We start from the raw sequence: 107,504 nt of genomic DNA, 5'->3' as shown, positions 1-107,504 counted from the left end.
TCAATCAGCATCAGCCAACCCAGGAAACTCTAGAGCGAAGGTCGTCGTCGCCAGCAGCGCCGCCGCCCTCGTCAGTGATCGGGCTTATAGACCCCACGCCTCACAGACGTCAACAGCAACCTTCAAAAAAACTTCAAAAATCGACAACTCACTGAATTTACACAATAATTCCAGCTGTTGATAAACTAGGTCGATTTTGATCCGCGAGGCCACGGTCTTTCGGCCCGCAAATCACCGCCCATTGGTTGTGGGATCCTATATCGCCACAATCTAGCAGGATTTAGGAGCGTGACAGGCGCCGAACGTCAGTCGTCGGCAACGCCAATTCGCGGGTGAAATGGCCGCGGTTTTCCCTGACGCTCTGCATCAGGAATTCGCGCACCGCCCTCACCCGCGGCACGGCCACCAGATCCCTATGGCAAACCAGCCAGTAGGTGCGCTTGAGTTCGATCTCTTCCGGCAGGACGATCTCCAGGTCCTCTTCCTGCTGCGCGATGAAGTGCGGCAAGACGCAAAGACCCAGCCCCTGCCGCACGGCCTTCAACTGCGTCAGGATGCTCGAACTCTGGAAATGGGCATGCAGGCCTGGCTGCAGCTCCCCCAGGTAATCGAGACCGGGCGCAAAGATCATGTCCTCGATATATCCGACGAAGCGGTGGGCCGCGAGATCGTTGCGCCCCGTGATCGGCGGATGCTTCGACAGATAGCTGCGCGCACCATAAACATGCAGCGTATAGGGGGTCAGCACCTCGGATTGGTAAGGTCCGGCCTTCGGCGCCGTCAGCGCCACCTGGATATCCGCCTCCTTGCGCGACAGCGACATGATCTGCTGGATCGCCAACATTTCCAGGGAGACGTTCGGATAGCGCGCCGCAAAGTCCCCCAGCCGGTCGGCCAGGAAGAAATTGCCGAAGCCTTCGAGCGTGCTCAGCCGGACGACGCCGCGCTGCGCCGTCAGGCCGTCATTGATGTCGAGCTGCAACTGTTCGGTCTCGCGCTCGATCCGTTCGGCGGTTTCGACGAAGCGCTGGCCCATGCCGGTCAAGACGTAGCCGCGCGGATTGCGCTCGAACAGCTTGACCTTCAGCGCGAACTCCAGCCGATCGATGCGACGCGACACTGTGGCATGGCTGGTCCTCAGGCGCCGCGCCGCCGTCGACAGCTGCCCAGTACGGGCCACCGCCAGAAAGAACTGCAGATCGTCCCAGGTGAAATTCGGATTCATGCTCACTCCCTGTCTGTCCGAAAATGAACAGATCCTGTTTTGCAATTTACGGTTCCGCACGCTTGCATCCAAGCGGTTTTTTCCCGATGGTACGTGCCAGAGCGGACATCTGAGGAGCATGTCTGGCCAAATATGAACAGAGCGATACGAACGCCCCCGGCGGCCCCCATCCGGCGCCGGAGCGTTCCCGCGTTCATTCGCGACGGCTGGCGGTTTGGGAAGAAGGCATGACGCGAAGGGATGCGGCGCCGGGGCGCGGCTGAAGGAGCGATCTCGCCCGAACCCGGATCTGAAGGTCGCGCCGTAGATATCGAGGGAGAACATGGACATATACGACTTCATCGTCGTCGGAGCAGGCAGCGCCGGCTGCGTGCTTGCCAACCGCCTTTCGGAAAACCCGCGGCACCGCGTGCTGCTGCTCGAAGCCGGCGGCCGCGACAACTACCACTGGATCCACATTCCCGTCGGCTATCTCTATTGCATCAACAATCCGCGCACGGACTGGTGTTTCACGACCGCAGCCGAAGAGGGCCTGAACGGCCGTTCGCTCGGCTACCCTCGCGGCAAGGTGCTCGGCGGCTGCTCGTCGATCAACGGCATGATCTATATGCGCGGCCAGGCGCAAGACTACGACCACTGGCGGCAGCTCGGCTGCACCGGCTGGGGCTGGGACGACGTGCTGCCGCTCTTCAAGAAATCCGAGGACCATTATCGCGGCGCCAACGACATGCATGGCGCCGGCGGCGAATGGCGGGTGGAAAAGGCGCGCGTGCGCTGGGATGTGCTCGACGCATTCCAGAAGGCGGCAAGCGAAGCCGGCATTCCCGAGACGCCGGATTTCAACCGCGGCAGCAATGAGGGTTCCGGCTATTTCGACGTCAACCAGCGCTCCGGCATCCGCTGGAACACCGCAAAGGCGTTCCTGCGCCCGGCACAGAAGCGTGGCAACCTTACGGTTTTGACCAAGGCGCATGTGCGCAAGCTGATCATCGAGGGCGATCGCGTCGCGGGCGTCGAATTCCAGCACGACGGCACAGTCAAGCGCGCCTCGGCCACACGCGAGACGGTGCTTTCCGCCGGCGCGATCGGCTCACCGCACATCCTCGAACTCTCCGGCATCGGTCGCGGCGACGTGCTGCAGGACAACGGCATCGAGGTTCGTCTTGAGCGGGCCGGCGTCGGCGAAAACCTGCAGGATCATCTGCAGCTCCGCATGGCCTACAAGGTCACCGGCGTGCCGACGCTCAACGAAAAGGCAAACTCGCTGTTCGGCAAGGCGTCGATCGGGCTCGAATATCTCTTGAAACGTTCCGGGCCGATGGCGATGGCGCCGAGCCAGCTCGGCATCTTCACCCGCTCCGGGCCGGAAAAGGAAACGCCGGATCTGCAGTATCACGTGCAGCCGGTGTCGCTCGACAAGTTCGGCGAGCCGGTTCATTCCTTCCCGGCGATCACCGCCAGTGTATGCAACTTGCGTCCGGAAAGCCGCGGTTCGGTGCATCTCAAAGGGCCGGACTTTGCCGCCGCACCGGACATCCGGCCGCGCTACCTGACGGCGGAGGCCGACCGAAACGTCGCGGTCAATGCCATCCGGCTAACGCGGCAGATCGTCAGGCAACCTTCCTTCGCCCGCTTCAACCCGGTCGAGTTCAAGCCGGGGCCTTCCTACGAGACCGAGGAGGACCTGAAGCGCGCCGCCGGCGACATCGGCACGACGATCTTCCATCCGGTCGGGACCTGCCGCATGGGCGCCGATCCCGACAGTGTCGTCGATCCGGAACTGCGTCTGCGCGGGCTCAAGGGATTGCGCATCGCCGACGCTTCGGTCATGCCGACAATCACCTCGGGCAACACCAATTCACCGACGATCATGATCGCCGAAAAGGCGGCGACGATGATCCTCGCGGCCAATCGCTAGGTGTTTGGGGCAAGGGCGGGCGGCGTTCGGGCGCCCGCCGAAGATGCTGATTCCACGCCGGATTCGGCCAGGTAGCGGCGTCGGATAACGGTAAACTGGCCGAAAAACGACGCGAAAAGCTTAAATCTCAGGCGTCGAGCCCCTATATCAGGCCCTGATGGCTCGGTTTGAGCCCAAGCAAGATTTAGGGGTTGTGATGGCAATGCAGCGATTTGGGCGTTTTGGACGAACTCTGGCAATGATGGCGATCGGCATGGTCGTCGCGCTGACCGTTGTGGACGTCGCCGAAGCGCGGCGTTCGGGCGGCGGCTTCGGTAGCCGCGGCACCCGCACGTTCTCGCAGCCGGCAACCACCAACACCGCGCCGACCAGCGCGGCACCGATCAACCGTTCGATGACGCCGCGCCAGGACGCAGGCCCCGCCGCCGCCACTCCGGCAGCCGGCCAGACGCGTCCGAACGCCGCCCAGCCGAACGCCCGTCCGGGCTTCTTCAGCGGCTTTGGCGGTTCGCTGCTCGGCGGCCTGATGGTCGGCGGCCTCATCGGCATGCTGATGGGCGGCGGCTTCGGCGGAGCTGCCGGCTTCCTCGGCCTGATTGTGCAGATGCTTCTGATCGGCGGCCTGATCATGCTCGCCATGCGCTTCTTTAACCGCAACCGCCAGCAGACGGCCTATGCCGGTCCGTCCGAGCGCTCGTCGGGCCAGCAGCCTTCGAACGGCATGCCGTCGTTCAAGATCCCGAGCATCGGCGGTGGCCAGGCAAGCGGCCAGCCGCAGGCGCGGCCCCAGGCTGCCCCTCAGGCAGCGCCCGTTGCCGACGGCCCGACCGATGAGATCGGCATCCAGGGCTCCGACCTCGAGCAGTTCGAAAAGATGCTGAAGGACGTACAGGCCGCTTATGCTGCGGAAGACTACGGCACGCTGCGTCGCCTGACGACGCCGGAAGCCATGTCCTACCTTGCCGAAGAGCTCAGCGACAACGCCACGAGCGGCGTCAAGAACGATGTGCGCGATGTGCACCTGGTTCAGGGCGACGTCGCCGAGGCCTGGTCGGAAAACGGAACGGAGTTCGCGACCGTCGCCATGCGCTACGAGAGCATCGACGTCATGCGTGACCGCACTACCGGCAAGGTAATCAGCGGCGATCCGGACAATCTGACGGAAGCCGTCGAACTCTGGACCTTCGTGCGCAAGCCGGGCGCCGAATGGCAGGTTTCGGCGATCCAGGGCGTCAGCCACTGACGCGCTAAACAAAGCCTATAAGAAAGGTCCGGTCGGCATCGCCGCACCGGGCCTTTTCGTTTTCACACGTCACACGGCGGCGGGGGCCGCAGTCGGCGGCGCCAGAACACCGGCGATCAGGTCCCGCAGCCAGCGATGGGCGGGATCGCCGTCGCGCCGCCGGTGCCAGATCTGCCGGAAGGCGAAGGGCGGAATGGCAAAGGGTGGGGCGAAGATGGTGAGCGGTCCGGCCTCCCCGTCGCGTGGCAGGATCCGGCGCGCAACCGTCAAAACCAGATCGGTTCCGAGCACGAGACCGGGCGCAGCGCTCCAATGGGGCAGCGCCAGCGCGATGCGGCGTTTGTGTCCCGCGGCGGCCAGCGCCAGGTCGATCTCGTTGCCAGTATCGCCGCGCAGCGAAACGAGAACATGCGGCCGCTGTAGATAGGCTGGCAGATCCAACGTCTTCTTGACGCCAAGGCTTGCGGCATCCGCCAGGCAGGCGAAGTGCTCCTCGAACAGCAATGATGTTCTCAGATCTTCGGCAAGCGTCGGGAAAACCCCGAGCGCCAAATCGATCTCGCCGTCGATGGCCTGCGCCATCATCACTTCGCGGCTTGCCTGACTGACGATGAGATCGACGTTCGGCGCCCGCCGGCGCAGCGTGGCCATCAGTTGCGGCAGCAGCACAAGTGCGGCGTAGTCGGACATCGCCAGCCGGAAGACGTGGGGCTCGCGCGCCGGATCGAACGGTTGAGCCCCCATGAGCTGACGCATTTGCGCGAGCGCTTCGGCAAGCTGCGGCGCGATCTCCAGGGCCCGCACCGTCGGCTCGAGCTGGCCGCCGTGGCGCACCAGCAACGGGTCGTCGAACAGTGCGCGCAACCGCGCCAGCGCATGGCTGACGGCAGGCTGGCTTTTGTTCAGCCGGAGAGCCGCGCGCGAGACATGGCGCTCCGCCAGGAGGGCGTCGAGCACCACGAGCAGGTTCAGGTCGATAGCGCCAAGATTATTCATGATACGAATATAGCACGTGCAAAATCGGAATTTCCATTCTCCGAGTAAATGAAAGAGGATCACGGCAACAAAAGGAAAAAACAATGCCCAATCTCTCCTCCCTCCTGTTGCTTGCCGTGGCGATCTTCGCCGGCGCCGTCGTCCCCCTCCAGGCCGGCGCCAATGCCAACCTTGGCCGCCTCCTCGGCCATCCGCTCTGGGCGACGGTCGTCTCGCTCGGCGTCAGCCTCGCGCTCATCCTGCCGATGCTGATTGCCTTCCGGGCGCCGTTGCCCAACCTGGCTGCGGCATTCAAGGGTCCGTGGTGGGTCTGGATCGGCGGGCTCGCCGGCGTGATCTACATTACCGCGGCCCTCCTCCTTGCGCCGAAGCTCGGCGCGGCAAGCTTCATTGTTGCCGTCATTGCCGGCCAGATGGTCATTTCCATGCTGATCGACCACTACGGCCTGATGGGTTTTCCGCAAAAGCCAGTCAATGCGGCGCGGCTGACCGGTCTGTTCTTCATCGTCGGCGGCATGGTGATCACGCAGATCGCCAATGTCACGCCGGCCTTGGCCAACGCACCGCGATAGCGCAGAGCCGCCTATCAATCGCGGCAGCCATCACCATGAGGCTGCCGCTTGTCACCTGAGAAGCCCCCATGGTAGATGGCTGGCCATGTCGAGCGAACCCCATTTGATGGCCTGATTAGCCCCGCAAGGCGGGGCTTGCATCTGTGAGCCCAGAACCGTCCGCCTCTCGCGCGGGCTTATCCTGTTCGCGTCGATCTCATCAAACCTGCCAATGCAGCAGACCCGAGATCGATGGCGTCTCATCGGGCTCTCCTATGGAAATTTCCAATCTTTGGGGCGATGCCGCCTTCCGGCGCATCAGCCTCGTCCTCACCGTCGATTCCTTCTGCTCCTGGATGCTCGTCGCCGCGTTGCCGCTCGTCGTCGCAACGCGTTTCGGCGCCGGTGCGGAACTGGTCGGCAGTCTTGCCTTGCGCCTGTTGCCGAGCCTCCTGCTTGCGCCGATCGTCGCCGCGCTCCTGCGGCGGAGCGGCCCGAGGCTTCCGGTGCTGTGCTCCCTGTTGATGACCGCCGTCGCCATTCCCGGCCTTTCATTCGCGCCGGACGCGATGACAGTGCAGATGACCGTCCTGGTCATCGGCGCTGCGGATGCGGTGATCACACCGGGCCTCCTGATGCTGCGCGCCGCCGTCGTTCCCGCCGGCCGCAACATGGAGGCCAATACCGCCTTCCAGGCGATCGACCGCTTCGGCAAGATTTTCGGACCGCCGGCAGCGGGTCTCGCAGCCGCCTCCATCTCGATCGAGGCAACGCTTGCTGCGCTGGCGCTCGCCCAGATCGCAGCGGCCCTTCTGCTGGTGCTTCAACCACGTGACAGGCAGGTGCAAGAGAACGCGGCCCCCTCGCACGCTTCGGGCTTCGGGCTTCGGACGGGAAATCCTTGCGATGTTCCGCGAAAACCCTGTGCTCTGGGCTTTGCTGCTCCCGGCTTTGGGCTACATGGTCTCGCTCGGGGCGCTGCAGCCGTTCCTGTTTTGGCTCAATCGTGACCAGTTTCATCTCGGCCCGGAGATGTGGACCTTGCTGCTGGCGGCGCAGGGTGCCGGCGCCCTGATCGGCGCCATCGTCTCGCATCGACTGGCAGGGGCTTTGACCAGCACGCAGGCGCTGCTTCGCGCCTATCTCATCTCCAGCCTGCTCGAGGGCCTTTCGACCTTCGCGCTGATTTTCGCGCCCAACTATCTGGTCGCGAGCGCACTGCTGATCGTCGGTGGCATACCGGAGATGATCGCCTTCGCCACCTACTTTACCCTCGTGCAGCGCTGCCTGCCTCTGGAGCGCCAGGCCGTGTTTTATGCCGTCAGCTTGCCACTCATGGATGCCTGCTTGATCGCCGGCATTCTCTCGGGAGCCTTTTATACCAGCAATCTCGTGACCCTCGGGCAGTTCTGGCTCTTTGCCAGCGCCTGCGCCGTCCTTCCGGTTCTGCCGTTCCTCGCGTGGCGCGGGTCGGCGACCAACCGTTAGAGCCGTCTCCCCGCGGGAAAAAGATCAACGCCAGCCGTAACTTACGGCTGGCGCGTTTCACTTTCACTGGCCATACTCGCACCGGGCTATAAAGGGGTATTGCATGCAGGACCGGTTGTTCATCGACGGAAAATGGGAAAAACCGCGCCGCGGCGGCACGCTCGACGTGATCGATCCGGCGACGGAAGAGGTCATCCATCGTGCACCTGCCGCAACCTACGAAGACGTAGACCGGGCCACAAAGGCCGCACGCATCGCCTTCGACAGCGGCCCCTGGCCAAAACTTTCGGGCAGCGAGCGCGCCGCCTATCTGCGTGCAATCGCCGCCAAGATCGAGGAAAAGCGCCACTCGCTGGCCCGGCTCGAAGTCGCCGACAACGGCAAGCCGCTGCCGGAAGCATTGTGGGACATCGACGATGCCGCCGGCTGCTTCCGCTACTATGCTGGCCTCGCCGAGGAACTGGACGCCAACCCGGAGGAGGCGATCACCGTCGGCGACAGCCGCTTCACGTCACGTGCCGTGCGCGAACCGCTGGGCGTCGTCGGCGCGATCACACCCTGGAACTATCCGCTGCTGATGGTGTCATGGAAGGTGGCGCCGGCGCTCGCCGCCGGCTGCACCATCGTGCTCAAACCGTCGGAGTTGACGCCGTTGACAGCGCTCGAGCTCGGCGTCATTGCCGAGGAGGTCGGGCTGCCCGCCGGCGTACTCAACATCCTCACCGGCACCGGCCAGGATGCCGGCCAGCCGTTGACCGAGCATCCGCTGGTCGACAAGCTTGCCTTCACCGGCTCCGTGGTCACCGGTCGCAAGGTAATGATGGCCGGCGCCCAGGACATCAAGAACGTCAGCCTCGAACTCGGCGGCAAGTCGCCCTTCGTCGTCTTCGCCGACAGCGATATCGACAAGGCCGTCGAATGGATCATGTTCGGCATCTTCTGGAACCAGGGCCAGGTCTGCTCCGCAACCTCGCGGGTGCTGGTCGAAGAAGAGATCTACGATACCGTCGTCAAGCGCCTCTGCGAGGAGGTCGCGAAAATCACCATCGGCAACGGGATCGATGACGGCACCCTGCTCGGGCCGATCGTCTCCAAGGGCCAGTACGACAAGATCATGGGCGCGATCGACCGCGCCCGCCAGGACGGCGCCACCGTGGCTGCCGGCGGAGGCCGCCCGGCCGGCCTCAACAGCGGCTACTTCATCGAGCCGACGGTGCTGACCGATATGCGCGAGGACAGCTACGTCTGGCGCGAGGAGATCTTCGGCCCGGTGGTCTGCGTCAAGCCCTTTGGCGAAGAGGCAGACGCGATCCGCATGGCCAACGACAGCCGCTTCGGTCTTGCAGCCGCTGTCATGTCGGCCGACAGGGACCGCTGCGAGCGCGTCGCCCGCGCCTTCCGCGCCGGCATCGTCTGGATCAACTGCTCGCAGCCGACCTTCACCGAAGCGCCATGGGGCGGCTACAAACAATCGGGCATCGGCCGCGAACTCGGCCGCTGGGGGCTTTCGAACTATCTGGAGACCAAGCAGATCACCAGCTTCGATGCCGACGAGCCCTGGGGCTGGTACATCAAGGGATAGTGCCGATCGGAGGGTGGAGGTACCAGCGTCAAATTCCCTTCATGCGGCTGTGAAATAAGCCGACTAACGATGGTATCATGCGAAGCTGTCGTGCAGCACACGGAATCCGGAGGGTCAGATGAACAGGTCGAACGACGAGATCGAAACGCAGGACTGGCTGGAAGCGGAACTGGCCGACACGCTCGACGAGGATTACGAACTCGAGCTTTCCGAGCCGGCGCTGTCGGAAGAGATCCGCAAGATCTACCGCAAGAACCATCCGCCATCGATCCCGCGCATCGAATACTTCCGCGCGCTGCTGAAGTTGCAGTCGGAACTGATCAAGCTTCAGGACTGGGTGGTCCATCACAAGGAAAAGGTGGTGGTGATCTTCGAAGGCCGTGATTCCGCCGGCAAGGGCGGCGTCATCAAGCGCATCACCCAGAGGCTCAATCCCCGCGTCGTGCGCGTCGTCGCACTGCCGGCACCGTCCGACCGCGAAAAGACGCAATGGTATTTCCAGCGCTACGTGCCGCACCTGCCGGCCGGCGGCGAAATTGTGCTCTTCGACCGCTCCTGGTACAACCGTTCCGGCGTCGAACGCGTCATGGGTTTTGCCACCGAGGACCAGGTCGAGCAGTTCTTCGACGACGTGCCGGAATTCGAGCGCATGCTGGTGCGCTCCGGCATCCGGCTGGTCAAGTACTGGTTCTCGATCACCGACGAGGAGCAGCAGATGCGCTTCCTCGTGCGCATCCATGATCCCCTGAAGCAGTGGAAGCTGTCGCCGATGGACCTGCAGTCGCGGGTGCGCTGGGAAGGTTACACCAAGGCCAAGGAAGAGACCTTCGCCCGTACCAACATCCCGGAAGCGCCCTGGCATATCGTCGAAGGCAACGACAAGAAGCGCGCCCGTCTGAACTGCATTGACCATCTGTTGAGGCAGATCCCCTACGAGGACGTGCCGCACGAGGAAATCTCGCTGCCGGAACGCGTCTTCAACCCGGACTACGAGCGCAAGGTACTGCCGCCGGAACTCTACGTGCCGTCGAAATACTGACGCACGCGGGCAACTGCCCGCATCTGCCGCCGTTGAAAGCGAGGCGGCATCGGCCCGCCTCGCTTGCAATATCCCCGCGAAAATCAGAGATTGCCGTGAAACGCCAGTTTCATGGACATCGCATGAGCCCCAAAGAACGTTCCTTCCTCACCCGTGTCCGCCAAGTGCTGCCGGAGCTGCATCCGGCCGAGCGGCGACTGGGCGATTTCCTCTGCGATTTTCCAGGCGAGGTCGCGAGCTATTCGGCCCAGGAACTGGCAGCACTGGCCCACGTGTCGAAGGCAACGGTGTCGCGCTTCATCCAGCGGCTCGGCTACGACAATTACGAGGAGGCGCGCCGCCATGCCCGCGCCGACAAGCAGACGGGCTCGCGCCTGTTTCTGGCGACCGCTACTGACAGCGGCGGTGAGCAGTCGCTCACCTCACATGTGGCGCAGGGCGTCGCCAACATCGAAGCGACGTTCCTCGCCATTTCCGAAACCCAGGTGACGGCGGCGGCCACCGCCATTCTCGGCGCCCGCAAGGTCTGGGTCATCGGCTTTCGCGCCAGTCATTCCTTCGCCACCTATCTGCAATGGCAGATGACCCAGGTGGTCGAGCACATATCGGCCATCCCCGGTGGCGGCCAGACGCTCGGCGAGCATCTGGTCAGCACCGGCAGCGACGACGTCGTCATCCTTTTCGGCCTGCGCCGGCGCGTCACCTTGATCGAACCGATCCTTGCGCAGCTCGAAAAATCGGGCGCACGGCTGCTCTATATCACCGACGAGGGCGTTCCCTTCCTCAACCAGGCGGAATGGCACTTCCGCTGCCAGACGCTGGCGCCGGGGCCTCTGTTCAACCATGTCTCGGTGATGGCGCTCTGCCATCTGCTCACCACCCGATGCATCGAAATCGCCGGCCCCGCCGGCCGAAATCGCCTGCGCGGCATCGAGGCGATCAACGACGCGCTCGACGAACTGTGAGCGCCGATTGGGCATTTGCCTGAAACGGCAGAACATTTTTCAAGCAGACGAAATCTGAGTTTCAACCGCTCGTTCGAGCGCGATCTGTCGCCAAGCTTTTGACAGAAAACGAGAAACTCTCGTTTCTCGTAGGATGGCACGAAATCTGCCTTCCCTAGCCTGGGTTGCGAACGGCCATTTCCTTTCGCAGCGCGTCATAGAATCTCCTATGAAACTGAGATTTCATGATGTAGATTTCATGAAACTGAGTTTTCACATTTTCACGTTGTTAAGCCATAAAGGGGAACGAACCATGGCAGCGGAAAATATGGTACCGTCCGGCAGGTCATCGCCGGTCATCAGACAGTTGGAATCAGCCTTCACCAAGATCGGCGTCACCGGCGCCCACAAGCAGATCCTCGCCCTCGTGCTCATCGGCTGCCTGTTCGACAGCTTCGAGCAGAACACCATCGGCGTCGCCGGCCCGATCCTGAAAGAACATTGGGGTCTGACCGGCACCGACATCGGCTTCCTCAACACCATCACCTTCGGCAGCGCAGCGATCGGCCGCCTGCTTTCCGGCATTCTTGGCGACCGCTACGGCCGCCGCGTGATGCTGACCATCAACCTCCTGCTCTTCACCATCGGCTCGGCCGCCTGCGCCATGGCGCCGAATTTCGCCACGCTCTGCTTCGCCCGCGCCATCGTCGGCTTCGGCGTCGGCGGCGAGATCTCGACGGCCGTCACCATGCTGTCGGAATTCTGCTCGCCGAAATTCCGCGGCACCGCAGCCGGCCTCGTCAATGTCGGCGCCGGCGGCTTCGGCAACTTCCTGGCCCCCGCCTTCGGCCTGATGATCTTCACTCTCTTCCCCGGCGAAAACAGCTGGCGCTGGCTGTTTGCCTCGCTCGCCTTGCCGGCCCTGCTCGTCGTCTTCTACCGTCGCTTCGTGCCGGAGACGCCACGCCTCCTCGCTTCGCAGGGCAAGATCGACGAGGCCAACAAGGTTCTTTCGATCCTTGCCTCCGGCTCGCTGCGCCCGCGTAACCTCAAGGTCCAGGAGTACCTCACCAAGGACCACCTGAAGGATGACGAACCGGCCAAGAGCGACTGGAAGGAACTGTTCCGCGCGCCCTTCATCGGCCGCACCATTCCCGTCGCCATCGCCATCCTGATGAGCTACGGCGCCCAGCTTTCGGTGCTGACGCTGATGCCGATCATCTTCGTCTCCATGGGCTACACGCTGCAGGGCAGCCTGCTCTACAGCATGATCATCCAGAGCGGCAGCGTACTCGGCGCCATCGCAGCCTCGATGTTCGGCTACTACTTCCCGCGCAAGAAGGTGCTGACGCTTGGCGCTGTGTTTGCCTGCCTCGCGGCAGTCTCGATCGCCTATCTCGGCACCAACATCTATCTGGTGCTGATGTTCGGCGCGATCTTCCAGTTCTTCGTGCTGCTGCTCAACACCTCGATCTGGATCTATGCGCCGGAACTCTTCCCGACCCGTATCCGCGCCTTCGGCGTGGCGCTGATTCTCGCAACCGGTTCGGCCGCAGGGTCCTTCGTCCCCACCATCGCCGGCGCCCTCTTCGACGCCTACGGCATGGTCGGCGTCTTCGGCCTTGCCGCCGGCATGTATGCGGTCTTCGCCTTCTGCATCCAGCTCGGCCCCGAGACCTACGGCATGTCGATGGAAGACCTCACCCAGCCTGCCGATGCCGACCTGGCGAAGGCTGACACTTCTGAAATCAAAGTCGGCGTGGAACTGAGAACGTGAGCGCACATATCCTTCTGATCAACCCGAACAGTTCGCGTGCCACCAGCGACATGATGGTCGCCATCGCACGCCGGGCCGCATCAGGACGCATGGCCGTGGCAGTTGCCACGGCCATGCGGAACCCGCCGATGATCGTCACACCGGAGCAGCTGGATGCGTCCGCTGCCGAGGTCGTCGAGATCGGCGAGAAGCATGAAGCCGGATGCCTCGGCATCGTCGTCAGCGCGTTTGGCGATCCCGGCCTTGCCGCCCTCAAGCACCGCCTCGATATCCCCGTCATCGGTATCTGTGAGGCCTCGATGATCGAGGCCTCGCGGGGCGGCCGCAAGTTCGGCGTCGCCACCACGACGCCGGAACTGATCCAGGCGATCGACGACCGCGCCCGCGATCTCGGCGTCTGGGAGCAATATACCGGCATCCGCTGCACCTCGGGCGATCCGCTTGCGCTTTCCGCCCACCCGGATCGGCTGCTTTCGGCTCTCGGCGAGGCGGTCCGCCAATGCATCGAGCTCGACGGCGCAGACGCCGTCATCATCGGCGGCGGCCCGCTCGGCCAGGCTGCCGACGCGCTCCAGCCGATGTTTTCGACGCCGATCATCGCGCCCATTCCAAGCGCAATCGGCCGCATGCTCGACCTGATGCAGGTCGCCGCCTGACAGGCACTCCTCATCGCAGACACCCAAAAGGAGTATGTATCGGGCGGCGCTAATGCCTGTTTCCGCCGGCCGCCCTGTGGTATTTTCGCCCTTCCTAATTGGCGAGACCGAAGCTGGGGCGGAGGTTACGCGATGAAATCTCTCTTTGCTTCGCTGGCCGCGGTGGTGTTGTTCGCCGCGGCGGCGAACGCGGGTCCCTTGCATGACGCGGCACGGGACGGCGACACGGAGCGCGTCAAACAGTTGCTCGATCAGGGAACCGACATCACCGAGCCCGATGCGGCCGGTGAACCGGCACTGTTGATTGCCGCTCTCAAGGGCCGCGCCGAGGTCGTCGCCCTTCTCATCGACCGCGGCAACGACATCGAGATCCGCAACAAGGGCGGTCTCACCGCACTGCACGCCGCGGCCTATGGCGGCAATCTCGAAACCGTCAAACTGCTCGTCGCCAAGGGTGCAGCAGTCAACGACGTCTCCAATTTCTACAAGATGTCGCCGCTGCATGCGGCCGCCGAAGAGGGCCACGCCGAGGTGGTTGCCTTCCTGCTTGCCAACAAGGCCGATATCGAAGCCAAGGAGCGCAACGGCTACACGCCGCTCACCCAGGCCGGCTGGCGATCCTATTGGCCGGCCGCCGAACTTCTGCTGAAGGCCGGCGCCACCTGCCAGAAGGCCGAACTGGTCGGCGACTGGCTCTACGGCGAATGCACGAAACGGCAGTAAATCAGATCCGGAAACGGAGGAAACGGCATGTCTCGACACTCCATACGATTTGCAATCGCGGCGACCGCGGTCCTGCTTGGCTTCGCCATGCCGTCGCTGGCGGAAGAGCCCGTCAACACCGGCTACTTCGGTGACGTCGCAATCAAGGGCTACGATCCCGTCGCCTATTTCACCGAGAACAAGGCGGTCGAAGGATCGCCGGAGTTCAGCTACCGCTGGCTCGGCGCCACGTGGCAGTTTGCCAGCGCCGAACACCGTGACCAGTTCATCAAGGAGCCGACCCGCTATGCGCCGCAATATGGCGGCTACTGCGCCGATGGTGTTTCCTTCGGCACGGTCACGACCAACATCGATCCCAAGGCCTGGCGCATTATCGAGGACAAGCTCTATCTCAGCTACGATCCGGGTGCGGCCGACGGGCTGGTGAAGAACCCGAACAAGGTGGTCGATTCGCGCAAGCACTGGTCCGAGGTCGAGCAGACGCTGCTGACCGAGAAGGCCAACATCAACTGGACGCAGCCCCGGCCCTGAAGGCCGGCGGCTCGACGATGACAACCGTCACTTCTCGATCGAGAAGAACTTCAGCGACTGCGGCGTGACATTGATGTAGTCCGCCGTGCGCTCGCCCTTGGCCGTATTGCGGTAGACGTAGCCGCAGACCATGCGGTCGAGGAAATAGCCGTCGTATTTCTCGCAGAGCTGGTTGCCCTTCACCTCGATGCGGCCGGTGATGTTGGTGTTGCTCGTGCGGTAGGCGGTGTTGCCGTCCCTGTCGAAGAACTGTGCAAAACTCGTGCCGTTCTTGTGCACGCCGACCCAGGTCTTGTCGCTGGTCAGTTGCTTGAGTTCGGCCGGCCCAAGCCGGTCGCCACCGGCACCGATAAAGCCGAAGGGCCATTCGGGAATGCCGGCCACGCGCAGGCCGAAGAGGTGGCGATAGAGATCCTCCTGGGGCCAATAGTCATAGAGATAACCGTAGTAGGTGAGGTTGGTGTCCGGGAAGAGCTTCAGCAGTTCAGCCGCCTCAGCCGCCGCACTCTGCTGATCACCGCGCTGGGCATAGGCCGACGCCAGATACTCCCGCACCGCTTCGACCTTCGGCAACGATGCGCCGGCCGCTTCGATCAGCGGGATTGCCTTCTCCAGGTGGCGCGCGGTGTAGTAGACGATGCCAGCGAGCAACTGCAAACTTGACGAAGGCGACGGATCGAGCCGCAGCGCCCGCGCGATATCATCGACCGCCTGCTCGTGTTCGCCGGTCTGGGCCAGCACGAGCGCCAGATTGGCCAGTGCCTCCGCGTCGTTCGGTTGCGCCGAGACGGCCCGAAGCGCCGATTCCTTGGCCTCGAGCGGACGGCCGTCGACGAGTTGCAGCAGCGCCAGAACGGTATGGGCGCGGGCGTTGTTGGCATCGAGCTTCAGCGCCTCGCCCGCCGCGTCATAGGCGATCTTGCGCGCCACGGCCGCCGACCAGAGATAGTTGTAGTCGTTGCGCCAGACGTCGACGGCGACCCGGGCGATACCGGCATGCGCGTCGGCGAACTTCGGATCGAGATCGATCGCCCGCTGATAAAAGGAAAGTGTCTGCCGATAGGTGTCGACGTCCCGCCAGATCAGCCCCTGCTGTTCTGCCCGCATGTAATTGTCGTAGGCCTCGAGATTGTCTGTCGGTATGCGCGCCAGCTGATCACGTTCGCCCTCACTGAGCTTGACCTCGAGCGCTGCGATGATCTTGCCGATCACGTCGTCCTGAACCGCAAAGAGATCGGCATATTGCCGGTCGTAGCGCTCCGCCCAGAGCGACAGCCCACTCACCGCGTCGATCAGCTTTACGTTGATGCGCAGCCGCTGGTCGGCCCGCTGCAGCGTGCCTTCGAGCACGTAGTGCACGCCCAGTTCCGCCGCAACGTCCTGGATCTTGTCGGTACTGCCCTTCAGCGCGAACACCGAATGACGCGCGATGACAAAGAGGCCGGACACTTTCGAGAGTTCTGTGATGAGATCGTCCGTCAGCCCCTCGGCCAAGTGGTCGTGGTCGCTGTCGCCGCTGACATTGATGAAGGGAAGCACGGCAACCGAAGGCTGATCCGGCAACGGGTAGGCGAAACGTTGCGCCGGACCTGGCGAAGGGATCAAGGTCCAAGGCTGCCACCAGGCGGCCGCTGCCGAAACGGCGACCGCGGCGGCACCGGCAACCAGCCCCTTCGCCCAGGCAGCCCGCCGCGACTTCCTCTCGACCGTAGTCTTGCCCGCCGCCTCGGGGTTGAGCAGCACCCGGTAGACCCGGATCGGGTCGGCCAAGCCCTTGACGGCTTGCCGCCCGAGCGAAACGAAACCGACCTTCAGCTTGGAACTGACCTGGTCATAGGCCGTACCCGAGATGGCAATCCCGCCCGGCTCTGCGAGCCCCTGCACCCGGTCGGCAATATTGACGCCATCGCCATGGATGTCGTCACCCTCGACGATGATGTCGCCGAGATTGATGCCGATGCGGAAGTCCAGCCTCTCGCCGTTTGGCGCCTTGTCAGCGCCCGCTTCCGCCTTGCGCCGCTGGATCTCGACCGCGCATTGGGTTGCATCGACGACGCTGCGGAATTCGACGAGCAGGCCATCGCCCATCGTCTTCACCAGACGCCCGTGAAACTCGTGGAAAAGCGGTTCCAGGATATTGGAAAGGTCCGACTGGAAACGAAGGCGCGTGCCTTCCTCGTCCAGCCGGCTCAAGCGGCTGTAACCGACGACATCCGCGATCAGGACGGCAGCGAGGCGGCGCTCCATCGACGAGCTCTCAGCGTACGGCGTACTCCAGCGACAATGTTACCGCAGCTTGGCGGGCGGCGCCATCGGCGCGCATGGACGAGACGCGTCGACCAGGCCGTAACCGTTACGTACTTGCAGGACCTCGCTGAAGTGCCACGATTGCAGGCGATCATCTGAGGGAATGTGCCATGCTGAAAAGACGGTCACTGCTGATGTTCGGCGCGCTTGCAACGGCACTGCCGGCACTCAGAATGACAGATGCGGGCGCTGCCGATAGCGGCCTCACGGCCGAAGAGGCGCGCGCCATCGCCAAGGATGCCTATATCTACGGTTTCCCGCTCGTCGACAGCTATCGGGTGCAGCATTCCTACTTCGTCGATCGCGGCGGTGCGGAGTTCAAGAGCGGCTGGAACACGCTCAACAACACCGCACGGGTTTACACGCCCGAGGACAAGGCGATCCAGACGCCAAATTCCGATACGCCCTACTCCTTCCTCGGCGCCGACCTGCGCGCCGAGCCGCTGGTCCTGACAGTGCCTGCGGTCGAGAAGGAGCGGTACTACTCGCTCCAGTTCGTCGACATGTACACCTTCAATTTCGCCTATGTCGGCAGCCGCGCCACCGGCAGCGAGGCGGGCCGTTTCCTGCTCGCAGGCCCGGATTGGAAAGGCGAAACGCCGCCCGGCATCAAGGCGGTGATCCGCTCGGAAACCGAATTCGCCTTCGTGCTTTACCGCACGCAGCTCTTCAACCCCGCCGACATCGAGAACGTCAAGAAGATCCAGGCCGGCTACAAGGTCGAGCCGCTGTCGACATTCCTTGGTCAGCCGGCACCAGCGCCGGCCGCGGCCGTCGATTTCATCACGCCGCTCAGCGCGACGGAGGAAAAGACCTCGCCGGAGTTCTTCAGGATCCTCAATTTCATCCTCGGTTTCTGCCCGACAAACCCGTCCGAGAAGGACCTGATGGAGCGCTTCGCCAAGATCAATGTCGGCGGTGGCAAGAGCTTCGACTTCGAGACGTTTTCTCCTGACATGCAGCAGGCCATCCAAGGCGGCATCGCCGATGCCTGGGCCGCCTTCAAGACGTTCAAGGAAACCGAACTCGATACCGGCAAACGAACGAGCGGCGACAGCTTCGGCACGCGCGACTATCTGAACGGCCGCTATCTCGACCGCATGTCGGGCGCCGTGCTCGGCATCTACGGCAACTCCAAGGACGAGGCGATCTATCCTGCCTACTTCACCAGCGACGACAAGAAGCCGCTTTCGGGTGAGAACCGCTACACGCTGCGCTTCGAGCCGGGGCAACTGCCACCGGTCAATGCCTTCTGGTCGCTGACGCTCTACGAACTGCCGGCGAGCCTGCTCTACGCCAATCCGCTCAACCGCTACCTGATCAACTCGCCGATGCTGCCGGACCTGAAGAAGGACGCCGACGGCGGCGTGACGCTCCACATTCAGAACCAGAACCCAGGCCCCGACAAGGAGGCCAACTGGTTGCCCGCCCCCACTGGCCCGTTTTTCATGGCGATGCGCCTCTACTGGCCGAAAGCCGATGCGCTCGACGGCAAATGGAAAGCGCCAGCCCTGCACCACGTCAATTGATCGCCGAGGACCTGACATGACCAAATCCAGTATCGCCATCGCCCTGACCGCGGCCCTTGTCGGCATCAGCCCGCTGACGGCAAGCGCCGCCGAGCCCGTGACCGTCGGCGTCGACAACTTCATTCGCGCCGAGAGCGACATGTATGCGGCAAGCATGGTCAAGGACGGCGCCTTCGGCAAATTCCTGCACCGGCGCGAGCCCGCCTCGATCGACAATCAGACCGTTATCCGCCTCAACCGCGACACGCTCTATTCGTCGGCCGTGTTCGATCTGGACGCCGGGCCTGTTACCATCACCCTGCCGGACGCGGGTAAGCGCTTCATGTCGATGCAGGTGATCAACGAGGATCACTATGTGCCCGAGGTGGTCTACGGTGCCGGCGAAACGACGCTGACGAAGGAAAAGGCCGGCACGCGCTACGTCGTCGTCGGTATCCGCACGCTCGTCGACCCGGCCGACAAAAAGGACATCGCCGAAGTGCATGCGCTGCAGGACGCGATCAAGGTCAGCCAGAAAGATGCAGGCAAATTCGAGGTTCCGGCCTGGGATCCAGCCAGCCAGAAGAAGGTGCGCGAGGCGCTGCTCGCACTTGGCGCGACGATGCCGGACTTCAAGAAGGCCTTCGGCACCAAGGAGGAGGTCGATCCGATCCGCCACCTGATCGGCACCGCGACCGGCTGGGGCGGCAACCCGGACAAAGACGCGACCTATCTCAACGTCACGCCCGCCAAGAACGACGGCAAGACGATCTACAAGCTCGATGTCAAGGATGTGCCGGTCGATGCCTTCTGGTCGGTCAGCGTCTACGACGCGCAAGGCTTCTACGAGAAAAACGCTTACAACGCCTATGCGATCAACAACGTCACCGCGAAAAAGGCTGACGACGGCAGCGTCTCGATCCAGTTCGGCGGCTGCGGTGGCAAGATCGCCAACTGCCTGCCCGTGGTCGATGGCTGGAATTACACGGTGCGGCTCTACCGGCCGCGCAAGGAAATCCTCGATGGCACCTGGCACTTCCCCGAGCCGCAGCCGGTAAACTAGACTTGGCGTGAATCGCGCAGCGGGGGCCACATGCATGGAACACAGCGATGACAACCTAGCGGCCTTCGCCGAGCATGGCGCAACGCCCCTGCCCGCAGCAACGGTTGAAGGCCATGTCGAGCGTGACGGCGCACGGATCTGGTATGCGGCCTATGGCCAGGGCAAGCCGGTGATCCTATTGCACGGCGGCCTTGGCCACAGCGGCAACTGGGGCTTTCAGGTCCCGGCCCTGCTTGAGACTGGCCACCGCGTCATCCTGATCGACAGCCGCGGCCACGGCCGCAGCAGCCGCGATGCCAGGCCCTATAGCTACGAGCTGATGGCGGCGGACGTGCTTGCCGTTATGGACAAATTGGAGCTTGAGAAAGCATCGTTTGTCGGCTGGAGCGACGGCGCCTGCATTGCGCTCGTTCTCGCCTCCAAGGCACCGGAACGCGCAAGCGGCGTCTTCTTCTTCGCCTGCAACATGGACCCGAGCGGAACGAAAGAAATCGAGCCGAGCCCTGTGCTCGACCGCTGCTTTGCCCGACATTCCTCCGATTACAGACAGCTATCGGCAACGCCCGATGATTTTGGCGCTTTCGTCGACGCCGTCAGCGCGATGCAGAGAACCGAGCCGAACTACACGGCCGCGGATCTTGGCGAGATCCGCGTGCCGGTCGCAATCGTCCAGAGCGAGAACGACGAGTTTATCAAATACGAGCACGCGGACTATCTCGCCCACAGCATTCCGGGCGCAGCATTCGTTCTGCTTGCAGACGTCAGCCACTTCGCCCCGCTGCAGCGGCCCGACCGCTTCAACGCAGCGCTCACGGCTTTCCTTGCCGCGCTCGATGACGAGCCCGAAGGCGAGACCCAACGATCGCAATGACGAGCCCTTGCTGGCCCGTCATCACTCTCTCCAGCGGCGTTACTCAGCCGCTTCGGTCTCCGGCATCGGTACATAGTTGAGGATCGGCGACAACCAGCGCTCGACCTCGCGCACCGGCATGCGCTTGCGCTCCGCATAGTCTTCGACCTGATCGCGCTCGACCTTGGCCACGCCGAAATAATAGGCTTCGGGATGGCCGATATAGAGGCCGGAAACCGACGACCCCGGCCACATCGCATAGCTCTCGGTCAGGCTGACGCCGATCGTTGCTTCAGCGTCGAGCAGGCGGAACAACGTCGCCTTTTCCGTATGGTCGGGCTGGGCCGGATAGCCCGGAGCCGGGCGGATGCCGGCATAGGGCTCGCCGATCAGTTCGACGGGCGTAAACGTCTCGTCGGCCGCATAACCCCAGAGCTCCCTGCGCACATATTCGTGCATGCGCTCGGCAAAGGCTTCGGCGAAGCGGTCGGCCAGCGCCTTGACCAGGATCGACGAATAATCGTCGTTGGCCCGCTCGAAGCGCTCGGCAATCGCCACTTCCTCGATACCGGCCGTCACGACGAAGCCGCCGATATAGTCGTTCGAGCCGCTATCGGCAGGCGCGACGAAATCGGAGAGCGCCACGTTCGCGCGACCGTCGCGCTTCGAAAGCTGCTGGCGGAGCGTAAAGAAGGTCGCAAGCTCGGAGGCGCGATCCTCGCCGGTAAAGAGCCGGATGTCGTCGCCAACCGTGCCAGCCGGCCAGAAGCCGACGACCGCCTTCGGTGCGAACCAGTTTTCGTCGATGATCTTCTTGAGCATCGCCTGCGCATCATCGAACAGCTGCCGGGCGGCCGCCCCTTGTGCCTCGTCGTCGAGGATCTTCGGGTAGACGCCCTTCAGCTCCCAGGTCTGGAAGAACGGCGTCCAGTCGATATAGCGGGCGAGTTCGGCGAGATCCCAGCTTTCGAACACACGCGTGCCGAGGAAGGACGGCGCCTTCGCCTGGTAGCTCGACCAGTCGATCCGATGCTGGTTGGCGCGCGCCTGCGACAGCGGCAGGCGGCGCTTTTCCGCCTCGTTGCGCGCATGCGCGTCGGCCACCTTGCGGTACTCGGCTCGCACCGTCTCCATGTAGCTGTCGCGCGCTTCCGGCGACAGCAGGCTCGAAACGACGCCGACGGCGCGGCTGGCGTCAGTGACGTAGACCGTTTGGCCGCGGTCGTAACGCGGATTGATCTTGACCGCCGTATGCACGCGGCTGGTGGTCGCGCCGCCGATCAGAAGCGGCACGTCGAAGCCTTCGCGCTCGAGTTCGGAGGCGACATGCACCATCTCGTCGAGCGACGGGGTGATCAGGCCGGAGAGGCCGATGATATCCACCTTCTGCTCGCGCGCCACGTCGAGGATCTTGGCAGACGGCACCATGACGCCGAGATCGATGATCTCGTAGTTGTTGCAGGCAAGCACGACGCCGACGATGTTCTTGCCGATGTCGTGCACGTCGCCCTTGACGGTCGCCATCAGGATCTTGCCGGCGCTCTGGCGCGCCTCGCCGCCATTGGCAAGTTTCTCCGCCTCCATGTGCGGCAGGAGCACGGCAACCGCCTGTTTCATGACGCGCGCGGATTTCACCACCTGCGGCAGGAACATCTTGCCGGAGCCAAAGAGATCACCGACGACGTTCATGCCGGCCATCAGCGGGCCTTCGATAACATGCAGCGGCCGCGCGGCGGCCAGCCGTGCTTCTTCCGTATCGGCCTCGATGTACTCGGTGATGCCGTTGACGAGCGCGTGTTCGAGGCGCTTCTCCACCGACCATTCGCGCCATGAGAGATCCTTCTCCCGCCCTTGAGCCCCGCCCTGGCCGCGGTAGCGCTCGGCGATCTCAAGCATGCGCTCGGTCGAATCGGCGCGGCGGTTGAGCACCACGTCCTCGCAGGCCTCGCGCAGGTCTGCATCGATCGCGTCGTAGACGGCGAGCTGGCCGGCATTGACGATGCCCATGTCCATACCCGCCTGGATGGCATGGTAGAGGAACACCGCGTGCATCGCCTCGCGCACCGGCTCGTTGCCGCGGAACGAGAAGGAGAGATTCGAGACGCCGCCCGACACATGCACATGCGGCAGGGTCTTGATGATCTCGCGCGTCGCCTCGATGAAGTCGACGCCGTAGTTGTTGTGTTCCTCGATACCCGTCGCCACGGCGAAGATGTTCGGATCGAAGATGATGTCCTCGGGCGGGAAGCCCGCCTGTTCGGTCAGGAGCTTGTAGGCGCGGGTGCAGATCTCGACCTTGCGCGCCTGGGTGTCGGCCTGGCCGACCTCGTCGAAGGCCATGATGACGACCGCGGCGCCATAGGCGCGGCAGAGCTTCGCGTGGTGCAGGAACGCTTCCTCGCCTTCCTTCATCGAGATGGAATTGACCAGCGGCTTGCCCTGGACGCATTTCAGGCCGGCCTCGATCGCTTCCCATTTCGACGAATCGATCATCACGGGAACGCGGGCGATATCCGGCTCGGAGGCGACGAGGTTCAGGAACTCGACCATCGCCTGCTTCGAATCGATCAGGCCTTCGTCCATGTTGATGTCGATGATCTGGGCGCCATTCGCCACCTGGTCGCGCGCGACGTCGAGAGCGGCCGAATAGTCGCCGGCGGTGATCAGCTTGCGGAACTTCGCCGAGCCCGTGACGTTGGTGCGCTCGCCAACGTTGACGAAGGGAATGTCCGACGTCAGCGTGAAGGGCTCGAGCCCGGAGAGCCGCATCAGCGGCTCGACCTTGGGGATCTCGCGCGGCGGATGCTTGGCAACCGCCCTGGCGATCGCGCTGATATGGGCCGGCGTCGAGCCGCAGCAGCCGCCGACGATGTTCAGCAGCCCATCGCGCGCAAACGCTTCCACCTGCGCCGCCATCTGCTCCGGCGTCTCGTCATACTGGCCGAACTCGTTCGGCAGGCCGGCATTGGGATAGGCGCAGACGAAGGTATCGGCAACGCCCGAGAGTTCGTCGATATGGGCGCGCATGGCATTGGCGCCGAGCGCGCAGTTGAGCCCGATGGTGAAGGGTTCGGCGTGGCGCACCGAGTGCCAGAAAGCGGTCGGCGTCTGGCCCGACAGCGTGCGGCCCGAGAGATCGGTGATCGTGCCAGAGATCATCACCGGCAGGTCGATGCCCTTCTCCGCGAAGACTTCCTTGGTCGCAAAGATCGCCGCCTTGGCATTCAGCGTGTCGAAGATCGTCTCGATCAGGATGATGTCGGCGCCGCCGTCGATCAGGCCGCGGATCTGCTCGGCATAGGCGACGCGCAAATCGTCGAAGGTGACGGCGCGATAGCCGGGATTGTTGACGTCGGGCGAAATCGACGCAGTGCGGTTTGTCGGCCCGAGTGCGCCGGCAACGAAGCGGCGGCGGCCGTCTTGGGCCTCTGCGCGCTTGGCGGCGCGGCGCGCCAGCCGGGCGCCATCGCGGTTGAGCTCATAGACCATGTCCTCCATGCCGTAATCGGCCTGGGCGATGCGGGTCGAGGAGAAGGTGTTGGTTTCGAGGATATCGGCGCCGGCGATCGCATAGGCGTAGTGAATGTCCTCGATCGCCTTCGGCTGGGTCAGCGTCAGAAGATCGTTGTTGCCCTGCTGGTGACAGGCGCAGCCGCCGAATCGGTCGCCCCGGAAATGCTGCTCGATGAAGCCGAGTTGCTGGATCTCCGTACCCATCGCGCCATCCATGATCAGGATGCGTTCGCGCGCAGCCTGGGCCAGCGCCCGCTTGATCTCGGAGCCATCCGGCTTGGAGGAAACATCGCCGAAAAGGGCGTCGATGGCGGACATGGGAAATCTCCCGTTCTGAAAACGACAAACACGAAGCCAAGTCAATCACATAAAGATATCTTTATGTCAACATATGAAGCAATCACATTTGCCCCTCGGAGCAAAGAAAATGGCCCGCCGCAATTGCGACGGGCCACAACGAGAGCGAACTCTGGATCGGCAAATCAGAGCCGGGCCAGGCAGTCCTCGGTTTCATAAATGGCGCAAAGGATGTGGTAGAAGCTGCTCGCCGGCGCCGGCTCCTCGACGAAGCTGCCGTCGGCCTGCTGCTTGTCGCGCCAAAGGCCCGCAACCGGCGTCGCCAGGAACGTCTGGAGGGCCGCCGCTGCACGTGCGGCCGAAGCAAGATAACGCTCGCGCTCGGCACCGTTGGTGAGTGCGGCAAAGCGAACGGCCGCCTTCAGCCACTCGGTCTGCGGCCAGAGCCGCGCGATCGGATCGGCGACCGACAGGTCGTCGAGAAGCGTCATGATCGCAACGTTGCGGTTCGCACAGATGCCGTGCGCCTCGCCGATATCGAACAGCCGCCGCGCCTTGACGATCGCCTCGGCACTGCCGCGGCGTTCCGCCCAGCGCAAAAGCAGCCACGCCCATTCGAACAGGTGACCAGGCTCGACGATACGGCCCTTGTCGCCTGCCATCGGCGCCCAGTCATGATCGAAGAATTCACGCAAAACACCGCTCTCGGCATCGATGAAATAATCCATCGCCAGATGCGCAATTTCATCGGCGAGGTTTGCCCAGCCCACCCGATCGAAGCCCTCGACCGTCTCGCTCGCCAGGCACGCCTCGAAGAGGTGCATATGCGGATTGGAGCAGAGCGGCAGGCGCGGAGGATTGTCTTCCTCGAAGCCGGCAACCGGATGCTTGACGTGCGCCTCTATCCGCGCGCGAAGGTCATTGCTGCGCTCGATCATCTCGGCTTTGCGGGCCGGCACGACCTCGCCCAGATAGGCGAAGGCGAGCAGCGCGAAAGCCTGGTTGTAGAGGTCGAAGGACGGATCGAGCAGATTGCCGTCGGCATCGGCGAGCGCACCGTAAAAGCCGCTCGACTGCTTGAAAACGCGATCGAAATAGGCAAGCCCGCCTTCGGCGGCACCCCGCCAGTCGCCTGTCCAGCCGCGCCGGCCGGCTTCCGCGAAGCAGTAAACCTGCCGGGGCTGAACGCGCGCACGCCGGTTGGCGCGGGTCGGCTCGCCCGCCATATCGATCGTCTCGACGAAGCCGCCTGAATGATCCACGCCCTTGTCCCGCCAGAGCGGCAGAGCCTTGTCCGCCAGCCAATCCGACAGCACGCGTGATTGCGAAAGAATATCCAATGCCAATTCTCAGTCCTCGAGCTTCAATGCGCCGTGATCCTTGCCGAGCAAGGCCGAGAGCGCTTCGACCACCATGTTGTGGTCCTCGCGTTGCGGCAGGCCGGATACGGTGACGGCACCGATACAGCCGGTGCCCTTGACGACGATCGGGAAGCTGCCGCCATGCGCTGCATAATCGGCATCGGCCAATCCGAGCTTCGCCTGCAGATTGGTCTGTGCCTTGGCAAGCTCGCGACCGGTGGCGTAGCTGCTCTTGAACAGCCGGAACACGGTGTTGCGCTTGCGGCGCACCCAGTTCGGATTGTCAGGCGTCGCCCCGTCGAGCGCGGCATAAAACACCTGCATCGAGAAGAGCGTGATGTCGATGACGACGCCAAGCTTGCGCTCAGCCGCCATCTTGCGCAGCAGCGTGCCAAGCTCCCAGGCCGTATCGAGATCGAAGCGCTCGAACTGCAATTCCTGTTCCTGCCGCGCGATGCGGGCGAGGTCCTTGTCAATATTCATGGGGTTCAGTCCTTCCAGAGCCAGGCCGCGCCGCGCACGCCGGAGCTGTCGCCGTGCAAGGCCTTGCGAATGGGCGTTTCGAACGTGTCGCCGAAGAGGTAATTGACCACGCGCGGCGGAACGTCCTGATAGATCTCGTCGACATTCGACATGCCGCCGCCAAGCACGTAGACGTCCGGGTCGACGATATTGGTCAGCAGCGCCAGGCTGCGCGCCAGCCGGTCGACGAAGCGCTCATAGACGCCCGTTGCCACCGGGTCGCCCGCCCGCTTTGCCTCGATGATGTCGCGCCCGCGCTTTTCAACACCGGTCGTGAGACGGTAGTCCAGTTCGACGCCAGTACCGCAGGCATACATGTCGAGACAGCCATGCTTGCCGCACCAGCATTTGTGGCCGGGATATTCGTCCTTCGTCATCCAGGGCAGCGGATAGTGGCCGATCTCGGCGGCAACGCCCTGGTAGCCGGCATGCACCTTCTTGTCGATCGCAAGGCCGCCGCCATGGCCGGTGCCGACGATGACACCGAAGACCACATGCTCGTTCTTGCCGGCACCGTCGACCGCCTCCGAGACCGCCAGGCAATTGGCGTCGTTGGCAAGCCGGACCGGGCGGCCAAGCGCCGTTTCGAGGTCGCGACCAAGCGGTTTGCCATTGATCAGCACCGCATTGGAATTGCGCACGATACCGGTGCGCGGATTGGGGCTGCCGGGAATGCCGATGCCGATCGAGCCCTGTTCGCCCGCCGTCTGCTCGGCGGCGGCAACGAGGTCGAGAACGGCGCGAATGCAATCGTCATAGCCGCTGGTCGGGGTCGAGACGCGATGTCGGGCGCGCGTTTCACCATCGCGGCCAAGCGCGATGACTTCCATTTTCGTGCCGCCCCAATCTATTCCGATGAACATATCTGGATCAGGTCTCTGATGAAGGTCTCAATGGGGAGCGCCAGCTTCCTCGGGCCGGCGCTTGCTTTGCTTAGCATTCGGAAGACGTGGAAGACCAGCCCCCGTTTCATCGTCGTTTTCAAGCCTGCCGGTCCGCGTCGGCACACCACCCGGACGAGACGACCCAAGCTCGCCGCCACCTGCATTTCCTCGGATACGCACGCAAAAACACTTGGCGAAGAGCCCTTGCTTTTGTATGGGTGCTATCCAAGTGGTCCCGTAGCTCAGCAGGATAGAGCACCAGATTCCTAATCTGGGGGTCCCGCGTTCGAATCGCGGCGGGATCACCATTCTCCAAGACCCCTGTTAATCGAACTGGACGCGGCGCGCGCCGTGCTGACGCCGTGGATGACATTAAAGCTACCCCCTCCGGAGAAAACACGGTCCAACTGCTCGTGACCTATATGGAAATGCTCGAACGCCCGGCGGGCGACGCGTTTCCGGCACCGATCGCGCACGCGGTGGTTACGTCCGAACGTCCGGATGCCGCCGCGTTTCTTTCGCTCTATCGCGCCGTCGGCGAACCATTGCGCTGGGATCAGCGACTACGCATGCCCAGAGCAGATCTCGACGATTTTCTCGGCAGCCTTTCGACGGGCCTTTACATTCTGCGCCTGGATGGCCTGGCGGTCGGGCTCTGCGAATTCGACCGCGTCGATACCGAGGATGTCGAACTCACCCATTTCGGCCTGATCCCGGACGTTTACGGCCAAAGGCTGGGGCCATTTCTCCTCGACAATGCGCTACGCGCCGTCTGGAACCGTGGTGCAAACCGGATCTGGTTGCATACGGACGAATGGGACCATCCGAAGGCGCAGGCGACCTATCGTCGGGCCGGTTTCAGCATCTTCGCGCAAAAGCTCGAAGAGATCGTGCCCTAGCGCATGCTCACCGAAGCGGCTGCCACGCCGGGCCGCGCCAGGCTTTGAGTTCCTGCAGAAACACCTGCAGTCGTGATGGCAGGAAGCGCCGCGTCGGATATACCGCGTGCACGAAGACATCCGGCGCCGACCAACCCGGAAGCACGCGCACGAGCTTGCCGCTCGCAAGCAGACTGTCGCAGAAGATCGGCGGCAACCGGCCGATGCCGTGGCCACGCTCGGTCATGGCGCTCGCCGACTGGATGTCATGGACCGACACCGCTCCGCTCACACGCAGGCTGGCCGTTTCGCCACCTTTGACCAGATGCCATTCTGCCTCGTTGCCCCGGGCATTGACCAGAACGCAGCGATGGCCGCTCAGGTCTTCGGGGCGCGATGGGGTGCCCTGTTGGTCGAGATAGTCGGGCGCGGCTACCAGGAAGTGGGTGCTTCGACCCAGGCGCTGCGCGACAAGCGACGAATCGCGCAATTCACCGAACCGCACCGCGACGTCGATGTTTTCGGCAACGAGGTCCATGAACATGTTGGTGACGAGCAGATCGACCTCGATCTCGGGATAGGTCTTCATGAATGCGGACAGGAAATCGAAGAAGGGCGGCTGCCCGAGGGTCATGGGAACGGTGACCCGCAGCAACCCCTCCGGCCTTCTCTGCGCCTCGCTCAGCACCCGCTCCGCATCGCGAAGCTGCTTCAGCGGTTCGCCGCATTCCGCATAATAGGCGCGCCCCTGCGCCGTGAGACTGAGCTTGCGCGTCGTGCGCTGGATGAGCGTGACGCCCAGTTGCTCCTCAAGCGCCGTGACCTTGCGGCTGACGGTGGAGACCGGCATGCCGAGCGAACGTGCTGCCCGGCTGAAACTCTCGAACTGGGCAACGGCCGCAAAGACCGCGATATCGTTCAGATCGACCATGGGATTATTTTTGCACTACTGAAAAAGTAATTCCAGATATTTCCATCTAATCGCACAATCCAGCGGCAGCCATATTGACCTCACCGAAACCGTCCAACCACGGAGAGATCAGATGACAAACAAAGTCGCCATCATCACAGGTGCATCCCAGGGCATCGGCGCGGGCCTCACAAACGCTTTTCTGGCAGAGGGCTATAGCGTCGTCGCAACCTCGCGCAATGTCAGCCGATCGCGCGAAATAACAGAATCGGACCGGCTGGCGCGGGTCGACGGCGATATCGCCGATCCGGAGACGGCGAAACGCGTGGTGGAAACGGCGATCGACCGCTTCGGCTCGATCGACGCGCTGGTCAACAATGCCGGCATCTTCTTCACCAAGCCCTTCGTCGACTACACCACTGACGACTACCGGCACCTGAGTGCCACCAACATCGAAGGGTTCCTCCACACGACCCAACTCGTCATCAAGCAAATGCTGGCCCAGAAGAGAGGCGGCAGCATCGTCAGCATCACGACGCCGCTTGCCGATCGTCCGATCGCGGGCATGAACGCTTCGGTCGCCATGCTGACCAAGGGAGGCATTAATGCGATCTCCAAGAACATCGCCATGGAATACGCAAGGGACGGAATTCGCGTCAACGTCGTCGCGCCCGGTGTCGTCGACACGCCGCTTCACAAGGACAATCCGCGCGATTTCCTCAACACGCTTTCGCCGATGCACAGCATCTCCAGCGTCGAAGAGATCGTGGATGCCGTCCTGTTCCTGACCCGGGCGCCGCGCATCACCGGGGAGGTGCTGAACGTCGACGGCGGCGCGCATCTGGGCAAATGGTAAGGCGGTAGCACCCACCGCTGGCGCAGAACAGCGCAGGGGAAAAGAAACGCGCTGACGTCATGCGCCTGTCACGAACCCCAGCTAAACAACACTCACATCTTCCTGATGACCACGGATGAACTGGCATCGACGGAAGGTGATGAGGAAGGTCGGGTTTGCCCCGGCCTTTTTTGTTGGGCCGGGTTTTGCTCCCTCAGTCACGATCGCAAGATTGCCTTGCCGAAGCCGCCTGCTTGACAGGAGATGCAGTCTGCCTGACGGTGCGCGCATGACGGGAGGACACCATGGGTAAGCTTCTGCAAATCATCGGCATCGTCATCATCCTGGCCGCACTGGCCGCTGCGATCGCGCTGCTCGCTACCGATCCGGCAACGGCGCAGCTTCGAGCGCTGGTCGTGCTTCCCTGGGCCTTGAGCGCGATCCTGAGCGGCATCCTTCTCGCGGCTTTTGGCTCGATGCTGCGGCAGCTCAGCGCAATCCGCGCCGCCACCGAGCATCAGGCCGCCCTGTTCCAGGCCATCCTTGATCGCAGGGCGCCGACCGCCGCGCAATAGGCGCTGCTATTCCGCGTTCGGCCCACCGAAACCTGATGATTTCAATCGTCGGGCCTGCATACGCGCAGGCGATGACCATCGGGATCAAGCGCCACGAAGGTGCGGCCGAAGACCGCCGTCTTCAGCTCCTGCTCGATCGTGATCCCTTTGCTGCGCCACTCCGCGTAAAGGCGCTCGACCTCAGCATCGTCCTTCACCATGAAGGCGATTTCCGAGCGATGGCCGGTACCGGACGAGACGAAATCTCTCGCGCCCGTGGACCATAGACTGAACGTCAGCCCGTTTTCGAGTTCGAAGGCGACATAGGTCGGGAAGGAGGCAACGGGTTCGCGTTCAAAGAGGCCGGTATAGAACGCGGCGCTTTTTGCCGGGTCTTCGACATAGAACAGGATGAGGTTCGGTGACAGCATCGTCGGGTCTCCTTTTCGATGCCCGACCCTAGGCACTGCCGCTGTCAGATCCTGTCAGCATCGATCGGACAGCCAAAGGCCGCCGGGTCTTGCGATCCGGCGGCCTTTGGCTGGAAGGCGGCGCGTCAGAAGACGGCCAGGTATTTCAACAGAGAGATAATGCCGATGATGATGACGATGATCTGGACGATCTGCTTGGCGCGCGCGTCGAGCGGCAGACGCTGGACGAGATAGAGCACCAGCACGATGACGAGGAAGGTAATCAGAATTCCGATAAGCAGCCCCATGGAACACTCCCATTTTGCACACAACAGCGCCGCGATGGCGTCGGGATTGTAACTAGGACGCGAAGGAAAAAGTTCCAATCGAGGCGACAACTTATGCCACTGGTCCACCCGGGCGCAGGCCGCGCCTTGTGCTTCCGATCAGGCGAAAAGCCGGCTCAGGATGCCGGCTTGCAGGCGATGCCCTGATCCTGGTCACCTTTCGTCGCGTCGAAAAGCGTCGCCTCTTCGCCCTTCGTCCACCAGACATATTGCCCGCCGGCATATTTGGCTCCGGACGCAGCCATCACGTTTGAGGCGACGACGAATGTGCCGTCGATCGTGAAGGTCACCAGCGAAACCGGGCCGGCATTGATGTACTCCGCCTCGATCGCCTTGCCACCGCAATCGTAGCGGACCGATTGCCGATCCACCGTATCGGCTCCCGGAATGCGGATCGTCACGTCAGCGCCTTCCGACGCTGCCGCCATCGATGCCAGCTTCACGGCAGTGCCACCACCCCCCTTGCCAAGCACGAGCTTCGATCCTTCCACCGACCAGGAAAGCTCTGAACGCAGCGCTTCCAGGAACTTCTGCTCCTGGTTCATCACCGCCGGCACGCACATCTTGCGTGTCGATGCCGCCGGGCCGAAGGTGATCTTCGAGCCAGAGAGACTGAAAGTACCGGTGAAATGGTTGCAGCCAGCCATGCCGCCATAGGTGCCGTCCTCGCGGATCTCCAGGGTCGACTGGAGATTGTCGATGACCCCACCTCCACCGATATCTTCGGCAAGCCAGGTGCCGACGATCTGCTGCGGCACGTTCTCGGCCGCGACCGGCTGCATCGAGGCCATCTCGATCGCCACGCAGGCGCAGGAAACGGCGGTCATGACTTTCAGCATCGCGAACTCCTTCGGCCCCGACTCAAGGCACCTGATTCTTAGCCCGCGGACGAGACGGAATGAAGACCGCGCCCTTGTTGCCGGCGGATTTCGCCTGTAGAGCCTAGCAAACAACATAAAAAACTCGGATCGATCTCGTGCAGATCATGCGCCCGCGGCAAAGTCTCAGCCGGGCATCCCGTCCGAAAAGAAGAACATGGGTATTGGCATGGCATCCCGCGACAGTGCGAAGCGCCGACTGACGATCCTCGGCTCGACCGGCTCGATCGGCACCAACACGCTCGACGTCATCGAGCGCCTTGGCGGCCGCGAGCACTTCGACGTCGTCGCCGTCACCGGCAACGGCAACATTCCCCTGCTTGCCGAGCAGGCCGTGAAGGCCGGCGCCGAACTCGCCGTCACCGCCAACGAGAGCCAGTATGAAAACCTCAAAGCGGCGCTCGCCGGGACCGGCATCCAGGTTGCCGCCGGCAAAAGCGGCTTGATCGAGGCGGCCGAGCGGGACGCCGACTGGGTGATGGCCGCGATCGTCGGCAACGCCGGCCTCGCCCCGACGCTTGCTGCCGCCCGCCGCGGCGCCGACATCGCGCTCGCCAACAAGGAGTGCCTGGTTTCCGCCGGCAGCCTGTTCATCGACGCGGTGAAAAAAGGCGGCGGTCGGTTGCTGCCGGTCGACAGCGAACACAACGCCATCTTCCAGGTGCTGGAGGAACATCAGCGCCACGCGGTCGAGCGCATTATCCTGACCGCCTCGGGCGGCCCCTTCCGCACCAAGTCGCTTGAGGAGATGCGGCATGTGACGGCTGACGTCGCGCGCGCCCACCCCAACTGGTCGATGGGCCTGAAGATCTCGATCGACAGCGCCTCGATGTTCAACAAGGCGCTGGAGATGATCGAGGCGAAGCACCTCTTCGCGCTCAAGCCCGAACAGGTCGAGGTGATCGTGCATCCGCAGTCGGTCATCCACTCGATGGTCGGCTACACCGACGGATCGGTGCTGGCCCAGCTCGGCTGCCCGGACATGCGCACCGCCATCGGCTATGCGCTCTCCTATCCGAGCCGCTGCAGCCTACCGATCGAGCGGCTCGATTTCGCCAAGCTGTCGCGCCTCGATTTCGAGGCGCCGGACGAAGTGCGCTTCCCGGCGATCCGGCTTGCCCGCCGGGCGATGGTCGAGGGTGGCGTGCAGGGCGCGGTGCTCAATGGTGCCAAGGAAACGGCGCTCGACGCCTTCATCGCCGGCCGCACCGGCTTTCTCGCCATGGCCGAGATCGTCGAAACGGTGATGGACAAGCTCGCAAACCTGCCGGCCGCCGCGACGATGGACGACGTCTTTGCCGCCGACGAAAAAGCCCGGCACTTGGCGGCCGGGCTGCTTCAGTAATTCGGAGCTTTCCAACCGGCGCGCATGGCGCCGGCAAAAATGGCCTTACGCGACAGCGCGAGCCAGCGCACAGCGCGACCACAGCGAATGCAGCGCGCCGACGAGATGGTCGATGTCGGCATCCGAATGCAGCGGCGTCGGGGTGATGCGCAGGCGCTCGGTCTTCTTCGGCACCGTCGGATAGTTGATCGGCTGCACGTAGACGCCGAAATTGTCGAGCAGGAGATCCGAGATCCACTTGCACTTGGCGGCGTCGCCGACCATGACCGGCACGATATGGCTCGGGTTCGGCATGTGCGGGATGCCGCGCTGGTCGAGCAGCGAGCGCAGACGACGCACGCGCTCCTGGTGCGCGAAGCGTTCGACCTGGCTTTCCTTCAGGTGACGGATCGAGGCGAGCGCGCCGGCGGCGAGCGTCGGCGGCAGCGCCGTCGTGAAGATGAAGCCGGATGCGAACGAGCGGATGAAGTCGCACAGTGCTGCCGAGCCGGTGATGTAGCCGCCCATGACGCCGAAGGCCTTGCCGAGCGTGCCTTCGATCACCGTCAGCCGGTGCATCAGGCCTTCGCGCTCGGCAATGCCGCCGCCGCGCGGACCGTACATGCCGACGGCATGCACTTCGTCGAGATAGGTCATGGCGCCGTACTTGTCGGCGAGGTCGCAGAATTCCTTGATCGGCGCGATGTCGCCGTCCATCGAATAAACGGATTCGAAGGCGATCAGCTTCGGCGCGCGCGGATCGGCAGCGGCGAGCTTGGCTTCGAGGTCAGCGACCGAATTGTGTTTGAAGATGACGCGTTCGCACTTGGAGTGACGGATCCCCTCGATCATCGAAGCGTGATTCCCGGCGTCCGAGAAGACGATGACGCCAGGAATCTTCGAACAGAGCGTGCCGAGTGCTGCCCAGTTGGACACGTAGCCCGAGGTGAACAGCAGCGCCGATTCCTTGCCGTGCAGGTCCGCGAGCTCGCGCTCAAGCAGGACGTGGTAGTGGTTGGTACCGGAGATGTTGCGGGTGCCGCCGGCGCCGGCGCCGCATTCGTCGATGGCGCGCTTCATCGCCTCGGTGACGACGGAATGTTGGCCCATGCCGAGATAGTCGTTCGAACACCAGACGGTGACGTCCTGAACGCCCTGAGCCGTGTGGCGCGCGGCCTTCGGGAATTGGCCGCGATGACGCGCGAGGTCTGCGAAAACCCGGTAGCGGCCTTCCTGATGCAGCCCGTCCAGCTCGTTCTTAAAGAAATTTTCGAAATCCATCATTTTCTCCAGTGCCCGGCCGCTTTTCTTCAATCAAAGCGACCTGGGGTCAACCTCGGAATGCCCGGCATCTGCCAACTGCGGCAAAAGGCCCTTGAAGCGCTGCCTGCCCAGTAAGTGCATCCGAGATGATCTAGCATTTTTGAGCCTGAGCATCTTCGCTGCTTTCACTGAAACCGTTTCAACGGGAACAGCCCTAGTTTTGAAACATTCCAAAGAAAGCCTTAGTGCATGTTCATCACGTCAAGCTTGATCGAAGTCAAGCAAGGATGAAAAAAGGACGGCCGAGGCCGCCCTTTTTCGCTGTTTGTGTGGCGGCAAAGGCCGGTCATGCCGCAGCCACGGCGCGTTTGGCCATGACCTTCACCAGGTTGGCGCGATAGGCCGCATCCGCGTGAAGGTCAGAGAGCAGGTCCGACGCGCTGACATTGATGCCAGCGAGCGCGTCCGGCGACCAGTTGGCGGAAAGTGCGGCCTCCATCTCCGCCTGACGGAAAACGCCGCCTGCGCCCGCACCGGTGACCGCGACCCGGACCTCGCCATTGTCGCGCTTGGCGACGAAGACACCGGTCATGGCGTAACGCGAGGCCGGGTTGGCGAACTTCTGGTAGGCGGCCTTGGCAGGCGCGTCGAAGGTAACGGCGACGATGATCTCGCTGTCTTCCAGCGCCGTTTCGAACAGGCCGGTGAAGAAATCGTCGGCCGCGATCTCCCGCCGGTTGGTGACGATCGTCGCCCCCAGTCCGAGCATCGCCGCCGGATAGTCGGCGGCCGGGTCGTTGTTGGCGATCGACCCGCCGATCGTGCCCATGTGCCGCACATGCGGATCGCCGATATGGCTGGCAAGGCTGCAGATTGCCGGACAGACGGCTTTGAGCGCTGCCGACGACGCCACCTCGTAATGGGTGGTCGCCGCCCCGATCCGCACCGATCGGCCGTTGACCGAGATGCCCTGCATCTCGGCGATATGGCGAAGGTCGATCAGGTCGCTCGGCGACGCCAGCCGCTGTTTCATCGTCGGGATCAACGTCATGCCGCCGGAGACATATTTGCCTTCGCCGGCCGCTTCCATTCGGCTGACGGCGTCCTGAACCGAGGACGCCCGGTGATATTGGGTCTCGTACATGATGTCCTCCTCAGTTGGCCGCGTTTGCCGCCGCCCACACCTTGTGCGGTGTTGCCGGCATGGTGAGCGCGTTGTTGCCGATGGCGTCGGTGATGGCGTTGATCAGTGCCGGTGGCGAGCCGATCGCGCCGGCCTCGCCGCAGCCCTTGATGCCCAGCGGATTGTTTGGGCAGGGCGTGTTCGAGGTCGAGACCTGGAACGACGGCAGATCGTCGGCCCGCGGCATGGCGTAGTCCATGTAGCTCGCCGTCAAAAGCTGGCCCGAGGCATCGTAGTGCACGCCTTCGAGCAGCGCCTGGCCGATACCCTGCGCGAGCCCGCCATGCACCTGCCCCTCGACGATCATCGGATTGATGATGTTGCCGAAGTCGTCCGCGGCAACGAACTGGACAATCTTGGTCCGGCCCGTTTCCGGATCGACCTCCACCTCGCAGATGTAGCAGCCGGCCGGGAAGGTGAAGTTGGCCGGGTCGTAGAAGGCCCCTTCCTTCAGCCCCGGCTCCATGCCGGCAGGCAGATTGTGGGCGGTATAGGCGGCGAGCGCCATCTGGAACCAGGGCACCGCCTTGTCGGTGCCGGCGACCTTCAGCTCGCCGTTCTCGATGACGATGTCGCTCTCATCCGCCTCCATCAGATGGGCGGCGATCTTCTTGGCCTTGGCTTCGACCTTGTCGAGCGCCTTGACGACAGCCGACATGCCGACGGCACCGGAGCGCGAACCATAGGTGCCCATGCCCATCTGCACCTTGTCGGTGTCGCCATGCACGATGTTGACGCTGTCGAGCGGCACGCCGAAGCGGTCGGCGACGAGCTGAGCAAAGGTCGTCTCGTGCCCCTGGCCATGGCTGTGCGAACCGGTCAGCACCTCGATCGTGCCGACGGCATTGACGCGCACCTCGGCCGATTCCCAAAGGCCGACGCCGGCGCCGAGCGACCCCACGGCTGCCGACGGCGCGATGCCGCAGGCCTCGATGTAGCAGCTCATGCCGATGCCGCGGTTCATGCCGCGGCCGGCCGCTTCCTCCTTGCGGGCGGCAAAGCCGTTCCAGTCGGCCGCCTTCATCGCCGCTTCGAGCGAAGCGTCGTAATCGCCGGCGTCATAGTTCATGATCACAGGCGTCTGGTGCGGGAAGGAGCGGATGAAGTTGACGCGACGCAATTCGGCAGGCGAGACGCCGAGTTCGCGCGCCGCCGTCTCCATCGTGCGTTCCAGGAGATAGGTCGCCTCCGGCCGCCCGGCACCGCGATAGGCGTCCACCGGTGCAGTGTTGGTGTAGACGGTGCGCACATTCGCGTGGATCGCCGGGATGTCGTACTGCCCTGACAGCAGCGTCGCATAGAGATAGGTCGGTACCGCCGAGGAGAACAGCGACATATAGGCGCCGAGATTGGCGACCGTGTCGACCTTCAGCCCGATGATGCGGTTGTTGGCGTCGAAGGCCATCTTCACCTTCGACACATGGTCGCGGCCATGCGCATCGGTGAGGAACGCTTCCGTGCGGTCCGACGTCCATTTGACCGGCACGCCCGTGCGTTTCGACGCCCAGAGACAGACGATCTCCTCCGGATAGATGTAGATTTTCGAGCCGAAGCCGCCGCCGACATCGGGCGCGATCACCCGCAGCTTGTTTTCCGGCGCGACATTATAGAAGGCGCTCATTACCAGCCGGGCCACATGCGGGTTCTGGCTGGTCGTGTAGCAGGTGTAGTGGTCGTCGCCGGCGTCGTAGATGCCGAGCGCCGCACGCGGCTCCATCGGGTTGGGCGAAAGCCGGTTGTTGTGGATGGTGATTTCGGTGACATGCGCCGCAGCGCCGAGCGCCTTGTCGGTCGCTGCCTCGTCGCCGATCTGCCAGTCGAAGATCAGATTGTTCGGCGCTTCCGGATGAAGCTGCGGCTGTCCCGCCTCCAGCGCCTTCGACGCATCGATGACGACGGCAAGCTCCTGGTACTCGACGACAACGGCCTCGGCCGCGTCACGCGCCTCGGCGACGCTGTCGGCAACGACGATCGCCACGGCATCGCCCACATAGCGCACGGTCTCGTGCGCGAGCGGCCGCCAGGCGCCCATCTTCATCGGCGATCCGTCCTTGGAATGGATCATCCAGCCGCAGATCAGGTTGCCGATACCGTCGGCGAGCAGCTGCTTGCCGTCGAGCACGCCGATCACACCCGGCATGCCCTTGGCCGCCGACGCGTCTATCTTCACGATCTTCGCATGCGCGTGCGGGCTGCGCACGAAGACTGCATATTTCATTCCCGGCACGGACATGTCGTCCGTATAGCGGCCCTTGCCGGTCAGGAACCGCTTGTCCTCCTTGCGCGCCACGCGCGCGCCAATGCCTTCAACGCCCATTGCCTATCTCCTCCCGAGATATCCAGCGACAGTCCCGACGGCCATGCGTCGGTTCTGGGTGACATGCGTCAGGGGCGAGGTCCCGCCCCTCGATCTACCGCTATTCTGCGGCCACGCGGGCGCCGCTCATCTCGGCGGCGGCGGCAAGGATCGCTTTCACGATGTTGTGGTAACCGGTGCAACGACAGATGTTGCCTTCGAGCTCGGCGCGCACCGTCGCCTCGTCCAGCTGTCCCTGGTGCCTGCGGATCATGTCGACGGCGGTCATCACCATGCCGGGCGTACAGAAGCCGCATTGCAGGCCGTGATTGGCCTTGAAGGCCGCCTGCACCGGATGCAGCTCGCCGTCGGCCGCCAAGCCTTCGATGGTGGTGATCGTGGAGCCTGCCGCCTGGGCGGCGAGGATGGAACAGCTCTTGACCGATTTTCCGTCCATATGGATGACGCAGGCGCCGCACTGCGAGGTGTCGCAGCCGACATGGGTGCCGGTCAGTCCAAGATTTTCGCGTATGAATTGCACCAGCAATGTGCGGTCGTCGCAATGACCGCTCACCTGACGGCCGTTGACCGTCATTGTTACTTTCGCCATTTCGCTCCTCCGGGGTCGGTCAATGCCAACACGAGCGCGGCCGGAAAGTCGGGTGAGATGGTTCACGCGACTAAGGTACGCGCCAACTGATATCGATGCCCTTCGCCCACGGATCCGCTCCTCCGGATTTTGCGGGCTTGTTTGTATCATTTGTCTTTTTTTGGAATGCCGCAACCGCCCCCGCCCGCCGGACGATAAAATTTTTCTACACCGGTTGTATCGCGGGGAACTGAGCCTTCATGTCCCGTTCAGGAACGATATCATTATCTTGCCGCCAGGAAGAAACCGCAGCGCTCCCGTAGACTTTCGATGGGGACCGCGTATTTTCCGAACCGCAAGTTCAGGTGGAGCGGGATGTTCCCGGCTCCGCCATCATCCACGGGACGGACTGAGCGCAAGGCTTGAGATCCGTAGAGATCGGAGAGAACAACATGAAGAAAGCCATCGCACTTGTGCTGGTCGCCCTGGCGGTCGCAAGCTGCACCCAGACGGAAAAAGGCGCCGGCATCGGTGCCGTTTCCGGCGCGATCATCGGCGGCGCTGTCACCGGCGACGTCCGTGGCGCAGCGGTCGGCGCGGCCATCGGCGGCGTATCCGGCGCGGTCATCGGCAACGTCACCGAACAGCCGGGCCAGTGCTACTACCGCGACCGCTACGGCCGCCGCTACATCGACTCCTGCCCGCGCTAAGCCGCAGCAAGAAGATCGTCCTTCGGCGTCGCGCAAGCGCGTCGACGGAATGGTTCCCCCTCATGGCAATCGCCCTGAGGGGGTTTTTCGTTGCAACAGGCAGCGAGAAAAACGATGCACGCCTCACCAAAATGACAGGGCGCGCGCAAACCGGGTGGCTCTGCGTCACGCAATTCCGTTTCGTGGCCTCGACCTATCATGATCGAGGCTTCCCATGTCGAAACCAGAAAACACGCCCCTTCCCCCAGCCTTCAAGCGGATCGGCTGGTCCAACCTCTTTGCGCAATTTTCAGAGCAGATGGCGCTGGCCGCCGCTCCTCTGGCCGCCGTGCTTCTGCTTGCCGCAGGCCCTGCGGAAACCGGCTGGCTGCAGATGGCGCAGACGCTGCCGTTCCTGCTGCTCTCCATTCCAGCCGGTCTCGTTGCCGACCGCGCATCGCGGCGCGGGCTGATGGTCAGCTCGGAAATGCTGCGCGCGCTGTCGCTGGTCGCCACGCTGTTGCTGATGCTCAGCGGCCTGCTGTCGCTGCCGTTGCTGGCCGTCATGGGCTTCGTCGGCGCCATCGGCACGGTCTGCTACAATGTCGCCGCACCTGCCCTGATCCCGGCAATCGTTCCGCGTGCGCAACTGGCCGATGCCAACCGCTGGATGGAGCTTGCCCGCAGCCTCGCCTATTCCGGCGGGCCGGCAATCGGCGGCGCGATCGTCGCATGGACGGGCGCATCGCTCGCCTATGTCGCCGCCACCTCCCTGTCGCTTCTCTCCGTCGTCCTGCTCGCCGGCCTTGGCGATCACCACCAGCCAAGCAGCCCCAAGCGCAAGCTTCTCCAGGACCTCGCCGAAGGTGCCCGTTTCCTTGCCGGCCACGCGCTATTGAGGCCCATTCTGGTGACCGCCATCGTCTTCAACACGGCCTGGTTCGTACTGCAGGCGGTCTACGTCGCCTATGCCATTCAGACCCTTGGCCTGACGGCGACCGGTGTCGGCATCACGCTCGGCATCTATGGTGCCGGCATGATGATCGGCGCCTTCGCAGCACCCGCCATTGCGCGCAATATCCCTTTCGGCGTGATGATCGCCCTTGGCCCGCTGGGCGGGCTGACTGCCGCGGCCGTCATGCTCTCCACCATCTGGGTTCCCTCCGGCCTCCTCGCGGCCCTGAGCTTCTTTCTGTTCGGCGCCGGCCCGGTGCTCTGGTCGATCGCCACCCTCACCTTGCGACAGGCCGTCACGCCCAATGCGATGCTCGGGCGCGTCTCGGCCTTCATCACCACCGCCACCTTCGGCGCACGACCGATCGGCGCGGCGCTCGGCGCCGTCGTCGCCACGCGCTTCGGCGTCGAAGCATGCCTTGCCGTCGCAGCCGCCGGCTTCCTGATTCAGTTCCTCGTAATCATCGCTTCCGCCGTGCCGCAGCTGCGGGAACTGCCCGAGGCAGCCTAGCAATATGGCACGTCGGTCGAGGCCTGTGGCTTCGGCAAAGGCCGGGCGCATACCGAGTTGTCGGCACCGCAGAGCCGGCGGTTGTGCTGCGCCGACAACATTTCCGCGCTTTTTCGACGAAATCGACACCGAAATTCGGCATCAGGGGTGGATGCAAGGGATCGTCATCGTTAACAGATGGAAAACCTTAGGCATGCAATAGTGACCCGGCCGCATAAGCAGGCAGTTTGTATTGGGTCGCCTGAAGACGGGATGCGGAAGCGAATGTCCCCACCACGGTCGAGTATTGCGTACTGGAAGGCAGCGACTGCGCTTGCTGTTGCCTTTACGTGCGCGCTCGGCCCGCTTTCCGCCGAGAAGGCCTATGCCTTCAAGCTCTTCGGCATGAAGTTTTTCGAGAGCGACGAGGAAGAAGCGCCGGTCATCGACCCGGTCAACTACACCCTCACCTTCGACGCCGGCACCGACGACGATGAACTGAAGGAAGCGCTGGAAAACAGCTCGCAGCTCGTGCAGGGCCAGGAAAAGCCGGTCTCCGGCGATCTTGGGCTCGCCATCCGGGCCCGCGACGACCGCGACCGGCTGCTGGCCGCACTCTACGAAAAGGCCCGCTACGGCGGCACCATCGCGATCCGTGTCAACGGCCAGGACATCGACAGCCTGCCGCCGGATCCGTCTTTCCCGGATGGCAAGCCTATCCCGGTCACCGTCACCGTGACCCCGGGTCCAGTCTTCAACGTCGGTTCCGTCAAGTTCGAAGGCGACGCGGCAAGCTTCAGTCCCGCCGATTACGGCCTTCCAGCCGGCGCGCGCGCCGATTCCACCCTGATCATCAAGGCCGGCGAAAAGGTCGTGAACGACCTGCGCGAGCAGGGCCGGCCCATGGCCAAGCTCACCGAACGCAGTGCTGTCGCCAACCACGCCAATTCAACGGTCGACATCGTCATCGGCGCCAGCGGCGGCCCCGTCGCCCCGGTCGGCGAGGTCACCGTCGGCGGGACGAAGACCGTCGATCCCGGTTTCGTGCGCGACTATTCGCGCCTCAACGAGGGCCGTCCCTATTCGCCGGAGGACATCCGCAAGGCCTCCGAGCGGCTGCGCCAGCTCGGTGTCTTCTCAAGCGTGACGATCAAGGAAGCCAACACGCTTTCGCCAGACGGGTCGATCCCGATGAAGATCGAGGTCTCCGAAGGCAAGCACAAGTATTTCGGCTTCGGCGCCCAGGTTTCGACGACCGACGGCCTCGGGCTGTCGGGCTATTGGGGACACCGCAATCTTTTCGGCCGCGCCGAATCGCTGCGCATCGAGGGCTCGGTCGACCGCATCGGCGAGACCAAGGAACTGGACAAGCTCGACTATTCGGTCGGCATCCTCTTTGCAAAGCCGGGCGCCTTCGGCCCCGCCTCGACCTTTACCGCCAGCCTCAAGGCCAACATCCAGGACCCGGACGCCTATCGCGCCAAGATCCTGACGGGTGCCGCCGGCGCGACCTTCGAACTCTCGCCGACCGACACCTTCTCCGGCGGCGGCGAATTGAGCTGGGCCAACATCGACGACGCCTTCGGCTCCAATTCCTATCTGACGGCCGCGGTCCCGCTCGAATATGTGCGCGATACCCGCAACGACAAGCTGAACGCGACCGAAGGCTACCGGGCGATGATCAACGCCAAGCCGAGCTACGAGATCAAGGGACAGACCTTCTTCTCGTCCTTCGAAGCGTCGGCGTCCGGCTACCATGCGCTTGGCGACGAGAAGCGCTTCGTCCTTGCCGGCAAGATCGGCGCGGGCGTGCTCGTCGGCGGCAGCGGGCTTGAGGACATCCCGGCCAACCGCCGCTTCTATCTCGGTGGTGGCGGCTCGGTGCGCGGCTATTCCTACCAGGAAATCGGCCCGCGCAATTCCGACGACCGCGAGACCGGCGGGCGCTCCTATGTCAACGCCTCGCTCGAAGCCCGCATCGCGGTCACCGACACCATCGGCGTCGTGCCCTTCATCGACGCAGGTACCGTCTCGGCCAAGACCACACCCGATTTCTCCGACATTCGCGCCGGCGCCGGCATCGGCCTGCGCTATGCCACGCCCTTCGGTCCGATCCGCCTCGACTTCGCCGTACCGCTGAACAAATATCCGAACGGAACGAAATACGGCATCTATGCCGGCATCGGCCAATCCTTCTGATCCAGGCCGTTTCTCCCGCAGGAATCGGCAAATTGCCGTCATTGCGCGATAGTTTCTTCCCGCGGCGATTCCGCTGCCGCGCAACTTGCGTTATGGGTAGATCATGAATCAGGTCGTCCGTTTCCTTCGCGCGACGCTGCGCTATGGCCTTCGTGTGCTTGGCGTGCTTGCGGTCGTTGCCCTCCTTCTCGTCGCCTTCGTGGGCTTCACCACACCCGGCGCCCGGCTCGTCGCCTGGGCAATCGAGAAATATGCGGCAACCCCCGACCAGATCGTGCGGATCGCCGATCCGAGCGCCCTTTTGACCGGCAAGTTCACGGCCGGAAGCATCACGCTGTTCGATGGCGAGGGCATCTATGCCGAAGTGCGCGACGTCAATCTCGACTGGTCGCCCGCTGCCCTCCTCTCCTTCCGCTTCGAAGCCGCAGCGCTCTCGGCCGGCTCGATCCGCGTCGAGCGCCTGCCGATCCCCTCCACCGAGACCAAGGAAGTCCGCTCGACCTTTGCGCTTCCCGTCGACGTCAAGATCGACGCGATCGATCTCAAGGAGATCATCATCGGCAAGGCGATCGCTGGCGAGGACCAGTTCCTGACCGCCAGCGGCGAGGTGAACGCGACCAACGAAAGTATCGCCCTTCAGCTTGCGGCCGCCCAGCGCGACCGGCCGGAAGCACGCGCGGTCGCCGACATCGTCTTCAATCCGGCGGGCAACGAGCTGAAGCTCGAAGCGACCGTGGACGAACCGAACAACGGCGTGCTGGCAAAGCTGCTTCGCCTGCCGAACGAGCCTTCGGTCAACATCAAGCTGACCGGTGAAGGCCCGCTTTCCGACTGGAGCGGCAGCGCTACCGCAGCGCTCGACGGCAGCGAAATTCTCAAGCTCGACGGTCGCCACGTCCAGACGCCTGACGGAATGCACCGGCTGACGGTCGACGGCGGTGGCGGTTTCGGCTCGCTGATGCCGCCGGCGTTGCGCCCGATGTTCGAGGGCGAGACCAGGATCGATATCGCCGCCGCGTTCAACGACCAGGGGCTGGTTCAGGTCGACAAGGCTCATGTGACGACCGGCGCGCTCTCCTTTGCCGCTTTCGGAACCTACGACAGCAAGGGCGCGAACAACCTCAAGGCCAGGCTTGCCGGCACCAACGGCCCGGTCGACTTCCGCTGGCCGCTGCAGAAGGGTGAGGCACAAGCCAAGATCAATGCCGTCGACTTCTCGCTGATCGGCGACGCGCAAGCCGCGACCCTCGATCTCGCCGCAGACGTCACCTCCGTGGCGTTGCCCGACGTGGCGCTCGGCGCAGTCAAATTTTCCGCGCGCAGCGACGGCTTCAATGTCCAGGCGCAATCCGGTCTGGTGAGGGCGGCGATCGAAGTGGGCGAAGCCGGCTTCAACGATGCAAACCTCGCCCGCCTGGTGCAAGTGCCGATGAAGATCGACGCCAACCTGTCCGTGACGAAGGAAAGCATCGCCTTCAATCCGGTAACCATCGAGAGCCCCGGCGTTGGCGGATCGCTCACCGGCGCCTTCTATCGCGACGAGAATACGGTTTCTGCCGCCTTCAAGCTCTTTGCCGTTCCGGGCGCGCTACCGCCGGCAGCCGCAGCGAAGTTCGACGGCACGATCGCACTCTCGGGCGAGGTGAAGACGGCAAGCGACAGCAGCGTCACCGTGGAGGGTATCGAGCTCAAGTCGGGTACGATCGAGGCGGCCGGCACCGTTGCACTCGCGCAGAGCAACCTGACGGCCGATCTCAAGGGCACCCTGCCCGATCTCGGCAAGGTGCTTGCCGATGCCAAGGGCAAGGCCGAATTCACCGCCGCCGTGACCGGCCCGCTCGCCGAACTCGGCATCAAGGCCGAGCTGACCTCGAGCGGCGCGACACTGGCCGGGCGCACGCTCAGCGACCTCAACGTCAAGGCCGACGCCAAGGCCAACCCATCGAGCCCGCAGGCAAGCCTGACGGCAACCGGTGCGCTCGACGGCCAGGCGATCGACGTCAAGGCCGACGTCGTCTCGAAGGATGGCCAGACCGCAATCCCGGTGCTCGAAGCCCGGATCGGCGAGAACAAGCTGACCGGGGCGATCAGCTTCACCCCCGATTTCAAGCCGGACGGCACGGTCAGCTTTGACCTGCCCGATCTCGGCCTGCTTGCCGCCATGGCCGGGCAGAAGGCATCCGGCGACCTCAACGGTTCCGCTGCCATCAAGACCGCAAACGGCATCACCTCCGTCGTCGTCAAGGCCGGCGGCAGCGGCATCAAACGCGATCAGCTGACGATTTCCAAGCCGACCGCCGACATCACCATCGCCGACCTTGCGGCCCTTGCGATCAAGGGCAGCATCCGCGCCGAAACCCTGGCGCAGGGCGAAAACCGTGTTTCCGGACTTGCCGTCAATTTCGAGCAACAGGCCGGCCGCACCGGCTTTTCCGTCGACGGCAAATATGACGGCGGACCGCTGACGGTGAAGGGCGACCTTGCCAGCGCCAAAGGCCGCACGGAAATCCGCCTCGCATCCTTTGGCGCAACGCCGAAAGGCATTGCCCTGAAACTGGCGCAGCCGACGGTGATCGCGATCGAAAACGGCACCGTCCGTCTCAATGCGCTGACGATCCAGGCGTCGAAAGGCACGATCGCCGTCAACGGCACCGCTGGCGAAAAGCTAGACATCACGGCGAAGCTCAACGCGCTGCCCGCAGCACTGGTCAACGCCTTTGCGCCGGATCTCGGCGCCGAGGGCACGATCGCCGGCACCGTCGATGTCGAGGGTGCCGCGTCTGCACCGGTCGTCGCCTACGATCTCAAATGGTCGGGCGCCTCGCTCGCAGCAGCCCGCACGGCCGGCGTTGCGGCTTTTGACGTGACGGCGGACGGCAAGTTCGCCAACAACAAGGTGACGCTCGATACGACGCTTTCGGGCGCCGGCGGCCTTTCCTTCAAGGGCGGCGGCAATGTCGATATCGGCGGCAACATGCCGATCGCGATGAAGTTCAACGGCAACGTCCCCTTCGCGCTCATCGCCAACCTGATGGCGGAGAAGGGCTTCACGCTGACAGGCCAGGCGAATGTCGATGTGGCGATCTCCGGTTCCGCCAAAGCGCCGCAGATCGCCGGCACGATCGCCACGTCAGGCGGGCGCCTCGTCGACGTGCGCCGCAACCTGGCGCTCAACGACCTGACCGCCAACGTCGCGCTCGACGGCAAGCAGGCAACGATCTCCAGGCTCTCGGCCAATCTCGCGACCGGCGGCTCGGTCGAAGCCAGCGGCACCGTCGGCACCGTGCCGGGCTCCGGCTTCCCGGCCAACCTGACGATCAAGCTGAACAACGCGACCTACGTCGACGGCACGCTGTTCAACGCCAATGTCGCCGGCGAGATGACGCTGACCGGCCCCCTGGTCGCGACCCCGACGCTCGGCGGCAAGGTGACGATCCGCAAAGCCTCGATCACCATTCCCGAGAAGCTGCCGACCTCGCTGTCGGCGATCGACATCAAGCACAAGAATGCGCCGCCCAAGGTGCAGAAGATGGTCAAGGACCTGCGCAAGGACGAAGTGCCGGCCGCCGGCGCCAATGCCAGCGGCGTCATCGCCTTCGATCTCGGCGTCAATGCGCACCAGATCTTCGTGCGCGGCCGCGGCATCGACGCGGAACTCGGCGGCGACCTGACGATCCGCGGCACCGCGGTGCAGCCGGTCATTTCCGGTGGCTTCGAGATGCGCCGCGGACGGCTTGAAATCCTCGGCAAGCGCCTGACCTTCACCGACGGCAATATCGGCTTTGGCGGCGACCTGATCCCGACGCTCGATCTGAAGGCCACGTCCAGCGTCGGCGCGACCACCATCACCGTCTCGGTTGCGGGCCTCGCCAACAATCCGCAGATCGCCTTCTCGTCCTCCCCGGCCCTGCCGCAGGACGAAATCCTGGCGCAGCTGATCTTCAACCGGTCGCTGTCGAACCTCTCGGCCTTCCAGATCGCGCAGCTCGCCTCCGCCGTCAGCCAGCTTGCCGGTGGCGGTTCGACCTCGCTGCTCGACGGCCTGCGCAACAAGCTCGGCGTCGACGATCTCGACGTCACCACCGACGAGAATGGCGGCGCGTCCGTGCGCGCCGGCAAGTATCTCAACGACCGCACCTATATCGAGCTGCAGCAGGGCTCCGATTCCGCCTCCAGCAAGGCGGTCATCAATCTCGATGTCGGCAAGGGCGTAAAGCTCAAGGGCTCGGCCGCCGGCGACGGCTCGGCCTCGGGCGGTGTCTTCTTCGAAAAGGAATATTGAGCGGCGCCCGGCGAAAATACGCCTGCCCTGCTCAGCAGTGAGCATGAGAAAGCCCGCGGATCGGTCGCGATCCGCGGGCTCATCTCTCTTCACGAAGACCGCCTCGACGGCGATGTCCGCCGCAATCCTTCAAATGCAACAACGGCATTTCAAGCTTGAGCTCTGCCGCATGTCATCAGCGCAGAACCGCGCGCATTCCTGCACGACCCTGTTTCAGGCCCAGCCGTTCTCTGGAACGAAGGAGGCCTCGCGGCGCGGGCGCGTCTGCTCGTAGCGGTTCCATGCGACGGCGTCAGGCGACAGGCCGGTCATCTCGGTTTTTCGGGCAAGCGCGACGAGTTCATCGATAGAGAGGGCATCGCCGCGCTCGATCTTCTCGAGCGCCGCATCGATCAAGGACAGGCCGTGTTCGACACGGTCGCGCAGGTCCAAGAATGCCGATTGCTGGACGGCAAGCGTTTGCCGAAGGGCCGGCGCGGTACCGGCAAGCATTTCAGTAATCCGGGTGAGGCTGAGGCCAAGCCGCCGCAGCGCCAGGATTTCGGTCAGCCGCGCGATTTCGACCGCACCATAAAGCCGCCACTTCTTTTCCGTCCGCCGCGGCGCGATCAGGCCGCGATCCTCATAGACCTTGAGAGCGCGGATGGTTAGGCCAAGGCGGTCGGCGCATTCGGCAGCCGACAGCAGTTCATCGTGGTTCACGCCCATGAGCACCTCTTCGAAACACGTTCAAAAAAGATGACTTTGCGGTCAGCCCAAGCGGGCTTTGCGAAGCTTTGATGGAGATTTGGCGAAGACGCACCGTGAAAGGCGATTTGCGATCAGGCGCTGTCGAAAACTTCCGGGATCGCTCCGTGGAATTGCCACTTTGCCGAACCTACATCGGTGTCGGCGCGCGACCGCACGCCCCATTTGTTTCATTCCTTTTTCAGGTGATTGCCTTGCCCTCTTCTTTTCCCCATCCCGAACTGCCCGCCCAATTCCACCCCTTCGTCGCCGGCTATCAGTGGAACCGTGATCTGCTCGGGCAATCCGACTCGAGCATCTTTCTCCTCAAGGCGCCCGATCGTCCCATGCTGGTTCTGAAGCTCGAGGAAGCCGGCCCGTTCAACGAGTTCGTCGACGAGGCGGCGCGGCTTGATTGGCTGGCATCAAAGGACGTGCCCTGCCCGCGAGTGATCGCCCGCGCCTTCGGCGCGCAAACCAACTGGCTGCTGCTGCAGGCGGTGGAAGGGACAGACCTCGCCTCCACGACACTGTCGCCCAAGGACCAGATCGTCATCCTTGCCGACGCCCTGAAGCGACTGCATGCGCTGGATATCGCCAACTGCCCCTTCGATCATCGGATCGAAAAGCGCGTCGCCATCGCGAAAGCACGCACCCAGGCCGGCGTGATCGACGAGAGCGACTTCGACGAAACGCGGCTCGGCCGCACGGCGGCGGATCTCTTTGCCGAACTGCAGGCGCGCATGCCCCAAGCCGGCAAGCTCGTCGTCACCCATGGCGACGCCTGCCTGCCGAACATCATCGAGAAGAACGGCCGGTTTTCCGGCTTCATCGATTGCAGCCGGTTGGGCGTCGCCGCCCCCTATCAGGACATCGCACTCGCCTGCCGCAGCGTCGCCTACAATCTCGGCGAGGAATGGGTTCAGCCGTTTCTGACCCGCTACGGTATCGACAAGGACGATCCCGAGAAACGCGACTTCTACTGCCTGCTCGACGAGTTCTTCTGATCGCGTAGCCATCAAAGCATACGTCCAGACGGCGAAAGGCCCGCAACGCCTCAGGCGGCGTTGCGGGCCTCGATGCTCAGGTCGACGATATCGGCATCTTCCATGGCGTTGAACAACGCCCAGATATGGCCGAAGGGATCGATGAAGGCGCCGACGCGGTCGCCCGTCGACAGGGTTTCGGCCGCATTGCGAAGGCTTGCTCCGGCGCCGATCGCCCGGCCGATGACGCGATCGACGTCGTGCACATGCAGTTCCAGGATCACCGCCGTCGTGCCGAGCGCATGCGGCGAGCGCGGCCCGCCAAGCTTGGGCTCGGCATCGCGGCGCGGGTTGGCCCCGGCAATCCGAAACACCGATTCCCCGATCCTCAAGTCCGCACTCGTCAGAATGCCGCTCGGCCATTCATGCCGCTGCAGCAGTTCGGCACCGAGCGCTTCGCGATAGAAGGCGATGGCACGATCCTCGTCGCCATGCCTGACGAACAGCTTCACACAGATCTGCCGATCGGCAAGCCTGCCGCCATTGGCAACCATGACATCCTCCATCTTGGGTGAGGCGGCCATCATAGCGGAACACGAGAACAAATCAAGAACAATTCGACTCCGAGAGGCATTTTCCTCACCGGTTCGGGCCGCCCGAAACGTTCAGAAGGCGCCGGTCATCTTGCTGGTTTTCAACAGAATATTCGTCTCCGTGACGGTGATGCCGTCGATCAGGCGGATGCGTCGCAGCGTCTCGTCGAAGGAGACGAGATCGCGGTCCTGAAGCTCGGCGATAAAGTCCCAGCGGCCATTGGTGCTGTGCAGCGCGCGCACCTGCGGCAGGCCGCGCAACTGCTCGGCGACACGGTCGGCCATCTTGCCGTGCACCTCGATCATGACCACGGCACGAACCCCCGAAGCCGGGATTTCCGCACCGGTGCGGATGGTAAAGGCGGCGATCGTGCCGTTCGCGACCAGCCTGTCGATGCGGGCAGCGACCGTCGCCCGCGACACGCCCGTCATTTCCGATAGCGTCGAAACGGGAATGCGCGCATTCTGGCGCAGCGCGCTGATGAGCGCCTGGTCGAGATCATCCATTGCCTGTCACTTTGTAAAATGGGACTTATCAATCTGTCGAATTTAGCTCACTAATCGGCAGTTTTCCATCTTTTTGCTGACGCCCATTTTCGCCATAATCCACACATCCCGAACGGGATCAGATGAGAATTATCTTGAGAAGGAATCGGGCGGACATGACGACCATCACGCTGATCGGCGCACCCATCGAGGAAGGTTCTGGACGGCGCGGCGCGGCCATGGGCCCGACGGCCCTGCGTATCGCCGGCATCGACACCGTGCTGCGCGACCTCGGCCATACCGTTCACGACGAAGGCGACGTCAAGCCGCTGCCGGCCCGCGACCTTGCTAACCATCCGGGCGCCAACAACCTGCAGATCGTCGCAGCCTTCGCCCGTGCGCTGCACGATTCCGTGCACGACACCGTGCGCAAGGGCCACTTCCCGATCATCCTGGGTGGCGACCACGCGCTTTCCATGGGCAGCGTCTCCGGCATGGCGCGCTACGCCGCCGACGTCGGCCGACCGCTCTTCGTGCTCTGGCTCGACGCCCATGCCGACTTCAACTCGCCGTCGACCTCGCCCTCCGGCAACATGCACGGCATGCCGGTCGCCTTCTTCTGCGGCCAGGCGGAGTTCGCCCCGATCCTGCCGTCCGACCGGCCGCTCGTCGACCCGACCAAGGTCTTCCAGGTCGGCATCCGCTCGGTCGACGACCGCGAGCGTGAAGAGATCGCCGAGCATGGTGTCCGCGTTTATGACATGCGCGCCGTCGACGAACTCGGAATGGCCCATATCATGCGCCAGATCCTCGAAGAGGTTCGCGCCGCCAACGGCCTGCTGCATGTCAGCCTCGACGTCGACTTCATGGATCCGGACCTTGCGCCCGGCGTCGGCACCACCGTTCCCGGCGGCGCCACCTTCCGCGAAGCGCACCTCATCATGGAAATGCTCTGGGAAAGCGGGCTTGTTTCCTCGCTCGACGTCGTCGAGCTCAACCCCTTCCTCGACGACCGCGGCAAGAGCGCGCGCGTCCTGGTCGAACTGACGGCAAGCCTCTTCGGCCGCCGCGTTCTCGACCGGCCGACCCGCAGCGCCTGAGAAAAAAAGACAAACGGAGGACGATATATGAACACGACGGCAGCCCTGATCGAAACCGAATACCGGCTCGGCGCCCATAACTACAAGCCGCTCGACGTGGTGCTCTCGCGCGGCGAAGGCGTCTATGTCTGGGACATGGAGGGCAATCGCTACCTCGATTGTCTCTCGGCCTACTCCGCCGTGAACCAGGGCCATTGCCACCCGAAGATCCTGCAGGCGATGATGGAGCAGGCGCAGAAGCTGACGCTGACCTCCCGCGCCTTCCGCAACGACCAGCTGGCGCATTTCTACGAAGAGATCGCAGCGCTCACCGGCTCGCACAAGGTGCTGCCGATGAACTCCGGCGCGGAAGCCGTCGAGACCGCCGTCAAGGCGGTGCGCAAGTGGGGCTACGAGGTCAAGGGCGTTGCCGAGAACAAGGCCGAGATCATCGTCTGCTCCAACAACTTCCACGGCCGCACCATGGGCATCGTCGGCTTCTCCACCGACCCGGACGCCCGCACCGGCTTCGGCCCGTTCGCGCCCGGCTTCCGCGTCGTGCCCTTCGGTGACATCGACGCCTTCCGCGCGGCGATCAACGAAAACACCGTTGCCTTCCTCGTCGAGCCGATCCAGGGCGAAGCCGGCGTCATCGTACCGCCGGTCGGCTACTTCACGACGGTGCGCGAGCTCTGCACCAAGCACGGCATCACGCTGATCCTCGACGAGATCCAGACCGGTCTCGGCCGCACCGGCAAGCTGCTTGCCGAAGAGCATGAGGCGATTGAAGCCGACGTGACGCTGATCGGCAAGGCTCTATCAGGCGGTTTCTACCCGGTCTCGGCCGTGCTTTCGAATTCCGAAGTGCTCGGTGTCCTGAAGCCCGGCCAGCATGGGTCGACCTTCGGCGGCAATCCGCTCGCCTGCGCCATTGCCCGCGCGGCGCTGAAGGCGCTGACCGAGGAAGGCATGATCGAGAACTCGGCAAAGATGGGTGAACGCTTCCAGAAGGGCCTCACCGACATCCGTTCCAACATCATCAAGGAAGTGCGCGGTCGCGGCCTGATGCTGGCCGTGGAGCTGGTGCCGGAAGCCGGCGGCGCCCGCAAGTATTGCGAAGCGCTGAAAGGGCTCGGCATCCTTGCCAAGGACACCCACGGCGACACCATCCGCATCGCGCCGCCGCTCGTCATCACTGCCGAGCAGGTGGATTGGGCGGTCGAGCAGTTCGCCAAGGTTCTCGCTTCCGCCTGATCGTCGTGGTTCCGACGCCTTCAATCGCGCCCCGGCTTCAACCGGGGCGCAATGTCTTTAAGCTCTTGCAAAAGCAAGTCTTAACGAATCCCGGCCTATAGTCCTTTCCCAAAGCGCAAAGCGGTTCCTCCGCGCATGATGCAGCTGCGCCCTGCCGGATGTGATCGGCGGACTGGAAGGATCTCTCCTTTACGGATCATTGGCCGCGCCTCACGCGCCGTGAGCCATGCGGAGAGATCTGGAGTTTGGCGATGTCGCGCCCAGAGGCGTCGACCGGAAAGCTGGAAGGACCTTCGATGACAAGCACACTCAGGACGGCCGGGTTCGACGGCGAGACGCTGGAAATCATTGCGTTCCGCCTCCACGATCAGGAATTCTGCGTCAAGACGACGACGATCCGTGAAATCCGCGGCTGGGCGCCCTCGACGCCCATCCCGCATTCGCCGCCGGAAGTGATCGGCGTCATGAACCTGCGCGGCACGGTGATCCCGATCATCGACCTCGCCCACAAGCTCGGCATGAAATCGACCACCGCCAACGAGCGCAGCGCCATCGTCGTCGCCGAAGTGCACAACATGGTGATCGGCCTCGTCGTCGACCGCGTGTCGGACATCCTCACGGTCCAGGGCAGCCAGGTGCAGCCGGTGCCGGAAGTCACGGCCTCCTTCGACAAGAGCTTCGCCGAAGGCATCATTGCCAACGAAACCGGCATGATCTGCTTCCTGAACCTCGCCCGCATGTTCAAGGAACGCGAGGTCGAGGAACTGGCCGCCTAAAGCAACAGGTCAAGCGACATTCAAGGCCGTCCGACGTCTCGTCGGGCGGCTTTTTGTTGGTTATTTGCTCAACCAGAGGGCAATACTTTAGAAAAACAGGAGAAACTAATTCAACTAAAATTGGGATCTATGAGTTCTTACAACTGAAATTTGATAGTTGCTATTTTAACACCTGCTTAATAGTCCTATCACTAACCTAGATTGCATAGACACGGCGCCTTGGGCATGAAGCCCGACAGTTCGAACTCCCCTCACGAAGCACGAAATCGCTGACCCGGCGGGCCGGCGCGGGACGACCAGACATTTTTCGGCAGGCCGGCATTTGTCTTAGTCCGGGCGTTGCGCCGCTTCGGCCCCGCAAGCCCTGTCAAAGAAGGCACGAAGCCCCCGGCTTGAGCCAACAAACGAGAAGAGGGTTACAATGTTCGCTCTCGGAAAAATTGCAGACGCGAACCAGATCATCGCCGCGCTCTCGAAGTCGCAGGCCATCATCCAGTTCGACCTGACCGGCAAGATCTTGACTGCCAATGAGAATTTCTGCCAGGCCCTTGGTTACAGCCTCAGCGAAATCGTCGGCCAGCACCACCGCATGTTCTGCTCCGCCGACTACGCACAGACGCAGGAATACCGCGACTTCTGGGCCCGGCTCGGCCGCGGCGAATTCGACGCCAACGCCTACAAGCGCGTCGCCAAGGGCGGCCGCGAAATCTGGATCCAGGCGACCTACAACCCGGTGCTTCGGGGCGGCAAGCCCTACAAGGTGGTCAAGTTCGCCAGCGACATCACCGCCGCCAAGGCAAGGGCCACGGAAGATGCCGGCAAGCTGGATGCGATCTCCCGCTCCCAGGCCGTGATCGAGTTCACGCCATCGGGCGAGATCCTGACCGCCAACGAAAACTTCTGCGCCGCGCTCGGCTACAGCCTCCAGGAAATCCAGGGCAAGCACCACAGCATGTTCTGCGAGCCGAACTATGCCCGCACCGCCGAATATGCCGACTTCTGGAAGCGGCTCGCCGCCGGCGAGTTCTTCTCCAACGAGTTCGTGCGCTACGGCAAGGGTGGCAAGGAAATCTGGATCCAGGCAGCCTATAACCCGATCCGCGACTTCAGCGGCAAGGTCTACAAGGTCGTCAAGTTCGCGACCGATGTCAGCGAGCGCATGAGTGCCATCAACAGCCTCGGAGCCGGCCTGCGGGCGCTCGCCGAAGGCGATCTGACGCGCAACCTCGACACGCCCTTCGTGCCGAGCATGGAAGCGGTGCGCACCGACTTCAACGATGCGACCGCCAAGCTGCGCGGGGCGATGCGAACCGTCGGCGACAATGCCAGCGCGATCGCCTCCGGCGCCCGCGAAATCCGGGCCGCCGCCGACGACCTGTCGAAGCGCACCGAACAGCAGGCCGCGTCCGTGGAAGAGACCGCCGCGGCGCTCGACGAGATTACCACGACCGTCTCGGACTCCAGCCGCCGCGCCGAGGAGGCGGGAGGCCTGGTCGCCAAGACCAAGGCGGGTGCCGAACGCTCCGGCAATGTGGTCAAGAGCGCGATCGGCGCCATGGACCAGATCGAACAGTCGTCCCGCGAAATCTCCAACATCATCGGCGTGATCGACGACATCGCCTTCCAGACGAACCTCTTGGCGCTGAACGCCGGCGTCGAAGCGGCGCGGGCTGGTGAAGCCGGTAAGGGCTTCGCGGTTGTCGCCCAGGAGGTGCGCGAACTGGCGCAACGCTCGGCCAGTGCCGCCAAGGACATCAAGGCGCTGATCGGCACCTCCACCGAACACGTCAAGAACGGCGTGTCGCTGGTCGGCCAGACGGGGGCAGCGCTCGAAGAAATCCTCGTCCAGGTCCAGGAGATCAACGCCAACGTCTCGGCGATCGTCGAAGCCGCCCGCGAACAATCGACCGGCCTCAAGGAGATCAACCAGGCGGTCAACTCAATGGACCAGGCGACCCAGCAGAACGCCGCGATGGTCGAGGAAAGCACGGCGGCCAGCCACGCCATGGCCCGCGAGGCCGAAGCGCTGCACGAACTGCTCCGCCAGTTCCGCTACGGCGAGCAGGTCCAGGTCGTCGACGCAAACCGCCGTATCGAAGATCGCGCGCAGCCGTCACGCCTGCACGCCACCGCCCGCGCCTTACGCGGCGGCCAACGGACGAGCCTCGCTGCGGCACCGGCCGCGGATGGCTGGCAGAATTTCTGAGCGCACATCCCTGCACCCCGCGCTCGGGAATGGGGAAGGCGGCGACCGGTAGCCGCCTTCCCTTTAATTTTTTGAGAGAGATGCTTGCTTAGGGAAACGCGCCGTCCGCGAGATGCGAAGAAGTTGCGGCGGGTGATGAAGGCCGGTTACGCTGCTTCCGGACGTTTGATCTTCGCTGCCGCCTCCAGCACCAGCGGCGTCAGGCCCTCGCCGCCATTGTCGATATGCTCGAACAACTTGCGCCGCATGCGCGGCTCCCAGTACCTGTTGATATGGGTGGCAACGCCCTGCGCCGCCTCGCTCGACGGCTGGCTCTTGAAGAAGGTGGCGATCTGGTTCGCCATGTAGATCAGCTTGGCGTTGGTGTTGTCATGCGACATCGACGGCAGCTCCGGACTTGATGCGTTCGGCATGGGTGAAGATCTCGAATTCGTCGCCGCGCACAAGGGCGATCAGCGTCATGCCCGCAGCCTCCGCCGTACGGATGGCAAGGGCCGTAGGCGCCGAAATGGCGATAATGACGGGGCTGCCGACAACCGCCGTCTTCTGCACCATCTCGACGGAGACTCGGCTGGTGACGACGACGGCGCCCTCGCTGCCCTTAAAACCGGCGCGTGCCGAAGCACCGATCAACTTGTCGAGCGCATTGTGGCGGCCGACATCCTCGCGCACCGCGATCAGGCCGCGACCCGGCACGTAGAAGGCGGCGCCGTGCACGGCGCGCGTTTCGAAATGCAGCGGCTGCTGGCCGTTGAGCAGCGCCACGGCCGAGACCACGTCCTCTTCAGAAAGAGTCAGCTTGGAGCCGGAAACGTCCGGCGTCGGCCGTACCGCCTGTTCGATCGATTCGATGCCGCAAAGGCCGCAGCCGACCGGCCCTGCCATGTGCCGTCGGCGCCGGCGCAACATGTCGTTCTCTTCGTCCTGAAGCACGATCTGCAGGTCGATGCCGAGATTGCCGGCGACCGTCTCCGAGACGATCTCCACCGTTTCGATCTGGCCGGGATCGGTGATAATGCCCTCGGTCAGGCTGAAGCCGACGGCGAAATCCTCTAGATCGCCGGGTGTCGCCATCATCACCGCATGGGTCGAGCCGCCATAGCTGAACGCGACCGGCGTCTCCTCCGGCACAGCGCGCGCACCATCCCGAAGCGCGCCGTTGCGGCGGGCGGCCTCGGGAACGGTCTTGGATGTCTTAAATGTCGCCATGATCGATCGCAGTGCGGGCCATCACTCCGCCGCCTCCAGCTTGCCGGAAATCCGGCGCGACTGGCGGGCCTGCTCGTCATAGTCCACCTGCCAGTCCGAAGGACCGTTCGACGGCATCACCTGCACTGCCGTCACCTTGTATTCCGGGCAGTTGGTCGCCCAGTCGGAGAAGTCGGTCGTGATGACGTTCGCCTGTGTCGATGGATGGTGGAAGGTGGTGTAGACGACGCCGGGCGCCACACGATCGGTGATCAGCGAGCGCAGCGTCGTCTCGCCGGCGCGGCTTGCCAGCCGGATCCAGTCGCCGTCACGGATGCCGCGCTGTTCGGCGTCGTGCGGATGGATCTCCAGCCGGTCTTCCGCATGCCAGACGACGTTGTCGGTGCGCCGCGTCTGGGCGCCGACATTGTACTGGCTGAGGATACGGCCGGTGGTCAAAAGCAGCGGGAAGCGCGGGCCGGTGCGTTCGTCGGTCGCAACATATTCGGTGCGGATGAACTTGCCCTTGCCGCGCACGAAGCCGTCGACATGCATGATCGGCGAACCCTCGGGATGCGCCTCGTTGCAGGGCCACTGCACAGAGCCCATCTTTTCGAGATAGTCGTAGGAGACGAGCGCGAAGCTCGGCGTCGTCGCGGCGATCTCGTCCATGATCTGCGAGGGGTGGCGGTAGTTCCAGTTGAGGCCCATGGCCTGGGCGAGCTTCTGCGTGACCTCCCAGTCGGCATAGCCGTTCTTCGGCGTCATCACCTTGCGCACGCGGTTGATGCGGCGCTCGGCGTTGGTGAAGGTGCCGTCCTTTTCGAGGAAGGTCGATCCCGGCAGGAAGACATGCGCGTAGTTGGCGGTCTCGTTGAGAAACAGGTCGTGCACGACGACGCATTCCATCGCCGCGAGACCGGCGGCCACGTGCTTGGTGTCCGGGTCGGACTGCAGGATGTCCTCGCCCTGGATGTAGAGGGCCTTGAAGGTGCCGTCGACGGCCGCATCGAGCATGTTGGGGATACGCAGGCCCGGTTCGTTGGAGATCTCGACGCCCCAGAGCTTCTCGAAGGTCTCGCGGGTCGCATCGTCGGAGATATGTCGGTAGCCCGGCAGTTCGTGCGGGAACGAGCCCATGTCGCAGGAGCCCTGCACGTTGTTCTGGCCGCGCAGCGGGTTCACGCCGACGCCCGGCCGGCCGATATTGCCGGTGACCATGGCAAGGTTGGCGATCGCCATGACGGTTGTCGAGCCCTGGCTGTGTTCGGTAACACCGAGACCATAATAGATCGCGCCGTTGCCGCCGGTGGCGTAGAGCCTTGCGGCACCACGCACCAGGTCGGCCGGTACGCCGGTATAGGCCTCGGTCGCCTCGGGGCTATGGTAGGGCTCGGCGACGAAGGCGGCCCAATCCTCGTATTCCGACCAGTCGCAGCGCTCGCGGATGAACTTCTCGTTGGCGAGGCCTTCGGTGACGATCACATGGGCGATCGAAGTCAGGATCGCGACATTGGTGCCGGGCTGCAGCGGCAGGTGATAGGCCGCCTCCACATGCGGTGAGCGCACGATGTCGGTGCGGCGCGGATCGATGACGATCAGCTTGGCGCCTTCGCGCAACCGCTTCTTCAGCCGCGAGCCGAAGACCGGATGGCCGTCGGTCGGATTGGCGCCGATGATGACGGCGACGTCGGTGAACTCGACCGAATCGAAGTTCTGCGTACCGGCAGAGGTGCCGAAAGCCTGGCCGAGGCCGTAGCCTGTCGGCGAGTGGCAGACGCGAGCGCAGGTATCGACGTTGTTGTTGCCGAAGCCGGCGCGCACCAGCTTCTGCACCAGATAGGTCTCTTCATTGGTGCAGCGCGACGAGGTGATGCCGCCAACGGAATCGCGGCCATACTGATACTGGATCCGCCGGAACTCTGAAGCCACATGCGCGTAGGCCTCCTCCCAGGTAACCTCGCGCCAGGGATCGGAGATCTTCTCGCGGATCATCGGGTTTAGGATGCGATCCTTGTGGTTGGAATAGCCATAGGCGAAGCGGCCCTTGACGCAGGAATGGCCGCGATTCGCCTGGCCGTCCTTCCACGGCACCATGCGGACCAGCTCTTCGCCGCGCATTTCCGCCTTGAACGAGCAGCCGACGCCGCAATAGGCGCAGGTCGTCACCTCGGAATGCTCCGGCTGGCCAATCTCGATCACCGACTTTTCGGTCAGCGTCGCCGTCGGACAGGCCTGCACACAGGCGCCGCAGGAGACGCATTCCGACGACAGGAAGTCTTCCGCCATGCCGGCCGAAACGCGGCTGTCGAAGCCACGGCCGCCGATTGTCAGCGCGAAGGTGCCCTGCACTTCTTCGCAGGCGCGCACGCAGCGCGAACAGACGATGCATTTGGCCGGATCATAGGTGAAATAAGGATTGGACTCGTCCTTCGGCATCCACTTGGCGTTGATCTCGCCATTGTTGCGCGCCGTGACGTGGTTCTCGCCCTCATAGCCGTAACGCACGTCGCGAAGACCCACGGCACCGGCCATGTCCTGCAGCTCGCAATCGCCGTTGGCCGCACAGGTCAGACAGTCGAGCGGGTGATCGGAGATGTAGAGCTCCATCACCCCGCGCCGCACATCCTTCAGCCGCGGCGTCTGGGTGGAGACCTCGATGCCAGCCGCAACCGGCGTCGTGCAGGACGCCGGCATGCCGTTGCGCCCCTTGATCTCGACGAGACAGAGCCGGCAGGAGCCGAAGGCATCCATCATGTCCGACGCGCAGAGCTTCGGCACCTCGATGCCCGCATCCATCGCCGCCCGCATGATCGAGGTACCCTCGGGCACCGTGACCTCGCGGCCGTCGATCGTGAGCGTCACCAGCTTTTCGGACTTGGAAGCAGGAGTGCCGTAGTCGATTTCATGAATGAGAGACATGGTCTTCCTCCTCACTCCGCCGCTTCAACGCGCGGTGCCGGCTGAAAATCATCCGGGAAATGGGTCATCGCGCTCATGACGGGATAGGGCGTAAAGCCGCCCAGCGCGCAGAGCGAACCGAACTTCATCGTGTTGCAGAGATCGGCGAGCAGCTCGCGGTTCTTTTCCGGCTCGATGCCGGCGGCGATCTTGTCGGCGACCTCGACACCGCGGGTCGAACCGATGCGGCAAGGCGTGCACTTGCCGCAGCTTTCAACCGCACAGAACTCCATCGCGAAACGGGCCTGGTTGAGCATATCGACCGTATCGTCGAAAACGACGATGCCGGCGTGGCCGATGAGGCCGTCGCGCGCCGCAAACGCCTCATAGTCGAACGGCGTATCGAACAGCGCACGGGGAAAATAGGCGCCGAGCGGGCCGCCGACCTGCACGGCCTTGACCGGCCGGCCGCTCGCAGTCCCGCCGCCGATGTGATCGATGATTTCGCCGAGCGCCAGGCCGAAGGCGGTCTCGAACAGGCCGGCATGCTTGACGTTGCCGGCGATCTGGATCGGGATCGTGCCGCGCGAGCGGCCCATGCCGAAGTCGCGGTAATAGGCAGCGCCCTTGTCCATGATGATCGGGACGGAGGCAAGCGATATCACGTTGTTGATCACGGTCGGACAGTCGAACAGGCCCTTATGGGCCGGAAGCGGCGGCTTGGCGCGCACGATGCCGCGCTTGCCTTCGAGGCTGTTCAGAAGCGCCGTTTCCTCGCCGCAGACATAGGCGCCGGCACCCTCGCGCACTTCCATATCGAAAGCCCTGCCGGAGCCGAGCACCGAGGTGCCGAGCACGCCGGCCTTGCGGGCGATCTCGATCGCTTCGGCCATCGCCGCGATCGCATGCGGGTATTCGGAGCGGGTATAGATGAAGCCCTTGGTGGCGCCGGTCGCGATGCCGGCGATCGCCATGCCCTCGATCAAGACGAAGGGATCGCCTTCCATGATCATCCGGTCGGCAAAGGTGCCGCTGTCACCTTCGTCGGCGTTGCAGACGATGTATTTGCGCGCGCCCGCCGCATCGAGAACGGTCTTCCATTTGATGCCGGTCGGAAAGCCCGCGCCGCCACGGCCGCGAAGGCCGCTTTCGGTCACCTGCGCGACGATGTCCTGCGGCGCCATGGCAATGGCGTTGCGCAGGCCTGCGAGCCCGCCATGGGCCTGGTAATCGTCGAGCGACAGCGGATCGATGATGCCGCAGCGCGCAAAGGTCAGACGCGTCTGCTGCTTGAGGAAGGGGATCTCCTCGGTCTTGCCGAGACAGAGTGCATGATCGCCGCCCTCGAGCAGGCCTGCATCGAGCAGAGAGGGAATGTCACGTGCCTTGACCGGGCCATACGCCACGCGGCCGCCAGCGGTTTCCACCTCGACCAGGGGTTCCAGCCAATGCATGCCACGCGAACCGTTGCGAACGATCACGGCGTCAAGGCCGCGGGCTGCGACCGCCTCGGTCATCGCCTTTACGACCTTCTCGGCGCCGAGCGCGATCGCTGCCGCATCGCGCGGGATGTAGATCTTCACCGTCATCGCCGCGCCTCCTGAACCAGTGCTTCGAGGTCGGTGGCATCGAGCCTAGCATGCACCTCTCCGTCGAGCATCGCGGAGGGTGCGCAGGAACAGAGCCCGAGACAGTAGACCGGCTCCAGCGTCACCGCTCCATCCGGCGTCGTCTGATGGAAATCGATGCCGAGCAGCCGCTTCGCGCGTTCGGCAAGCTGATCGCCGCCCATCGACTGACAGGCTTCGGCGCGACAGAGCTTCAGCACGTGGCGCCCGGCGGGGTGCTCGCGGAAGTCATGGTAGAAGCTCATGACACCATAGACTTCGGCGCGCGACAGGTTGAGCTCGCGCGCAATCACGGGAAGACAGTCCAGTGGCACGTAGCCGAATTCCTGCTGGAGCTCGTGCAGGATCGGCAGCAACGGCCCTTCGAGCCCTTTGAGCTCCTCGACGATAGCGAGCGTGGTTTCCGCGATATCGGTGCGCGGCTGATGGATATTCAACGGGAGCCCTCCCGGCTCGTGGACTGGACGGGCAAAGCCCGAAACGGGCGACCGGTCCAGCCGACTTTACTTCCTGACGGAGGCCGTTCCTCGGCGGTCTCCGGCCATGATAAAAAAGCTTCGCGCTTATGGCCTTGAGGGTCAATAAGGCTGTTCCGTCGATCGATAGAAAAAATCTATTGAACTTGATTTCGCTCGCCGAGAATGCGCGCTTCGTGCAGGAGAGCCGAGACCAGCGGCGTAAACGGCTCACGATGCGTCGCAACCAGACCGACGGTGTGACGGGCGTCCGGATCGACGATCGGGATCATCCGGATATCTTCGTGAAAACCGAATGATTTCGCGACGTTGAACGGCATGATGCTGGCCCAGCGACCGGTGCGCACATGCGAGAAAAGCACGATCATCGAATTCGATTCGAGCGTCGGCTTGGCGACGACACCGGCTTCGGAGAAATGCTGGTTGATGATGCGGCGGTTCTGCATATCGGCCGTCAATAGACAAAGCCGAACGTCGCTAACCTCTTTCCACGTCACGCTTTCCCGCTCCGAAAGCGGCGTTCCGGCGGCGGTGACGAGGTGATAGCGCTCGACCTGGAGCGGAACGCTGGTCACCCGGCCGAGCGGCTCGTTCTCCAGATAGGTGAGCCCCGCATCGATCTCGAGATTTTCGAGCAGTGCCAGGATCTGCACCGATGTCGTCGATAGCACGGAAAAGGTAACATCAGGGTGCTTTTCCTGGAACGGCGCGGTGATCATCGGCACCATGGCAAGCGTCGTCGGTACCGCTGCCAGTCGGATATGCCCGGAAAGACCCTTGCGTGCCGCCCGCATCTCCTCGCGCATGGTGCGGGCATCGCCGACGATGCGGCGCGCCCATTCGAGCACGCGCTGCCCCTCGGGCGTCAGGCCCTGAAAGCGCGATCCGCGGCTGACGAGCATGACGCCGAGCTGATCCTCGAGCTGACGAATGGCCGCCGACAGCGTCGGCTGCGTCACGCCGCATTCCTCCGCCGCCCGGCCAAAGTGCCGTTCGCGTGCAAGGACGAGGAACATTTCCAGCTTGTCGATCATGCTTGGCCTTCAGTTACTGTGGCTCTGCCCCTCTCCTCGGGTTTAACCCGAGGACTAACCCTCTCCCCGCTCGCGGGGCGAGGGGACTTGGCGCTTCGCGAGATCGCCTCTTTATGACGTAGGTCCCGAATGGAGTGGGGACGCGAACGGGCGCGGCATCGTCCCTTCTCCCCGCCTGCGGGGAGAAGGTGCCGGCAGGCGGATGAGGGGCGACGCTGAACACGCACTCATGCAATCAGCTGCCCGCCATTCACTTCCAGCACCTGACCGGTGATGTAGCCCGACAGCGCATGCGAGGCGAGGAAGAGATAGGCGGGCGCGCAATCCTCCGCCGTGCCGAGACGGCCGAGCGGAATGGTCTTGCGGGTCGCCTCCAGCTTCTCCTGCGACGAGTAGCGCTCGTGGAATTCGGTGGTGATCGTGCCGGGCGAAACGCAATTGACCCGGATGCCCTCGGGCGCAAGTTCCCGCGCCAAGGCCTTGGAATAGGTGGAGACGAAGGCCTTCGTCGCCGAATAGATCGACGACCCGGCGCTGCCGCCGGTCAGTGCCGAGATCGACACCGTGTTGACGATCGCCGGATGCGTACCCTTGCGCAAAAGCGGCAGCATCGCCCGCGTCATCTCGACGACGGCGGTCTGGTTGAGCTGGACGACGGTCTGGTACTGCTCATCGGTCAGCTCCGCCGCCGGGAAGCGGCCGACCATCGTGCCGGCATTGTTGATCAGGATATCGACACTCTCGAACCGGCTGCGCACGACATCGGCGAGCCCCTCGACACCATCCGGCGCGAGAAAGTCCGCTGTCGCCACATAGGCCCGCCCCTCCGTCGCTGCCGTTTCGAGAAAATCGGGCAGGTCGCCGATCGACCGGCCGGCATGGACGAGCACATGCGCGCCGCAATCCAGAAACTGGCGGGCAACCTCCAGCCCGATGCCGCGCCCGGCACCGGTGATCACGACGGTCATGCCCTTGAACAAGGCCGGATGAAACATGTCTTTCCCCTCTTCACTCCTGAGGCAGGGTCGCCTATCGCCGAAGCGAATGCAACGCGCGCCGACACCCTGGCCTCGCTGCGAAAGCGATTTCGCCGCAAACGCCGATTCTGAAATTGCGCGGCTTTCGTTTTTGCATATTATGAAACAAAACGAAAATGGGGAGGACGGAATGTATTTGACCGGTCGGCAGGAGGAGATCCTGGAACTGGCAAAAAGCGAGGGTCGGGTGCTGGTCGAGGAGCTGGCGCAGCGCTTTTCCGTCACGCCGCAAACCATCCGAAAGGACCTGAACGATCTCTGCGACGCCAAGATCCTGAACCGCATTCATGGCGGTGCCATCTTCCCGAGCGGCAAGGAAAACGTCAAATACGACGCCCGCCGCCAGATCGCGGCACCGGAGAAACAGGCAATCGGCAAGGCCGCCGCCGAGCTCATCCCCGACAACGCGTCGCTTTTCATCAACATCGGCACGACGACCGAAGCCGTGGGTGAGGCTCTGCTCGACCACAAGGAACTGATGGTCATCACAAACAACATCAATGTCGCCAACCGCTTACGCGTCTTCCCCTCGATCGAGGTGGTGATCACCGGCGGCGTTGTGCGCGGCTCGGACGGCGGCATCGTCGGCGAGGCCGCCGTCGACTTCATCAAGCAGTTCAAGGTCGACTTCGCTGTCATTGGCGCGTCGGCGATCGACCATGACGGGGCCCTGCTCGATTTCGATTTTCGCGAAGTGAAAGTCGCCCAGGCGATCATCGCCAATGCCCGTCATGTCATCCTGGTTTCCGACTCGACAAAGTTCGAAAGAACCGCGCCTGTTCGCATCGGCCATATATCGCAGGTTCAGACCTTCATCACCGATCGCTGTACGCTCGAAAATGTCAGGAAAATCTGTGCCGAACAGGATGTTCGGCTGATCGAAACCGACGCCTGAAACCGGAGATTTAGACACCCCTTAAGATTCGCAGTGCATTCGTTTGACATTCGATATGTTTTCGTTTTAACTGATTTCACTTTCGCTGATGCATCAATTTGTGCATCGCGAAATGTGGAGGGGAAACAGCAGTGTCAGAGCAGGCAATCTACGACGTCTTCGTCATCGGCGGCGGCATCAACGGATGCGGCATCGCGCGCGACGCGGTCGGCCGTGGATACTCGGTCGCCTTGGCCGAAATGAACGATTTCGCCTCCGGCACGTCCTCCGGCTCCACCAAGCTCATTCACGGCGGCTTGCGCTACCTCGAACATTACGAATTCCGCCTCGTGCGCGAAGCGCTGATGGAGCGCGAAGTGCTCTGGGCGATGGCGCCGCACGTCATCTGGCCGATGCGCTTCGTACTGCCCTATCACAAGGGCGGCCTGCGCCCGGCTTGGCTGATCCGCCTCGGCCTCTTCCTTTATGACCATATTGGCGGCCGCAAGCTGCTGCCGGCAACGGCGACGCTGGACATGAACCGCGATCCCGCCGGCAAGCCGCTGAAGCGCCTGTTCAACAAGGCGTTCGAATATTCCGACGGCTGGGTCAACGACGCTCGCCTCGTGGTCTTGAATGCCCGCGACGCCGCCGATCGCGGCGCCGTCATCATGGCCCGCACCCGCGTCGTCGCCGCGCGTCGCGACGACGCCCTCTGGACGATCGAAACCGAAAACCAGGCAACCGGCGAACGCAAGACGCTCAAGGCCCGCATGCTCATCAACGCTGCCGGCCCCTGGGTCGACGCGGTTCTCTCGGGCGCACTCGGCAAGAACGATGTGCACAATGTCCGCCTCGTGCAGGGCAGCCATATCGTCGTGAAGAAGAAGTTCGACGATCCGCGCGCCTACTTCTTCCAGAACCCGGATGGCCGCATCATGTTCGCCATCCCTTACGAAGAAGATTTCACGCTGATCGGCACCACCGACCGCGACTATACCGGCAACCCGGCCGATGTGCGCATCAGCGACACCGAGGTCGATTATCTCTGCCAGGCAGCAAGCGAATATTTCCTCGAGCCGGTGACGAAGGACGATATCGTCTGGACCTATTCGGCCGTTCGCCCGCTCTACGACGACGGCGCCAGCAAGGCGCAGGAAGCAACGCGCGACTACGTGCTTCGGGTCGAGGGCGACAAGGGAGCGGCACCGCTGCTCAACGTCTTCGGCGGCAAGCTCACGACCTATCGCCGTCTCGGCGAGTCCGCCCTCGAAAAGATCGGCGAGGCGATCGGCGTCAAGGGGTCGAAATGGACGGCCGGCTCCAGGCTTCCGGGCGGTGACTTTCCTGCCCAGGGCTACGGCGACGAAGTCGCAAGACTGCAGAAGCAATATCCCTTCCTTTCGCCGCAGCATGCGCGTCGCCTCGTGCGCCTCTATGGCACGCGCGCCGCTGCGCTGCTCGGTTCGGCGTCGAACGAGGCCGCTCTTGGCCACCATTTCGGCGCCGATCTCTATGAGGCCGAGGTCAAGTGGCTGATGACGCAGGAATGGGCTCGGCACGCAGAGGACGTGCTGTGGCGGCGCACGAAGTTGGGATTGAAGCTGACGCCGGGCGAGGCGGTAGCGCTGGAGGAATACATGCGGGGCGCGGCCAACGCAGCCGCCTGAGAACGCTCGCATGCAATGCATTTCCAGAACGGGCGCGCGCGTCCGGAAATGCAGAAGACCGATGAGATAGAGCGTTTCCGCGCTGGGGTGGAAAACGCTCGGACTGCCTTAGGGCTGGGTGGAGAATTCAATGCTTGAAATGAAGAAGATATCCAAGGTCGTGGGCGGGGAGACACATATCTACCCGACCGACCTGGTGCTGGAGAGGGGGTCGCTGAACGTTCTGCTCGGCCCGACCCTTTCCGGCAAGACGTCGCTGATGCGGCTGATGGCCGGCCTCGACAAGCCCGCCTCCGGTTCGCTACTTTTCGACGGTGCCGACGTCACCGGCCTGCCGGTGCAGAAGCGCTCGGTCGCCATGGTCTACCAGCAGTTCATCAACTATCCGGCGATGACGGTCTATGAGAACATCGCCTCGCCGATGCGCATCAGCGGCGCCGACGCCGCCACGATCGACCGCGAAGTGCGCAAGGCCGCCGATCTCTTGAAGCTGACGCCCTATCTCGACCGCACGCCCCTGAACCTCTCGGGCGGCCAGCAGCAGCGTACGGCACTTGCGCGCGCCATCGTCAAGAATGCCGATCTCGTGCTGCTCGACGAACCGCTCGCCAACCTCGATTACAAGCTGCGCGAGGAACTGCGTGAAGAACTGCCGAAGATCTTCGCCGCCTCCGGCGCGATCTTCGTCTACGCCACCACCGAGCCCTCGGAAGCGCTGCTGCTCGGCGGCAATACGGCTGCCATGAGCCAGGGCCGCATCACCCAGTTCGGCAGGACGATCGACGTCTATCGTCGCCCGGTTGACCTGATCACCGCCCGCACCTTTGCCGATCCGCCGCTCAACTGCATCGAACTGGTCAAGTCGGGCGCGGCCTTCACGCTCGACGGCAAGCCGGTGCTGACGGTGCCCTCCCATCTCGCCGGAATTGCTGATGGTCCCTGCACCGTCGCCTTCCAGCCGCACCACATTTCATTCGACCGCCCGCACGGCGGCGGCGATGCGCTCACCGTCAAGACCGCGATCTCCGAGATCGCCGGCTCGGAAAGCTTCATTCACGTCGGCTTTGCCAATGCGCGCTGGGTGATGCTGGCGCCGGGCATCCACGACATCGAACCCGACGCGACCCTGGATGTCTTCGTCGATACCCGCCACCTCATGGCCTTCGGGCCGGACGGACGCGCCATCGGCGGCGCGGCCTAAAGGGGGCGCTGGGAGGAAAACATGGCACGCATCAATCTCAACCATATCCGCCACGCCTATGGCGCCAAGCCGAAGTCGGAAAACGACTACGCGCTGAAGGAAGTGCACCACGAGTGGAACGACGGCGGCGCCTATGCGCTGCTCGGCCCCTCCGGCTGCGGCAAGACCACGCTGCTCAACATCATCTCCGGCCTGATCAACCCGTCCGAAGGCGAGATCCTCTTCGACGGCAAGGACGTGACGCATCTGTCGACCCAGGAACGCAACATCGCCCAGGTGTTCCAGTTCCCGGTCATCTACGACACGATGACGGTCTACGACAATCTGGCCTTCCCCTTGCGCAACCGGCATGTGCCGGAAGCGGAGGTCGATCGCCGCGTCAAGGAAACGATCGCAATGATCGGCCTTGGCGGCTGGGCGAAGAAGACGGCTCGGGGCCTGACCGCCGACCAGAAGCAGAAGATCTCGCTCGGCCGCGGCCTCGTGCGCAACGACGTCAGCGCCATCCTCTTCGACGAGCCACTAACGGTCATCGATCCGGAAATGAAGTGGGTGCTGCGCTCGCAGATCAAGCGCCTGCACAAGCAGTTCGGCTTCACCATGGTCTACGTCACCCACGACCAGACCGAGGCGCTGACCTTCGCCGACAAGGTCGTCGTCATGTATGACGGCCAGATCGTCCAGATCGGCACGCCGGCGGAACTCTTCGAGCGTCCGCGCCACACCTTCGTCGGCTACTTCATCGGCTCGCCGGGCATGAACGTGCTGCCGGTCAAGCTCGACGGCAACACCGCAACGGTCGGCGGCGAACAGCTGGGCCTCACCTTCCAGCCCACGGTCAAGGCCGGGGCCAAGACCGAGCTCGGCATCCGCCCGGAATTCGTCTCGCTCGGCCGCGAAGGCATGCCGGTCGCGATCACCAAGGTTGAGGACATCGGCCGCCACAAGATCGTGCGCGCCCGTTTTGCCGACCAGCCGATCTCGATCATCGTCGATGAAGACGGCGAGATCCCCGCCGAACCGCGCGTCACCTTCGATCCGAAAGCCATCAACATCTACGCCGATTCCTGGCGCGTCGGCGAGGAGGCCTGACCATGGAGAAAACCTGGAACAACAAGGCCTGGTTCATGGTGCTGCCGGTCCTCGTGCTGGTCGCCTTCTCGGCCGTCATCCCGCTGATGACCGTCGTCAACTATTCGGTCCAGGACACCTTCGGCAACAACCAGTTCTTCTGGGCCGGCACCGACTGGTACGTCCAGGTGCTGACGTCGGACCGCTTCTGGGACGCGCTCAGCCGCAACCTGATCTTCTCGGCGATCATTCTCGCCATCGAAATCCCGCTCGGCATCATCATCGCCCTCAACATGCCGAAGAAGGGTCTCGGCGTGCCGGTGTGCCTCGTACTGATGGCTCTGCCGCTCTTGATCCCGTGGAATGTCGTCGGCACCATCTGGCAGGTCTTCGGCCGCGTCGACATCGGCCTGCTCGGCCGCACGCTCGAAGCGATCGGCATCAACTACAATTACGTGCAGAACCCCGTTGCCGCCTGGGTCACGCTGATCGTCATGGACGTCTGGCACTGGACGAGCCTCGTCGTCCTGCTCTGCTATGCCGGTCTCGTCTCGATCCCCGACGCCTATTACCAGGCGGCCAAGATCGACGGCGCCTCGCGCTGGTCGGTGTTCCGCTACATCCAGTTGCCGAAGATGAAGCGCGTGCTTTTGATCGCCTTCCTGCTGCGCTTCATGGATAGCTTCATGATCTATACCGAGCCCTTCGTCGTCACCGGCGGCGGTCCCGGCAACTCGACAACCTTCCTGTCCATCGACCTCGTCAAGACGGCCATCGGCCAGTTCGACCTCGGTCCTGCGGCAGCGCTATCGATCATCTACTTCCTCATCATCTTGCTGCTCTCGTGGATCTTCTACACCGTGATGACCACGAGCGACGCGCAGGGCTGACAAAGGCGGGAGGAGAAACAAATGCAAAAACAACCGCTTACCGAACGCCTCTCCTGGCTGGTGCCGACGGTCTACATCGTCTTCCTGCTCCTGCCGATCTATTGGCTCGTCAACATGAGCTTCAAGGAAACGAGCGAGATCCTGAGCACCTTCTCGCTCTGGCCGGTCAATCCGACGCTCCGGAACTACCAGGTGATCTTCACCGATCCCTCCTGGTACAACGGCTACATCAACTCGATCATCTACGTCGTGATGAACACGGTGATCTCGGTGACGGCAGCGCTGCCGGCGGCCTACGCCTTCTCGCGCTACCGCTTCCTCGGCGACAAGCACCTGTTCTTCTGGCTCCTGACCAACCGCATGGCGCCGCCGGCCGTCTTCGCGCTGCCCTTCTTCCAGCTCTATTCGGCCTTCGGCCTGATCGACACGCACATCGCGGTTGCCCTTGCGCACTGCCTGTTCAACGTGCCGCTCGCGGTCTGGATCCTGGAAGGCTTCATGTCAGGCGTGCCGAAGGAAATCGACGAGACCGCCTATATCGACGGTTACTCGTTCCCGCGCTTCTTCGTGAAGATCTTCATGCCGCTGATCGCCTCAGGCATCGGTGTCGCTGCGTTCTTCTGCTTCATGTTCTCCTGGGTCGAACTCTTGCTTGCCCGCACGCTGACGACCACGGACGCCAAGCCGATCGCCGCCACCATGACCCGCACGGTCTCCGCCTCCGGTCTCGACTGGGGCGTGCTGGCGGCCGCCGGCGTGCTCACCATCATTCCGGGCGCACTGGTGATCTATTTCGTTCGCAACTACATCGCCAAGGGCTTTGCCCTGGGGAGGGTATGATGACCGCTCAACCCGTTCGCAACGCCCGCTGGCAACTGCCGTTTGCCGCCGTTCTCGTCGTCTACGCCGCCGTTGCCGGGCTGCTCTTCAGCATGCTGCCGATCAAGGACGGCGCGCGCGACTGGTTCGCGCCGCTTATCCCCGGTGGCTGGATGGCCTGGTCGTTTCCGTCGGCCATGTTCTTCCTGACGATCTTCGCGCTGCTGTCGATGATGGCAGTCTGGGAATATGCCTCGCCCGGTGGCAACCCGCGCGTCGGCATCCTGCGCTTCGAGACGACACGGGGCGATCGCCTCTTCGTGTCGCTGCTCGGCAGCGCCTTCATTCACCTCGCATGGCTCGGCTTCGTCGGCGGGCAGAACCTGTGGTGGGCGCTCGCGCTCTCCCTGGTCTATGCCGTCGGCGTCTTCCGCTACGTCTGAGGCGAACCGATTTGAGGGGCCGCTAAACCAGCGACCCTTCGAAAGCCAAAGAACCGCATTCGCAAACCTAAGGGAGGGAATTATGCGACGGCATCTTTTGACTACGACGGCAGCTATGCTGCTGGCATTCACCGGCACCGCATTCGCCGGCATGGACGAAGCCAAGAAGTTCCTCGACAGCGAGATCGGCGACATGTCCTCGCTCGACCGCGCGGCCCAGGAAGCCGAAATGCAGTGGTTCGTCGATGCGGCAAAGCCCTTTGCCGGCATGGAAATCAAGGTCGTTTCCGAAACGATCACCACCCATGAATACGAATCGAAGACGCTGGCCAAGGCCTTCTCCGACATCACCGGCATCAAGATCACCCACGACCTGATCGGCGAAGGCGACGTCGTCGAAAAGCTGCAGACGCAGATGCAGTCGGGCGAAAACGTCTATGACGCCTATATCAACGACTCGGATCTGATCGGTACCCATTGGCGCTACCAGCAGGCCCGCAGCCTGACCGACTTCATGGCCAATGAAGGCAAGGACGTCACCAACCCGAACCTCGACATCGACGACTTCATCGGCAAGTCCTTCACGACAGCACCGGACGGTAAGCTCTACCAGCTGCCCGACCAGCAGTTCGCGAACCTCTACTGGTTCCGCTACGACTGGTTCAACGACGAGAAGAACAAGGCGGACTTCAAGGCGAAGTACGGCTACGACCTCGGCGTTCCGGTCAACTGGTCCGCTTACGAAGACATCGCCGAGTTCTTCACCGGCCGCGAAGTCGACGGCAAGAAGGTCTATGGCCACATGGACTACGGCAAGAAGGACCCGTCGCTCGGCTGGCGCTTCACCGACGCCTGGCTGTCGATGGCCGGCAACGGCGACAAGGGCATCCCGAACGGCAAGCCGGTCGACGAGTGGGGCATCAAGGTCGACGAGAACTCGCGTCCGGTCGGCTCCTGCGTTGCCCGCGGTGGCGACACCAACGGCCCGGCTGCCGTCTACTCCATCCAGAAGTATCTCGACTGGATGAAGGCCTACGCTCCGGCTGCCGCCCAGGGCATGACCTTCTCGGAATCCGGCCCGGTCCCGTCGCAGGGCGAAGTCGCCCAGCAGATGTTCACCTACACGGCGTTCACCGCCGACTTCGTGAAGCCCGGTCTTCCTGTTGTCAACGAGGACGGCACGCCGAAGTGGCGTTTTGCTCCGAGCCCGCATGGCGTCTACTGGAAGGACGGCATGAAGCTCGGCTACCAGGACGCCGGTTCCTGGACGCTTCTGAAGTCCACGCCGGACGATCGCGCCAAGGCCGCCTGGCTCTATGCGCAGTTCGTGACCTCGAAGACCGTCGACGTGAAGAAGAGCCATGTCGGCCTCACCTTCATCCGCCAGTCGACGCTGGACCACAAGAGCTTCACGGACCGCGCTCCGAAGCTCGGCGGTCTGATCGAGTTCTACCGTTCGCCAGCCCGCCTGCAGTGGTCGCCGACCGGTACGAACGTTCCTGACTACCCGAAGCTGGCTCAGCTGTGGTGGCAGGCGATCGGCGATGCATCCTCGGGTGCCAAGACCGCTCAGGAAGCCATGGACTCGCTCTGCGCCGAACAGGAGAAGGTTCTCTCCCGTCTCGAGCGCTCGGGCGTTCAGGGCGACATCGGTCCGAAGCTCGCCGAAGAGCACGATCTCGAGTACTGGAACAAGGACGCCGTTTCCAAGGGCAACCTCGCTCCGCAGCTGAAGATCGAGAACGAGAAGGAAAAGCCGCAGACCGTCAACTACGACGATCTGGTCAAGAGCTGGCAGAAGTAATAGGAAGGCCGCCCCAAACCGGGCGGCCTTTTCCTTGCAGGAGATGCGGCACCGGGGTCGGCAACGACCCCGGTATTTCTTTGCCGGCATGCGCGAGAGCCCGACCACGCCTACATGTGGGCAAGCCGCAGGCGCCCGGACTTCTCTAACCGGCGCTTGTCGAAGATTGCCCTGATGGCCTGCGTCGAGCCGTCATCCATCCGCACGCTCATGTCCATGTAGAGATGCTCGTCGACGATCGTGATGCGGATGTCGAAAGGCTTGCCGCGATAAAGGCTGGCGCCATCCTCGTTCCAGCGACCGATACCTTCGGCACTCGAACCCTCGACCCGGCCGAGATGGGTCACCGCGAACCATCCGTCCCTGCCCGTCACCTTGAGCACGGGGCCGTTCCGCCGGATCTCGACCGAGCAGCTCTCGCAGTCACCGGCGCCGGAGACCACCTGCTGCCATTGCCCCTGGAAGCTCACGCCGCTCGCCCCGGCAACCGCCGGCCAGAGAACGATCAGCAGCGCGAGAAGCGCACGACCGGGAGATGAAAAGGCCAATCTGCAAGATTTCATCGACATGATCCCAAACGAACCGTGGCGGAACCTTCGCACCCGGCGCGACGAACCATCGTCGTTTCGCATTGCAGCAACGTTGCATCGTTGCTAGGATCACCTCGTTCTTCGCCACGCCTTGGGGCTTTCTTCGGCAAGACCTGCCCGGTCAGAGCCGTTCGACGGTCAAATCCGGACCTTTCCCGCCCCAATCATCCCTCGACAATTTCCCCCGGAATCCGGAAAGTGTTTTCGTTCCGGCAAGACTTGCGACATTCTGTCTCGACAACCGAAGATAGCGGTTCCCCTGTTGGAGGACGGGGGGCCGGACTGGTCGATGCAATGGGAGGAGGAACCATGAGCGACGTTTCCAGCATACACCCCGTGGACGAAAGGCTGCCCGTGGGCAGGCTTGCGACCCTCGGGTTACAGCATGTCCTTGTCATGTATGGCGGCGCCGTCGCGGTGCCCTTGATCGTCGGCCGCGCCTTGCAGCTCAGCCCTCAGGACGTCGCTTTCCTGATTTCCGCCGATCTTTTCGTTTGCGGCCTCGTCACCATCATCCAGTCGCTGGGTGTCGGCCGCAGCATCGGCATCCGGCTTCCGGTCATGATGGGCGTCACCTTCGCCTCGGTCGGCCCGATGGTGTCGATGGCAGCGATGACGCCTGGACAGGAGGGTGCCCGGATGATCTTCGGCGCGATCATCGGCGCCGGCCTCGTCGCGCTGCTGCTTGCCCCGGTCATGGGCCGGCTCCTGAGGTTCTTCCCCCCTGTCGTTACCGGCACGATCATTCTCGTCATCGGCGTTTCGCTGATGCGCGTCGGCGTGAACTGGATCTTCGGCAACCCCTTCGGCCCGACCGCACCCAAGCTCGTCGATCCGACCCATGCGGAATGGCTGGCGGAGCTCAAGAAGGCCGCGGCCACCGGAGGCCCGGCGGTTCCGGATGGCCTGGTGCTTGGCGCCAGCGTGCCGAACCCGCTCTACGCCGAGCCGAGCCACATTGCGCTTGCCGGCTTCGTGCTCCTCTCCATTCTCGTGATTGCCCGCTTCGGCCGCGGATTGATCAGCAACATCGCGGTACTGACAGGCGTCGTCGTCGGCTGCGTCGTCGCCGCAGCACTCGGCATGATGCATTTCGACCGGGTGGCCGATGCCGGCTGGTTCGCCGTCGTCACGCCGCTGCGCTTCGGCATGCCGATCTTCGATCCGGTGCTGATCGCGACGATGTCGCTGGTGATGATCGTCGTCATGATCGAATCGACCGGCATGTTCCTGGCACTCGGCGAAATCACCAACCGCGAAGTCTCAAGGCAGCAGTTGACGGCCGGCCTTAGGGTTGATGGCCTCGGCACCATGATCGGCGGCCTGTTCAACACCTTCCCCTATACGAGCTTCTCGCAGAATGTCGGCCTTGTCGGCGTCACCGGCGTCAAGAGCCGCTACGTCTGCGTGATGGGGGGCGTCATCATGATCGCGCTCGGCCTGATCCCGAAGATGGGCGCACTCGTCGAAGCGGTTCCGACCTTCGTGCTCGGCGGCGCCGGCCTGGTCATGTTCGGCATGGTCGCGGCCACCGGCGTGCGCATCCTGTCGACCGTCGATTTCAAGTCGTCGCGCAACAACCTGTTCGTGGTCGCCGTCTCGGTCGGCTTCGGCCTGATCCCGCTGATCGCGCCGAACTTCCTGATCTGGCTGCCGCATGCGATCCACCCGATCATCGAGTCCGGCATCGTGCTTGCTTCGATCTCGGCGGTCGTGCTCAACGCCTTCTTCAACGGTCTCAGCTTCGAAAGCACAGCCAGCGTCAACGCTGCCAAGCTTGCCGATAGCCATTGAACCCTTTGCAATCGCGAAACCCCGGCTTTCCCACGAAAGCCGGGGTTTCGCTTTTCACACGGCAAGATCCCGATACTTCGACCACCAACGAAGCATCCGCCGCCAGCGTCGCGCTAGAACGATGGCAACAATGACGACGCAAGGATGCGATCCCGATGGCCAAGACCAACCTCTCCCTCGAACTCCTGTTGCTTCTGGCGCTCGCAACGCTTTGGGGCGCCTCCTACACCTTCATCAAGATCGGCATCGAGACCATTCCGCCGGTCACGCTGATTGCCGCCCGCACCCTGATTGCCGGCACGCTTCTTCTTGCCGTTCTGCGCTGGCGCGGCCTCAGCCTGCCGCGTGACGCGGCAACCTGGCGGCGCTTCCTGTTCCAGGCCTGCCTCAACAGCGTCGTGCCCTTCACGCTGATCGCCTGGGCCGAGCAGACGATCGATGCCGGCATCGCCTCGATCCTCAATGCAACGACGCCGATCTTTGCCTTCCTGATGACGGCGCTGATCACCCGCCACGAGGCGGTCACGGCCCGCAAGCTCGTCGGCATCCTCGCCGGCATGACCGGCATCAGCCTGATCATCGGCATGGAGGCCTTCGGCGGGCTCGGCGAACAGTTGCTGCCGCAGCTCGCCGTCGTGCTCGCCACCGTCTGCTACGCGGGTGCGGCCATCTTCGGTCGCGGCTTCAAGGGGCTCGACCCGATGATGCCCGCCGCCGGATCGTTGATTGCCGGTACTGCGCTGCTGATCCCGGTAAGCCTCGTCGTCGACAGGCCCTGGACGCTGGCACCATCGGCGGGGTCGTTGCTGGCGCTCGTCGGCCTCGCCGTCTTCTCGACCGCCCTTGCCTTTGCCATCTACTTCCGGCTGATCCAGACGCTGGGCTCGGTCGGCGCCACGGCCCAGGCCTATCTGCGCGTGCCGATCGGCGTTGCCATCGGTGCGCTCTTTCTCGGCGAACGGCTGTCCGACACTGCCTGGATCGGCCTTGGCTGCGTCATCGTCGGGGTCGCGGCCATGACCATCCCGGCACGGCGAAGCGCCGCCGCGATCGCCGACCGCGGCTGAGCCCACTTACGGATAAAGAAAAGAGATTGCGCGCGCCGTCTGGCGCGCCATTGCCGACGCCTCAGTCCTTGCGTTTGCGGCAGTAGAGCTCCAGCCGGTGACGCACGAGGTCATAGCCGAGTTCGGCGGCGATTTCCGCCTGAAGCTGCTCGATCTTGTCGGAGCGGAACTCGATCACCGCGCCGGTGTCGATATCGATCAGGTGGTCATGATGCGGCGCGTCGGCGGTCTCGAAGCGAGCGGTCGCACTCTCGAAGGCATGGCGCTGCACCACGCCCTGTTGCTCAAGCGCTGACAAGGTCCGGTAGACCGTCGACAGCGAGACGGTGGCGTCGATTTCCTTCGCCCGGCGATGCAGTTCGTTTGCATCCGGATGGTCTTCTGCGGTGGCGAGGATCTTCAGGATTGCGGCACGCTGGCGCGTCACGCGCACGCCGCCATCCCGCAACACGCCTTCCAGTTCTTCGACACGATTCTTGTTCTGTTTCATGGCCGTACACTAGCCAAGGGCACGGCCTTTGAAAATAGCCAGTTGCGAATGCTTCTCATTTGCATTGACTTATGCAAATCATTCCCCTACTCCTGCTGATATCAACATCTGGGAGTAGAGAATGATCGATCAGACGAGGCGCGCGATCCTGGCGGCAATGACGGCCGTCGCAGCCATTGCGCTCGTTCCAGGCGCCGCTTACGCGCAGGAGAAATTCAAGGCCGTGACGACCTTCACGGTCATTGCCGACATGGCAAAGAATGTCGCAGGCGACGCAGCCATCGTCGAATCGATCACCAAGCCAGGCGCCGAGATCCACAACTACCAGCCAACGCCGCGCGATATCCTGAAGGCGCATGACGCCAAGCTGATCCTCTGGAACGGCCTCAACCTGGAGCGCTGGTTCGAGAAATTCTTCCAGAACTTCGACGACGTCCCCGGCGTCGTCGTCTCCACCGGCATTGACCCCATGGGCATTGCCGAGGGCCCCTATACTGGCAAGCCCAATCCGCATGCCTGGATGTCGCCATCGGCCGCGCTGATCTATGTCGACAACATCCGCGACGCTTTCGTGAAGTACGACCCTGATAATGCAGAGACCTACAAGGCCAATGCCGAGGCCTACAAGCAGAAGATCGAGGCCACCATTGCACCGATCCGCGCCGAGATCGCCAAGATCCCCGAGGACAAGCGCTGGCTGGTCTCGAGCGAAGGCGCCTTCAGCTACCTGATCCGAGATTTCGGCATGAAGGAACTCTACCTCTGGCCGATCAATGCCGACCAGCAGGGTACCCCGCAGCAGGTCCGCAAGGTGATCGATGCCGTCCGGGCAAACCATATCCCTGTGGTCTTCTCCGAAAGCACGATTTCGCCGGACCCGGCAGAACAAGTGGCGCGCGAGACCGGTGCAAAATACGGCGGCGTGCTCTACGTTGATTCCTTGAGCGAAGCGGACGGTCCGGTTCCGACCTATGTCGATCTGCTGCGCGTCACATCGGAAACCATCGCCAAGGGTCTTGCACAATGAACCTTCAGGTGAAGACGCGCTCCGGCCCCGCACCTACTTCCGGCGAGCAAGGAAGCGGCATCCGCGTTGCCGGCGCCACCGTCACCTACCGCAACGGCCTGCGGGCGCTGCGTGACGCTAGCTTCGAGATCCCGACCGGGACGATCACGGCACTCGTCGGCGTCAACGGCAGCGGCAAGTCGACACTGTTCAAGGCGATCATGGGCTTTGCTCGCCTGTCGCGCGGCGACATCTCGATCCTTGGGCGCTCCGTGCCGGAGGCGCTGAAGAAAAACCTCGTCGCCTATGTGCCGCAGGCCGAAGAGGTCGACTGGAACTTCCCGGTCCTGGTCGAGGACGTCGTCATGATGGGCCGCTACGGCCACATGAACATGCTGCGTATCCCGAAGAAGGCCGACCACGAGGCGGTCGAGGCCGCTCTTGCCCGCGTCGGCATGAGCGACTACCGCAAGCGCCAGATCGGCGAACTCTCGGGCGGCCAGAAGAAGCGCGTGTTCCTGGCACGCGCCCTTGCCCAGGACGGCAAGGTCATCCTGCTCGACGAGCCCTTCACCGGCGTCGACGTCAAGACCGAGGACGCGATCATCCGGCTGCTCATCGGGCTTCGCGACGAGGGCCGGGTCATGCTGGTCTCGACCCACAATCTCGGCAGCGTGCCGGAATTCTGCGACCGCACCGTGCTCCTGAAAAACACCGTGCTCGCCTACGGCCCGACCGAAACCACCTTCACCCGAGAAAACCTCGAACTCGCCTTTGGCGGCGTGCTCCGGCACTTCGTGCTCGGTGGTGAAAACCTGCACGACGATGCCGATCCCCGCCAGCTTGCCGTCATCACCGATGACGAGCGTCCGCTCGTCATGTATGGCGACAAGGACCGCATGGTGGCACAGCCGGCAAAGCCTGAAGCGAACACGGAGCCGAACGGCAAATGACCGCCACGCTTCTCGAACCCTTCACCTACGGCTACATGCTCAACGCCATGTGGGTGAGCGCGCTGGTCGGCGGCGTCTGCGCCTTCCTGTCTTCCTATCTGATGCTCAAGGGCTGGTCGCTGATCGGGGACGCGCTCTCGCATTCGATCGTGCCCGGCGTCGCCGGCGCCTACATGCTCGGCTTGCCCTTCTCGCTCGGCGCCTTCTTCTCCGGGGCGCTCGCCGCCGGCGCCATGCTCTTCCTCAACCAGCGCACAAGGCTGAAGGAAGACACGATCATCGGCCTGATCTTCACCTCCTTCTTTGGCCTCGGCCTGTTCATGGTCTCGCTGTCGCCGACCTCGGTGAACATCCAGACGATCGTGCTCGGCAATATCCTGGCGATCACGCCGGCCGACACGCTGCAGCTGGCGATCATCGGCATCGTCTCGCTGATCATTCTGACGGCCAAGTGGAAGGACCTCATGGTCACCTTCTTCGATGAGAGCCATGCCCGCTCGATCGGCATCCCGACGACCTTCCTCAAGGTCCTGTTCTTCACGCTGCTTTCGGCCTGTACGGTCGCGGCGCTGCAGACCGTCGGCGCTTTCCTCGTCATCGCCATGGTGGTGACGCCGGGCGCCACCGCCTACCTGCTGACGGACCGTTTCCCGCGGCTGATCCTGATCAGCGTCGCCATCGGCACGCTGACGAGCTTCTTCGGCGCCTATTTCAGCTACTTCCTCGATGGCGCCACCGGTGGCATCATCATCGTGCTGCAGACGCTGATCTTCCTGGCGGCCTTCGTCTTTGCCCCGAAACACGGACTTCTCGCCGCGCGCCGGCGTGGCGCCGAACCGGCGGAGGCTGGCCGATGATCTCGCTCGACATGATGCTTGCCGTGTTCGAATTCGAGTTCATGCGCAACGCGCTTCTGATCTCGGTATTGGTAGCGATCCCGACCGCGATGCTCTCCTGCTTCCTGGTGCTGAAGGGCTGGTCGCTGATGGGCGATGCGATCTCGCACGCCGTCTTTCCCGGCGTGGTGATCTCCTACATCGTCGGCCTGCCGCTCGCCGTCGGCGCCTTTGCCGCCGGCATGTCCTGCGCGCTGTTGACCGGCTATCTCAAGGAGAACAGCCGCATCAAGCAGGATACGGTCATGGGCGTGGTCTTTTCCGGCATGTTCGGTTTCGGCCTGGTGCTCTACACCAAGATCCAGAGCGACGTGCACCTCGATCACATCCTCTTCGGCGACATGCTCGGCATTGGCTGGCCGGACATTGTCGAGACCGGCCTGATCGCGCTCGTGGCCGCCGGCATCCTCGCGGTCAAGTGGCGGGATTTCCTGCTGCATGCCTTCGACCCGGCCCAGGCCAAGGCCGTCGGTCTGCCCGTCAACTGGCTGCACTATGGGCTGCTGGCGATCCTGTCGCTGACGATCGTCGGCGCGCTGAAGGCGGTGGGGCTGATCCTCGCCATCGCCATGCTGATCGCGCCGGGCGCCATTGCCTTCCTGATCACCCGGACCATGGGCGCGATGCTCATCGTCGCCGTGCTGGTCGCGATGACGGCGTCGTTTACCGGCGTCTATCTGTCCTTCTTCATCGACAGCGCGCCGGCGCCGACCATCGTGCTGCTGATGACCGCGATGTTCCTGATGGCCTTCGCCTGGTCGTCCTGGCGGACCTACCGCAACGAAGCCCGGCGCGTCGCGGCCGAATGAAAAGGAGGCTCCCTTCGCAGGGAGCCTCCTTGCCTCTTCTCAGTGGCTCGGATGCAGCGCGTCGTTGAGATACATGCAGGTCAGCATGGTGAAGATATAGGCCTGGATCAGCGCCATCAGCAACTCCAGCCCCGTCAGCGCCACAGTCATCAGCAGTGGCATGATCGCGGCGAGGACCCCGAGCGCGCCGAAACCGCTCAAGCCCACGACGAAGCCGGCGAAAACCTTGAGCGTGATGTGGCCGGCGAGCATGACCGCGAACAGACGCACCGAGTGGCTGACAGGACGCGACAGGTAGGAGACCACCTCGATCGGGATGATGATCGGCGCCAGGATCAGCGGCACGCCTGAGGGCATGAACAGCCTGAGAAAGCCGAGGCCGTGGCGGTAGAGGCCATAGAGCGTGACCGTCAGGAACACCAGCATCGCCAGCGCGAAGGTGACGGCGATATGGCTCGTCACCGTGAAGGCGTAGGGGAACATGCCGATCAGGTTGGCGGTGAGGATGAACATGAACAGCGAGAATACCAGCGGAAAGAAGCGCATGCCCTTCTCGCCGGCATTGTCGCGTAGTGTCTTTGCCGCAAACTCATAGAGGATTTCGGCCGCCGATTGCGCCCGGTTCGGCACGAGGCCGCGCCTCCTGGTCGACAGGATCAGGAAGAGGCTGGCGATCGCGATCGTCAGCACCATATAGGCGGCCGAGTTGGTAAAGCTGATCTGGTGGCCGCCGACTTCGGCGATCGGGAAGAGCGACTTGATCTCAAATTGTTCGATGGGTCCGGCCATCATCAACCTCGTGCGTTGGTGACGAAACGTCGGCGGCGCGCGCGGGCGGCCACCTGCGCGCGTCAATATGTTGGGAAAGCGATCGGCGGCCGGGATCGTTCCACGAAACGATGGCTTCCGGCGGGGTGATCGGGCTGCTCGATGAAGGAAATGGTCACGCGGGCGTGCCGCGGGCTACGGGGCTGCATGGTACGATCGTCTCCAATATCTCGGTCGAGATAATGGGGCCGTCCCCAGGCGAAACACCGACGCGGGTCGTCCCGCGTGCGCCTGACCTAGAGGCAATTTGCGCCGGGGTCAAGTCGGCGCCCGGCCGGCGCGCAACCGGTCTCAGCCGTAGCGATGGTGATCCGCAAGCACCTCGTCGATCACCACGCGCTGCTTTGCCTTTTCGCTCGCCGGCGCGCCAGCCATGCCGGCAAGCACGATCAGCGCCTTCCACAGCGTCCAGCCGCGGCCGCGGGCCCAGGCGCCGTGATCGAGAGCCATGCCGTCGCGGAAGACCTCGCGGCTCTCGCCGCCGAAAAACGTCCAGGCAATCGCCAGATCGCAGGCGGGATCCCCGACGCCGGAAGTGCCGAAGTCGATGACGCCGCTCAGGCTGCCGTTCTCGACCAGCAGGTTACCCCAGGCGATATCGCCGTGAAACCAGACGGGCGCGCCCTCGAACGGCGCGGCAAGCGCGGCCTCCCAGACCTCCCCTGCGGCCATCGTGTCGACATCACCCGCAAGCAGCGTAAGCGCCTGGCGCGTCTGCGCGTCGTAGAAGGCGGGCGGTCCGCCGCGATGGAAATTGTGATCGCCGGGCACGGGCCCACCAGCGGCGTCCGCTTGCATCAGCGCGCGCAGGAACCGCGTCAGGTCCTTCGCGACCTGCCTGACATCATCGACCCGCTCGGCAGCCAGTGTTTCCCCGGGGAGATAACGATAGACCGACCAGGGCCAGGGAAAACCTTCTCCCGGCACGCCCTTGCCGAGAGGTACCGGAATGGACAGCGGCAGTTGCGGCGCCAGCAGCGGCAGCCAGCGATGTTCCTTTTCCACCTGCAGAACGTAGTGTTCGGCGCTCGGCAACCGGACGGTCATCCGGTCGCCGAGGCGAAACGTCCTGTTGTCCCAGCCGCCCGGTTCGATCGGCCTTATGTCGAGTTCCGACCACTGCGGAAACTGCACCGCGAGTAGCCGGCGCACCAGAGCTACGTCGATCGACGGCGTTGCGGATGTCGGCTCTGTCATGACGAACATGCGCTCCGGTTTGAATGTCTGCGGACGCTAGTTAGGCAATCGCTTCGGGATTTCAACTTTTTAGTTCACGCCGGCGATGGTTCACCGGCGCGTTGTGCGGGGATGCAACAGTCGCCTCGCGGTTATCGGCGGTTGCATATTGCCGCCGCGACGGATTTCGAGGATGAAGAAGGCTTGGACATCTTGCTAGCCTGAGATCATGGAAACCCGGCAGACCGACCGCCCTTCGCTGGAGGCTCCGCAACTCATCGCCCATCATCGGGCGAGCGAGGCTGCATGAGCACGGCCAAAGGCAAGACGCCCGCCGGCAAGCCGGCCCGAAGCACCGGTCTGCGCTTCTTCATCGTGGCCCTGCTGCTGATCGTCACCGCCATCGTCGCGACGGCCCTGCTCGCCAACGAGCAACGCAATCTGAAGAAGGTTCTGCTCGCACTCGGCCTGCCGACGACCTTTCTCGAAAGAGGGAGACCAGACGAGACGACGGGCACGAAGCGCGAGAGGCGCGTGCCGCCGCGCGTCGTCTTGCCCGCCTGGACCTTCCAGGACCTGCAGACGCCGGAGCAGCAGTTCCTGCGCGTCATCCGCAGCGACCCAAAGGCGCTTTGCGACGAGTTGCGCGAGGCCGGGTTTCGGGAACTCGAATGGAAATCGAGCGCCGGCGAACGGGCCCAGTGGGAATGCTCCTCGCTGATTTCCTTGCCCCGGCCGGGCGAAGACAAACCCTCTTCGATCTTCATCTTCGTCAAGGGCAGCGGCGAGGAGGAGATCTCGTCGTTCCGCGTCAAGCTCAACATCGAGCGCCAGGAGGACAGCCAGGCGGTGACGACGGCTGCGGCGCGGGCGGCATCCGTCTTCCTCGATCACGTGCGCTGGGCGGACGCGGCCAGCGTCACCTTGCAGATCCAGGCGCTGAGGGAATTCGACCTCAAGCGCTTTGGCAGCCGCATTCAGCTCAAGCGTGAATCCGACGAGGAGACGCAGCGCTACAATTTCCTCGCCAACCAGTTCGCCCGTGCCCGCCCGAAGAGCATTGCCGAGCAATATTTCGACCGCAGCAAGTGGCTCGGCTATGGCGATGGCAGCCTGCGCAGTTTCGTTCGGGGACCGAGTGCCTGGAACGCCCCGGCCAAGGTGCCGGACGGCACGGGCAAAGAGGAATCCGCACCGGCCGCCAGCCCGCCCTGATGATCGCGCCGCCTGTCGCTCGAACCGAAGGACGGTCTAGCGGTCGATCCGCGTCGAGAGGATGATCGACGACAGCGTTCGGTCGACACCGTCGATTTCGCCGATGCGATCGATCAGCAGGTCGAGCTCGCTGATAGACGTCGCAGCGACCACGGCAATCAGGTCGAAGCTGCCGCTGACCGAATGCAGCGTCTGGATTTCCCGGATGGCACTCAGCTCCGGGGTCACGCGCGAGAGCGCCCGCGGTGCGATGGTGATCAGCACATGCGCCTTGACCAGCCCCTTCTCGTAGCTTTCCGACAGGCGCACGCCATAGCCGGCGATGATGCCTTCGCGCTCCAGCCGCTCGATGCGGGCCTGCACCGTCGTTCGCGACAGGCCGAGCCTTCGGGCAATCGTCGCCGTCGGCATGCGGGCGTTTTCGCTCAAGACGGCGAGAAGCTCGCGATCCTTGTCCGTGATCTGCATTTCGTCGGTCCAGTTGGGCAATCTGCCGAATTTAGATAGGCGATTTAGTCACATCAGCGCTTCAAATCAACAGCCCCTCCCACAACAATAGAGACACAAACAGTTCTCATGCCCTGGGGGAAAGAATGAAGAATATCGTCGTCATCGGAGCAGGCAAGATCGGCTCCACCATCGCTCGCATGCTGGCACACACCGGCGACTACAGCGTCTGCGTCGCCGACCGCGCCGCCGAGCAGCTGGAGCAGGTCGAAAAGCATGCCGCGATCACGACGGCGACCGTCGACATCGGCGACAAGAAGGCGCTCGTCGCTCTTCTCTCCGGCAAGTTCGCCGTTCTGAGCGCGGCTCCGTTCCACCTGACGGTCGCAATCGCCGAAGCCGCTGCCGAAGCCGGCATCCATTACCTCGACCTCACGGAAGACGTCGAATCCACCCGCCAGGTCAAGGCGATCGCCGCCAAGGCAAACACCGCCTTCATTCCGCAGTGCGGCCTCGCACCGGGCTTCATCTCGATCGTCGCCAACGACCTCGCCAGCCGTTTCCAGACGCTGGAAAGCGTGCGCATGCGCGTCGGCGCCCTGCCGCAGTACCCGTCGAACGCGCTCAACTACAACCTCACCTGGAGCACCGACGGCGTCATCAACGAATACATCGAGCCCTGCGAAGCGATCGTTGAGAGCAACCTGATCGAAGTGCCGGCCATGGAAGAGCGCGAAGAATTCTCGCTCGACGGCGTCACCTACGAAGCCTTCAACACCTCGGGCGGCCTTGGCACCCTCTGTGAAACGCTGAAGGGCAAGGTCCGCACGCTTAACTACAAGACGATCCGCTACCCGGGTCACGCCGCCATCATGAAGGCGCTCCTCAACGACCTCGGCCTGCGTCACCGCCGCGAAGTCCTCAAGGACATCTTCGAAAATTCCCTGCCGACCACCACCCAGGATGTCGTCGTGATCTTCGTCACCGTTTCGGGTTTCCGCGACGGTCGCCTGATCCAGGAAACCTACGCCAACAAGGTCTATAGCGGCGTCGTTGCCGGTCGCATGCAGAGCGGCATCCAGATCACCACCGCCGGCAGCATCTGCGCCGTGCTCGATCTGCTTGCCGAAGGCAAGATCGCCCAGAAGGGTTTCGTTCGCCAGGAAGACATCGGCCTCGATACCTTCCTCGCAAACCGCTTCGGCCACTACTACGCCCAGAAGGGCGAGAGCGCGCGCGTCGCCGGCTGAGCCAATCAGCCCTGATGCGCCGACTTCAATGCCCGGGTTTCGCCCGGGCATTTTTCGTTTCGCCGTCCGACAACGATGCGATGCGCCTATTTACGGCCGAATTCGTCCTCGATGCGGACGGTGTCGTCGTCGCCGAGATAGGAACCGGTCTGCACCTCGATCAGCTCCAGCGGGATTTTGCCCGGATTGTGCAGCCGGTGCACGGTGCCCTGCGGAATGAACACCGACTCGTTCTCGTGGAGCAGCCGCGTCTCGCCACCCATGGTGATCTCCGCCGTGCCGCGCACGACGACCCAGTGCTCCGCACGGTGATGGTGCTTCTGCAGCGAGATCTTCTTGCCGGGCGTCACGCGTAGGCGTTTCACCGAGAAGCGCTCACCGTCGGACAGTGCGGCCACCGCGCCCCAGGGACGGTAGGAGGTCGGATGCACTTCCGTCAGCGCCGCGGTTTTGGGAGAACGCGCAAGCGCCTTGACGATATGGCCGACGCTCTGGCTGTCGTCCAGCCGCCCGACATAGACGGCGTCCTCGCCGGCAATGACGGCCACGTCTTCCAGACCCTGCACCGCCAGATGAATGTCGCGCGACAGCACCAGCGAGTTGCGGGTGTTCGACACCGTCGCCCGGTCCGTGACGACATTGCCGTCGGCATCCTTGCGCCCGGCCTTCCACACCGCATCCCAGCTTCCGAGATCCGACCAGGGGAACGACGACGGCACGACGGCGGCATGCTCGGTCTTTTCGAACACCGCATAATCGACGGAAATATCAGGTGCTGCAGCAAAGCTCTCGCCGTGCAGCCGAGTGAAGTCGAGATCCTTGTAGGCACCTTCGACGGCAGCCTTCGTTGCGTCGAAGACCTCCGGCGCAAACCGCTTCAAGTCGTCGAGAAAGAGCGTCACCGGCAGCATGAACAGGCCGGAGTTCCAGAGATAGCGCCCGGTCGCGATCATCGCCTCGGCTTTCGCCCGATCCGGTTTCTCGACGAAGCGCGCCACCCGGTTCGTGCCTTCGGCCAGTTCGTCGCCGCATTCGATATAGCCGTAGCCGGTGGCCGGTTCGGTCGGGGTGATGCCGAACGTCACCAGCTCTCCCCGCCTGGCGGCCGCCTGCGCTCTCAAGATGCAGTCCTCGTAGAGGACGCCGGCGTCGATCTCGTGATCAGAGGCGAGCACCTGCATGATCGCCCCTTCGCCGTAACGGCCAAGCACTGCGAAGGCGGCGGCGGCAAGGGCCGGTGCGGTGTTGCGCGCCACCGGCTCCAGGAGAATGTCGCCGAGCTCGGCCTCGATCGTGCGCGCCTGCTCGGCGACGATGAAGCGAAAGTCGCTGTTGGTGACGACGATTGCCGGCTCGTAGCGCGTCCGGTCGCCCACACGCTCAAGCGTCTGCTGGAACAGCGATCGCTCGGAAAGGATCTGCAGGAACTGCTTCGGCGCGGCGGAGCGCGAGAGCGGCCACAGTCGGGTGCCCTTTCCACCGGCCATGATGACAGGAACAATCTTCGACGTCATGCCAGCGGTCTTTCCTCGTGGGCTGCGTGGTCATCGATGAATACAGGATCGACGGTGAAGAATAGCTAAAGTCGCCGATGGGAGCCACCAGTCGCGTTGCAGCGGGAGCGGCCCGGATGAACGCATAAAAAAACCCCGCTCGAAGGCGGGGCTTTGTTTCTGCGCTTCACCCTTCCGGGTGTCCCTTTCAGGCCGGGATGACGATCTCGCCGAGCTTCGTCAGTTCGGCGACGAACTGCTCCAGACGGGTCTTCTTCTCGTCACCGGCGCCTTCCAGCTCAGCGCGAACCGCGTCGATACGGCTTTCGAGAGCCGTGCGGTCGAGTTCATCGACATGAACGGCGGATTCGGCGAGCAGCGTGCAACCGGTCGGCAGGATGTCGGCAAAGCCGCCAAACACCGCAAAGCGCTCCGTCTTGCCGTCGGCCAGTTTCACCGTGACCACGCCGGGCTTCACCGTCGTCATCGTCGGCGCATGATTGGCCATCACGGTCATCTCGCCCTCGGTCGCCGGAATGACGACTTCCGTCACCTTTTCGGAGACGAGCAGGCGCTCGGGGGAAACAAGCTCAAAGTTGAAATCGGCCATGACCATTCACTTCTTGTGGGCGCGCCACCTGAGAGGCGGCTGTGCATGTCTTCCCTATCCTTGCGAAAGGACAGGATGAAAGCCTCGGCGCTTGTGCAGCGCCGAGGCTTAACAGTGCTATCAAGCGGCTTCAGCAGCCAGTTTCTTGGCCTTTTCAATCGCTTCTTCGATCGAGCCAACCATGTAGAAGGCAGCTTCCGGCAGGTGGTCGTACTCGCCGTTGACCAGGCCCTTGAAGCCCTTGATCGTGTCTTCGAGAGCGACGAGCTTGCCCGGCGAACCGGTGAAGACTTCGGCGACGAAGAACGGCTGCGACAGGAAGCGTTCGATCTTACGAGCGCGGGCAACGGCCAGCTTGTCTTCTTCAGACAGTTCGTCCATGCCCAGGATGGCGATGATGTCCTGGAGAGCCTTGTAGCGCTGCAGGGTCGTCTGCACCTTACGCGACACTTCGTAGTGCTCTTCGCCGACGATCATCGGGTCGAGCATGCGCGAGGTCGAGTCGAGCGGGTCAACGGCCGGGTAGATACCCTTTTCGGCGATCGAGCGCGACAGAACGGTCGTTGCGTCCAGGTGGGCGAACGAGGTTGCCGGCGCCGGGTCGGTCAAGTCGTCGGCCGGAACGTAGATGGCCTGAACCGAGGTGATCGAGCCCTTGGTCGTGGTGGTGATGCGTTCCTGCATCTGGCCCATGTCGGTCGCCAGCGTCGGCTGGTAACCCACGGCCGACGGGATACGGCCGAGCAGAGCCGACACTTCGGAGCCTGCCTGGGTGAAGCGGAAGATGTTGTCGACGAAGAACAGAACGTCCTGGCCCTTGTCGCGGAAGTCTTCAGCGATCGTCAGACCGGTCAGAGCGACGCGAGCGCGGGCGCCCGGCGGTTCGTTCATCTGGCCGTATACGAGGGCAGCCTTGGAGCCTGCACCGCCGCCGTGCTTGTTAACGCCGGACTCGATCATTTCGTGGTAGAGGTCGTTGCCTTCGCGGGTACGTTCACCCACGCCTGCGAACACCGAGTAACCACCGTGCGCCTTGGCGACGTTGTTGATCAGTTCCATGATGAGAACGGTCTTGCCGACGCCTGCGCCGCCGAAGAGGCCGATCTTGCCGCCCTTTGCGTAAGGAGCGAGAAGGTCGACGACCTTGATGCCGGTGACGAGGATCTGCGCTTCCGTCGACTGCTCGACGTAGGACGGCGCTTCCTGGTGGATGGCGCGCTTGCCGGAGGTGACGAGCGGACCGGCTTCGTCAACCGGCTCGCCGATGACGTTCATGATGCGGCCGAGCGTTTCGTCGCCAACCGGAACCGTGATCGGTGCGCCGGTGTCGGTAACCGACTGGCCGCGAACCAGACCTTCGGTCGAGTCCATGGCGATCGTGCGAACGGAGTTTTCGCCGAGGTGCTGTGCGACTTCGAGAACGAGGCGGTTACCGTTGTTGTCGGTCTCCAGCGCGTTCAGGATCTGCGGAAGCTGGCCCTCGTCGAACGCGACGTCGACGACGGCGCCGATGACCTGCGTTACGCGACCGACAGCGCCGGTTGCGGCTGCTGCTGCGGTCTTGGCGGAAGCTGCCTTCCTCGGTGCAGCGGGCTTCTTCTCCGCTGCGGTTTCTTTCGGGGTAGCTGCCTTAGCCATAATCCTTACCCTCTTCTCGTGACCTTAGAGCGCTTCCGCGCCCGAGATGATTTCAATGAGTTCCTTGGTGATCTGAGCCTGGCGCTGACGGTTGTAGTTCAGCGTCAGCTTGTTGATCATCTCACCAGCATTGCGCGTCGCGTTATCCATCGCGCTCATCTTGGCACCCATTTCGCCTGCGACGTTCTCGAGCAAGGCCCGGAAGATCTGCACCGAAATGTTGCGCGGAATGAGATCGCTGAGGATCGCGCCCGCGTCCGGCTCATATTCGTAGACAGCCGAAGCATCCGATGCTTCCGCTGCGACCGGGCCGGCCGAAGCGGGGATCAGCTGCTGAGCCGTCGGAATCTGGGCGATAACGGACTTGAACTCAGAATAGAACAGCGTGCAGACATCGAACTCGCCCTTTTCAAAGAGCGCGATGACCTTGTGGCCAATCTGGTCGGCGTTTTCAAAGCCGATCTTCTTGACCTCACGCAGGTCGACACGATCGATGATCAGCGACGCGTATTCGCGGCGCAGAATATCGAAGCCCTTCTTGCCGACGCAGATGATCTTGACCGTCTTGCCGGCTGCAAGCAGCTTGCGAACGTGGTCGCGGGCATGACGGGCGATCTGCGAGTTGAAGCCGCCGCAAAGGCCGCGTTCAGCCGTGCAGACGACCAGAAGGTGCGTATCGTCCTTGCCGGTTCCGGTCATCAGCGCAGGCGCGCTGTCGTCCGCGCCAACCGCCTGGGCGATGTTGGCGAGAACGGCAGCCATACGCTGCGAGTAAGGCCGGGCGGCCTCAGCCGCCTCCTGCGCACGCCGAAGCTTCGCCGCGGCGACCATTTTCATCGCCTTGGTGATCTTCTGCGTCGCCTTGACGGAGGCGATCCGGTTCTTCAGATCCTTAAGTGAAGGCATCCGTTATCCGTCCTAACTGAAATCCGCTCAGGCGAAAGACTTGGCGAAGCTGTCGATTGCAGCCTTCAGCTTGCCCTTGACGTCGTCGGAGATCGCCTTGTCCTTGCGGATGGTTTCCAGGATGTCCTTGCCTTCCGAACGCATGTACGAAAGCAGGCCCTGCTCGAACTTGCCGACCTGGTTGACCGGCAGCTTGTCGAGGTAACCGTTGACACCTGCGAAGATGACAGCGACCTGCTCTTCCGTCTTCAGCGGCGAGAACTGCGGCTGCTTCAGGAGTTCGGTCAGGCGGGCACCGCGGTTCAGCAGGCGCTGCGTAGCGGCGTCGAGGTCCGAGCCGAACTGCGCGAAGGCGGCCATTTCGCGATACTGGGCGAGTTCGCCCTTGATCGAGCCGGCAACCTGCTTCATCGCCTTGATCTGCGCGGCCGAGCCAACGCGGGAAACCGACAGACCGACGTTAACGGCCGGACGGATGCCCTGGTAGAACAGGTCGGTTTCAAGGAAGATCTGGCCGTCGGTGATCGAGATCACGTTGGTCGGGATGAACGCCGAAACGTCGTTGCCCTGCGTTTCGATGACCGGCAGAGCCGTCAGCGAGCCAGCGCCCATGTCGTCGTTCAGCTTTGCAGCGCGCTCGAGCAGGCGGGAGTGCAGGTAGAAAACGTCGCCCGGGTAAGCTTCGCGGCCCGGCGGGCGGCGCAGCAGCAGCGACATCTGACGGTAGGCAACGGCCTGCTTGGACAGGTCGTCGTAGCCGATGAGAGCGTGCTTGCCGTTGTCACGGAAGTATTCGCCCATCGCGCAGCCGGCGAACGGTGCGAGGTACTGCATCGGAGCCGGATCGGAAGCCGTTGCAGCAACGATGATCGAGTACTGCAGGGCGCCGCGCTCTTCCAGAACCTTCACGAACTGGGCAACCGTCGAACGCTTCTGGCCGATTGCGACGTAGACGCAATACAGCTTGTCACCATCCGGACCATTGTCGTGAATGGCCTTCTGGTTGAGGATCGTGTCGAGGATGATCGCGGTCTTGCCGGTCTGGCGGTCGCCGATGACGAGCTCGCGCTGGCCACGGCCAACCGGGATCAGAGCGTCGATGGCCTTGAGGCCGGTCGACATCGGCTCATGAACCGACTTGCGCGGAATGATGCCCGGTGCCTTGACGTCAACGCGTGCGCGCTGCTTGGCGTTGATCGGGCCCTTGCCGTCGATCGGGTTGCCGAGCGCGTCGACGACGCGGCCGAGCAGCTCCGGACCAACCGGAACGTCCACGATGGCGCCAGTCCGCTTGACGGTGTCGCCTTCCTTGATGTCACGGTCCGAACCGAAAATAACGACACCGACGTTGTCGGCTTCGAGGTTCAGCGCCATGCCGCGAATTCCACCCGGGAATTCGACCATTTCGCCTGCCTGGACATTGTCGAGGCCGTAGACGCGGGCAATACCGTCACCGACGGAAAGCACCTGACCGACTTCGGAGACTTCTGCTTCCTGGCCGAAATTTTTGATCTGATCTTTAAGAATTGCGGAAATTTCCGCGGCGCGGATATCCATCAGCCGACCTCTTTCAGTGCAAGCTTAAGGCTAGAGAGTTTGGTGCGAAGGGAAGTGTCAATCTGGCGGGACCCGACCTTGACGATCAGACCTCCAAGAATAGACGGGTCGACGGTGACGTTGACCGCCACGTCTTTGCCGGTGACGCTCTTCAGCGTCGCCTTCAATTCAGTTTCCTGCGCTGCGGAGAGCGCATGGGCCGACGTGACGTCGGCGGAAATTTCGCCACGATGGCGCGCGGCGATCAGGCGGAACGCCTTGATCATGCCCGGCAGCGCGAAGAGGCGGCGATTGCGGGCAACGACCTTGAGGAAGTTGCCGACGAGCCCGGAGATGCCAGCTTTCGCTGCAACAGCCGAAATGGCCTTGAACTGGTCGTCTGCAGAAAAGACCGGGCTGGCGATCAGCCGCTTCAGATCGTCGCTACCGTCGATCAGGGTCTGGACGCGGGTGAGATCCGCACCGACTGCCTCGACCGAACCGGCGCTGAGCGCGAGTTCAAAAAGCGAGGACGCATATCTTTCTGCAACACCGGAAATAAGCTGGGATGTGTCTGCCACGGGCACAAGCTTCTCTCAATTTCATCCAAGAACCGTGCTGGCGGTGGGCCGTCAACTTAAGCTCTTGAATTTGCTGCAATAATTTGCAGGATATCGAGGCCTGGCGACCCACTTCCCCCGCAATTCGCGGTTCGTCTAGCATAGGATGTTTGGACTCGCAACACGCGAACGGCAGGAATGCGGCATAAGTCGGCCACCTTTGGCCGAATTTTGCCGTAAATTCGGTCCTGCGCTGTGAATCGCGGGGATGCCCGCAATCGCGATCAGATCATGCCGAAGACATAGCCGAGCGGAAGGATGGCGAGCGCCGCCTGAACGATGAGCGCCGCCCAGTTGTAGAGCGTGCTGCCATTGTCGCTCATCATGGAGAGGATTCGACCGAAGGCGGCGAGCGCAAAGGCAGCCCCGACAGCCAGATAAACCATCGGCTGGGCGAGCAGAATGGCGGCGAGGCCAAGTCCCAGATGCATGCCGCCCATGGTCGAGCGCGCCTCGGCTAGGCCGCCCCGCCGTCCCTCGGCAATGCCGATGCCGGCCAAGCGAAAGGTCAGCCGCGGAGCAAACAGCATGACGACGCCGATCAGCGCTGCCGCCGCCGCCGCACAGAAGGCGAGGAACTCGCCGGTTTCCGTCGGAATATAAAACTCCATGCCCGTTCCCGCAGATGAGCCCGTTGTCATGCCGCCCCGTCGTCGGCCGGAGCGATGCGTTCCTGACGTCTAGCGCATGTCGCCCCGGTTGTGAATCGCCCACGGGCGCTTGAACGCAACGATCACAGGAAACTTGAACTACAGGAAGCTTTGGGGATCGATGTCGAGCTGGACGCTGATCGAGCCGCGCTCCTTGGGGCCGGCGGCGATCATCGCCTTGACGAAAGCCTGCATGTCGCTGTTGCGCCGGCCATGCACCAGCAGCCGGAAGCGATGCCGCCCGCGCACCAGCGCCAGCGGCGCCTCGGCTGGACCGAGGATGGAAATGCCATCCGTCCGTGGCGCTGCCATCCGCAAGCCGCGCGCATGGCCCTCGGCATCCTGCCGGGTGTCGGCCGAAACAATCAGCGAAGCGAGCCGGCCGAACGGCGGCAGCAGTGCCTTTTCGCGCTCGGCGATCTCACGATCGTAGAAAGCGTCGGCATCGCCGGACACGATCGCCTGCATCACCGGATGCTGCGGCTGATAGGTCTGCAGCAAACCGAGGCTCTTGAGACCCGTTCGGCCCGCACGGCCGGTCACCTGCGAGAGCAGCTGGAAGGTCCGTTCCGCCGCACGCGGATCGCCGTTCGCAAGTCCCAGATCCGCATCGACGATGCCGACCAGTGTCATCAGCGGAAAGTTATGGCCCTTGGCGACGAGCTGGGTGCCGATGACGATATCGGCCTCGCCGCGCGTGATGGCTTCGAGCTCCAGCCTCAGCCGTTTGACGCCCATCAGGTCGGAAGAAAGCACGATGGTGCGCGCCTCGGGAAAATGCCGCTCCACCTCTTCGGCGATGCGTTCGACCCCCGGCCCGCAGGCGACCAGATGATCGAGCGTGCCGCATTCCGGGCAGGCTTCCGGCGTGCGCTCGGAATAGCCGCACTGATGGCACTGGATCTGCCCGCGGAAGCGATGCTCGACCAGCCAGCTCGAACAATCCGGGCACTGGAAGCGATGGCCGCAGACGCGGCACAGCGTCAGCGGCGCATAGCCGCGACGATTGAGGAACAGCAGCGCCTGTTCGCCGCGCTCGATCGCCTTGCCGACCTGGTTCAAGAGCACCGGCGAGAGAAACCCGCCGCGTGCCGGCGGATGCTGGCGCATGTCGACGACGCCGAGCCGCGGCAGCGCCGCATCGCCAAAACGGGTCGGCAGGTGGATCGGCTTGTAGCGCCCGACGTCGCCATTGACCCGGCTTTCGAGCGACGGCGTCGCCGAGACGAGCACGACGGGAAAGCCGGTGATGCGACCACGAACGACGGCCATGTCGCGCGCATTGTAGAAGACGCGATCTTCCTGCTTGTAGGCAGGGTCGTGCTCTTCGTCGACAATGATGAGACCCAGTTCCTCGAAGGGCAGGAACAGCGCCGAACGGGCGCCGGCAACGACGCGGACCGTGCCGGTCGTCACCTGGCGCCAGACCTTTTCACGGGTGCGGGGAGCCAAGTCCGAATGCCACTCGGCGGGCTTGGAGCCAAAGCGATCCTGGAAGCGTTCGAGGAAGCTCGACGTCAGCGCGATTTCCGGAAGCAGGATCAGCACCTGCTTGCCCGCCCGAAGGGTCGCAGCGATCGCCTCGAAATACACCTCGGTCTTGCCCGAGCCGGTAATGCCGTCGATCAGCGATACCGAGAAGCCGCCATCCTCGACCGCTGCCAGCAGATCGGCCGCTGCATCCTTCTGCGGGCCTTCGAGCCGGGGGGCGGTAAAATCGGGATCGGGCAAGGCGACGACCGGCGGCGGCGCCATGAAGACGGTCTCGAAGACGCCTTGCTGGGTCAGCCCTTCGATCACGCTCGACGACGTGCCGGCTGCGTGCGCCAGACCCGAGCGTGTCCAGGAAAAGCCGTCGCTGGCGGCAGCGATCACCCGTTCGCGCGCCGCCGTCATGCGCTCCGGTCGCATCTCCGTGAGACGCAGCGCCTCCACCATCGGCTCGGGATCGAACGCGGCGGGTGCGCGAAGCGCCATGCGCGCGACCAGCCCCGGCGGCGTGACGGTGTAGGCGGCAACCCAATCGAGAAAGGTCCGCATGTCGCGCGTCAGCGGCGGGCAGTCGAAAGCCTTCTCGATCGTCTTGAGTTTCTTGGCGTCGACGCTCCCGTCATCGTCGCCATCCCAGACCACGCCGACGACGAGGCGGGGGCCGAGCGGCACCTGCACGATCGAGCCCGGCTCGACCGCCATGCCGTCGGGAACCGCATAGGAATAGGCTTTCGGCGCCGGCATGGGCACCAGGACCGGCACGACGCGACGGGCCGAAACGGGCCCGAGCAAATCGCCGAATAAATCGGTTGAATCGCGAGTCATTTTGCCGTGACCTTGCCACGTGTTTCGGTTAAAGAAAACTGCGCTGCGAACCGCAGCCTTGCAGGCCGCAGGGTTTGTCACGGTTCCACCAGAGTTTCAACGCGCGCGATCTCTGCCAACGGAATTCCTCCCCGGTAGATATGCGCCGAACGGCAATCGTGCCCCAAGGGAGTGACCCCATGAAATTTTTCGTTGATACCGCCGACGTCAAGGAAATCCGCGAGCTGAACGATCTCGGCCTTCTCGATGGCGTCACCACCAACCCGTCGCTGATCCTGAAGTCGGGCCGCGACATCACCGAAGTCACCAAGGAAATTTGCTCGATCGTCGACGGCCCGGTTTCGGCTGAAGTGACCGCGACCGAATATGCCGAGATGATGAAGGAAGCGGCCGTTCTCGCGAAGATCGCCGACAACATCTGCATCAAGCTGCCGCTGACGCTCGACGGCCTGAAGGCCTGCAAGGCGCTGACCTCGGACGGCCACGAGACCAACGTGACCCTGTGCTTCTCGGCCAACCAGGCACTGCTTGCCGCAAAGGCCGGCGCCACCTTCATCTCGCCCTTCGTCGGCCGCCTCGACGACATCGCGTTCGACGGCATGGACCTGATCCGCGAGATCCGCCACATCTACGACAACTACGGCTACGAGACCGAGATCCTTGCAGCTTCGATCCGCACCGTGAACCACGTCAAGGAAGCCGCCCTCATCGGCGCCGACGTCGTCACCGCGCCGCCGGCAACGCTGAAGGCGCTGGTCAAGCACCCGCTGACCGACAAGGGCCTTGAAACCTTCCTGGCCGACTGGGCCAAGACCGGCCAGAAGATCGCCTGATTGTTTCGGGAATGAACAAGAAAACCCCGCAGCGATGCGGGGTTTTTTGTTGCCTATTCGTCGTGGTCCATCAGCCCTGTCAGCCGCATGCCGTCGATCCAGGTGGCGCTGTCCTTGCGGATCACCCGGCGCGGACGGATACCGGAGCGCTGGCGCACTTCTTCCGCCAGTCTTTCCGAATGGGTGACGATCCAGATCTGGCTCTCCCTGGAAGCGCTGACGATCATGTCGGCAAGCGCCGGCAGCATGTCCGGATGCAGGCTCGTCTCCGGCTCGTTGAGCGCAATGAAGCGCGGCCGGCGATAGGAGAGCAGTGCCGCCGCAAGCGCGAGAAAACGCATCTGTCCGTCGGAAAGCTCACGCGGCGAAAACGGCCGGCTGGGAAAATCCGGAAAGACCAGCGAGAACTCGGCGAACTGGCCGGGATCCGGAACATCGAGGTAAGCGCCGCCGAACGCATCGGCGATCGCCCGGTCGAGGTCGACCGTATCCTCGCGCGTGTGGCGGAGCGTCGCAAAGACGGCCGCCATGTTGACGCCGGTCTCATCGAGCATCGGCGCGGTCACCGCAAGGCAGGGCAGCCGCAGCGGCGAATCGCGGTCGGTGCGGAAGCCGTGAAAGAAGCGCCACTGCTCGACCGCACGGCGGAAAGTGCCGACCTCAGGATAGTGTCCGGCATCGCCGAGTAGAGAGATCGCGGTCTCGGACGTCAGCGCCTGTTCGGGATAATCCTCCATCCGCCCGCGTTCGCCGCGCACGAAGATGCCGGGGCCGGATCGTTTCATCATCGTCACCGGACGGCGGCCGGTTTCGACCGTCAGTTCCTCTTCCTTGACCTGCGGCTCATAGGCGAAACCGGCGGCGGGCAGGGGCGGGCGCAGCCCGGCCTCGATGCGGTAGCGGAAGGTGATCGCCCGCTCCTCGTCCAGAAGCTCGGTTTCGAGCCTTATGCGCGCCGGCTTGTCGGCACGCCGACGGCCGCTCCAGAGCGCCGACGACATGCCGCCCTCCTCGGCAATCTCGCGCGCCAGGGTGCCGCGCGTGGCGGCTTGCACGAGTTGAAGCGCGCGATAGAGATTGGACTTTCCGACGCCGTTTTCGCCGATGAACAGGTTGACCCCGGTCAGATCCATGCGGATCGACTTCAGCGAACGGTAGTTTTCCGCAAACATGGATTGAAGCTGCATGGCTCAGACCTAGCCGATCCGCCGCGCGGGGTGAAGCCCGACGGCGTTTGCGTGGACCACGACGGGCGCTAGAGCGCGGCCGCCGTTTGCAGCCGGGGCTTGAACGCCGCGTCGGCATCCATTGCCAGATCGAACACCGTGTGCCGTTCGAGCGCCTTCGTCACCTCGCCCGCTTCGCCTTCCAGCGCTTCGGGCGGGATCATGTTGCCGATGCGAAAGTCGAAGAGATCGCCCTTCTTGTTCAGCAGCTCGTGGAACACGGTCATGTCGCGCAGTTCGGTCGACCATTTGGCGAACCAGTAGAACAGGCCGGAATTGCGGGCGCTCATATGCACCGGCAGGATCGGCAGGCCGTATTTGCGCGCGAAGCCCACGGCCGACGTCTTCCATGGCCGCTCGTTGAGGCAGCCATCGGCCCAATAGGCGATGCGTCCGGAAGGAAAGAGTACGGTCGCCTTGCCCTCGCCGATCGCCCGGTTGGTCACCTGCAGGGTCTCGCGCGCCTTCAGCTTGCTCTTGTGTTCCTCACGCCATTCGACCGGTATGACCATTTCGACGAAACGCGGATTGACGCGGATCGCGTCACGATTGGCGAAGAACATCATGTCCGGCCGCCGGCTCTTCAAGAGATCGAAGACGGCAATGCCGTCGGCGATGCCGGTCGGGTGATTGCTGACGAGCAGGAAGCCACCCTTGGCAGGAATGCGCTCGGCCCGGTCGACCCGCACCTCCAGCGAGAGCAGCGAACTCAGATGCTCGAAGGCCTGGAAACCCGGCATGTTGGCGACCGCATCGGCGAACTCGTGCGCCTTGCGATAATTCAGCAGCGTATAGAGAATAGGCCGCATCAGCGGCCAGAGCGGGCTCTTGACGATCCGCTGACCGCGTTCGGCAATCAGGGTGTCGACGATGTGGCCAGGCTGCCCCTGGGAGACCAGGGCGATCACTTCAGCAAAATGCGCGATTCCGTTCACCGAATCCCGTCCCGCCATAGTCCGATCCGTTTGTTTGCGGCTGACCATCGCAATTCTATATGATCGAAGAATGACAAATTCCAAGGGTGCATTAGCAAAAACCTAAGACGCGTCAGGGCATTGTCGCGGGCGGACCATCAATGGAAAGCGACAATGAACGAGCTCCTCGTCATCGGCCATCCGGAGCTACTTGCCGAGCGTCAGCGCTGGCTCGACGGGCTCATGCGGGAGCGCCGCCTCTCCGACAACACCGTCGAGGCCTATGAGCGCGACACCCGGCAATTCCTGACGTTTCTCACCGGCCATCTCGCCGGGCCGCCGCGACTTTCCGACATCCGTACACTGAGGCCGGCTGACCTGCGCGGCTTCCTCGCCCAGCGTCGCAAGGGCGGCGCCGGCGCCCGCACGCTCGGCCGCGGGCTTGCCGGGCTTCGCTCTTTCCTGCGCTATCTCGAACGCAACGGCCTTGCCAATGCGGCCGGTGCGGCCGCGGTGCGCTCGCCCAAGCAACCTAAATCCCTGCCGAAGCCGCTCACCGATCGTGACGCGCTGACTGTCGTAACGTCGCAGGCGCAGCTTGCCGAGGAGCCCTGGATCGCCGCGCGCAATGCAGCGGTGCTGACCTTGCTCTATGGCTGCGGCCTGCGCATTTCCGAGGCGCTCGGCCTCACGCCGTCGGAATTTTCCGGCGCACCCACGTCGCTGCGCATCGTCGGCAAGGGCGACAAGACCCGGATCGTGCCGCTGATCGGAGCGGCGCGTGAGGCGGTCGCCACCTATTTGAAGCTCTGCCCGTACCAGATCGCCGCCGATGCGCCGCTGTTCCTGGGCGCGCGCGGCGCCAAGCTGCAGCCGGCGATCATCCAGCGTGAAATGCAGAAGCTGCGTGGCGCGCTCGGCCTGCCCGAGACCGCAACGCCGCATGCGTTGCGCCACTCCTTCGCCACGCATCTGCTGGCCGGCGGCGGCGATCTCAGGACCATTCAGGAACTGCTCGGCCATGCCAGCCTGTCGACCACCCAGGTCTATACCGGCGTCGATTCGGCGCGGCTTCTGGAGATCTACGACCGCGCCCACCCGCGCGCCTGATTTTTGGCGAAAGGGCGGATTAACCATGCCCGTTAAGGAAGCCGTGACCGGCCCGGGCCTAGGGTCGGTTATCGACCATGCGACTGTCAGGGAAGAACGATGACCGCCTTTGCGAGACCTCAGCAAAACCTGCCGCGGCACCCGCTTGCACGGCTCGCCGACGGCGCACTTTGGCTGGTCGCCCTGCTGCATGTCCTGCTCGCCGCCTGCCTCATCGTCGCTCTCGTCTTTGTCGCCGAGGCCGATGCTGCAGAGGTGGAATGCGGCGGCACGAACGTTCTGACCGCGCTTGCAAAATCCGATCCGACGAAACTGGCCGCGCTCGAAGCGGAAGCCGCCGCCATCCCGAACAGCAAGGGCATCTTCTGGAAGATCGAGAAGGACGGCGTCGCGCCGTCCTGGCTGCTCGGCACGATGCATGTCACCGATCCGCGCGTGCTGGCCCTGCCGACCGAGGCGCCCGCCGCCTTCGAGGCAGCCTCGACCGTCATCGTCGAATCGGACGAGATCATCGACGAGAAGAAGTCGGCCGCCGCGATCCTGATGCGCCCCGATCTCACCTTGCTTCCGGACAACAAGACGATCGCAGACTTCCTGAAGCCCGGCGACCGCGAACAGCTCGAAACCGGCCTCAAGGCACGCGGCATTCCGTTGCCCCTGGTTTCACGCATGAAGCCCTGGATGATCGCGAGCTTCGTCGCGCTGCCCGCCTGCGAAATGAGCCGCAAGGCCGCGGGCGCCTCCTTCCTCGACAAGAAGATCGCCGAGGATGCCGTCAGTCAGGGCAAGACGCTGAAGGGCCTGGAAACGCTGGTCGAACAGCTCGCCGCCATGGACTCGCTGCCGACCGAACTGCATCTGCGCGCCCTCATCGAGACGCTCGCGCTCGGTAAGACCATCGACGACGTCTTCGCGACGATGACCGATCTCTATCTCTCCGGCGACACCGGCATGATCATGCCGATGATGAAAGCCGTGTCGGACAAGAGCGCCGAGGATTTCGGCTATGCCGACTTCGAGCAGCGCATCATCGTCGACCGCAACAAAACCATGGCGACGCGCGCCCAACCGATCCTGAAGGACGGCGGCGCCTTCATGGCCGTCGGCGCACTGCACCTGCCGGGCAAGGAAGGCCTGGTCGAACTGCTGCGCGGCCAGGGCTTTACGGTCACGCGCGCCAACTGACGGACAGGCCGGCAACGGACGCTGCCGGCACGATACTCTCGCCTCAGCCCTGCGCACCGGCGCGCGAAACGACTTCGGCTGCGCCCGCGGTGGCACCATCGCCCTCGATCCGGGACAGGCTGCGATACCCCCAGAACGCAGCGCCAAGGATCAGGACACCAGCGGCGAGCGCAATGGTGAAGCCGGCAGACACGCCGAAGCGCGCGACCACGCCCCCTGACACCGCGGCACCCGCCGCAACCCCGATCCCGAGGCCCGTGGTCAACCAGGTCAGCCCTTCCGTCAGCTTCGACGGCGGCACGGCGGTTTCGCCGATGCTCAAGGCGACGATCATCGTCGGCGCAAAAAACACGCCCGAAACGAACATCATCGTCGCAAGGCTGCCGATCCCGCCGGCAAAGAGCAGCGGCAATGTGGTAGCGGCCGTCATGCCCGCCCCGATCAGGAACATCTTCGCCAAAGGCAGGCCGATCCTGATCGCACCGAACGCCAGGCCGGCGATGCAGGAACCGAGCGCATAGAGGGAGAGCACGAGGCTCGCTGCCGCCGGTCGCCCTTCGGCCTCGGCAAAGGCGACGCTGACCACGTCGATCGTGCCGACGATCACGCCCATGCCGGCAAGCGCGACGATCAGGACGCGCAGCGCAGGGTAGCGAAGGACCGAACCGGGCGCCATCGTCTCCGCCGGCTTGACCGGTGGCTCGGTGCCCTTCTGCAGGACGAAGGCGGTGACCCCGATAGCGAGGCACGCAGCGGTGGCCAGCGGCCCGGCCTCGGGAAACAGACCGACGCTTAAGCCCACTGCGATGGGCGGGCCGACGATGAAGCAGATCTCGTCGAAAACCGATTCGAGCGAAAAGGCGGTCTTGAGCTCCGGGCGGCCGCGATAGAGCTCGGTCCACCGCGCCCGGGTCATTGCCGACATGCTCGGCGTGCACCCGGCAAGAACTGCAAAGACGAAGAGCGCCCAGTCCGGCGCCCGCCAATGGGTCGAGGCGAGGAGGGCCGACGTGCCGAGCAGGCTGAGCGCGGCGGCAACCGGCAGCACGCGGCTCTGGCCGAAGCGATCGACGAGCCGGGAAACCTGTGGCGCCAGCAGTGCCGAGGCCAGCGTGAAGGCGGCGGCCACACCGCCGGCCAAGCCATAGCTGCCGCGGGACTGGGCGAGCATGGTGATGATGCCGATGCCCATCATCGACAGCGGCAGGCGTGACACCAATCCCGCCAGGGTGAAGCCCACCGTGCCTTTGGCGGCAAAGATCTGTGCGTAGGGATTGGCCATGGAAGCTCCTGCAATGGGTGTTTTAGCGCCGTCGCATTAACATACGCAGCGTATGCAAGTGATATTGACATACGCCACGCATGTCAATTAACATACGCACCGTATGCAAATGGAGTTGCCGATGACAAGGCGCGCGCGCAGCGACATGATCGCGGAAACGAGAGCAAAGCTGATCGCCGCTGCCCGGGAAGCGTTCACCCGAAGCGGCTACGCGCAGACGTCGATGGACGATTTCACCGCCGCCGCCGGGCTCACGCGCGGCGCGCTCTATCATCACTTCGGCGACAAGAAGGGCCTGCTGCGTGCGGTCGTGGAGACCCTGGACGGCGAGATGGATACACGGCTCGACGCAGCCTCCGCGACCCCGGACCCGTGGGACAGTTTCGTGCGCCGTTGCAGGCTCTATCTGGAGATGGCGCTCGAGCCGGAAATCCGACAGATCGTGTTGAAGGATGCCCCGGCCGTACTCGGCGCGAGCGTGCTGGAACCGAGCCGGCGCCAATGCCTCGCGTCGCTTGCCGCCAGGCTTTCGGCGATGATCGCCGCGGGCATCGTGCGTCCGGGAAATGCCGAGACATTGGCGCGGCTGATCAATGGCGCGCTCACCGACGCGGCGCTCTGGATTGCCGAGGCGGACGATCCGGCCCTGCGCCTCACCAGCGCACGCGACAATCTCGACCTGCTTTTGTCCGGGCTGAAAACCGAAGTCCGGGCTTAGGGACCTGCCACCCGCGAAAGAAGTGTCGGCACGATCGCCTTGTGAAACGGCGTAACGGCCATGAGGTAAACCCGTCCGAGCGTGTTGTGCCTGCGCACGAGCGTGGTGACGCCGACGATCTGGTTAACCGCGGATCCCGCCCTGACATCGACGACGATGCGGAAATCGAGATGCTTGTCGTCGAAGCCGAGCACCACTTCGTCATCGCTCTTGGATACGACAGGAAACGCCCCGATCAGCCCCAGGCGGCTGGAGGGCGCCGCCGACTTCAGGCCGACGACCGAGACGATGCGGTTGCGCAGGCCTAGCAGCACGCGGACCCACCGCGGCGACCGGCCAAGCGAACGTTCGGCGGCTTCGGCCGCGGTCACGCCCTTGCCGTCAAGCGCAAGCTCGAAGCGGTCGGCCCAATCGGCATCCGGTAGGTGCCGGCTCGGCAACGATATGGCCACGGCTCTCGGTTTCATCTTTCCTCTTTCCTCCTGACGCGCGCGTCGTCTGTCCTTGCGGACATGATTGCGCCCTCCTTCGTGCCTGGACAGAAGACCGCTTGTCGCAGCCCTCGGGCCAATCGTCACATCCCCTCGTCCAGAGCCCCCACTCCGCCCCTTCACTTCGCTCCGACAAGCTGCATAACTCAGGCGGAACGCTGCAAATCTGGAGATGGACAATGGAAACCAGCTACGACACACGCGAACTCGAAATGGTCGTGCTGATGACGCCGGATATGGCGAACTTCAGCGGCAAGGTCCATGGCGGCGCGCTGCTCAATCTCCTCGATCGCGTCGCCTTCTCATGTGCCTCGCGCTATTCGCAGCAATATGCCGTGACACTCTCGGTCGATCAGGTCACCTTCCGCCAGCCGATCCATGTCGGCGAGCTCGTCACCTTCCGCGCAGCCGTCAACAATGCCGGCCGCACCTCGATGGAAATCGGCATCCGGGTCGAGGCCGAAAACATCCGCAGCGGCGAACGCCGCCACACCAATTCCTGCTATTTTACCATGGTCGCCGTCGATGCCGACGGCAGCCCGACACCGGTTCCGACCCTTGTCACCGACACGGCCGACCGCAAACGCCGGCAGCGCGCTGCCGAGGCACGGCGCAGCCTGAGGCGCGAGTTCGAGGAGCGTTTCCACGCCCTCAGGTCTGCTTCAGAAGAATGATACGGTCGCTTGGCGAACAGGAATGCCGATGGCGACAATGTCAGCGGGCGCTGACGCGACAGAGGTGAGCAATGGCCACAAGGGCCAGCCGGCACGCAGGAAACGCGGCCGGAAACAGGGGGCGGCGTGACCGCAGCCCCCTGCAGGATCCTTACATGTGGATCGGCTTGAAGAAGGTCGACAGCGCCGCTTCCTTGACCGCTTCCGACATGGTCGGGTGCGCATGGCAGGTGCGGCCGAGGTCTTCCGACGAACCGCCGAATTCCATCAGCACGGCAATCTCGTGGATCATCTCGCCGGCGCCGAAGCCGACGATATGGCCGCCGAGTACCTTGTCTGTTTCCTTGTCGGCCAGGATCTTCACGAAACCGTCTGTCACCTGCATCGCCCGCGCGCGGCCATTGGCGGTGAACGGGAACTTGCCGACCTTGTAGGCAACGCCCGCAGCCTTCAGCTCTTCCTCGGTCTTGCCGACGGAGGCGACTTCCGGCTGGGTGTAGACGACCCCGGGGATCACGTCATAGTTCACGTGACCGGCCTGGCCAGCGAGGATCTCGGCAACGGCAACACCTTCGTCTTCCGCCTTGTGGGCGAGCATCGGGCCGCGAACGACGTCGCCGATCGCGTAGACGCCGGCGACGCTCGTCTGGAAGTGATTGTCGATCTCGACGCGGCCGCGCTGGTCCATGACGACGCCCGCTTCCGCAAGGCCAAGACCGTCGGTGTAGGGCTTGCGGCCGGTGGCGATCAGCACCACGTCGGCATCGAGCGTCACGGCGTCACCGCCCTTGACCGGCTCGAAGGTCACCTTGGCGCCCTTGCCGTCCTTGACGACGCCGGTCACCTTGGCGCCGAGCTTGAAGTCCATGCCCTGCTTGGCCAGCATGCGCTGGAACTGCTTGGAGACTTCGCCGTCCATGCCGCCGAGGATCGAATCGAGATACTCGACAACGGTGACCTTGGCGCCGAGACGGGCCCAGACCGAGCCGAGCTCGAGACCGATGACACCGCCGCCGACGACGATCATGTTGGCCGGAACCTTTTCGAGCGCGATGCCGCCGGTGGACGAGATGATGACCTTCTCGTCGATGTCGACCTTGACGCCCGGAATGCCGGCAACGTCGGAGCCGGTGGCGATCACGATGTTCTTGGTTTCGAGGATCTGTTCCTCGCCCTTGTCGTTGGTGACGGAGACCTTGCCCTGGCCGAGCACCTTGCCGGTGCCCTGGATGCCGTCGATCTTGTTCTTCTTGAACAGGAACGAGACGCCGTCGACATTGGCCTTAACGGTCGCATCCTTGTGCGCCATCATCTTTTCGAGGTTCAGCTTCGGCGCTGCGACTTCGACGCCGAGCGTATCGACGCCGTGGGCGACCTGATGGAACACCTCGGAAGCATGCAACAGCGCCTTCGACGGGATGCAGCCGATGTTGAGGCAGGTGCCGCCGTAGGTGGCGCGCTTCTCGACGACGCCAACCTTCAGGCCGAGCTGAGCCGCCTTGATGGCGCAGACATAGCCGCCGGGGCCGCTGCCGATAACGATGAGATCATAAGCCATTAGAATATCCTTCCTTCAGGACGGTTACCGTCCGCCGCTGACATTGAGAATTGCCCCCGTCACATAAGTCGCCTTATCCGACAGGAGGTAGAGAACCGCGTCAGCGACTTCCTCGGCCGTGCCGGGTCGCTGAACGGGAATGGTGGAGGCGAGATCACGCGCCCGGTCCGGCAGGCCGCCAGAGGCGTGGATCTCGGTATCGATGATGCCGGGGCGGATCGCGTTGACGCGGATGCCCTCGGTCGCGACCTCGCGCGCAAGGCCGATTGTGAACGTGTCGATCGCACCTTTCGAGGCGGCATAGTCGACATATTGTCCTGGCGAGCCGAGCGTGGCAGCGACCGAGGAGATGTTGACGATGACGCCGCCGTTGTGCCCGTAACGTGTCGACATCCGCCGGACGGCCTCCGCCGCGCAGCGGATGGAACCGGTGACGTTGATGCGGAACATGCGTTCGAGCCGCTCGGACGACATTTCGTCGACCCGTTCGGTCGGGCCGACAATGCCGGCATTGTTGACGAGACCGTCCAGCCGACCGAAGGCGGCATCGACAGCCGCAAAGATCGCCTGGATATCCGCCTCGGAGCCGACATCGCCCTGAACCGCGATCGCCGTGCCGCCGGCCCGCTCTATCGCGCCGACGACCGCATCGGCCGCATCTCGGTTCGACGCGTAATTGACGGCGACCCGCCAGCCGGCTTTCGCCGCACCAAGGCAGATTGCCGCACCAATGCCGCGGCTGCCGCCGGTCACAAGGAGAACAGGGCCAGCGCTCATGCGGCGCATCCCTTGAAGGTGAAGGCATCCCAGCTGTCGGCTTCAGCCTTGCCCTTGCCCCAGGCAGTCGACGCGCGAAGCGACGGCCCGAAATCGGGAAGCAGCAGTTGCTCGGCCGCCGTCTCGGTCTCCTGCGGGATCTCGCTGATCGCGCCGGCCTTGTCGAGCGCGTAGACGACACCCTGCCACACCGTGCAGGCACGCAGCTCCTCGCCGGTCGCGTCCCCCTCCGGGCAATTGTGCATGATCAGCCCGGTCGCCCGTTCCGGCTCGCCCGCCGGCATCACGACGCCGTCGAGCAGCAGGCCGGGCTTCAGCACCGCCACCTTGAAGTGGTTGCTGGTCGCCGCACTCGCCGATCCGACCGGCTCGAAGCGCAGTTCATAGCCACCGTCGCGGTCGCCGTAGATCGCGTGCGACTGCTTGCAGTCGGCGGCGATCGCCGGCGCAGCAAAGACAAGGCCGAACAGGGCTGAAAGGAGACGACCGGAGCGCATGATCAGACAGCCTTCTCCGTTGCAAGCTTGAGGCCGAGCGCGATGAACACCACGCCGCTGGCGCGGTCGATCCACTTGCTGGCGCGGGTGAAGGCGGCGCGCATGCGCGGCGTCGTCATGAACATGCTGACGCCGACGAACCACGCGATCAGGCAGGTCGCCATGACAAGGCCGTAGCCGAACTTGATCATCATCGGCGTATGGGCGTGAACGACCGTCGAGAAGATCGACAGGAAGAAGAACACCGGCTTGGGGTTGAGCGCGTTGGCGGCAAAGCCGAGGCCGAAGGCCTTGGCCGCCGACTGGTCCTTGGCCGACCCGCTGCCTTCCGTGTGGTCGACCTTGATCTCCGTCTGGCCGGCGCGCAGCGCCTTGATGCCGATATAGATCAGGTAAGCGACACCGCACCATTTGACGATGTTGAACAGATAGATCGACTGCGAAATGATCAGCCCGAGGCCGAGGATCGTGTAGGTCACATGGAACATCAGCGACGTGCCGATGCCGAAGGACGTGATGATCGCCGGGCGGCGGCCATGCACGATCGATTGGCGCATGACCATGGCGAGATCGGCGCCGGGGGAGATGATGGCGAAGGCGAAGATCGCCATCAGCGATGCGAGTTCGAAGAAATACTGGCTCATGGGTTTGCGACCGGTGCGTTGAAGGCCCAGACGTGGCCGAAGGGATCCTTTATGCGCGCGTAGCGTGCGTGCCAGAAGGTATCCTGCGGCTCCAGAACTGTCGATGCCCCGGCGGCCATCGCCCGGTCGTAGGCAACGTCGACATCGGCCGGCTTCGCCAGGTTGATGCTGATCGCAACGCCGGTGCCGCCGATCGTGTTGGGCGACAGCACGCTGCCGCCGAATTCGGGGAACTCGTCGTGCAGCATCACTTCGCCGCCGTGGATCGCCAGATTGGCGTGCATGACGCGCTTGCCGTCCTCGGCCATCGCGTGGAAGGTGTTCACCGCACCGAGCGCCTTCTCGTAAAAAGCGATGGCGGCAAGCCCGTCCTTGACGCAGATATGCGCCTGGATCGGCGGAACGTCGGGTCCGAATGCCATGCCAGTCTCCTCTTGCCTTGTCGCCGGGATGCTATGCCATGAGCCTGACGACCATCAGCACAAGCGCGATGATCGACACGAACCAGACGAGGGTACGCAGGACCGGAACGCCGGCCACGTAGAGGCCGGTGTAAACCACCCGCGCCAGAAGCCAGGTCGCCGCGCCGATGGCGCCAAGACCGCCGGTCTTGCCGGTCACCGCCAGCGCAAGGGCCAGAGCGACGAAGGCCGGATAGGTCTCCAGCATGTTGTGAAGCGAGCGCAGCAGACGACCGGACACCACGCTCTTGGGCGCCCGTTGCTCGTCGCGCGGGCCGAGCAGGTATCTGATCGTGAAATCGCCGGACAGATCGAGCGAAAGTGCCTGCACCAGGATATGCGCGATCAGGAATACCACGCTCCAGCCAAGCACCCAGATTTCAGTCGACGCTGCAGCGGCTTCCATCATCCCTCGCAATCGCAGGAGCGGTTCGGATCGGCATCATCGGCCCCGAGGGCCACCCTCCCCGGCCAGGCCGCAGAGACAGTCTTCGCCGCGCGTGCTTGCACACGGCGATCGGCGGGGGCGCCAAAGAGCCCCCCCGCCGCTTGCGGATATTAGAGATCGAGAACCAGACGTTCCGGATCTTCCAGGCTTTCCTTGACGCGGACGAGGAAGGTCACGGCTTCCTTGCCGTCGACG

General features: G+C 63.6%; 99 protein-coding genes and 1 tRNA gene (1 of these 100 only partly in view). 51 read left to right on the top strand and 49 right to left on the bottom strand.

The window, feature by feature from the left end; genetic code table 11:
- Window positions 1-181, top strand: a 181-nt coding sequence (locus tag M2267_RS22685; protein WP_429117302.1) for a hypothetical protein, incomplete at its 5' end; no start/stop codon positions are given.
- Window positions 182-280: 99 nt separating this feature from the next.
- On the opposite strand, the gene M2267_RS22680 is transcribed toward M2267_RS22685, so the two are convergent.
- Entirely contained in the window at window positions 281-1,225 is a 945-nt protein-coding gene (locus M2267_RS22680) for a LysR family transcriptional regulator (protein ID WP_429117301.1), read from the bottom strand.
- A gap of 322 nt (window positions 1,226-1,547) precedes the next feature.
- On the opposite strand from M2267_RS22680, the gene M2267_RS22675 reads away from it, so the two are divergent.
- Window positions 1,548-3,143, top strand: a complete 1,596-nt coding sequence (locus M2267_RS22675; RefSeq protein ID WP_429117300.1) for a GMC family oxidoreductase — start codon at window positions 1,548-1,550, stop codon at window positions 3,141-3,143.
- A 241-nt stretch (window positions 3,144-3,384) separates the two neighbouring features.
- A complete protein-coding gene (locus tag M2267_RS22670; protein ID WP_429117316.1) occupies window positions 3,385-4,386 on the top strand; it encodes a Tim44 domain-containing protein in 1,002 nt (333 codons plus the stop codon).
- A 69-nt stretch (window positions 4,387-4,455) separates the two neighbouring features.
- Here the strand turns inward: M2267_RS22670 and M2267_RS22665 are convergent, their stop codons facing one another.
- Entirely contained in the window at window positions 4,456-5,466 is a 1,011-nt protein-coding gene (locus M2267_RS22665; RefSeq protein ID WP_429117299.1) for a LysR family transcriptional regulator, read from the bottom strand.
- On the opposite strand from M2267_RS22665, the gene M2267_RS22660 reads away from it, so the two are divergent.
- From M2267_RS22660 to M2267_RS22615, 10 genes are all read left to right on the top strand, one after another.
- Entirely contained in the window at window positions 5,466-5,954 is a 489-nt protein-coding gene (locus M2267_RS22660; protein ID WP_429117297.1) for a DMT family transporter, read from the top strand. The genes M2267_RS22665 and M2267_RS22660 overlap by 1 nt on opposite strands.
- A 254-nt stretch (window positions 5,955-6,208) precedes the next feature.
- A complete protein-coding gene (locus M2267_RS22655) occupies window positions 6,209-6,943 on the top strand; it encodes an MFS transporter (protein WP_429117294.1) in 735 nt (244 codons plus the stop codon).
- Entirely contained in the window at window positions 6,894-7,421 is a 528-nt protein-coding gene (locus tag M2267_RS22650) for an MFS transporter (RefSeq protein WP_429117292.1), read from the top strand. The genes M2267_RS22655 and M2267_RS22650 overlap by 50 nt, the downstream gene beginning before the upstream one ends.
- A gap of 103 nt (window positions 7,422-7,524) precedes the next feature.
- Window positions 7,525-9,003 carry an aldehyde dehydrogenase family protein gene (locus M2267_RS22645; RefSeq protein ID WP_429117291.1) on the top strand — a complete coding sequence of 493 codons (1,479 nt, stop codon included), beginning with the start codon at window positions 7,525-7,527 and terminating at the stop codon, window positions 9,001-9,003.
- Window positions 9,004-9,121: 118 nt separating this feature from the next.
- On the top strand, window positions 9,122-10,042 hold the full coding sequence (gene ppk2 / locus M2267_RS22640) for a polyphosphate kinase 2 (protein ID WP_429117289.1): 921 nt from the start codon (window positions 9,122-9,124) through the stop codon (window positions 10,040-10,042).
- A 122-nt stretch (window positions 10,043-10,164) separates the two neighbouring features.
- Window positions 10,165-11,007, top strand: a complete 843-nt coding sequence (locus M2267_RS22635; RefSeq protein WP_429117286.1) for a MurR/RpiR family transcriptional regulator — start codon at window positions 10,165-10,167, stop codon at window positions 11,005-11,007.
- A gap of 292 nt (window positions 11,008-11,299) precedes the next feature.
- Entirely contained in the window at window positions 11,300-12,763 is a 1,464-nt protein-coding gene (locus tag M2267_RS22630; protein WP_429117284.1) for an MFS transporter, read from the top strand.
- Window positions 12,760-13,419 (top strand): aspartate/glutamate racemase family protein, encoded by a 660-nt coding sequence (locus M2267_RS22625; RefSeq protein ID WP_429117281.1) that lies wholly within the window; start codon window positions 12,760-12,762, stop codon window positions 13,417-13,419. Before M2267_RS22630 ends, M2267_RS22625 begins: the two co-directional genes overlap by 4 nt.
- Before the next feature lie 132 nt (window positions 13,420-13,551).
- Window positions 13,552-14,142, top strand: coding sequence for an ankyrin repeat domain-containing protein (locus tag M2267_RS22620; RefSeq protein WP_429117279.1), 591 nt, complete (start codon window positions 13,552-13,554; stop codon window positions 14,140-14,142).
- Between the two features lie 27 nt (window positions 14,143-14,169).
- A complete protein-coding gene (locus tag M2267_RS22615) occupies window positions 14,170-14,673 on the top strand; it encodes a YHS domain-containing (seleno)protein (protein WP_429117278.1) in 504 nt (167 codons plus the stop codon).
- Window positions 14,674-14,700: 27 nt separating this feature from the next.
- Here the strand turns inward: M2267_RS22615 and M2267_RS22610 are convergent, their stop codons facing one another.
- Window positions 14,701-16,920 (bottom strand): adenylate/guanylate cyclase domain-containing protein, encoded by a 2,220-nt coding sequence (locus M2267_RS22610; RefSeq protein WP_429117275.1) that lies wholly within the window; start codon window positions 16,918-16,920, stop codon window positions 14,701-14,703.
- Between the two features lie 170 nt (window positions 16,921-17,090).
- On the opposite strand from M2267_RS22610, the gene M2267_RS22605 reads away from it, so the two are divergent.
- Genes M2267_RS22605 through M2267_RS22595 form a run of 3 tightly spaced genes read left to right on the top strand, consistent with a single transcriptional unit; the run spans window position 17,091 to window position 20,422 of the window.
- Window positions 17,091-18,509 carry a DUF1254 domain-containing protein gene (locus M2267_RS22605; protein ID WP_429117272.1) on the top strand — a complete coding sequence of 473 codons (1,419 nt, stop codon included), beginning with the start codon at window positions 17,091-17,093 and terminating at the stop codon, window positions 18,507-18,509.
- Between the two features lie 16 nt (window positions 18,510-18,525).
- Window positions 18,526-19,551 carry a DUF1254 domain-containing protein gene (locus M2267_RS22600; protein WP_429117269.1) on the top strand — a complete coding sequence of 342 codons (1,026 nt, stop codon included), beginning with the start codon at window positions 18,526-18,528 and terminating at the stop codon, window positions 19,549-19,551.
- A gap of 34 nt (window positions 19,552-19,585) precedes the next feature.
- Window positions 19,586-20,422, top strand: coding sequence for an alpha/beta fold hydrolase (locus M2267_RS22595; protein ID WP_429117267.1), 837 nt, complete (start codon window positions 19,586-19,588; stop codon window positions 20,420-20,422).
- Between the two features lie 39 nt (window positions 20,423-20,461).
- On the opposite strand, the gene metH is transcribed toward M2267_RS22595, so the two are convergent.
- The 4 genes from metH to M2267_RS22575 all read right to left on the bottom strand — a co-directional run bounded on the left by metH (window position 20,462) and on the right by M2267_RS22575 (window position 26,957).
- Window positions 20,462-24,232: a methionine synthase gene (gene metH / locus M2267_RS22590; protein ID WP_429117264.1), complete on the bottom strand. Its 3,771-nt coding sequence runs from the start codon at window positions 24,230-24,232 to the stop codon at window positions 20,462-20,464.
- 164 nt (window positions 24,233-24,396) lie between these two features.
- Complete coding sequence (locus tag M2267_RS22585) at window positions 24,397-25,551, bottom strand: AGE family epimerase/isomerase (RefSeq protein WP_429117314.1); 1,155 nt, start codon at window positions 25,549-25,551, stop codon at window positions 24,397-24,399.
- A 9-nt stretch (window positions 25,552-25,560) separates the two neighbouring features.
- Complete coding sequence (locus M2267_RS22580; RefSeq protein ID WP_043614812.1) at window positions 25,561-26,055, bottom strand: heme-degrading domain-containing protein; 495 nt, start codon at window positions 26,053-26,055, stop codon at window positions 25,561-25,563.
- 5 nt (window positions 26,056-26,060) lie between these two features.
- Entirely contained in the window at window positions 26,061-26,957 is an 897-nt protein-coding gene (locus tag M2267_RS22575) for an ROK family protein (protein ID WP_192450917.1), read from the bottom strand.
- A 252-nt stretch (window positions 26,958-27,209) separates the two neighbouring features.
- On the opposite strand from M2267_RS22575, the gene M2267_RS22570 reads away from it, so the two are divergent.
- Together M2267_RS22570 and M2267_RS22565 are read left to right on the top strand one after the other, a co-directional pair.
- Window positions 27,210-27,286, top strand: a tRNA-Arg gene (locus tag M2267_RS22570).
- A 54-nt stretch (window positions 27,287-27,340) separates the two neighbouring features.
- Complete coding sequence (locus M2267_RS22565; RefSeq protein WP_429117261.1) at window positions 27,341-27,877, top strand: GNAT family N-acetyltransferase; 537 nt, start codon at window positions 27,341-27,343, stop codon at window positions 27,875-27,877.
- A gap of 7 nt (window positions 27,878-27,884) precedes the next feature.
- Here the strand turns inward: M2267_RS22565 and M2267_RS22560 are convergent, their stop codons facing one another.
- Entirely contained in the window at window positions 27,885-28,787 is a 903-nt protein-coding gene (locus M2267_RS22560; RefSeq protein WP_429117259.1) for a LysR substrate-binding domain-containing protein, read from the bottom strand.
- Window positions 28,788-28,899: 112 nt separating this feature from the next.
- Here M2267_RS22560 and M2267_RS22555 point away from each other — a divergent pair, with 112 nt between their 5' ends.
- Both M2267_RS22555 and M2267_RS22550 read left to right on the top strand, forming a co-directional pair.
- A complete protein-coding gene (locus M2267_RS22555; protein ID WP_402325729.1) occupies window positions 28,900-29,622 on the top strand; it encodes an SDR family NAD(P)-dependent oxidoreductase in 723 nt (240 codons plus the stop codon).
- Window positions 29,623-29,906: 284 nt separating this feature from the next.
- On the top strand, window positions 29,907-30,176 hold the full coding sequence (locus tag M2267_RS22550; RefSeq protein WP_043614800.1) for a hypothetical protein: 270 nt from the start codon (window positions 29,907-29,909) through the stop codon (window positions 30,174-30,176).
- A gap of 41 nt (window positions 30,177-30,217) precedes the next feature.
- Here the strand turns inward: M2267_RS22550 and M2267_RS22545 are convergent, their stop codons facing one another.
- The 3 genes from M2267_RS22545 to M2267_RS22535 all read right to left on the bottom strand — a co-directional run bounded on the left by M2267_RS22545 (window position 30,218) and on the right by M2267_RS22535 (window position 31,751).
- A complete protein-coding gene (locus M2267_RS22545) occupies window positions 30,218-30,586 on the bottom strand; it encodes a VOC family protein (protein ID WP_429117255.1) in 369 nt (122 codons plus the stop codon).
- Between the two features lie 125 nt (window positions 30,587-30,711).
- Window positions 30,712-30,873: a Thivi_2564 family membrane protein gene (locus M2267_RS22540; RefSeq protein ID WP_089044368.1), complete on the bottom strand. Its 162-nt coding sequence runs from the start codon at window positions 30,871-30,873 to the stop codon at window positions 30,712-30,714.
- 155 nt (window positions 30,874-31,028) lie between these two features.
- Window positions 31,029-31,751 carry an META domain-containing protein gene (locus M2267_RS22535; protein ID WP_429117253.1) on the bottom strand — a complete coding sequence of 241 codons (723 nt, stop codon included), beginning with the start codon at window positions 31,749-31,751 and terminating at the stop codon, window positions 31,029-31,031.
- A gap of 208 nt (window positions 31,752-31,959) precedes the next feature.
- Between M2267_RS22535 and dxr the strand changes: the two genes are divergently transcribed.
- Entirely contained in the window at window positions 31,960-33,135 is a 1,176-nt protein-coding gene (gene dxr, locus M2267_RS22530) for a 1-deoxy-D-xylulose-5-phosphate reductoisomerase (RefSeq protein ID WP_429117251.1), read from the top strand.
- A gap of 45 nt (window positions 33,136-33,180) precedes the next feature.
- On the opposite strand, the gene hemA is transcribed toward dxr, so the two are convergent.
- The 4 genes from hemA to M2267_RS22510 all read right to left on the bottom strand — a co-directional run bounded on the left by hemA (window position 33,181) and on the right by M2267_RS22510 (window position 38,466).
- Entirely contained in the window at window positions 33,181-34,395 is a 1,215-nt protein-coding gene (gene hemA / locus M2267_RS22525) for a 5-aminolevulinate synthase (RefSeq protein ID WP_043614792.1), read from the bottom strand.
- Between the two features lie 328 nt (window positions 34,396-34,723).
- Window positions 34,724-35,521, bottom strand: a complete 798-nt coding sequence (locus tag M2267_RS22520) for an FAD binding domain-containing protein (protein WP_429117250.1) — start codon at window positions 35,519-35,521, stop codon at window positions 34,724-34,726.
- Between the two features lie 10 nt (window positions 35,522-35,531).
- A complete protein-coding gene (locus M2267_RS22515) occupies window positions 35,532-37,877 on the bottom strand; it encodes a xanthine dehydrogenase family protein molybdopterin-binding subunit (protein ID WP_429117247.1) in 2,346 nt (781 codons plus the stop codon).
- 100 nt (window positions 37,878-37,977) lie between these two features.
- Window positions 37,978-38,466, bottom strand: coding sequence for a (2Fe-2S)-binding protein (locus M2267_RS22510; RefSeq protein ID WP_034802397.1), 489 nt, complete (start codon window positions 38,464-38,466; stop codon window positions 37,978-37,980).
- A 431-nt stretch (window positions 38,467-38,897) separates the two neighbouring features.
- Here M2267_RS22510 and M2267_RS22505 point away from each other — a divergent pair, with 431 nt between their 5' ends.
- The 4 genes from M2267_RS22505 (at window position 38,898) to M2267_RS22490 (ending at window position 47,059) form a co-directional block, all read left to right on the top strand.
- Entirely contained in the window at window positions 38,898-39,155 is a 258-nt protein-coding gene (locus M2267_RS22505) for a glycine zipper domain-containing protein (protein WP_034802400.1), read from the top strand.
- A gap of 214 nt (window positions 39,156-39,369) precedes the next feature.
- A complete protein-coding gene (locus tag M2267_RS22500) occupies window positions 39,370-40,599 on the top strand; it encodes an MFS transporter (RefSeq protein ID WP_429117244.1) in 1,230 nt (409 codons plus the stop codon).
- Window positions 40,600-40,863: 264 nt separating this feature from the next.
- Complete coding sequence (locus M2267_RS22495) at window positions 40,864-42,777, top strand: autotransporter assembly complex protein TamA (RefSeq protein ID WP_082005962.1); 1,914 nt, start codon at window positions 40,864-40,866, stop codon at window positions 42,775-42,777.
- 103 nt (window positions 42,778-42,880) lie between these two features.
- Window positions 42,881-47,059: a translocation/assembly module TamB domain-containing protein gene (locus tag M2267_RS22490; protein WP_429117240.1), complete on the top strand. Its 4,179-nt coding sequence runs from the start codon at window positions 42,881-42,883 to the stop codon at window positions 47,057-47,059.
- Window positions 47,060-47,272: 213 nt separating this feature from the next.
- Here M2267_RS22490 and M2267_RS22485 read toward each other — a convergent pair whose 3' ends face one another.
- Complete coding sequence (locus M2267_RS22485; protein ID WP_429117239.1) at window positions 47,273-47,767, bottom strand: MerR family transcriptional regulator; 495 nt, start codon at window positions 47,765-47,767, stop codon at window positions 47,273-47,275.
- Window positions 47,768-48,000: 233 nt separating this feature from the next.
- Between M2267_RS22485 and M2267_RS22480 the strand changes: the two genes are divergently transcribed.
- Window positions 48,001-48,792, top strand: coding sequence for an APH(3') family aminoglycoside O-phosphotransferase (locus M2267_RS22480; RefSeq protein ID WP_429117237.1), 792 nt, complete (start codon window positions 48,001-48,003; stop codon window positions 48,790-48,792).
- Window positions 48,793-48,842: 50 nt separating this feature from the next.
- Here M2267_RS22480 and M2267_RS22475 read toward each other — a convergent pair whose 3' ends face one another.
- Together M2267_RS22475 and M2267_RS22470 are read right to left on the bottom strand one after the other, a co-directional pair.
- Entirely contained in the window at window positions 48,843-49,325 is a 483-nt protein-coding gene (locus M2267_RS22475) for a VOC family protein (RefSeq protein WP_429117234.1), read from the bottom strand.
- Between the two features lie 111 nt (window positions 49,326-49,436).
- Window positions 49,437-49,871: an Lrp/AsnC family transcriptional regulator gene (locus M2267_RS22470; RefSeq protein ID WP_043614769.1), complete on the bottom strand. Its 435-nt coding sequence runs from the start codon at window positions 49,869-49,871 to the stop codon at window positions 49,437-49,439.
- A 155-nt stretch (window positions 49,872-50,026) separates the two neighbouring features.
- On the opposite strand from M2267_RS22470, the gene rocF reads away from it, so the two are divergent.
- The 4 genes from rocF (at window position 50,027) to M2267_RS22450 (ending at window position 55,165) form a co-directional block, all read left to right on the top strand.
- A complete protein-coding gene (rocF, locus tag M2267_RS22465; RefSeq protein ID WP_043614767.1) occupies window positions 50,027-50,950 on the top strand; it encodes an arginase in 924 nt (307 codons plus the stop codon).
- Window positions 50,951-50,977: 27 nt separating this feature from the next.
- Complete coding sequence (gene rocD, locus M2267_RS22460; protein ID WP_043614764.1) at window positions 50,978-52,183, top strand: ornithine--oxo-acid transaminase; 1,206 nt, start codon at window positions 50,978-50,980, stop codon at window positions 52,181-52,183.
- 296 nt (window positions 52,184-52,479) lie between these two features.
- Window positions 52,480-52,959 (top strand): chemotaxis protein CheW, encoded by a 480-nt coding sequence (locus M2267_RS22455; RefSeq protein ID WP_034803080.1) that lies wholly within the window; start codon window positions 52,480-52,482, stop codon window positions 52,957-52,959.
- A gap of 421 nt (window positions 52,960-53,380) precedes the next feature.
- Entirely contained in the window at window positions 53,381-55,165 is a 1,785-nt protein-coding gene (locus M2267_RS22450) for a methyl-accepting chemotaxis protein (protein WP_043614762.1), read from the top strand.
- Between the two features lie 146 nt (window positions 55,166-55,311).
- On the opposite strand, the gene M2267_RS22445 is transcribed toward M2267_RS22450, so the two are convergent.
- The 7 genes from M2267_RS22445 to M2267_RS22415 all read right to left on the bottom strand — a co-directional run bounded on the left by M2267_RS22445 (window position 55,312) and on the right by M2267_RS22415 (window position 63,387).
- The gene (locus M2267_RS22445) at window positions 55,312-55,545 is read right to left on the bottom strand and encodes a formate dehydrogenase subunit delta (protein WP_043614759.1); all 234 of its coding nucleotides are present in this window, start codon (window positions 55,543-55,545) and stop codon (window positions 55,312-55,314) included.
- Entirely contained in the window at window positions 55,535-56,374 is an 840-nt protein-coding gene (fdhD, locus tag M2267_RS22440) for a formate dehydrogenase accessory sulfurtransferase FdhD (protein ID WP_043614756.1), read from the bottom strand. The genes M2267_RS22445 and fdhD overlap by 11 nt, the downstream gene beginning before the upstream one ends.
- 21 nt (window positions 56,375-56,395) lie before the next feature.
- Window positions 56,396-59,275 carry a formate dehydrogenase subunit alpha gene (gene fdhF, locus M2267_RS22435; protein WP_429117229.1) on the bottom strand — a complete coding sequence of 960 codons (2,880 nt, stop codon included), beginning with the start codon at window positions 59,273-59,275 and terminating at the stop codon, window positions 56,396-56,398.
- A gap of 11 nt (window positions 59,276-59,286) precedes the next feature.
- Window positions 59,287-60,843: a formate dehydrogenase beta subunit gene (locus tag M2267_RS22430; protein WP_429117226.1), complete on the bottom strand. Its 1,557-nt coding sequence runs from the start codon at window positions 60,841-60,843 to the stop codon at window positions 59,287-59,289.
- Window positions 60,840-61,319 carry a formate dehydrogenase subunit gamma gene (locus M2267_RS22425; RefSeq protein WP_429117224.1) on the bottom strand — a complete coding sequence of 160 codons (480 nt, stop codon included), beginning with the start codon at window positions 61,317-61,319 and terminating at the stop codon, window positions 60,840-60,842. The genes M2267_RS22430 and M2267_RS22425 overlap by 4 nt, the downstream gene beginning before the upstream one ends.
- Window positions 61,320-61,495: 176 nt before the next feature.
- A complete protein-coding gene (locus M2267_RS22420; RefSeq protein ID WP_429117222.1) occupies window positions 61,496-62,392 on the bottom strand; it encodes a LysR family transcriptional regulator in 897 nt (298 codons plus the stop codon).
- Window positions 62,393-62,619: 227 nt separating this feature from the next.
- Window positions 62,620-63,387 (bottom strand): SDR family NAD(P)-dependent oxidoreductase, encoded by a 768-nt coding sequence (locus M2267_RS22415; RefSeq protein WP_429117221.1) that lies wholly within the window; start codon window positions 63,385-63,387, stop codon window positions 62,620-62,622.
- Window positions 63,388-63,559: 172 nt separating this feature from the next.
- Here M2267_RS22415 and M2267_RS22410 point away from each other — a divergent pair, with 172 nt between their 5' ends.
- The 8 genes from M2267_RS22410 (at window position 63,560) to M2267_RS22375 (ending at window position 72,201) form a co-directional block, all read left to right on the top strand.
- Complete coding sequence (locus M2267_RS22410) at window positions 63,560-64,324, top strand: DeoR/GlpR family DNA-binding transcription regulator (protein WP_429117216.1); 765 nt, start codon at window positions 63,560-63,562, stop codon at window positions 64,322-64,324.
- A gap of 131 nt (window positions 64,325-64,455) precedes the next feature.
- Window positions 64,456-65,973: a glycerol-3-phosphate dehydrogenase gene (gene glpD, locus M2267_RS22405; protein ID WP_429117214.1), complete on the top strand. Its 1,518-nt coding sequence runs from the start codon at window positions 64,456-64,458 to the stop codon at window positions 65,971-65,973.
- 130 nt (window positions 65,974-66,103) lie between these two features.
- The gene (locus M2267_RS22400; RefSeq protein ID WP_429117212.1) at window positions 66,104-67,174 is read left to right on the top strand and encodes an ABC transporter ATP-binding protein; all 1,071 of its coding nucleotides are present in this window, start codon (window positions 66,104-66,106) and stop codon (window positions 67,172-67,174) included.
- A gap of 21 nt (window positions 67,175-67,195) precedes the next feature.
- On the top strand, window positions 67,196-68,266 hold the full coding sequence (locus M2267_RS22395) for an ABC transporter ATP-binding protein (protein WP_429117210.1): 1,071 nt from the start codon (window positions 67,196-67,198) through the stop codon (window positions 68,264-68,266).
- A gap of 2 nt (window positions 68,267-68,268) precedes the next feature.
- Entirely contained in the window at window positions 68,269-69,135 is an 867-nt protein-coding gene (locus M2267_RS22390) for a carbohydrate ABC transporter permease (RefSeq protein ID WP_034802451.1), read from the top strand.
- Window positions 69,136-69,156: 21 nt separating this feature from the next.
- Window positions 69,157-69,975, top strand: coding sequence for a carbohydrate ABC transporter permease (locus M2267_RS22385; protein WP_034802454.1), 819 nt, complete (start codon window positions 69,157-69,159; stop codon window positions 69,973-69,975).
- On the top strand, window positions 69,975-70,397 hold the full coding sequence (locus M2267_RS22380) for a DUF2160 domain-containing protein (RefSeq protein WP_034802456.1): 423 nt from the start codon (window positions 69,975-69,977) through the stop codon (window positions 70,395-70,397). Before M2267_RS22385 ends, M2267_RS22380 begins: the two co-directional genes overlap by 1 nt.
- An 82-nt stretch (window positions 70,398-70,479) precedes the next feature.
- A complete protein-coding gene (locus tag M2267_RS22375) occupies window positions 70,480-72,201 on the top strand; it encodes an ABC transporter substrate-binding protein (RefSeq protein ID WP_192450947.1) in 1,722 nt (573 codons plus the stop codon).
- 110 nt (window positions 72,202-72,311) lie between these two features.
- On the opposite strand, the gene M2267_RS22370 is transcribed toward M2267_RS22375, so the two are convergent.
- Window positions 72,312-72,764: a hypothetical protein gene (locus M2267_RS22370; protein ID WP_156134131.1), complete on the bottom strand. Its 453-nt coding sequence runs from the start codon at window positions 72,762-72,764 to the stop codon at window positions 72,312-72,314.
- Window positions 72,765-73,100: 336 nt separating this feature from the next.
- Between M2267_RS22370 and M2267_RS22365 the strand changes: the two genes are divergently transcribed.
- Together M2267_RS22365 and M2267_RS22360 are read left to right on the top strand one after the other, a co-directional pair.
- On the top strand, window positions 73,101-74,585 hold the full coding sequence (locus M2267_RS22365; protein ID WP_192450949.1) for a nucleobase:cation symporter-2 family protein: 1,485 nt from the start codon (window positions 73,101-73,103) through the stop codon (window positions 74,583-74,585).
- A gap of 155 nt (window positions 74,586-74,740) precedes the next feature.
- Window positions 74,741-75,652 carry a DMT family transporter gene (locus M2267_RS22360; protein WP_429117206.1) on the top strand — a complete coding sequence of 304 codons (912 nt, stop codon included), beginning with the start codon at window positions 74,741-74,743 and terminating at the stop codon, window positions 75,650-75,652.
- A 61-nt stretch (window positions 75,653-75,713) separates the two neighbouring features.
- Here the strand turns inward: M2267_RS22360 and M2267_RS22355 are convergent, their stop codons facing one another.
- Complete coding sequence (locus tag M2267_RS22355) at window positions 75,714-76,142, bottom strand: Fur family transcriptional regulator (RefSeq protein WP_034802472.1); 429 nt, start codon at window positions 76,140-76,142, stop codon at window positions 75,714-75,716.
- 121 nt (window positions 76,143-76,263) lie between these two features.
- Here M2267_RS22355 and M2267_RS22350 point away from each other — a divergent pair, with 121 nt between their 5' ends.
- From M2267_RS22350 to M2267_RS22335, 4 genes are read left to right on the top strand one after another with little or no spacing between them, the layout of a single operon-like run.
- Window positions 76,264-77,169, top strand: coding sequence for a metal ABC transporter substrate-binding protein (locus M2267_RS22350; protein WP_034802475.1), 906 nt, complete (start codon window positions 76,264-76,266; stop codon window positions 77,167-77,169).
- Window positions 77,166-78,101, top strand: a complete 936-nt coding sequence (locus tag M2267_RS22345) for a manganese/iron ABC transporter ATP-binding protein (RefSeq protein WP_429117203.1) — start codon at window positions 77,166-77,168, stop codon at window positions 78,099-78,101. Before M2267_RS22350 ends, M2267_RS22345 begins: the two co-directional genes overlap by 4 nt.
- Window positions 78,098-78,958 (top strand): metal ABC transporter permease, encoded by an 861-nt coding sequence (locus M2267_RS22340; protein WP_429117201.1) that lies wholly within the window; start codon window positions 78,098-78,100, stop codon window positions 78,956-78,958. Before M2267_RS22345 ends, M2267_RS22340 begins: the two co-directional genes overlap by 4 nt.
- Window positions 78,955-79,806: a metal ABC transporter permease gene (locus M2267_RS22335; RefSeq protein ID WP_429117199.1), complete on the top strand. Its 852-nt coding sequence runs from the start codon at window positions 78,955-78,957 to the stop codon at window positions 79,804-79,806. The genes M2267_RS22340 and M2267_RS22335 overlap by 4 nt, the downstream gene beginning before the upstream one ends.
- Window positions 79,807-79,845: 39 nt before the next feature.
- Here the strand turns inward: M2267_RS22335 and M2267_RS22330 are convergent, their stop codons facing one another.
- Both M2267_RS22330 and M2267_RS22325 read right to left on the bottom strand, forming a co-directional pair.
- Window positions 79,846-80,595 (bottom strand): F0F1 ATP synthase subunit A, encoded by a 750-nt coding sequence (locus tag M2267_RS22330; protein ID WP_156134132.1) that lies wholly within the window; start codon window positions 80,593-80,595, stop codon window positions 79,846-79,848.
- 330 nt (window positions 80,596-80,925) lie between these two features.
- On the bottom strand, window positions 80,926-81,831 hold the full coding sequence (locus tag M2267_RS22325; RefSeq protein ID WP_429117198.1) for an aminoglycoside phosphotransferase family protein: 906 nt from the start codon (window positions 81,829-81,831) through the stop codon (window positions 80,926-80,928).
- 285 nt (window positions 81,832-82,116) lie between these two features.
- On the opposite strand from M2267_RS22325, the gene M2267_RS22320 reads away from it, so the two are divergent.
- Window positions 82,117-83,025, top strand: coding sequence for a DUF6030 family protein (locus M2267_RS22320; protein ID WP_429117195.1), 909 nt, complete (start codon window positions 82,117-82,119; stop codon window positions 83,023-83,025).
- Window positions 83,026-83,061: 36 nt separating this feature from the next.
- Here the strand turns inward: M2267_RS22320 and M2267_RS22315 are convergent, their stop codons facing one another.
- The gene (locus M2267_RS22315; RefSeq protein WP_057255025.1) at window positions 83,062-83,493 is read right to left on the bottom strand and encodes an Lrp/AsnC family transcriptional regulator; all 432 of its coding nucleotides are present in this window, start codon (window positions 83,491-83,493) and stop codon (window positions 83,062-83,064) included.
- 125 nt (window positions 83,494-83,618) lie between these two features.
- Between M2267_RS22315 and M2267_RS22310 the strand changes: the two genes are divergently transcribed.
- Window positions 83,619-84,722, top strand: a complete 1,104-nt coding sequence (locus M2267_RS22310; protein WP_034802496.1) for a saccharopine dehydrogenase family protein — start codon at window positions 83,619-83,621, stop codon at window positions 84,720-84,722.
- Window positions 84,723-84,808: 86 nt separating this feature from the next.
- Here M2267_RS22310 and M2267_RS22305 read toward each other — a convergent pair whose 3' ends face one another.
- From M2267_RS22305 to M2267_RS22270, 8 genes are all read right to left on the bottom strand, one after another.
- Entirely contained in the window at window positions 84,809-86,236 is a 1,428-nt protein-coding gene (locus M2267_RS22305) for a mannose-1-phosphate guanylyltransferase/mannose-6-phosphate isomerase (protein WP_429117192.1), read from the bottom strand.
- Window positions 86,237-86,423: 187 nt separating this feature from the next.
- A complete protein-coding gene (locus M2267_RS22300) occupies window positions 86,424-86,825 on the bottom strand; it encodes a F0F1 ATP synthase subunit epsilon (protein ID WP_034803086.1) in 402 nt (133 codons plus the stop codon).
- Between the two features lie 120 nt (window positions 86,826-86,945).
- A complete protein-coding gene (gene atpD / locus M2267_RS22295; RefSeq protein WP_043619145.1) occupies window positions 86,946-88,463 on the bottom strand; it encodes a F0F1 ATP synthase subunit beta in 1,518 nt (505 codons plus the stop codon).
- Between the two features lie 24 nt (window positions 88,464-88,487).
- The gene (locus M2267_RS22290; RefSeq protein WP_043619147.1) at window positions 88,488-89,369 is read right to left on the bottom strand and encodes a F0F1 ATP synthase subunit gamma; all 882 of its coding nucleotides are present in this window, start codon (window positions 89,367-89,369) and stop codon (window positions 88,488-88,490) included.
- 27 nt (window positions 89,370-89,396) lie between these two features.
- Window positions 89,397-90,926: a F0F1 ATP synthase subunit alpha gene (atpA, locus tag M2267_RS22285; protein ID WP_043619148.1), complete on the bottom strand. Its 1,530-nt coding sequence runs from the start codon at window positions 90,924-90,926 to the stop codon at window positions 89,397-89,399.
- A complete protein-coding gene (locus tag M2267_RS22280) occupies window positions 90,926-91,486 on the bottom strand; it encodes a F0F1 ATP synthase subunit delta (RefSeq protein ID WP_305728137.1) in 561 nt (186 codons plus the stop codon). The genes atpA and M2267_RS22280 overlap by 1 nt, the downstream gene beginning before the upstream one ends.
- A 263-nt stretch (window positions 91,487-91,749) precedes the next feature.
- The gene (locus M2267_RS22275; protein ID WP_043619162.1) at window positions 91,750-92,136 is read right to left on the bottom strand and encodes a hypothetical protein; all 387 of its coding nucleotides are present in this window, start codon (window positions 92,134-92,136) and stop codon (window positions 91,750-91,752) included.
- 138 nt (window positions 92,137-92,274) lie between these two features.
- Window positions 92,275-94,491: a primosomal protein N' gene (locus M2267_RS22270; RefSeq protein WP_429117188.1), complete on the bottom strand. Its 2,217-nt coding sequence runs from the start codon at window positions 94,489-94,491 to the stop codon at window positions 92,275-92,277.
- Between the two features lie 179 nt (window positions 94,492-94,670).
- Between M2267_RS22270 and fsa the strand changes: the two genes are divergently transcribed.
- Window positions 94,671-95,324 (top strand): fructose-6-phosphate aldolase, encoded by a 654-nt coding sequence (gene fsa, locus M2267_RS22265; protein WP_043613920.1) that lies wholly within the window; start codon window positions 94,671-94,673, stop codon window positions 95,322-95,324.
- 53 nt (window positions 95,325-95,377) lie between these two features.
- On the opposite strand, the gene M2267_RS22260 is transcribed toward fsa, so the two are convergent.
- Together M2267_RS22260 and M2267_RS22255 are read right to left on the bottom strand one after the other, a co-directional pair.
- On the bottom strand, window positions 95,378-96,511 hold the full coding sequence (locus M2267_RS22260) for an AAA family ATPase (RefSeq protein WP_429117186.1): 1,134 nt from the start codon (window positions 96,509-96,511) through the stop codon (window positions 95,378-95,380).
- Window positions 96,512-96,579: 68 nt separating this feature from the next.
- On the bottom strand, window positions 96,580-97,503 hold the full coding sequence (locus tag M2267_RS22255; RefSeq protein WP_429117184.1) for a GNAT family N-acetyltransferase: 924 nt from the start codon (window positions 97,501-97,503) through the stop codon (window positions 96,580-96,582).
- Between the two features lie 135 nt (window positions 97,504-97,638).
- Here M2267_RS22255 and M2267_RS22250 point away from each other — a divergent pair, with 135 nt between their 5' ends.
- Window positions 97,639-98,574, top strand: a complete 936-nt coding sequence (locus M2267_RS22250) for a tyrosine recombinase XerC (RefSeq protein WP_429117182.1) — start codon at window positions 97,639-97,641, stop codon at window positions 98,572-98,574.
- A gap of 99 nt (window positions 98,575-98,673) precedes the next feature.
- Window positions 98,674-99,759, top strand: coding sequence for a TraB/GumN family protein (locus tag M2267_RS22245; protein WP_429117181.1), 1,086 nt, complete (start codon window positions 98,674-98,676; stop codon window positions 99,757-99,759).
- A 43-nt stretch (window positions 99,760-99,802) separates the two neighbouring features.
- Here M2267_RS22245 and M2267_RS22240 read toward each other — a convergent pair whose 3' ends face one another.
- Window positions 99,803-101,041 (bottom strand): MFS transporter, encoded by a 1,239-nt coding sequence (locus tag M2267_RS22240; protein WP_429117178.1) that lies wholly within the window; start codon window positions 101,039-101,041, stop codon window positions 99,803-99,805.
- A 121-nt stretch (window positions 101,042-101,162) separates the two neighbouring features.
- Between M2267_RS22240 and M2267_RS22235 the strand changes: the two genes are divergently transcribed.
- Window positions 101,163-101,759 carry a TetR/AcrR family transcriptional regulator gene (locus tag M2267_RS22235; protein WP_429117175.1) on the top strand — a complete coding sequence of 199 codons (597 nt, stop codon included), beginning with the start codon at window positions 101,163-101,165 and terminating at the stop codon, window positions 101,757-101,759.
- Here M2267_RS22235 and M2267_RS22230 read toward each other — a convergent pair.
- Window positions 101,756-102,226, bottom strand: a complete 471-nt coding sequence (locus M2267_RS22230) for a DUF2867 domain-containing protein (protein ID WP_043613936.1) — start codon at window positions 102,224-102,226, stop codon at window positions 101,756-101,758. The genes M2267_RS22235 and M2267_RS22230 overlap by 4 nt on opposite strands.
- A 203-nt stretch (window positions 102,227-102,429) precedes the next feature.
- Here M2267_RS22230 and M2267_RS22225 point away from each other — a divergent pair, with 203 nt between their 5' ends.
- Window positions 102,430-102,924 carry an acyl-CoA thioesterase gene (locus M2267_RS22225; RefSeq protein WP_034802542.1) on the top strand — a complete coding sequence of 165 codons (495 nt, stop codon included), beginning with the start codon at window positions 102,430-102,432 and terminating at the stop codon, window positions 102,922-102,924.
- A gap of 151 nt (window positions 102,925-103,075) precedes the next feature.
- On the opposite strand, the gene lpdA is transcribed toward M2267_RS22225, so the two are convergent.
- The 7 genes from lpdA to odhB form a co-directional block, all read right to left on the bottom strand.
- Window positions 103,076-104,482 carry a dihydrolipoyl dehydrogenase gene (lpdA, locus tag M2267_RS22220; protein ID WP_429117171.1) on the bottom strand — a complete coding sequence of 469 codons (1,407 nt, stop codon included), beginning with the start codon at window positions 104,480-104,482 and terminating at the stop codon, window positions 103,076-103,078.
- Between the two features lie 24 nt (window positions 104,483-104,506).
- Entirely contained in the window at window positions 104,507-105,259 is a 753-nt protein-coding gene (locus M2267_RS22215; RefSeq protein WP_429117168.1) for an SDR family oxidoreductase, read from the bottom strand.
- On the bottom strand, window positions 105,256-105,756 hold the full coding sequence (locus M2267_RS22210; RefSeq protein ID WP_043613943.1) for a hypothetical protein: 501 nt from the start codon (window positions 105,754-105,756) through the stop codon (window positions 105,256-105,258). The genes M2267_RS22215 and M2267_RS22210 overlap by 4 nt, the downstream gene beginning before the upstream one ends.
- A 2-nt stretch (window positions 105,757-105,758) precedes the next feature.
- Complete coding sequence (locus tag M2267_RS22205; protein ID WP_429117166.1) at window positions 105,759-106,400, bottom strand: LysE family translocator; 642 nt, start codon at window positions 106,398-106,400, stop codon at window positions 105,759-105,761.
- A complete protein-coding gene (locus M2267_RS22200; RefSeq protein WP_429117165.1) occupies window positions 106,397-106,822 on the bottom strand; it encodes a VOC family protein in 426 nt (141 codons plus the stop codon). The genes M2267_RS22205 and M2267_RS22200 overlap by 4 nt, the downstream gene beginning before the upstream one ends.
- A gap of 31 nt (window positions 106,823-106,853) precedes the next feature.
- Entirely contained in the window at window positions 106,854-107,270 is a 417-nt protein-coding gene (locus M2267_RS22195; protein ID WP_429117163.1) for an MAPEG family protein, read from the bottom strand.
- 149 nt (window positions 107,271-107,419) lie between these two features.
- Window positions 107,420-107,504 carry the 3' end of a 2-oxoglutarate dehydrogenase complex dihydrolipoyllysine-residue succinyltransferase gene (odhB, locus tag M2267_RS22190; RefSeq protein WP_429117161.1) on the bottom strand. It continues 1,157 nt past the right edge of the window, so 85 of the gene's 1,242 nt are visible here — the last part of the coding sequence; its start codon lies beyond the right edge, outside the window — the gene reads right to left on this strand; it ends in the stop codon at window positions 107,420-107,422.

It is taken from the genome of Ensifer sp. KUDG1, assembly GCF_050434285.1.
Lineage (GTDB): Bacteria > Pseudomonadota > Alphaproteobacteria > Rhizobiales > Rhizobiaceae > Ensifer.
Note: the sequence above shows the minus strand (reverse complement) of the source record. Positions and strands in the feature narration are given on the sequence as shown.

Bases quoted from the DNA above. Each gene is read 5' to 3' on its own strand.
- M2267_RS22680 (WP_429117301.1), bottom strand. From the start codon at position 1,225: ATGAATCCGAATTTCACCTGGGACGATCTGCAGTTCTTTCTGGCGGTG.
- M2267_RS22675 (WP_429117300.1), top strand. From the start codon at position 1,548: ATGGACATATACGACTTCATCGTCGTCGGAGCAGGCAGCGCCGGCTGC.
- M2267_RS22670 (WP_429117316.1), top strand. From the start codon at position 3,385: ATGGCGATCGGCATGGTCGTCGCGCTGACCGTTGTGGACGTCGCCGAA.
- M2267_RS22660 (WP_429117297.1), top strand. From the start codon at position 5,466: ATGCCCAATCTCTCCTCCCTCCTGTTGCTTGCCGTGGCGATCTTCGCC.
- M2267_RS22655 (WP_429117294.1), top strand. From the start codon at position 6,209: ATGGAAATTTCCAATCTTTGGGGCGATGCCGCCTTCCGGCGCATCAGC.
- M2267_RS22650 (WP_429117292.1), top strand. From the start codon at position 6,894: ATGGTCTCGCTCGGGGCGCTGCAGCCGTTCCTGTTTTGGCTCAATCGT.
- M2267_RS22645 (WP_429117291.1), top strand. From the start codon at position 7,525: ATGCAGGACCGGTTGTTCATCGACGGAAAATGGGAAAAACCGCGCCGC.
- ppk2 (WP_429117289.1), top strand. From the start codon at position 9,122: ATGAACAGGTCGAACGACGAGATCGAAACGCAGGACTGGCTGGAAGCG.
- M2267_RS22635 (WP_429117286.1), top strand. From the start codon at position 10,165: ATGAGCCCCAAAGAACGTTCCTTCCTCACCCGTGTCCGCCAAGTGCTG.
- M2267_RS22630 (WP_429117284.1), top strand. From the start codon at position 11,300: ATGGCAGCGGAAAATATGGTACCGTCCGGCAGGTCATCGCCGGTCATC.
- M2267_RS22620 (WP_429117279.1), top strand. From the start codon at position 13,552: ATGAAATCTCTCTTTGCTTCGCTGGCCGCGGTGGTGTTGTTCGCCGCG.
- M2267_RS22615 (WP_429117278.1), top strand. From the start codon at position 14,170: ATGTCTCGACACTCCATACGATTTGCAATCGCGGCGACCGCGGTCCTG.
- M2267_RS22610 (WP_429117275.1), bottom strand. From the start codon at position 16,920: ATGGAGCGCCGCCTCGCTGCCGTCCTGATCGCGGATGTCGTCGGTTAC.
- M2267_RS22605 (WP_429117272.1), top strand. From the start codon at position 17,091: ATGCTGAAAAGACGGTCACTGCTGATGTTCGGCGCGCTTGCAACGGCA.
- M2267_RS22600 (WP_429117269.1), top strand. From the start codon at position 18,526: ATGACCAAATCCAGTATCGCCATCGCCCTGACCGCGGCCCTTGTCGGC.
- M2267_RS22595 (WP_429117267.1), top strand. From the start codon at position 19,586: ATGGAACACAGCGATGACAACCTAGCGGCCTTCGCCGAGCATGGCGCA.
- metH (WP_429117264.1), bottom strand. From the start codon at position 24,232: ATGTCCGCCATCGACGCCCTTTTCGGCGATGTTTCCTCCAAGCCGGAT.
- M2267_RS22580 (WP_043614812.1), bottom strand. From the start codon at position 26,055: ATGAATATTGACAAGGACCTCGCCCGCATCGCGCGGCAGGAACAGGAA.
- M2267_RS22575 (WP_192450917.1), bottom strand. From the start codon at position 26,957: ATGTTCATCGGAATAGATTGGGGCGGCACGAAAATGGAAGTCATCGCG.
- M2267_RS22560 (WP_429117259.1), bottom strand. From the start codon at position 28,787: ATGGTCGATCTGAACGATATCGCGGTCTTTGCGGCCGTTGCCCAGTTC.
- M2267_RS22555 (WP_402325729.1), top strand. From the start codon at position 28,900: ATGACAAACAAAGTCGCCATCATCACAGGTGCATCCCAGGGCATCGGC.
- M2267_RS22550 (WP_043614800.1), top strand. From the start codon at position 29,907: ATGGGTAAGCTTCTGCAAATCATCGGCATCGTCATCATCCTGGCCGCA.
- M2267_RS22545 (WP_429117255.1), bottom strand. From the start codon at position 30,586: ATGCTGTCACCGAACCTCATCCTGTTCTATGTCGAAGACCCGGCAAAA.
- M2267_RS22540 (WP_089044368.1), bottom strand. From the start codon at position 30,873: ATGGGGCTGCTTATCGGAATTCTGATTACCTTCCTCGTCATCGTGCTG.
- M2267_RS22535 (WP_429117253.1), bottom strand. From the start codon at position 31,751: ATGCTGAAAGTCATGACCGCCGTTTCCTGCGCCTGCGTGGCGATCGAG.
- dxr (WP_429117251.1), top strand. From the start codon at position 31,960: ATGGCATCCCGCGACAGTGCGAAGCGCCGACTGACGATCCTCGGCTCG.
- hemA (WP_043614792.1), bottom strand. From the start codon at position 34,395: ATGGATTTCGAAAATTTCTTTAAGAACGAGCTGGACGGGCTGCATCAG.
- M2267_RS22520 (WP_429117250.1), bottom strand. From the start codon at position 35,521: ATGTACGAGACCCAATATCACCGGGCGTCCTCGGTTCAGGACGCCGTC.
- M2267_RS22515 (WP_429117247.1), bottom strand. From the start codon at position 37,877: ATGGGCGTTGAAGGCATTGGCGCGCGCGTGGCGCGCAAGGAGGACAAG.
- M2267_RS22510 (WP_034802397.1), bottom strand. From the start codon at position 38,466: ATGGCGAAAGTAACAATGACGGTCAACGGCCGTCAGGTGAGCGGTCAT.
- M2267_RS22505 (WP_034802400.1), top strand. From the start codon at position 38,898: ATGAAGAAAGCCATCGCACTTGTGCTGGTCGCCCTGGCGGTCGCAAGC.
- M2267_RS22500 (WP_429117244.1), top strand. From the start codon at position 39,370: ATGTCGAAACCAGAAAACACGCCCCTTCCCCCAGCCTTCAAGCGGATC.
- M2267_RS22495 (WP_082005962.1), top strand. From the start codon at position 40,864: ATGTCCCCACCACGGTCGAGTATTGCGTACTGGAAGGCAGCGACTGCG.
- M2267_RS22490 (WP_429117240.1), top strand. From the start codon at position 42,881: ATGAATCAGGTCGTCCGTTTCCTTCGCGCGACGCTGCGCTATGGCCTT.
- M2267_RS22485 (WP_429117239.1), bottom strand. From the start codon at position 47,767: ATGGGCGTGAACCACGATGAACTGCTGTCGGCTGCCGAATGCGCCGAC.
- M2267_RS22475 (WP_429117234.1), bottom strand. From the start codon at position 49,325: ATGGTTGCCAATGGCGGCAGGCTTGCCGATCGGCAGATCTGTGTGAAG.
- M2267_RS22470 (WP_043614769.1), bottom strand. From the start codon at position 49,871: ATGGATGATCTCGACCAGGCGCTCATCAGCGCGCTGCGCCAGAATGCG.
- rocF (WP_043614767.1), top strand. From the start codon at position 50,027: ATGACGACCATCACGCTGATCGGCGCACCCATCGAGGAAGGTTCTGGA.
- rocD (WP_043614764.1), top strand. From the start codon at position 50,978: ATGAACACGACGGCAGCCCTGATCGAAACCGAATACCGGCTCGGCGCC.
- M2267_RS22455 (WP_034803080.1), top strand. From the start codon at position 52,480: ATGACAAGCACACTCAGGACGGCCGGGTTCGACGGCGAGACGCTGGAA.
- M2267_RS22450 (WP_043614762.1), top strand. From the start codon at position 53,381: ATGTTCGCTCTCGGAAAAATTGCAGACGCGAACCAGATCATCGCCGCG.
- M2267_RS22445 (WP_043614759.1), bottom strand. From the start codon at position 55,545: ATGTCGCATGACAACACCAACGCCAAGCTGATCTACATGGCGAACCAG.
- fdhD (WP_043614756.1), bottom strand. From the start codon at position 56,374: ATGGCGACATTTAAGACATCCAAGACCGTTCCCGAGGCCGCCCGCCGC.
- fdhF (WP_429117229.1), bottom strand. From the start codon at position 59,275: ATGTCTCTCATTCATGAAATCGACTACGGCACTCCTGCTTCCAAGTCC.
- M2267_RS22430 (WP_429117226.1), bottom strand. From the start codon at position 60,843: ATGACGGTGAAGATCTACATCCCGCGCGATGCGGCAGCGATCGCGCTC.
- M2267_RS22420 (WP_429117222.1), bottom strand. From the start codon at position 62,392: ATGATCGACAAGCTGGAAATGTTCCTCGTCCTTGCACGCGAACGGCAC.
- M2267_RS22415 (WP_429117221.1), bottom strand. From the start codon at position 63,387: ATGTTTCATCCGGCCTTGTTCAAGGGCATGACCGTCGTGATCACCGGT.
- M2267_RS22410 (WP_429117216.1), top strand. From the start codon at position 63,560: ATGTATTTGACCGGTCGGCAGGAGGAGATCCTGGAACTGGCAAAAAGC.
- M2267_RS22400 (WP_429117212.1), top strand. From the start codon at position 66,104: ATGCTTGAAATGAAGAAGATATCCAAGGTCGTGGGCGGGGAGACACAT.
- M2267_RS22395 (WP_429117210.1), top strand. From the start codon at position 67,196: ATGGCACGCATCAATCTCAACCATATCCGCCACGCCTATGGCGCCAAG.
- M2267_RS22390 (WP_034802451.1), top strand. From the start codon at position 68,269: ATGGAGAAAACCTGGAACAACAAGGCCTGGTTCATGGTGCTGCCGGTC.
- M2267_RS22385 (WP_034802454.1), top strand. From the start codon at position 69,157: ATGCAAAAACAACCGCTTACCGAACGCCTCTCCTGGCTGGTGCCGACG.
- M2267_RS22380 (WP_034802456.1), top strand. From the start codon at position 69,975: ATGACCGCTCAACCCGTTCGCAACGCCCGCTGGCAACTGCCGTTTGCC.
- M2267_RS22375 (WP_192450947.1), top strand. From the start codon at position 70,480: ATGCGACGGCATCTTTTGACTACGACGGCAGCTATGCTGCTGGCATTC.
- M2267_RS22370 (WP_156134131.1), bottom strand. From the start codon at position 72,764: ATGAAATCTTGCAGATTGGCCTTTTCATCTCCCGGTCGTGCGCTTCTC.
- M2267_RS22365 (WP_192450949.1), top strand. From the start codon at position 73,101: ATGAGCGACGTTTCCAGCATACACCCCGTGGACGAAAGGCTGCCCGTG.
- M2267_RS22360 (WP_429117206.1), top strand. From the start codon at position 74,741: ATGGCCAAGACCAACCTCTCCCTCGAACTCCTGTTGCTTCTGGCGCTC.
- M2267_RS22355 (WP_034802472.1), bottom strand. From the start codon at position 76,142: ATGAAACAGAACAAGAATCGTGTCGAAGAACTGGAAGGCGTGTTGCGG.
- M2267_RS22350 (WP_034802475.1), top strand. From the start codon at position 76,264: ATGATCGATCAGACGAGGCGCGCGATCCTGGCGGCAATGACGGCCGTC.
- M2267_RS22345 (WP_429117203.1), top strand. From the start codon at position 77,166: ATGAACCTTCAGGTGAAGACGCGCTCCGGCCCCGCACCTACTTCCGGC.
- M2267_RS22340 (WP_429117201.1), top strand. From the start codon at position 78,098: ATGACCGCCACGCTTCTCGAACCCTTCACCTACGGCTACATGCTCAAC.
- M2267_RS22335 (WP_429117199.1), top strand. From the start codon at position 78,955: ATGATCTCGCTCGACATGATGCTTGCCGTGTTCGAATTCGAGTTCATG.
- M2267_RS22330 (WP_156134132.1), bottom strand. From the start codon at position 80,595: ATGGCCGGACCCATCGAACAATTTGAGATCAAGTCGCTCTTCCCGATC.
- M2267_RS22325 (WP_429117198.1), bottom strand. From the start codon at position 81,831: ATGACAGAGCCGACATCCGCAACGCCGTCGATCGACGTAGCTCTGGTG.
- M2267_RS22320 (WP_429117195.1), top strand. From the start codon at position 82,117: ATGAGCACGGCCAAAGGCAAGACGCCCGCCGGCAAGCCGGCCCGAAGC.
- M2267_RS22315 (WP_057255025.1), bottom strand. From the start codon at position 83,493: ATGCAGATCACGGACAAGGATCGCGAGCTTCTCGCCGTCTTGAGCGAA.
- M2267_RS22310 (WP_034802496.1), top strand. From the start codon at position 83,619: ATGAAGAATATCGTCGTCATCGGAGCAGGCAAGATCGGCTCCACCATC.
- M2267_RS22305 (WP_429117192.1), bottom strand. From the start codon at position 86,236: ATGACGTCGAAGATTGTTCCTGTCATCATGGCCGGTGGAAAGGGCACC.
- M2267_RS22300 (WP_034803086.1), bottom strand. From the start codon at position 86,825: ATGGCCGATTTCAACTTTGAGCTTGTTTCCCCCGAGCGCCTGCTCGTC.
- atpD (WP_043619145.1), bottom strand. From the start codon at position 88,463: ATGGCTAAGGCAGCTACCCCGAAAGAAACCGCAGCGGAGAAGAAGCCC.
- M2267_RS22290 (WP_043619147.1), bottom strand. From the start codon at position 89,369: ATGCCTTCACTTAAGGATCTGAAGAACCGGATCGCCTCCGTCAAGGCG.
- atpA (WP_043619148.1), bottom strand. From the start codon at position 90,926: ATGGATATCCGCGCCGCGGAAATTTCCGCAATTCTTAAAGATCAGATC.
- M2267_RS22275 (WP_043619162.1), bottom strand. From the start codon at position 92,136: ATGGAGTTTTATATTCCGACGGAAACCGGCGAGTTCCTCGCCTTCTGT.
- M2267_RS22270 (WP_429117188.1), bottom strand. From the start codon at position 94,491: ATGACTCGCGATTCAACCGATTTATTCGGCGATTTGCTCGGGCCCGTT.
- fsa (WP_043613920.1), top strand. From the start codon at position 94,671: ATGAAATTTTTCGTTGATACCGCCGACGTCAAGGAAATCCGCGAGCTG.
- M2267_RS22260 (WP_429117186.1), bottom strand. From the start codon at position 96,511: ATGCAGCTTCAATCCATGTTTGCGGAAAACTACCGTTCGCTGAAGTCG.
- M2267_RS22255 (WP_429117184.1), bottom strand. From the start codon at position 97,503: ATGGCGGGACGGGATTCGGTGAACGGAATCGCGCATTTTGCTGAAGTG.
- M2267_RS22250 (WP_429117182.1), top strand. From the start codon at position 97,639: ATGAACGAGCTCCTCGTCATCGGCCATCCGGAGCTACTTGCCGAGCGT.
- M2267_RS22245 (WP_429117181.1), top strand. From the start codon at position 98,674: ATGACCGCCTTTGCGAGACCTCAGCAAAACCTGCCGCGGCACCCGCTT.
- M2267_RS22240 (WP_429117178.1), bottom strand. From the start codon at position 101,041: ATGGCCAATCCCTACGCACAGATCTTTGCCGCCAAAGGCACGGTGGGC.
- M2267_RS22235 (WP_429117175.1), top strand. From the start codon at position 101,163: ATGACAAGGCGCGCGCGCAGCGACATGATCGCGGAAACGAGAGCAAAG.
- M2267_RS22230 (WP_043613936.1), bottom strand. From the start codon at position 102,226: ATGAAACCGAGAGCCGTGGCCATATCGTTGCCGAGCCGGCACCTACCG.
- M2267_RS22225 (WP_034802542.1), top strand. From the start codon at position 102,430: ATGGAAACCAGCTACGACACACGCGAACTCGAAATGGTCGTGCTGATG.
- lpdA (WP_429117171.1), bottom strand. From the start codon at position 104,482: ATGGCTTATGATCTCATCGTTATCGGCAGCGGCCCCGGCGGCTATGTC.
- M2267_RS22215 (WP_429117168.1), bottom strand. From the start codon at position 105,259: ATGAGCGCTGGCCCTGTTCTCCTTGTGACCGGCGGCAGCCGCGGCATT.
- M2267_RS22210 (WP_043613943.1), bottom strand. From the start codon at position 105,756: ATGCGCTCCGGTCGTCTCCTTTCAGCCCTGTTCGGCCTTGTCTTTGCT.
- M2267_RS22205 (WP_429117166.1), bottom strand. From the start codon at position 106,400: ATGAGCCAGTATTTCTTCGAACTCGCATCGCTGATGGCGATCTTCGCC.
- M2267_RS22200 (WP_429117165.1), bottom strand. From the start codon at position 106,822: ATGGCATTCGGACCCGACGTTCCGCCGATCCAGGCGCATATCTGCGTC.
- M2267_RS22195 (WP_429117163.1), bottom strand. From the start codon at position 107,270: ATGATGGAAGCCGCTGCAGCGTCGACTGAAATCTGGGTGCTTGGCTGG.